Below are 111,667 nucleotides of genomic sequence, written 5' to 3' on the forward strand. Positions count from 1 at the left end.
TCAGACCATCTACTATTCGAGCTCGTCGGAATCCGTTCTCAAGGTCCTCAAGACCCTGTCGGATATCTACAGCGAAGATGGCGGTGCGGCGCCGGCGCGTCGTCGGACGGCCTGACGCGACAAACAGCCGATCGGCGGTGATCAAGCCCATCGGCATGCTGGATCGGAGCGGGCCGCGGGAAACAGCATAGTTCGACAAAGGAGTGCTGCTTCTTTGTCCCCGGCAAGGCCTGATGATGATGTCCCAGAAAACGTCCATGGCTTCCGCACCCATGGACAGTTTCCTGTCCAAGTCCGACAAGTCCGTCCGCTGGGCGGTGGTCGGCACGGGGTCGATTGCGGCGAGCTTTGCGGCGGATATCCGCCGCGCCGCGTCTGCCTCGCTTGACGCCGTCTGCTCGCGCGATGCGTCAACCGCAGCGGGTTTCGCGCAGCGCTTCGGTCCAATGCGGACCTATGTCGATCTGGCGACGATGGCGGAAGATTCGGAGATCGACGCAGTCTATGTCGCCTCCCCGAACAGTGCCCATGCCGCCCAGGTCGATGCACTGCTCTCCCTTGGCAAGCCGGTGCTGTGCGAAAAGACGCTGACGACCTCGCTCGCCGACACCGAGGGCCTGATCGCACATGCCCAAACGCAGGGGCTCCTCCTGATGGAGGGGCTGTGGCTCCTCTACCTGCCGGCGATCACGCGGCTGCGCCAAGCGCTCGCAGACCGGGAGATCGGCGAGATCCGCGCCGTGCGCGGCGAACTCGCCTATCACAAGCCCTTCAATGCCGGCGATCGCTTCTACGCGCCTGACCTCGGCGGCGGCGCTCTGCTTGACCTCGGGATCTACCCAATCGCTCTCACCCTGTCACTCTTCGGGCAACCGCTCTCGATCGACGGGAGCTGGAGCGCGGCGCCGACAGGGGTGGATGCCTCCGCTGCGATCGCCCTCCGCTATGCCGGATTCCAAGCCGCACTCTCCTGCAGCTTCGAAAGGACCGGCCGCAATCTCTTCGTCATCGAAGGGGAGACCGGCACGCTGATCCTCGATGGTCCATTCCTCACTGCTCGGCGGCTGATCAGGGCGCGTGGTGCGGCGGCAAGGCTGATCGCCGGCGGGGAGACCGTGGCCGCGCCCCCGCTTCTCCGCCGGCTGGCCACGCTTGTCCCCGGCGTCCGCTCCGAGACCATGAGCTATGAGGGCAGCGGGCTGCAATTCGAGATCGAGGCGGCAGGCCGAGCGATCCGCGGCGGCTTGACGGAGGAGCCGACGGCCCCGCTCGCGCTGAGCCGCTCGGCCGCCACGATTATCGAAACGATCCGCAGCAAGGCGCCGCGCAGCTAACCGCAGTACTCCTGCCGCTAAGGCTGGCTGGGCGTCATGTCGCGCAGGCCGGCATTCAGGGCCAACACGACCTCCGTCAGATGCAGCGCCGTGCGGCCGGCGATGCGCGGCGTCTCTCCCTGGTGCATCGCCTCCGCCAGGACGGCAATGCCGCGGGAGAAATCGATCTGCGACGGATAGGCGGGCAACGTGTTTTTTCCAGCCGGTGCGGGTTTCGGATAGGGAATGACGCGACCTGCCGTCCAGTGGAACGGCAGTTTCCGGCCGAGCTCGCCTTCGAGCCGCGCCAGCAGGCGATAGGCAAGGCTGCGGCCCGCTGCCCCACCCTCGATATGCACCGCCGAGCGATTGTCCCACAGGTCGCGCACGATCAGCGTCCCCGTCTCACCGAGGATCGTCAGCGATCGGTCGCGCGGGGCCGCCAGGCCGCAGCTCAGCCGCGCGACGACGCCTGAGGCGTGCGTGAGGCAGCCGACGGAAAAGTCGGGCCCGAGCCTGAGATCTTCCGTGCCCGGCCCCTTGTCCGGGAAGGCCAGCGTTGAGAAGGCCGAGACATGGGCGATCGGGCCAAACAGGCCATAGAGCCAGCTCGTCGCATAGCCCGCATGCTCCAGCGTGCAGCCGAGCTCGAATTCGTGCACGCCCGGCCAGCGGGCGCCGGAGCGGCTGCGCCAGCTCTGCCAGGGCGCGCGGAAAACCGGTCCATCTTCCATCTCGGCATAGACCAGCCTCGGCCGGCCGATGGCGCCCTGGTCGATCAGCGTCTTGGTATGGTGGAAGGCATCGCTCAAGGCATTGGCAGGCGCCCCGGCCAGGATGAGCCGGCGTTCCACAGCGAGCGCCACGGCGGCTGCCGCCTCCTCCGCTTTCAACGCCAGCGGCTTTTCGCAATAGACATGCTTGCCGGCTTCGAGCGCCTGCATATTGATCGCGTGGTGGCTTTCGGGATTGGTGAGATTGACGATGATCGCGACGGCGGGATCGGTAAGCGCTGCCTCGAGGCTTAGATAGGTCGTCGCCGACCAGTAGCGGCAGAACTCCGTCAACCGCGCCGCATCACGATCATAGGCGCCGATCAAGCGGAGGTTCGGATGGCGGGCGAGCGTCGTCATGTAATAATCGGCCACGAAGCCGGTGCCGATCAGGGCGATCCCGGTCGCGTCCGGCCCCGTTGCTGGCCGCGTCGCAGGGGCCGGCCCGCTCATGGCCTGTCTGCCAGGAAGGAGGCGACCGCCACGAGCGGCGCATTCCAGTTGATCGCCATCTCGTTGCTGCCCCAGGCCTTGATCTCGTCCAGATAGCAGCGCTGCGGCGCGCAGCCCTTCAGCTGCCGCTTGGCGACTTCGTCGACGAGCGTGGAGTTCGGGCCTCCGGCCAGGGTTCCCGGCGGCGGATTGGGCAGGGAGGCGTCCAGCTGATGGGCATACCAGCGGCTATGCTGGTTGGATGCAGCGCGGCGGCCATAGCCGGTGATGTAGGAGAAGCCGAGCGCGTTGCGGCCGAGCAGATAGTCCATGCTCTCGCGAATACCCTTGAGCAGGCTCGGCTCCTGCGACAGGTCAAACGCCGCCGCCATGACGAGCATGTTCTGCAGCAGCATCTGATTCGAGCCCCAATTATAGGCGTCGTCCTCCGGGTGATAGGCATGACCGAAGGGCTCGCCCTGCTGCAGGGCGAGATAGGCGGCGCCCGCCTCCAGGATGGCAGACCGGAGGTACTGCCGGTCATCGGCGGGAAGCTTGCTGCCATAGAGCGCAAGGTCGATCCGGGCGAGCCCGGCGACCGAACGCCAGTCGAAAGCGGCGGGGAGAACGAAGCTCGATCCCTCCCAATGCTCGGAGGCCTTGGCATCGGCCAGGAAATCCGCATCGCCGGTGGTGATGAACAGCTCGGACGCAGCCCAGAAGCCCTCGTCGGAAATATCGTCATCCTGATAGTCCCCGCCGCCCTGCTGGCCGTCGGAGGTCGGGGCGAAGAGGTCGGGATGAGCCTTGGCCGCGCTATAGGCGGTGCGCGCTGCCATGAGCAGCTTTTCCGCATAGGCCTTGTCCGTCGCGGCGAAAAGGCGTGCGCCTTGGGCGGCAACCGCGGCAAGATCCAGCGTCGCCGCCGTCGAGGGCCGGTGCAGCGCGCGCGGCTTCGGATCCTCGGCCGGCAGCATCGGCACCTCGGTCCAGCTCGTATCGTGGACCTTGTGGTGCACCATGCCTGCCAGCGGCTTGCCGGCAGGCACCTGCAGGCGCAGCAGGAAATCGAGTTCGTAGCGCGCCTCGTCGAGCAGATCCGGCTTGCCATTGCCGGCCTCCGGCAGACGCGCCAGGCCATCCTTCATCGCAGCCTTGGCACCGGTCGCAAGGGCGCGCTCATAGGCGCCGAGCAGTTGCGCGGCGGCGATCGCGCCGGTCACCGCATATTTGCCCTGGTCGCCAGCATCATACCAGCCGCCGGACACATCCAGCCGATAGTCGCAAGTCCAGCCGCCATAAAGCGTCGTGGCCAAGCTGCCGCTGAGGCAGCCGACGGCGGTATCGCCCTGGTTCGGCCGGACACCGACATGGCCGGCCGCACGGGCATAGTCCTCACCGGCGATGTCAGCCTTGATCTCGATGCCGCTGCGCTGCGGATAGAACCAGGAGAGTGCATCGACGCGCAGCGCCTGATAGAGATCGGCGCGGATCGGAAAGGGCTCGCTGCGGAGACCGCCGACCTCAAGGTGGAAATTGGCGCCGCGCGCCGGCACGTCGGTGAAGTCGATGACCTGGGTCATTGCGCCGGCGGTCTTGTCGAAGCCGGTCGGCTGGGTGATGCCGCTGGCAACGCGCAGACCGGAGCCATCGATCAGCAGGAAGCGCAGAGGCGCCTCCGTGGTCGTGAGCAGCGTCGCGCGCTTCGGGCCAGTCGGCAGATAGCCCGCTTGATTGACCGCGATCAGCTGCACCTTGCCGATCCCGGTCTCCGGCTCGCGCGCGGTCTTGCCGGCGGTGGCGGATTGGGGCGCGGCGGGCTTCAGCGACACGTCATGCAGGCAGAGGTGATAGGCGGTCTCGGCGCCGCCGAGCTGCAGCACCAGCTGGCTCGGCTGGTTGTCGCGGGGCGTGAAATCGATGCTCGTCGGCTCGGCGCCAGGCTTCAGCATCAGCCGCGCCTGCTCCGTCCAGGGTTCGACCGCCCGCTGCACGAGAACGGGGAAGGGCCGGACGTCGCCATCGGCCCGCATCGTGAGCCGGTAGGACTGGTTCGTCTCCAGATGTAGATCGTCCACCCCGACCAGCCGCTCCCAAGGCTTGCCGCCGGCGGGAACGTCGAGGCAGAGGCGGCCGGGGCTGCGCGACAGCGTCACCCCGCCGGACGCCCAGAACTGATCACGTCCGTTTTCAAAACGTCCATCGAGGATCTGCTCGTCGGCGAAAGCCGGCAAGGCGATCAGGGCGACAAGGCCGAGCAGGACGACCGGGGAGGAGGAGCGGCGCAGCGGCGCAAGGAAAGCGGCGGCCAGAGCCGATGGGAAGGTCTTCGTCATGATGGGATTCGTCCTGCCCCGCTTGATGCAGCGTTCGGCGGGCAGTGTCGTGACAAAAGGTGAATGTTTCTTAAAGGTCTGCAACCCATGCCCTGACCCTTTCTTTACACTTGAGACCGCTCCTGCCACCAACCGAGATCGGCCGTGCCGCTCGCGGCACAGGCCCCGTCGCCGGAAGGCTTGACGCGGTTCCACCCCCTGATAATTTGACCATCGGGTCAAACATCGGCCATTCGCCGCGCGTCGACGGCCCTTCCACCCCAGTCAAGGGCCGCTCCGGCAGGCCCACGGAGCCTTGCATGTCCAACCGCCTCAATGCCACGCCGAATGATCTGCGCGCCTTCTGGATGCCGTTCACCGCCAACCGGCAGTACAAGAAGGAGCCGCGCCTGTTCGTTTCGGCCAAGGACATGCACTACCAGACCCATGACGGGCGTACCGTGCTCGACGGCACGGCGGGACTCTGGTGCGTCAATGCCGGCCATTGCCGTCCGCTGATCACCGAGGCGATCCGCGAACAGGCCGGCATCCTCGACTACGCGCCGGCCTTCCAGCTCGGCCACCCCAAAGCCTTCGAGCTTGCCAACCGCCTGGTCGACATCGCGCCGCCCGGCTTCGACCACGTGCTCTACACCAATTCCGGCTCGGAATCGGTGGATACGGCGCTGAAAGTCGCGCTTGCCTATCACCGGGTGAAGGGCGACGGGTCGCGCACGCGCCTCATCGGCCGCGAGCGTGGCTATCATGGCGTCAATTTCGGCGGAATCTCGGTCGGTGGCATCGTCACCAACCGCAAGATGTTCGGCACGCTCCTGACGGGCGTCGACCACATGCCCCACACCCACCAGCCGGACAAGAACGCTTTCACCAAGGGTCAGCCGGAGCATGGCGGCGACATCGCCAGCGAACTGGAGCGCATCGTCACCCTGCATGACGCCTCGACGATCGCTGCCGTCATCGTCGAGCCGGTTGCAGGCTCCACGGGCGTGCTCGTTCCGCCGAAGGGCTATTTGCAGAAGCTGCGCGAGATCTGCACCAAGCACGGCATTCTGTTGATCTTCGACGAAGTCATCACCGGCTATGGCCGTCTCGGCACGCCCTTCGCCGCCCAATATTTCGACGTCATGCCCGACATGATCGTGACCGCCAAGGGGCTGACCAACGGCGTCATCCCGATGGGCGCCGTCCTCGTCACCGCCGCGATCCATGATGCCTTCATGCAGGGTCCGGAACACATGATCGAGTTTTTCCACGGCTATACCTATTCCGGAAATCCGATCTCTTCCGCCGCAGCACTGGCTACCCTCGACACCTACCGCGACGAGGGGCTTCTGACCCGTGCGGCGACGCTCGCGCCCTATTGGGAGAAGGCGCTGCACTCGCTGGCCGATTGCCCGCACGTGGTCGATATCCGCAATATCGGTCTCATCGGCGCGATCGAGCTGGCGCCGATTGCCGGAGAGCCGACCAAGCGGGCCTTCTCGGCCTTCCTGAAGGCCTATGAGAGCGGCTTCCTGATCCGCACCACCGGCGACATCATCGCGCTTTCGCCGCCGCTGATCATCACCGAGGCACAGATCGACGAGCTCGTCGAAGGCATCCGCGCCGTGCTGAAGGCCAATATCTAAAGGCACAGGGGCGCCGCCCGGCGTGGCGCCCCGATCCCCGCGTTAGGCCATCGTCCCGTGAGCCTCCCCGACCACCACCCCTTCCCCTTCGACCCCACCTACGGGCTGAACGAGGCAGCCCTGCGCACCGTGGCGGGGCCTGAGGAGGCGGACGGGTTCGACGCCTTCTGGCAGGCGCGTTACGCCCGCGCCCGCGCCGTGGCGGCTGATCCCGTCGTTTCGAAGCCTGTGCCAAGCGCGGGCCCCTGGATCGTTTCCGACATCCGGTTCACCTCGACGGACGATCAGACGATCGGCGGCTGGCTGCTGCTCCCGCGCGACGGCAAGGTCAAGCGTGGTCTCATCGTCGGCCATGGCTATGGCGGCCGCGATGCGCCGGATCTCGATCTGCCTGTCCGCGAGACGGCGGTGCTCTTCACCTGTTTCCGCGGCCTTTCCCGAAGCCGGACCAAGCCTATCCCCGACGAGGCCTCCGGCCATGTCCTGTATGGGATCGACGATAGGGACCATTATGTGATCGGAGGCTGTGTCGAGGATCTGTGGGTCTCGGTGAGCGCGCTGACGGCGCTCTTTCCCGGAATCGGGTCCCGCATCGGCTATAGCGGCATCAGTTTTGGCGGCGGGATCGGCGCACTCGCCCTGCCTTATGATGACCGGATCGACCGCGGCTTCCTGGAGGTTCCGACCTTCGGCAACCGGCCGCTCTGGCTGAGCCTGCCGACCATCGGCAGCGCCAACGCCGTTCAGGCCTATGCCGCAACCCATCCCGAGGTCGCCGAGACCCTTCGCATTTTCGATGCAGCGATTGCTGCACGTCGCCTCGACAAGCCGATGCTGGTGGCTGCCGCCCGGTTCGACCCGGCCGTGGCGCCCCCGTGCCAGTTCTCGGTCGCGAATGCGCTGCCCAAGCGCCGCCATCATGAAATCTTCATCCTCGACGCCGGGCATTTCGAGTACCCTGGCGAAGCGGCGCAGAAGCGGGTTCTGCGGGAGAAGGTTGGGCGGCTTTTCGACACATGAAGCGTGAGTATCATCGCTGGTATAGTCACAGGCTCCATCGCGATATGGAACTGCTCGTCTTCGGCGAGCACGGCGCCAAGGTGCTGATGCTGCCGACCCGAGACGGTCGGTTCTTCGAATATGAGGAGCGCGGCATCGTCGCGAGCCTCCAACACAAGGTCGAGGCCGGGCATCTGCAGCTCTATTGCCTGGATGGCATCGCGCAGGAAAGCTTCTACGATCGCGGCAAGCATCCGGCCGATCGAATCCGCCGCCATGCGGCCTATGAAGAGTATATCCTGAACGAGGTCCTGCCGCTGATGGCGGCGAAGAACCCTTTCGGCGCGACGATCATCCAGGGCTGCAGCCTGGGTGCCTTCCAGGCGGCGAGCCTCTTCTTCCGTCACCCGCATCTCTTCGACAAGCTCGTCGCCTTTTCCGGCCGCTATGATCTGAACATGCGCGTGGAGGATTTCGACGATCTCTTCGATGGCCATTATGACGACGAGATTTATTACCGCACGCCCTCGCACTTCCTGCCGGGCATGGCATCCGAAGACTCACTGAACACGCTGCGGCGCCGCGACATCGTGATGACCATCGGCCGCGACGATCCCTTTCTCGGCAACAATCTGGCGCTCTCCCACCTGCTTGCCGCCAAGGGAATTCCTCACCGGCTGCATCTCTGGGACGGCCGTGCGCACCGCGCCTCCGCCTGGCGGAAGATGGCGGCACTCTACGTGTAGATCGCTCAGGCCGCCTTGTCGGCCAGCATGGCAACCAGAACGTCGGATTGTGAGACGATGCCGACCAGTTTTTCGCCGGCGTCGATCGCCGGCAGGTAATGCAGGCCCTCTTCCGCGAAGAGCACGATCGCCTCGCTGATCGGCATGTCCGGGGAGACGGTGCGCACCGGCCGGGTCATGATGTCCTTGACGATGCCGTTCGGCGCGCTGGCGCCGGCAAGCGCGAGCCTGAGCCTCTGACGAACGCCGATGCCCGGCCGTCCACCCCGCCAGTCCGCCCGGTCGAGCAGATCGGTCTGGGTGACGATGCCGAGGATGCGCGCCTGGTCGTCGGTCACCGGGAGAGCCTTGATATGGTGCCTAGACATCAGCGCATGCGCCTCGCGGAGCGGCGCGTCGGGGGCCACCGCCACGACATCGCGCGACATGATCTCACCGCAGCGGGTCATGCCGGAGCGGCGGCGCAGCGAGCGCAGTTCGGTGCGCCGCAGGATCAGCTCCAGATCCTCGCGATTGATGTCGATCACCGCATCCATGTCTCTGAGCACGCTGTCGAGATCCTCGCTCGCAAAGCCGATGCGATCGAGCTGCGGCGGATCCTCGGTCTTGTGCGGATGGCGGGGTGCCGCAAGGCTATGCGGATAGCTGCGCCTGGCGAGGCGATTATAGGCGAGCGCGGCAATCAGCAGCAGCAGCGAATTGCCGAGGACTGGCCAAAGCACGAAACCATAGCCGAGCTGATGGATGGCCGGTCCGCCGAGAACGGCCGTCAGCGCCACCGCGCCGCTTGGCGGATGCAGGCAGCGCAGCGCCAGCATGGCGGCGATCGCCAGGCCGATCGCCAGCGCGGCGGCAAGCAAGGGATCCGGCACCAGCGCGGCCGCACTAACGCCGATCAGACCGGCCACCAGATTGCCGACAAGCAGGTTCCAGGGCTGGGCAAGCGGGCTGGAAGGGACGGCAAAGAGCAGAACGGCCGAAGCCCCCATGGGCGGGATGAGAAGCGGCAGAGGCGGACCGGCAAGGAGCAGCGCAAACGCCGCCGCAAAGCCGATGCCGACCAGCGCGCCAAGACCGGACCGGATGGCCTCCCGGCCGCTGACGGCACCGGATGCCGGGCTGAAGCCGCGCAGGAGCGGCACAAGGTCGCCAAGGTCGAAGGATCTGATCATCGGGATTCCGCGGTATGTGCCTATGCTGACTTACCAAGAGCGCGCCCTCGTCGTCCAGTTGCCGATAGAGGCGCTTTCGCTGGCGCCGCAACCTGGTCTAGGATCGGTGAGCCCTCATGGAGATGCTGATGATCCCTTCCCTCCCCGACCTGATCGACCAAGGAACCGGCCGGGTGCCGGCCGACCTCGTGCTCAAGAACGGCCGCTTCTTCGATCTCGTCACGGGCGAGCTGGTCTCTTCCGACATCGCCCTCTGCGGCGACCGGATCGTCGGCACCTGCGGTCGCTACGACGGGCGCGAGGAGATCGACATTGCGGGCCTCACCGTCGTGCCGGGCTTCATCGACACGCATCTCCACATCGAATCCTCGCTCGTCACCCCGCATGAATTCGACCGCTGCGTGCTGCCCTATGGCGTGACGACGGCGATCTGCGATCCGCATGAGATCGCCAATGTGCTGGGCACCGAGGGAATCCGCTTCTTCCTCGACTCCGCCGAACAGACCATCATGGATGTGCGGGTCCAGCTCTCCTCCTGCGTGCCCGCCACCCATCTGGAAACCTCGGGCGCCGATCTGCCGATCGAGGCGTTGCTGCCGTTCCGCGACCACCCGAAGGTGATCGGCCTGGCGGAGTTCATGAACTTCCCCGGCGTCATCCACAAGGATCCGGTCTGCCTTGCCAAACTCGAGGCCTTCCAGGGCGGCCACATCGACGGGCACGCCCCTCTGCTCCGCGGTCTCGACCTCAACGGCTATCTCTCAGCCGGCATCCGCACGGATCACGAATGCACCAGCGCCGAGGAGGCGCTCGAGAAGATCCGCAAGGGCATGCACATCCTCGTGCGGGAAGGTTCGGTGTCGAAGGACCTGCATGCGCTCCTGCCAATCCTCACCGAGCGGCTTTCGCCCTTCCTGGCGCTCTGCACCGACGACCGCAATCCGCTCGACATTGCCGAGGAGGGTCATCTCGACTTCATGATCCGCGAGGCGATCAGGCTCGGCGTCGCGCCGCTTGCCGTCTATCGTGCCGCCTCGATTTCCGCCGCCCGCGCCTTTGGCCTTCGCGACCGCGGTCTCGTCGCGCCCGGTTGGCGGGCCGATCTGGTGGTCGTCGACAGTCTGGAAAGCGCCCGCGCGGCCCATGTCTTTTCCGCCGGTCGCCGGGTCACCGAGGCGCTGTTTGCCACCCGCAAGCCGGTCGCCCCCGTCGGCCTCGACAGCGTCAAGGCCGGGCGGATCGAGCCGGCCGCCTTTGCCGTGCCCTTCACGGATGGCGAGACATCGGTGATCGGCGTCCTGCCCGGCAAGATCATCACCGAACACCGCCGCTTCCAGCTACCGGCCAAGGGCAACGAAACCGGCGCCGATCTCGACCGCGACATCATCAAGGCGGCGGTGATCGAGCGCCACGGGCTGAATGGCAACCACGCCAATGGCTTCGTCCAGGGTTTTGGACTGAAGAAGGGCGCGATCGCCTCCACCGTCGGCCATGACAGCCACAATATCTGTGTGGTCGGCGTCGATGCCGACGACATGGCGCTCGCCGCCAACCGGCTGGGCGAGATCAAGGGCGGCTTCGTGGTGGTGGAAGACGGCCGCGTCACCGGCGAGATCGCACTGCCCGTCGCGGGTCTCATGAGCCTCGAGCCCTATGAAAGTGTCCGCGACACGCTGCAGACGCTCCGCCAGGCCGCCTTCGCCCTCGGCGCCACGCTGCAGGAACCCTTCCTGCAACTCGCTTTCCTCCCCCTCCCCGTCATCCCGCATCTGAAGATCTCGGACAGAGGGCTGGTGGATGTCGATCGGTTCATGCTGATCGGGTGAGATCAGGCCTTGTCGGGCCAGCCATCTGGGAGTTCGTCGCCCTCCTGCGGCGGGACATCCGGCGCAGACCGTAGAAAATAGTCGAGCCCGGCCGCGGTCGCGCCCTTGGCCTTCCTCCTCAAAAACTCTTCTGCGGTTTCGACAGCCCCAATCTTTTGGGCGACTGCGGACGCGATCCAACTGTCGAGCGACACGCCATCTTCCTCGGCTAAACGCTCGGCAGCCGCTTGAAGCGAGATCGGCAACTGAAGAGGATAGGGGCGGATGCTCATGATCTGAAAAGCTCCAGAATGTCGGATGGACGCAACACCATTATACCAAAACGCTCTTCGACTACGAATAGGTCCCGAATGTTGTGCGTGACGAGCGCATCGGCATGGCCATTGACTGCTGCATCGAGAACCAGTTCGTCCGCAGGATCTGATAACTGCGGGCGCCAACGGAAATGTACATTCACAGGCTCAGCAAGCGCCGCGAAATTTGCAAGGGCCTCGTCGGTCGCCACCGCGCGTAATCCGTTGGCTTGATCATGTTCATAACGCTTCAACACCGCCTCGTATTCAAGAAAGAGAGCGATCGTTATCAAAGGAATGATCCTGCGATCTTGGACGAACTGCATCAGCACGCTGGATGCACCGCGTGAACTTCGCCGGCTTGCGACGAGAACGTTCGTGTCGAGAACGACGCGCATCGCCAAAAACTCAGCTGGGGCGCGACGCTAGACCATATACCAACCCCTTCATGTCGAAACCCGCCCGCAAAACGCATCCAGCGCCTCCAGACGGATCTCGCCCTTCTCCAGCGTGGCGGTGTCGAAGCCCGGGAGGGGAAGCACGTCGGAGACGGTCAGGCCCTTGGGCACTGGCACGCTTTGCGGGCCGCGGCGGAGGTTGAAGAGGAAGAGCAGGCGTTCGCCGGCCTTTTCACGGGTAAAGATCAGGATGTCCTGGTTGGTGTCGAGGAAGGTCAGGCCGCCATCATAGAGACTGTCGTGGGCCTTCCGGAAGGCAAGCGTGGCGCGGTAGTGGGCGAGAACGGAGGCATCGTCGGCTTCCTGCACGTCGACGGCCAGCGCCTTGTGGACATCGGGCACCGGCAGCCAGGGCTGGCCGGTCGAAAAGCCCCCATTCGGCGCGCCGGCTGTCCAGGGCATCGGCGTCCGGCATCCGTCCCGGCCCTTGAAAGCCGGCCAGAAACGGATGCCATAGGGGTCGCGCAGTTCGTGCAGCTCGAGCTCCGCCTCGGGCAGCGCCAGTTCCTCGCCCTGGTACAGGCAGATGGAGCCACGCAGCGTCGCCAGCACGGCGATGGCGAGCTTCGCCACCCGTTCGCGCTCGCTCTCCTGCTCGATGAAACGGCTGACATGGCGCTTGACGTCATGGTTGGAGAAGGCCCAGCAGACCCAGCCGTCCCGCACATTGTCCTGAAACGCCGAAACGCAATGGCGGATGTGGCTGGCGGTGAAGTCCGGGCCGAGCAGGTCGAAAGTGTAGCACATATGCAATTTGTCGCCGTCGCTGACATAGGCGGCGAGCGTCTTCAGGGAGCGTCCACCGTCGCCGATCTCGCCGACCGAGCTTCGCCCCTCATAGCTGTCGAGCAGGGCGCGGAAGCGCTTGAGGAAGCCGATATTCTCCGGCTGGGTCTTGTCGTAGAGATGCTGCTGCATGCCGTAGGGATTGACGTCCGGCGCGTCGAGACCGGGCCCATCGTCGTCATGACCGAGCGGCGGGTTGTCGCGCAGCTCCTTGTCGTGGAAATAGTAATTGACCGTATCCAGCCGGAAGCCGTCGACGCCGCGGTCGAGCCAGAAGCGCACGGCGTCCAGCACGGCGTCCTGGACGGCCGGCGTGTGGAAGTTGAGATCCGGCTGCGAGCCCAGGAAATTGTGCAGGTAATATTGCTTGCGTACCCCGTCCCATTCCCAGGCCGGGCCGCCGAAGATCGACAGCCAATTGTTGGGCGCGGTGCCGTCCGGCTTCGCATCGGCCCAGACATACCAGTCGGCCTTGGGGTTGCTGCGGCTCGACCGGCTCTCCTCGAACCAGGGATGCTTGTCGGAGGTGTGCGAGATCACCTGATCGATGATGACCTTGATGCCGAGCGCATGCGCCCGCTCCATCATCGCATCGAAATCGGCGAGCGTCCCGAACATCGGGTCGACATCGCAGTAATTGGAGACGTCATAGCCCATATCGGCCATGGGGGAGGTGAAGAAGGGGGAGAGCCAGATAGCATCGACGCCGAGGCTGGCAATATAGGGCAGCCGCTCGGTGATGCCCTTGATGTCGCCGAGCCCATCGCCCGTCATATCCTGGAAGGAGCGCGGATAGACCTGATAGATCACCGCGCCGCGCCACCAGTCCTTGCCGCTTCTTGCCTCGGCTGCCATCGGGTACTCCTTCGCTCCAGGGATCGAGGGAGAGATGTAAAGCGCGGGTCCGCCGGAGTAAACCGCGCGGCTCCGGCTTTCGGGCTCAGCGCTTTTTCTTGCGGTCCTCGAAGGGATTTTCGGAGGCGCGCAGATGCAGGCGGATCGGCACGCCCGGCATGTCGAAATCCGTGCGCAGGCCGTTGGTGAGGTAGCGGATATAGCTTTCCGGCACGGCATCGGGCCTCGTGCAGGAAATCATGAAGCCCGGCGGCCGGGCTTTGACCTGCGTCATATATTTGAGCTTCAGCCGGCGGCCGGAAACGGCCGGTGGCGGATGCTGGATCTGCTGGCTTTCCAGCCAGCGATTGAGCCGTGCGGTGGAGATGCGCCGGTTCCAGACCTTGTCGGTGTCGATGATCGACTGCATCAGCTTGTCGAGCCCATAGCCGGTCTGCCCCGAGATCGGCACGGCGCGGATGCCGCGCGCCTGCGGCAGGAGTCGCTCGGTCTTTTCGCGCAAATCCGCGAGCAGCGCCTGCGGATCGTCGATCAGGTCCCATTTGTTGAAGGCAAGCACGGCGGCGCGGCCCTCGCGGATCACCAGGTCGACGAGCTGCAGGTCCTGCTTCTCGAAGGGAATGGTGGCGTCGAAGACGATGACGACGGATTCGGCGAAGCGGATCGAGCGCAGGCTGTCGGCGACCGAGAGCTTTTCGAGCTTTTCCTGGACGCGTGCCTTGCGGCGCATGCCGGCCGTATCGAACATCTTGATGGTGCGGCCGCGCCATTCCCATTCGACGGAAATGGAATCGCGCGTGATGCCGGCTTCCGGCCCCGTCAGCAGGCGGTCCTCGCCGAGGAAGCGGTTGATCAGCGTCGACTTGCCGGCATTCGGCCGGCCGATGATGGTGACGCGCAGCGGCTTGCTGTCGTCATAGGCCGGCTCGACCTCGTCCGCCTCCTCACCCGGCGTGTCGCGCACGTCGACATCGGTTTCCGCCTCGTCCACCTCCGGCGGATAGGCGCGGTCCTCGCCGATCGCCGCGACGATCGCATCGCGCAGGTCGAGCATGCCCTGGCCGTGCTCGGCGGAGATCGGGCAAGGGTCACCGAGGCCGAGCGTGAAGGCATCGTAGAAGCCGGCATCCGAGCCGCGCGCTTCCGACTTGTTGGCAACAAGCACCACCGGCTTGCCGCGCCGGCGCAGCATTTCGGCCAAAGTCTCGTCGGCCGGTGTCAGCCCCGCCTTGGCATCGACGACGAAGAGCGAGAGATCGGCCTCGTCGATCGCCAATTCGGTCTGCGCCCACATGCGACCCTGCAGGGTCTCCGGGCCCGACTGTTCGAGGCCCGCCGTGTCGATGATCGTGAAACGCAGGTCGATCAGCCGCGCCTCGCCCGGTCGACGGTCGCGCGTGACCCCCGGCGTGTCGTCGACCAGCGCCAGCTTGCGGCCGACCAGCCGGTTGAACAGAGTGGACTTGCCGACATTGGGGCGGCCGACAATGGCGACGGTGAAACTCATGGAACGTCCGATCAGGCGGCCTTGCCGCTGGAGGCGATGACGTCGAGCATCATCTGGGCACGATTGGCGAGATTGCGCGGCGCTTGCGCATCATCGATGATCTGCTGGAACCAGTCGCGCGCCTTGGCCATGTCGCCGGCCTTCATGGCGGCGAGCCCCAGCACTTCGCGCGCCGAATGGCGCATGCCGTTGCCGGCCACGGCGAGGCTTTCGACCGCGCTCTGCACATCCGCATAGGAGCTGCTGTCAACCAGTAGATAGGCGCTGCGCAGCCGTGCGGCATCGCGCACCGGCTGTTCGACGCTCGTATCCTCGGCGATCGCCTTGAAGGCGGCGGCGGCGGCCGCGACATCGCCCTTCTGCGCCTGCAGCGTGGCGGCGCGCATGCGGGCGAGCAGCGGGTAAGCGCCGTGGCCATCGGCCTCCAGCTTCTCAAGCGCCGCCAGGGCCTCGTCCGGCTTGTTGTCCTTGGCAAGCGTCAACGCGGCGAGGAAGGCATCGCCGGAGGCCGAAGCCGAGCTTTCTTCCCAATAGTCGTAAGCGACCTTCCCGATCGTCCCGACGACGATGAGGATGGCGAGCGCAATGAGGATGCCGCCATAGCGGGTCCAGATCGCCTGTACCTGCTCGGAGCGCAGCTCCTCATTGACCTCACGAATAAAACTGTCGTTCTGATGCGCCATTTCCGTTCCGGCAGACCGGCCTTCCCTTGCGTCACGTCGCCGTTTCCAGCGGTAAGCGGCGCTTCTAGCCTATTTTGCCGCTCTTGTAAGGGGGCAGGCCCATTTCGCCGGGAGAAGGCGCCGCAGCCTGTTGCGTTTCGCGACCGCGTTAGCCCATCGCGATCGGCTGCACGCCGACCAGCCACTCATGCAGCCGCCAGATGAAGGCGAGATAGGCGACGAGGCCGATCGCAACCGCCAGCACATCATAGCGCGCCGACTTGAACACCGGCAGCACCTTCTCGCCCGCCCGCTCTCGGCGCTTGAGCGAGATGCGCACCAGCACGCCCCATGCGAGAAAGGCGCCGAACAGGATGACGGAATTGGTCTCGCCATTGGCCAGAAGATGGGCGGAGGCCCAGATCTTCACGGCAAGCACCTGCGGATGCTTGGTCTTCATGGCAATGTGCCCGGCCGGCAGAAACCCGGCGGCGAGGATGATGAAGGCGAAGATCATCAGCAGCAGGGCCAGATGGCGCAGGAAGACGGGCGGCGTATAGAGCACACCTGTGGTCAGCCGCGATTCGCCATAGCCATAGATGATCAGACAGAGACCGAGCAGGCTGACGAGGCTGTAGAGACCCTTCCAGGCGCCTTCGCCGATCCGTGACACCATGCGGGCGCGGAAATCCGGCACGAAAGCCTGGGTCAGATGAATACCGAGGAAAAGGACGATACCGAGAATGAGAAGCGCCATGTGGGTCTCCATGAGGCGGCAGGGCAAGCAAGCGCCGACCCTAGCGGGAGTGCCAGGAAGAATCCATGTCCTTCACGAACCGTGCCCCTGAATGACCTCCGTCATCTGGCACCTTTCCTTCAACAGATTGCCGCAATGATGCGTCACGTCGCCCCTCCCACTTTGCCCTCGCCCTCTCAAGGCCCTTCCATCATGCCCATGCCCGCTCGCCTGCCATCGCTCGTTGCGCTTACGCTTTCCCTTGCCGTCCAGCCGGCCTTGGCAGAGGGACCGCTTGCCCCTGCAGAAGAGGTCGCGCCCGAGACGCTCGGCAGCGGGCCCGCTATCGTCTCGCCGCAACCGCCCTCCGCTCCCGCTGCACCGCTCGCCTCAGCCCCCCTTCGCGGACCGCAGGCCGCCGACGGCGCGACGACGCAGGTCGCCCCGTCCGCCGCCGTCAATGGTTCTGCCGAGCGGCCGCAACTCGTCATCATTTCCTTCGATGGGGCCCATGACAACCGGCTGTGGGAAAAGAGCTTGGAGATGGGCGCGCGCACCGGCGCGCATTTCACCTATTTCCTCTCCTGCACCTTCCTGATGACCAAGGCGGAGGATGGCCTCCGCTACAAGGCAGCCGGTCACAAGGCCGGCGCCTCCAATGTCGGCTTCGCCCAGTCGAAGGAGGAGATCGCTGCACGGGTCCGCCATATCTGGCGGGCGCATGAGGCCGGCCACGAGATCGCCAGCCATGGCTGCGGCCATTTCGACGGCAAGCTCTGGAGCAAGGCCGATTGGGCGGCCGAGTTCACGGCCTTCCACAAGGCCTTCGACGGCGCCTGGACGGCGGCGAGGATCGAAGCGGAGAAGCCGGAGGGCTGGGAGAGGCTCGGCCGGGCGGTCAAGGGGTTTCGCGCGCCCTACCTTTCCACCAGCGCGGGCCTTGTCCCCGCCGAGCAGGCGGCGGGCTATGCCTATGATGCAAGCCTCACGACCAAGGGGCCGGGCTGGCCGACACTGGAGGGCGGCTTGCAGCGCTTCGGCCTGCCGCTGATCCCGGAAGGTCCCTCGGCGCGCCGCGTGATCGGCATGGACTACAATATCTTCGTCCGCCACTCGATGGGCGTCGAGAACCGCAAGGACAGCGCCACCTTCGAAGACCGCGCGCTCAAGGCCTATCGCGACGCCTTCGACGCCGAATATGCCGGCCGCCGCATTCCGCTGCAGCTCGGCTTCCACTTCGTCGAGATGAATGGCGGCGCCTATTGGCGGGCGCTCGACCGGTTCCTGACGGAAACCTGCCACCGCCCGGCGGTGGCCTGCGTCAGTTATCAGGAGGCATTGCCGCTGATCGAGGCCCGCCGCAAGGCGGACCCCTCAGCCTTTTAGGGGTGCTGGCGAACCCTACCGGCCGTTGACGCCGATTGCCTCTTCGGGATGGCCCTGCAGGTAGCGCTGGTCGATGTCCGGCAGCGGCTCGCCCTCGATCGCGGCCTCGAAGGCACGCAAGCGCTTGTAGATGGAGAGCAGCTCGACGATCGTCGTCCAGGAATTGACGAGATACTGGAAGGATTCGCGCACCTGCCCGAACACGTTCTGGATCTGGCTCATCACGCCGAGCGTGAGCTTGCCGGCGACGATCGAGGGCACGAGCACGAAGGTGCCGAAGAGATTGTCGGCCTGCAGGTAGAAGATGCGGGCGACGTTGAAATACATGTAGTGGAAGTAGAGGCGGAAATAGTTTTTCCGCACATTGGCGAAAAGCTGCCGCACCGTGATCGGATCGGCCCGATCGGGGTCGTCCTCACCATAAACCAGTTCCTTACGATAAGCCGCCTCGACACGCTGGTTGCGAAACTCGAGCCCCGGCAGCTTGATGCCGACCAGCGCCAGGAACACGGTACCGAACAGCGACCAGCAGATGGCGGCCCAGACGAGCGCATGCGGGATCTCGCCCACGATCGGCAGTTCGGTCACGACCGAGGAGAATTTGAACAGCACCGGCATGAAGGCGATCAGCGTCATGATGGAACTGACGAGGTTGACGCCGAGCCCTTCCATCGTCCGCGAAAAGCGCATCGTGTCGTCCTGCACACGCTGCGAGGCGCCTTCGATGTGGCGGAGCTTGTCCCAGTGGCTCATGTAGAAATCGTTCATCGCCGTGCGCCAGCGGAAGACGTAATGGCTGACGAAGAACAGGTTCAGGACGCCGACCGTGACCGCCACGAAGGCGATTCCGGCAAAGCCCAACATGCCGAGGTAAAGCTGCTCGGCGGTGACCGGCGCAGTGCGGGCAAGCGCCTGCTGGATCAAGTCGTAGAACGGCCCGTACCAGGCATTAATCGCGACGCTGACCTGGACCGAGAAATAGGTGTTGAAGATGATCAGCGCCGTGCCAAGGATCGACCAGTTCTGCCAGGGATGCGGCCGATAGGTGAACCAGAAGGCTGCGAACAGAGCCACCATCAACGCATAGTAGATGTAGAACCACAGGAAGGGCGGCGACCAGAAGACAGAGACGCCGATGATCGGCTCCTGCCCCTCGGGAAGCGATGGCAAGCCGATCAGATTGCCGAACTCACTTGCTCCCCCATACCAGGCGATGATCGCAACCAGGGTCCAGATGACGACGGAAGGGAAGAAGTAGCGCGGATAGGGGAAGAAGGAGACGAACACGGCGCGGGCTTTCGCAAGGTGACGGCCGGTCTGGCCAGGAGACGAATTCAACGGCGCGAACCTAGGCGAAAATCTCCAGGCCAACAATCGCGGAACAAGAAGATTACGCTTAATTAATCACGCGGTTCGCCCTCTTGCATCATCCTTCCTGGCAGCATCGCGCTGAGGCTGCAGGCGCGGGTGATCTCGGCGCGCATCGCGGTGACAATCAGCGCGGAGGCGAGGAGGACGGCGGCGGCGATGAGGGTCGGCAGGGTGTAGGTGCCGCTGCTCTCCGCCAGACGACCCGCGACGAGCGGGCCCAGGATCTGGCCAATGCCGAAGGCGACCGTCATCAGGGCGATGATCCGCCGCGGGCTTTGCGGCGCAAGGGCGCGGCCGATCTGCAGCCCGAAGGCCGTGATCATCAGGAATGTCCCGCCGAGCATCAGGCCGCCGACAAGCGGCGCTGTCGCCGGCGGCAGCGTGACGCTGAGCACCAGCCCGACCGCCTCCAGCAGAAGACCGGCGAGATAGGCCCCGACGAGACCGATGCGCGGCACGGCAAGACGCCAGAGCGCGACCGACACGGCGGCGCTGAGACCGGTCGCCAGCCAGGACAGAAATTCGAGATCGGGATTGGACGCAACCTGCCGCGCCATAGCGACCAGGAAGGTGGCGGTGATGACATAGCCGAAGCCAAACAGCCCGTAGCTGACAGTCAGCGCGACGAGCGGCGGGGTCCAGGCAATCCGCGGCTCGACAGCCGGCGACGAGGCAGACCGATCGGATGCGGCCGCGGGCATCGGCAGGGCGAAGGCCACGAAAAGCGTGCCGAGAGCCGCAATCCCGGCACCGGCGAGCCAAGCCTCGCGCCAGGCCGCCAGACCGATGGTCGGCGCACCCTCCGGCAAGAGCCAGACCATGAGGGAGGAGAGCGCGATGCCGAGCCCGACTCCGCCGAAGTGGGCGGAGGCAACATGACCGGCTGCCGCGCCTTCGCTCGCAGGGGCCGCCTGCGACAGGACGATCTGCGACACCATGACCATCACCAGCGCGCTCGAGAGCCCAGCCAGGAAGCGGATCGCCGCAAAGATCAGCCTGTCGGAAACAAGGCCCATCGCCAGGAGGAGAAGCGTGGTGGCGCCGAGCATCGAGAGCGCGATCGCCCGTTCACGACCGGCCGCAGCCCCCTGCCCGGCCAGCCATGCGCCGATGAGATAGCCGAGGAAGTTTGCCGACGCGATCATGCCGGCATCGGCGGGGGTTAGCCCTAAGTCGCGCATCATGCCGGGCAGGATCGGCGTGTAGGAAAATCGGCCGAAGCCCATGGCGATGGCCATGGCGACCGCGCCGGCCGCCGCCGTCCGGACGAGGTGGGAAACACGCGCCGGACTCATCATGGTCTGTCTTTCATGTCGGCAGAAGAGTGAAGGAAGGCCGCGTGCGCGCCCTCACCCCGCCAATGTCACCACCAGCGGGCCGTTTCGGGTCACCACCACCGTATGCTCATATTGCACGGTCGGCGCGCGCGGCTCGCTGTAGAGCGTCCAGGGGTCGTCGCCCTCGCTGCTCTCCGCCCATTCGGCGCCGAGCGAGAGGAAGGGTTCGATGGTGAAGACCATGCCTTCTTCCATGCGCCGCTTTTCCTGTTTGTCGGGCCAGGTGGCGATCTCGGTCGGCTCCTCATGCAGCGACCGGCCGACGCCGTGGCTGGAGAGGTTGGTGACCAGCGTATAGCGGTTCTTCTTCGCAAAGGCGCCGATCGCATTGCCGATCGCGGCGAGCGAACGGCCGGTGCGCACCTCGTTCAGCCCGACCCAGAGCGCGCGCTTGCCGTCGCGACAGAGCCGCTCGACCTCGCGGCGGACCGGCGGCACGGCGAAGGAGGCGCCGGTATCGGCGAAGAGCCCGGCCTTCTCGGCGGAGACGTCGATATTGACGAGATCGCCCGGCTGCAGGATACGCGGTCCCGGAATGCCGTGGGCGATCTCCTCATTGACGCTGATGCAGGTGGCGCCGGGAAATTTGTAGGAGAGCTCCGGCGCCGACTGGGCGCCCGCCTCCTCCAGCACCTTGCGGCCGATCGCGTCGAGCTCGGCCGTCGTCATGCCCGGCTCGATCGCCGCACCCATGACCGAGACGGCCTTGGCGCAGATGCGGCCGATCTCCTTCAGGCGGTCGAGATCGTCGGCGGAATCGAGGGTCATGGCAGGGCTTTCGCAGGCTCGGCGTCTGGCAAGGCGCGCGGCGGTCGGGACGCGCGGGGATCTTCCCTATCTAAGCCCTGTCGGGCGCGGGATAAAGTGGGGCGCGCGGCTTACAAAGCCGCGGCCGGTTCGGCGGCGGTTTCGCTGAGACGCGCCCGCACCAGCGGCGCGACCTTGGTGCCGTAGAGCTCGATGCCGCGCATGATCTGCGCATGCGGCATCAGCCCGATCGCCATCTGCAACAGGAAGCGGTCGTTGCGAAAGAGCCCGGCATGGCGGACGATCTTCTCGGCCACCGTGTCCGGATCGCCGAGGAACAGATTGCCGCGCGGCGAGATCGCCTGGTCGAAATGGGCGCGGCTGGTTGGGCCCCAGCCGCGCTCGCGGCCGATCCGGTTCATCAACTCCGCCTGCGGCCCATAGAACTGGTCGGCCGCCGCCTGATTGCTGTCGGCGATGAAGCCATGGACATTGACGCTGGTCTTCAGCTTCGACGCGTCCTGGCCGGCGCGGCGCGCCGCCTCGCGATAGAGCTCGAAGAGCGGCGCGAAGCGGGCCGGTTCGCCGCCAATGATGGCGAGCGCCATGGGCAAGCCCAGCGCACCGGCGCGGGCCACCGATTGCGGCGTGCCGCCAACGGCAATCCACAGCGGCAGCGGATCCTGCAGCGGGCGCGGATAGACGCCGCGCCCGTTGATCGCCGGCCGCATGGTGCCTGACCAGCTCACCACCGCCTGCTCGCGCAGATGGATGAGGAGATCGAGCTTTTCTGAGAAGAGATCGTCGTAATCGTCGAGCGACTGGCCGAAGAGCGGGAAGGACTCAATAAAGGACCCACGCCCGGCCATCATCTCGGCCCGGCCGCCGGACAAGAGGTCGAGGGTTGAAAACTGCTGGAAGACGCGCACCGGATCTTCCGAGGACAGTACGGTGACCGCGCTTGTCAGCCGGATGCGCGAGGTGCGCGCCGCGGCCGCCGCCAGCACCACAGCCGGGGCGGAGACCGCATAGTCCGGCCGGTGATGTTCGCCGAGCCCGAAGACGTCGAGCCCGACCTGATCGGCAAGCTCGATCTCCTCGATCAGCTCCCTGAGCCGCCGCTCCCCCTCCCGCCCCTTGTCCGGCGCATTCGGATCGACATCGCCAAATGTGTAAAGTCCGAGTTCCATCGTCTTCGTCCCGCTCTTTGCCGCCGATGACTTAAGCGTAGAACGACGAAAAGACTATGGCCATGCCGTGCACACAGCGTTCAGGAAGCGTGCCCAAACTCCCATGGATTGAGGCATGCGACGCCGGTCGATTCAAAATCCTTGATGTTCCGGGTGGCCACGATCAGCCCATGTTCAGCAGCGGTCGCGGCAATCAGCGCGTCGCGCTCCGGACGGCGATCGGGCACATGAAAAGCGGCGCATCGCAGCGCAATGGGCACGTCAACCTGAAGGATACGGTCACGAAGCGCGGAGAGAACATATCCGTGGACCCATTCACGCAGCGTTGCAGCCTGGCGTTTGTCGATGCGCTCAAGCCTCAGAAGCCCGATCTGCATCTCCAGCACTGTGATGACCGAGAGGTAGAATGCGCGTTGATCCAGCCGATCGGCCCATAACATGACCGAAGGGTTACAGGTCCCGATCCGGACCTTCCTCAGTTCGGAGATCACGTTTGTGTCCAGTAGATACATCAGGGTCGCGAGCCAGCGAGACCCCAGTCCCCCTTCATCTCGGGAAACTCGAAATCCGGATCCACCGTTTCGGTGCCAGGCATCTTCAAGGCGTCGAGGAGCGAACGGGCTGCTTCAGCCTGCTCAGCCTTCGCGGTCGGCTCCACAAGGTCTCGATAGGCATCCATCGACATCAGGACATAGGCTGATGTGCCGTTTTCCGTAATGATCACGGGGCCGCTCGCTGTCGCACGAACGGCGGCAGACACGTCATTCTGCAGATCGTTTCGGCTATATGTCTTGATCACGGATCAACACCTCGTCTCGCCCGCGGCAGGCCAGTCAATGCTCCATGAATGAACCCTAATGCAGAAGGGCGTCCTGCTCAAGCGTACCCTCGCCCCTACCCCACCGTCAGCGTCCGCTTGACCGCCTCCTTCCAGCCGCGGATTTTCTCGCGGCGGGTCTTTTCGTCCATGGTCGGCTCGAAGCGGCGGTCGCGGGCCCAGGTGCGGGCGAAGGTGTCGCGGTCGGGCCAGACGCCGGCGCGGCTGCCGGCGAGCCAAGCGGCGCCGAGTGCCGTGGTTTCGAGAATGACCGGCCGGTCGACCGGCGCGTCGAGAAGATCGGCGAGCCGCTGCATGGTCCAGTCGGAGGCGACCATGCCGCCATCGACGCGCAGGACTGTCTCCGTCCCGTCATTCTTCCAGTCGCGATGCATGGCGTCGGTGAGGTCGCGGGTCTGGTAGCAGACCGCCTCAAGCGCCGCCTTGGCGAGTTCGGCTGGACCGGTGTTGCGCGTCAGGCCGAAGATGGCGCCGCGGGCATCCGGGTCCCAATGCGGCGCGCCCAGCCCGGTGAAGGCCGGCACGAGATAGACGTCCTGGGTGGGATCGGCCTGGTCGGCCAATGTCCCCGTGTCCGGCGCCGACTTGATCATCTTCATCCCATCGCGCAGCCATTGCACGGCGGCGCCCGCCACGAAGATCGAGCCTTCCAGCGCATAGGTCGTCTCGCCGTCCAGCCGATAGGCGATCGTTGTCAACAGCCGGTTCTTGGAGCGCACGATGTCGCGCCCGGTGTTGAGAACGGCGAAGCAGCCGGTGCCGTAGGTGGATTTCACCATGCCGGGCTCGAAGCAGGCCTGGCCGATGGTGGCGGCGTGCTGGTCGCCGGCAACGCCGAGGATCGGGATCTCGGCGCCGAACAGCGATGCCTGGGTGACGCCGAAATCGGCCGAGCAATCCTTGACCTCCGGCAGCATGGCGGGCGGCACGCGCAGGATCTCCAGCAGCTCCTCGTCCCACGCGTTGCGGGCGATGTCGTACATCAGCGTCCGCGAGGCATTGGTGGCATCGGTGAAGAAGGAGCGCCCGCCGGTCAGCCGCCAGATGAGAAAGGTGTCGATCGTGCCGAACAGCAGGTCGCCGCGCGCGGCGCGGGCCCGGGCGCCCTTCACATTGGCGAGCATCCAGGAAAGCTTCGTGCCGGAGAAATAGGGGTCGAGCAGAAGGCCGGTCTTGCGGGTGAAGGTCTTTTCCAGCCCCTGCTTCTTCAGCTTGTCGCAATAGGCGGCCGTGCGCCGGTCCTGCCAGACGATGGCCGGGTGGATCGGCTTGCCGCCCTCCTTCTCCCAGACCACCACCGTCTCGCGCTGGTTGGTAATGCCGATGCCGGCGATCTCGCGCGCCTCGATCCCGGCCTTGCCGATCGCCTGGCGCACCGTCTCGACCACCGTCTCCCAGATCTCCTCCGGATCATGCTCGACCCAACCGGAGCGGGGAAAATGCTGGGTGAATTCCTTCTGTCCGGAGCCCACGACCTTCTGGTCGCCGTCGAAGACGATCGCCCGCGTCGATGTGGTGCCCTGATCGATCGCCAAGACATAGCCGCTCATGAAGTTCCTCCCGATCCTCCGCCGTCTCTCCCACGGCGCATTTCGAAAAAGCACAACACAAGGGCAAAACGAATGTCAAACGAAAATGAAACGCAAGTCGGGCGGCATTGCGGGCAAGCGCACACGAACCAATGCCAAAACAGCAATTGTCACCTTTCGGCCTTGGGCATAGTCTGACTCGATACTGGCTTGAAGGCGAACACGTGACGGATTCTTCCCCTACCCCTGGTGCCATCCGCTTCCTGCTCAACGACCGCGAGGTCCGGCTGGACAAACTGGCCCCGACGACGACGCTGCTCGACTTCCTGCGGATCGAGCGCCGCCTGACCGGCACCAAGGAGGGCTGCGCCGAGGGCGATTGTGGGGCCTGCACGGTGCTGATCGGCCGGCTGCTCGGCGATCGGCTGGTCTATGAGGGGGTGAACGCCTGCATCCGTTTCCTCGGTTCGCTCCACGCCACCCATGTGGTCACCGTCGAGCATCTGGCGGCGCGCGACGGAACGCTGCACCCGGTGCAGCAGGCGATGGTCGATTATCACGGCTCGCAATGCGGCTTTTGCACGCCAGGCTTCGTCATGTCGCTCTATGGCCTGTGGCTATCCAAGGACAATCCGGGCCGGCCGGATATCGAAAAGGCGCTCCAAGGTAATCTTTGTCGCTGCACCGGCTATGAGCCGATCGTGCGCGCGGCGGAAGCCGTGGCCAGGGCGCGGCCCGACGCGGTCTTCGACCCGATCCTCTCCACCCGCGAAACGGTGCGCATGGCGCTGACGGCGATGCGGACGGAGGAGACGATCGCGATCGGCCCGGCGGAGGCGCGGCTGATCGTGCCCGGCACGGCCGAGGCGCTGGCCGAGACGCTGGAAACTCATCCGGAAGCGACCATCGTCGCCGGCTCCACCGATGTCGGCCTGTGGGTGACGAAGCAGATGCGGCCGATCAACCCGGTGGTCTTCATCACCGGCCTTGCAGAGCTGCAGGGCATCGAGGAGACGGACGCGGGCATCACGCTCGGCGCCGGCGTCAGCTATTCCACTGCCTTTGCCACGCTTGCCCGCCGCTTCCCCGCGCTCGGCGGCCTGCTCGATCGGCTCGGCGGCGATCAGGTGCGCAATATGGGAACGATCGGCGGCAATATCGCCAACGGCTCGCCGATCGGCGACACGCCGCCGCCCTTGATCGCGCTCGATGCGGTGCTGACGCTGCGCAGCCGCGAGGGCCGGCGCAGCGTGCCGCTCGAACAGTTCTTCCTCGCCTATGGCAAGCAGGACCGGCGGCCGGGCGAGTTCGTCGAGAGCCTTTTCGTGCCCGCGCTGCCGGAGGGCGAGCATTTCGCCGTCTACAAGATCTCCAAGCGGCGGGACGAGGATATTTCCGCGCTGTGCGGCGCCTTCCGGCTTGCCCTGTCGGAGACCGGTACCGTCACCGCCGCCCGCATCGCCTTCGGCGGCATGGCCGGCACGCCGAAACGGGCGCTGGCGGTGGAAGCGGCGCTGATCGGTAAGCCTTGGAGCGAGGAAACGGTCACCGCCGCCCGCCCCGCCTTCGATGCGGACTACCAGCCGCTGACCGACTGGCGGGCGAGCGCTGCCTACCGGTCGCTCACCGCGAAGAACCTGCTGTTGCGCTTCTTCCTCGAAACCACCGGCGCGGCCAGCCAGCTCGTCCGCTTCGAGGCCGCCGAGTGAACGGCCGCAGCGAGACCCGGGCGCGAGACCGGAAGGAGATCTGACGCGATGGACACATCCACCTTCGAGGAGCGGCGGCTGATCGCCAAGACCATTGCCGGCCCCATGCATTCGGGCCTGCGCCATGACAGCGCCCACAAGCATGTGGCCGGCAGCGCCGATTACATCGACGATATCCCCGAGCCGGCCGGCACGTTGCATGCCGCGCTCGGCCTGACCGACCGCGCCCATGCCGAAATCCTGTCCATGGACCTCTCCGCGGTGGAAGCCTATCCGGGAGTCGTGCTGGTGCTGACCGCCGGGGACATTCCGCACAACGACATCAGCCCCAGCCATCTCGACGACGAGCCGGTTCTGGCCGAGACCAAGGTGGAGTTCCACGGTCAGGCCGCCTTTGCGGTGATCGCCGAGACACGCGATGCGGCACGGCGGGCGGCCCGGCTTGCCCGGATCGACTACCGCGACCTACCGCATGTGACGGATGTCGCCGAGGCGAAGGCTGCGGGCCAGCCGCTGGTCACCAAGCCGCTGACGCTCTCGCGCGGCGATGCGGCGGCCGCGCTCGAAACCGCGCCGCAGCGGCTCAAGGGCCAGATGCGGATCGGCGGGCAGGAGCATTTTTATCTCGAGAGCCACATCGCCTTCGCCATTCCGGGCGAGGATGACGAGATCACCGTCTGGTCCTCGACCCAGCATCCGAGCGAGGTGCAGCACATGGTCGCCCATGGTCTGGGCGTGCCCTCCAATGCGGTCACCGTGCAGGTGCGGCGGATGGGCGGCGGCTTCGGCGGCAAGGAAACACAAGGCAACCAGTTTGCGGTGCTGGCGGCCGTGGCGGCCAAGCGGCTGAAGCGTCCGGTCAAGCTCCGCCCCGACCGCGACGAGGACATGGCCGGCACCGGCAAGCGCCATGATTTCCTGCTCGACTACGAGGTCGGCTTCGACGAGACCGGCCGCATCGAGGCGGTCTCCGCAAATTATGCCGCCCGCTGCGGCTACTCCTCGGATCTCTCCGGCCCGGTGACCGACCGCGCCCTCTTCCATGCCGACAGTTCCTACTACTATCCGCATGTGCGGCTGACCTCCGAGCCGCTCAAGACCAACACGGTCTCCAATACCGCCTATCGCGGCTTCGGCGGGCCGCAGGGCATGGTCGGCGGCGAGCGGATCATCGAGGAGATCGCCTATGCGCTCAGCAAGGATCCGCTGGAGATCCGCAAGCGCAATTTCTATGGCGACGAGACCGACGGCCGCAATGTCACGCCATACCACCAGACGGTGACCGACAACATCATCGCCCGGCTGGTCGGCGAGCTGGAAGCAAGCGCCGACTACCAGGCGCGGCGCGCGGCGATCCTCGACTTCAACCGCACGAGCCGCGTGATCCGCAAGGGCATCGCGCTGACCCCGGTCAAGTTCGGCATCTCCTTCACCATGACCGCCTTCAATCAGGCGGGCGCGCTGGTCCATGTCTACCAGGATGGCTCGATCCACCTGAACCATGGCGGCACTGAAATGGGCCAGGGGCTCTACACCAAGGTCGCCCAGGTGCTGGCCGATAGTTTCCAGGTCGATATCGACCGGGTGAAGATCACCGCGACGACGACCGCCAAGGTGCCGAATACTTCGGCTACCGCCGCCTCCTCCGGCTCGGACCTGAACGGCATGGCGGCTTACGACGCCGCGCGACAGATCAAGGACCGGCTGATCGCCTTTGCCGCAGAGCGCTGGCAGACGACGCCGGAGGCGGTGCGCTTCGTGCCGAACCACGTGCAGATCGGCGAGGAGCTGGTGCCCTTTCCCGATTTCATCAAGCTCGCCTATTTCGCCCGCATCCAGCTCTCGGCCGCCGGCTTCTACAAGACGCCGAAGATCCATTGGGACCGCAACACCGGCCGCGGCATGCCCTTCTATTACTTCGCCTATGGCGCCTCCTGCTCGGAGGTCTCGATCGACACCTTGACCGGCGAATATATGGTCGATCGCGTCGACGTGCTGCATGATGTCGGCAAGTCGCTCAACCCGGCGATCGATATCGGCCAGGTCGAGGGCGCCTTCGTGCAGGGCATGGGGTGGCTGACGACGGAAGAGCTCTGGTGGGATGCCAAGGGGCGCTTACGCACCCATGCGCCCTCCACCTACAAGATCCCGCTCGCCTCCGACCGGCCGAAGATCTTCAACGTCAAGCTCGCCGACTGGAACGAGAATGCGGAAATGACCATCGGCCGCTCCAAGGCGGTGGGCGAGCCGCCCTTCATGCTGCCGATCTCGGTTCTGGAGGCGATCTCCATGGCGGTGGCCAGCGTGGCCGACTACCGCGAATGCCCGCGGCTCGACACGCCGGCGACGCCGGAGCGGGTGCTGATGGCGGTGGAGCGCCTGCGCGGCGCGCGCGGCTGACGACATCATGGCTGCGATGAAATTTGCCGTCGGCGACCTGCGCGCCTTTCTGGACCGGGAATATCCGATCATCCTGATCGAGATCGTCGAGGCGAAGGGCTCGAGCCCGCGCGAGGCGGGCGCCTTCATGCTGGTTTCGCCGACGGACAGCCACGCGACGATCGGCGGCGGGCAGATGGAGTATCTGGCGATCGACCATGCAAGGGCGATCCTCGCCGGCATGAGCCAGGAGATGCAGCTCGACATTCCGCTCGGACCGGAGATTGGCCAATGCTGCGGCGGCCGTGTAACGCTTGCCTTCAGCCGGCTCGACGAGGCAGGTCTCGCTGCCTTCGACGCGCGGATCGAGGCACGGCTTGCCGCCATGCCCGAAGTCTGGCTGTTCGGCGCCGGCCATGTCGGCCGGGCGCTCGGGGAAGTGCTGGCGCTCTTGCCGGTCAAGGGCACGGTGGTGGAGACGCGGGCGAGCGAGCTGGCGCTGATGTCGGTCGGCATGCGCCACCGCCTCGCCGCCCTTCCGGAAGCCCTCGTGGCAGAGGCGGCGCCCGGTGCGGCGATCGTCATCCTCACCCACGACCATGCACTCGACTTCCTGATCGCCCGCGAGGCGCTGGCGCGCGACGATCTCGCCTATGTCGGCATGATCGGCTCCAGGACCAAGCGCGCCACCTTCGCCAGCCATGCGCGGGAGAACGGCCTTTCGGAGGAGAGGATAAACCGGCTGGTCCTGCCGATCGGCGGAAAGACGGTGCCGGACAAACGACCCGCCGTCATCGCCGCCATGACGGCGGCCGAGCTTCTGGTGGCGCTCAGCACCTATCGCAGCCAGGGGTCCTCATAACCGCGCCGGTCGGGACCGTCGAGAAAGCCGAGGTCACGCTGCATATGTTCGGTCAGCGACTCGGGGTCGAGCCGCGACCGCCGGGCCAGAAGCCGGCCGGCAAGCCAGGAGAAAAGGCGCCGGGCGAACGCCGGCCACCGGCGTGCCAAAACGAATGAATGGGCGGAAAGATCGGTCACGGACGCACCTCATGGATCAGGGAACTGCTTGCAGTCTCCGCCCGATCATGCTGCAGATCCAATCGAACATCCGTCTCTGACCATCAGGAACACTGATCCATGAAACTGTCGCGCCGCATCCCCCTCAACGCGCTGCATGTCTTCGAGGCGGTGGCGCGGCTCGGCAGCTTCACCCGCGCCGGCGAGGAGCTGGGCCTCACCCAGACGGCCGTCAGCTACCAGATCAAGCTGCTCGAAGAGGGGATCGGCGAGCCACTCTTCCTGCGCCGCCCACGCCAGATCGCGATGACCGAAACCGGCCTGCGCATGCTGCCGAAGGTCACCCAAGGCTTTACGCTGCTCGCCGAGGCGCTGGCGGAGGCGCAGGAGGGAAGCCGCGACACGCTGCACATCAACGCCACACCCACCTTCGCGCTGCAATGGCTGTCCCGCCATCTCGGCGCCTTCCAGCTGCGCCATGCCGCCCTTGCCGTGCGCCTGTCGACGACGCAGGAGATCATTGACTTTTCCCGCGAACCCGCGGACCTCGCGCTGCGAGCCGGGCGCGGACAGTGGCCGGGACTGAGGGAACACAGGCTGATGCCGATCGACTTTTCGCCCATGCTCAGTCCGACGCTGATCGAGGCGGCGGGCGGCATCGAGCATCCACTCGACCTGCTGAAGACGCGGCTGATCGATCCCGGCGATCCCTGGTGGCCGATCTGGTTTAAAGCCATGGGCGTGCCGCCGCCGGATCTCAGCGGCATGACGCAGAGCCGGATGGGCGCGCAGGTCTATGAAGCCGGGCTCGCCATGGCAGGCCAGGGAACCGCGATGCTGACGCCGGCCTTCTATGGCGACGACCTGAGCAGCGGACGGCTTGTCCAACCCTTTGCCACCACGGCGAGCGAAGGCCAGTCCTACTTCCTCGTCTATCCCGAGACCCGCGCCAACCTGCCGAAGATCCGTCATTTCCGAGACTGGATTGTCGGCGAGTTTGCGTCTGTTTCGGCGGCGTCGTCAGGATGAAGGAGGCGGAAGACGAGCGAGCCGGAGCCCGCGTGCCGACTCTTCCTGTCGATATCATTCTTTCGGAAAACAGACCCCTTCCCTCCCCTTGCGAAATTCCGCACTGTAGGAACGGGGGGTGAGAAGAAGGGGAAGCGCATGTATGAATTCGCCATCGCCTGGGAATGGCTGGCCTTTGCCGTTCGCTGGCTGCATGTCATCACCGCCATTGCCTGGATCGGCTCGTCCTTCTACTTCATCGCGCTCGATCTCGGGCTGGTGAAGCGGCCGCATCTTCCGATCGGCGCCTATGGCGAGGAGTGGCAGGTTCACGGCGGCGGCTTCTACCATATCCAGAAATATCTGGTCGCCCCGGCCTCCATGCCCGAACACCTCACCTGGTTCAAATGGGAGAGCTATGCCACCTGGCTTTCCGGCTTCACCCTTCTCTGTCTGGTTTACTACGGCGGCGCGGATCTCTTCCTGATCGACCGACACGTGCTCGACGTTTCGGCGCCCACCGCCATCGCCCTGTCGCTCGCCTCGCTCGCCATCGGCTGGATCTTCTACGATCTGCTCTGCAAGTCGCCGCTCGGCAAAAACACCTGGGTGCTGATGGGCATCCTCTATGTGGCGCTCGTCGCCATGGCCTGGGGCTATCTGCAGATCTTCACCGGCCGCGCCGCCTTCCTGCATCTCGGCGCCTTCACCGCGACGATCATGTCGGCCAACGTCTTCTTCATCATCATGCCGAACCAGCGCATCGTGGTGGCGGACCTGATCGCCGGCCGCACCCCGGATCCGAAATATGGCGCGATCGCCAAGCAGCGCTCGCTGCACAACAATTATCTGACGCTGCCCGTCATCTTCTTCATGCTGTCCAACCACTATCCGCTGGCCTTCGCCACGGCGCATAGCTGGATCATTGCCGCGCTCGTCTTCCTGATGGGGGTGACGATCCGCCACTGGTTCAACACCACCCATGCCCGCAAGGGCCGGCCCACCTGGACCTGGCTGGTGACCGTGCTGATCTTCATCGTGATCATGTGGCTGTCGACGAACCCCAAACTGCCGGGCGCGCCGGAGGAGGTCTCGGCTCTCCCGCCGGTGCTCGCCCGCTTTGCCGCGGACACCCATTTCCCGGCCGTGCGCGACACGGTCTCGACCCGCTGCTCCATGTGCCATGCTGCCGAACCTGTCTATGAAGGGCTCGCACGGCCGCCCAAGGGCGTGATGCTGGAAACGGAGGCCGAGATCGCCCGCCATGCCCGCGAGATCTATATCCAGGCCGGCCGCAGCCACGCCATGCCGCCTGGCAACGTGACCGAGATGACACCGGAGGAGCGAGGGTTGATCACCGCCTGGTTCGAGAGTGCCGCCCGGAAAGGCAGCGTGGAATGACCGCCCGCCTGATCCGCGGCCGCACGCTGACCTTCGAGCGCATGCCACAGGCCCTCGATGACCATTCCGCCTATCGCTATGAGAGCGACGGGGCCCTGCTCTTCATCGACGGCCTTATCCAGGAGGCAGGGTCCTACGAGACCGTTCGCGCCGCCGCGCCTGAAGATGTTGAGGAGATCGACCATCGCCCGCATCTGATCCTGCCGGGCTTTATCGACACGCACCTGCATTTCCCACAGATGCAGGTCATCGGCTCCTATGCCGCCAACCTGCTCGAATGGCTGAACACCTACACCTTCCCCGAAGAATGCCGCTTCGTGGAAAGCGCGCATGCAGCGCGGATCGCCACGCACTTTTTTGACGAGATGGTCCGCCACGGTACGACGACAGCGGTCGCCTATTGCTCGGTCCACAAGGCCTCCGCCGATGCCTTCTTCGCCGAAGCGCTCCGGCGCGACATGCGCATGATCGCTGGCAAGGTAATGATGGACCGCAACGCGCCGCAGGGCCTGCTCGACACGCCGGAGCTCGGCTATGACGAGACGCGGGCGGTGATCGAGGAATGGCACGGAAAGGGGCGCAACCATGTCGCCATCACGCCGCGCTTTGCCATCACCTCGACGCCGGAGCAGATGGCGGCGGCCTCAGCGCTTGCCCGCGAGTTTCCCAACCTGCATATCCAGACGCATCTCTCCGAGAACCACGACGAGATCGCCTTCACCGGCTCGCTCTATCCCGATGCGGTCGACTATCTCGATGTCTATGCCCGCTACGATCTGCTCGGCCGCAAGACTCTGTTCGGCCATTGCATCCATCTTTCCGAGCGGGAGCGGCAGGTGATGAGCGAGAGCGGCTCGGTCGCCGTCCATTGCCCGACCTCCAACCTCTTCCTCGGCTCCGGTCTCTTTCCCTTGAAGGCCATTGCGCGCGGCGAGCATCCGGTGCGGGTCTCGGTGGCCTCGGATATCGGCGGCGGCTCGAGCTATTCCATGCTGCGGACCATGGACGAGGCCTACAAGATCCAGCAATTGCTGGGCGAGCGGCTGAACCCCTTCGAGAGCGCCTATCATCTCACCCGCGGCAATGCCGAGGCAGTTTCGCTGGTCGACCGGATCGGCACGCTGGAGGTTGGAACGGATGCGGATGTGATCGTACTCGACATGGCGGCGACGCCGGCCATGGCGCTCAAGGCCGAGGTGGTCACCTCCCTGGCGGACGAGCTCTTCCTGCTGCAGACCATGGGCGACGACCGCGCGATCGTCGAGACCTATGTTGCGGGCCGTCCGGCAAAGAGCGCGCTTCCGGGGAGCTGACCTGTCCAACCCATTCCAGCGCTAATGATGCCGAACATCCTTGGTCAGGGTGCTGTCCAGGCTGAGGATGAACTTCCAGAGCAGCGGAATGTCGAAATGCTCCGGCCGCGCCAGCATCCAGTTCAGCGCCATGGAGGAGGTCCAGGGCGTCTTGTAGGGTCGCACCGAGGTCAGGGCCTCGTAGACGTCGCAAATGGCCGCCATGCGGACATGGATGCCGAGCTCGGCAGCGGCGATCCGGTCGGGATAGCCCTTGCCGTCCATGCGCTCGTGATGGTGGCGGGTGATGTCGAAAACCAGGTCCGGCAGGCTGTTCTGTTGCTTGAGGATATCGTAGCCCAGCACCGGATGGCTCATGATGATCCGCCGCTCCTCCTCGGTGAGCGCCGTCGGCTTCTGCAGCACGGTGATCGGAATCGCCAGCTTGCCGACGTCATGGACCAGACCGGCAACCCCCATCAATTCGATCGTCGCCGCATCGAAGGCAAGCGACCTGGAAAAATGCACCATCAGCGCCGAGACGGCGACGGAATGCAGGAAGGTGGATTTGTCCCGGCTTTTGAGGCGCGTCAGGTCGAGCATGATCGCCGGACCGGACTCGACACTCTTCGTCACCTCTCCGACCAGAGGCGAAACACCCTCCATGGTCAGCGGATCGCCTGACAGAACGGTGCCGAGCACGGCTTCCAGCTCGCGCGTCGCCTGCGTCAGGATGCGCGCGGTTTCCTTGCGCTGCTGCAGCGTTGCCGCCGCTTCCGCCGAATCAGGACGGCGGAGACCGTCGATATCGACGCCCATGCTGGTGTTGATGATCGCCCCGACAATGCCGCTGGTACGAATCTGCTGCGCCAAGGCTTCGGAGTCCAGCAGGAATCGTCGCCGATTGATCGGGGTCGTCTGCCACTCCCCCTCCAGCGTTTCGATAAACATGCCCACTCGCACTTGCGTGCGATCAATGCGCTTGATCACTGAGACGTGCTCCCACCGGCAGGCTCACGAGGACGAAGCCGGCCGTGCCCTCTCTCAGATGTATCCGCGATTTCTTAAAATAGCGATAAACGAACCGTTCAACGCTGCTGGGCTGCTTAGTTTGAATATTCGTATATCATGTAATTATTAAATATTCCTTTAGCTGCCGCGATAGGTGGAGTAGCTGTAGGGCGAAAGCAGCAGGGGAACATGATAATGCGCCGCCGCGTCGGCGATGTTGAATCGCAGCGGGATGAGATCCAGGAAGGGCGGCTCGGTCAGCATTGCACCGCTGCCACGCAGATAATCGCCGGCATGGAAGACAAGCTCGTAGCTACCGGCCGCCATGGTTGCACCGGAAAGGATCGGCCCATCGATCCGGCCGTCGGCATTGGTCGCGACCGACAGCAGGTGCTCGCGGCTGTCGCCATCGAGGCGGAAAAGATCGATCGCCAAGCCTTCGGCCGGCCGCCCGAGCGCGGCATCGAGAACATGGGTTGTCAGTCGTCCTGTCGCGGCCATGGGCGCTCCTTCTGGTCAGACAATCGGAAGGTCGATGTGAAACGGCCGATCATAGGCCCGTTCCTCGAGATTGAGACCGGGCCCGTCGCGGTCCACCACGAGAAAATCCTGCACGGAACCCACGGCGATCAGCGGATGATGCCAGGTATTCGGCCGATAATTGACGCCCTGGCTGCCCGTTGCCGCGAAGACCCGCGGGCGCCCCGGCCGGCCGTCTTCATCGTCCGCTACGGCAACCAGCCAAGCGGCGCCGTTGAGCGGCGTGAAGCTCTGAGATCCCAGTGGATGGCGCTCCATCATGTCGATCGCATAGGGGAAAGCGCGGGGTTGGCCCCGGAAGAGGTTGAGGATGACGCGCGCCCCCTCGCCCAACGCTTGCGCAACGCCCAGCGCATGGAAGCGCTCGGTAGTGCCACCATTGATAAGGCGCATGGTGGCGGGATCCGCCTCGAGCACCGTGCCGAAAGGGGCGAATGCCTCCGCCGTCAAGGTTTCGAGGACCAGGGGGATGGGTACCGCGGTCGCGCCTGCGCTCATGCCTTGGTTCCGTAGAGGCGCAGCCGGCTGGTGCCGCCATCGGGATACATGCAATAGCGCACATGGGTAACCGGACCGATCGCCTTCACGCTGTCGCCCGTAAACGCGTGGACATGGTCCATCTGCAGCTTGGCCTCTTCGAGGATCGGCTGCCATCCCTCCGATGCCTCGATATCGGCTTGAGTGAACGGCCCCTGATGGTCCGGCAGATAGGCGCCGAACAGCGCGCAGCGGTCCGGGAAGTTGCCCTTGAAATGGGCGGTGTCGACTTCAATCCGGCGGATCTCGCCGGGATGGCCGAGCTTGATGATCGTCCAGTCATGCCCGGGACCACGCCGGCGCGCCGTTTCCCAGCCATCGCCCATATTGACGCCACGGCCAGGCGCGAGAATCTGGTCGGGATGGCCGTAATGCGCGTCCGACCAGGCGAGCGAATGGGCGCCGCCGAAGATATAGGCAAGATCGATCTCCTGGTCGGGCCCGACCTTCGACCAGTCGAAATAGGCCGAGCCATAGACGCGCAGTCGGGCGATGCCGCCGTCGGGATAGATGTGCAGGCGAAGATGGGTGAAGACCTTGCCGCGATCGGCTTCCGCCGGCTGCAGGTAATGATGGGCGCTGGGACCGAGCGGGCTTTTCGGCAGGATCTCCGTCCACACCGTATCCTCGACCGGATCGCCATCCTCGATGAAGGCCGCCTCGATCGAGCAATGTGGCGGGTAGTTGCCGGTGAAATAGCTGGTGTCGACATCGAAGCCGGCAATGCGGCCGGGCATGGCGAGACGGATCACGGCATGGTCGTGGCCGGGCACGCGCTTGCGCCGGCTCTCCCAGCCATCCATCCACTTGCCGTGGTCGTCATATTTATCGGCGATGAAGATGGCGGGATCGTCGCTCAGCATCCGGGAGACGGGCGCGAAGAATTCATCCGTCGTCGACACTCCGATGGCTCCGAGCCGGCCCGAGGCCAGATTGACCGCTCCCTTGGCGAAGTCTGGAAGGTCGAGCGGCGTGGTAACGGTCATTCTGTCTCTCCGGGAAGCATGGATGTCAGGCGCAGCCAGGCGATCTTCTCGACCTCGGCCGCGGCAGTTTCGAATTCCTCGTCCACCCCATTGTCGATCCGGCGCTCGAAGGCGGCGAGGATGTCCGCCTTGCCGAGCCCCTTGACGGCGATGATGAAGGGAAAACCGAACTTGTCGGTATAGATGGCATTGAGCGTGGTGAAGCGCTGGTGCTCCTCCGCCGTCAGCCGATCGAGGCCAGCCGAGGCCTGCTCGGCCTTTGATTCAGCCGTGAGCTCGCCGGCGATCGCCAGACGCCCGGCGAGATCCGGATGGGCGCGCAGCACCTGCATGCGCTCGCCATCATCGGCGGTGCGAAAGATCTCCACCATGGCGGCATGGACGCGCGGCGCGGTCAGTGTCTCGCCCTCCAGCCCATCGAAGGCTCGCTCCGCCACCCAGGGTGAATGTTCGAATACGCCGCCGAAGCGGCTCACGAAGTCGTCTCGGCTGGTCATAGGGCTGATCCCGGATGGTGGTGATCATGCCAATGGCGAGCGATCTCGATGCGGCGGGCGATCCAGACCTTGTCCTTGGAGAGGACATAATCGACGAAGCGCGCCAGGGCGGCGGCCCGGCCGGGCCGGCCGACCAGGCGGCAATGCAGGCCGACATTCATCATCTTCGGGCTGCCCTCGGCGCCCTCCTCATAGAGAACGTCGAACGTGTCCTTGAGATAGGTGAAGAACTGGTCGCCTGAATTGAAGCCCTGCGGCGTGGCAAAGCGCATGTCATTGGCGTCGAGCGTATAGGGGATGATCAGATGCGGCGTGTCGGGCGCGAGCCCCGGCACCCAGAAGGGCAGGTCATCGGCGTAGCTGTCGGAGGAATAGACGAAGCCGCCCTCTTCGAGGACCAGCTTCAGCGTGTTAAGCGAGGGCTTGCCCTGATACATGCCGAGCGGATGGGAACCGGTGAGCTCGGTATGCAGGCGCACGGCCTCGCGAATATGTTGGCGCTCCTCCTCCTCCGGCACGTCCTTGTATTCCAGCCAGCGATAGCCGTGGCTGGCGATCTCCCAACCGGCCTCCTTCATGGCGGCGACAGCCTCGGGGTTGCGGGCCATGGCGAGCGTTACGCCATAGACGGTGACCGGAACCTGCCGGCTGGTGAAGAGCCGCCACAGCCGCCAGAAACCGGAACGCGATCCGTATTCATAGATCGACTCCATGTTGAGATTGCGCTGACCAGGCCAGGGCTGCGCGCCGACGATTTCGGACAGCAGCGATTCGGAGGCCTTGTCGCCATCGAGGATCGAGCTCTCGCCGCCTTCCTCGTAATTGACGACAAATTGCACAGCGATGCGGGCCCCGCCCGGCCAACGCGCATCGGGCACCGAGCGCCCGTAGCCGACGAGATCGCGCGGGGTCGTGAGATCCAACATTGAAAGCCTTTCCCTTCCGGTTCCGCCGGACGGTAACATTCGAGAAGCGAATGTCGAGACGCTTCTCCGGCTTTTCGACAGGGGACGGTGTCCGGGCGCGCGGTCAGGCGGAGGCGGGAATGCGGTGCAAAGCGGCGGCCACATCCGCCTCCACCGAACCCGACGGAGGCAGAACCCCGCCATCCGTGCGCTTCATGGGGCGATGGGCGGCGAGCTTGCCGAGCGGATGCTGGGAATGGACACGCAGCGGCGCGCCGCGCTCCGGCTCGACGAACAGCGCCAGGCTGCGAATATCGAGCGGCTTGCCGAGATGGGGGCCGATCTGCAGGCGCAAGCCTTCCTCGATCCGCTGCCGGATCGCGACAGGCACCGGGCCGCTCAGCGCCATGTGGAAGCGGAACTCGTCCATCACATGAGGGTCGCCCCAGCGGTGCAGGTTGGAGAACTGCGGCGCGGTCAGCTTATCCAGATCGAGCCGCTCAAGCTCTTCCTCGCGCAGCGGAGCGCGAAACGCGTCGAAGGCCTGGACAACGCTTGCGGCCAGATGCGCCATCTCGGCGCAGGGTCGAGCGGCGGCGAGACCGAAGAAGTCGCCGAGCCAGGCGATCTCGACATCAGCCATTTCAAAGGGGGACAGGTCGGAGGTGAACCGCATCAGCTGGTTGAGCAGCTGCCCCTCGCTCATCCCATCCGCGAGCGCGAACGGCGCCTTGATGGCGGCGTGAAAACCATAGCGGCGCGGCACGGCGGTGTGGAAGGCCAGATCCTGATGGCTGAGACCGGCAACGGCCGGTTGCTCGCAGAGCACATCGGAATAGACGTTGCGTCCCAGCCATTCGGCGGCCGCGATCGACAGCGGATCGTGAATCGGCGGTGTGAAACAAATGGCATAGCGCATGGTCGGGCTCCGGCTCGGCAAACCCTGCGCTACGTGATTTGCGTGACAGCATCACGAATTCGGATGGTGACAACCGTACCAACGCCTCCGCCGGAACCAGCCTTGCCACCACGCGTTTTCAAGGTGCGACAAGAATGAGGAGACGGACAATGACCTTTCAGGAGAGCACTCTCAAGGACGCCTCGATCCGGGAAACCCATGACCTGATCGCCAGCGACAAGGTAGAAGGCACGCGCGTCTATGGCGTCGACGGGCATCACATCGGCACGATCGAGCGCGTCATCCTCGAGAAGCGCAGCGGCCGCGTCGCCTATGCCGTCCTCGCCTTTGGCGGCTTTCTGGGCATCGGGGAAGATCACTATCCTCTGCCCTGGGCGAAGCTCAACTACGACGAGGAGCTCGGCGGCTACCGCACGGATCTGACGCGCGAGCAGGTCGACAAGGCGCCCAAATATCGCAGCGACGAGGAATATCAGTGGAATCGCGAGAATGGTCGTTTGGTCTATGACTATTACGGCGTCCCGCCCTACTGGATGTAAGACAGCCTCACCGTCAACGGTCAACGCCTCCTCCGGTCCCCGGCGGGGGCGTTGTCATTGGGTCAGACCTGCAGCGCGGCGGTCGCTTCAATCATCCTGGAGATGCGAGGAGCAGAGAAAGGACGGAGGGAGGCTGGGTCCGCCGGCGCCCGTGATCCCGCCGATGACGGCGGCTGCGAGGCGGTGAGCAATGCCGAAACTGATCTTGAAGCCGCCGGTCATCAGCTGCAGTCGCGGGAAATCCGGATGCGGGCCGACCATCGGATCCCGCCCCACCGCCTTCGGCCGTAACCCGGCCCAGCGTTCCACCACGGCCGCCCCTTGCAGCACGGGCAGGAGCGCCGCCGCCCGGTCGATCAGTGACTCGAGCCCGGCATCGGTCGAGAAGGGCGCGTCGAACTCTTCCTCGCTGGTGCTGCCGATTGCGGCACGCCCATTCTCATGCACCACCACATAGAGACCGCTCGAAAAGATGACCGGGAGCGCCGGATCCAGCCGGGTGTCGAGCAGCGCCGCCTGCCCCTTGACCGGCTTGCCGCTCGGGCGGGCGCGCGGCGCGAGAGTGTCGAGCAGCGAAAAACTCTCGCTGCCGGCGGCGAGCACGCAGTGCGCGAAAGCCAGGCGCCGACCATCGGAAAGGGACGCGTGACCACCTGCGGGATCGAGGCGATCGAGACCGATGCCTTCGACGATCTGGGCTCCAGGCTGGCGCCTTAGCGCTGCCTGAAGCACTGCCAGCAGCGCACGAGGCGAGACCCGGCCGGACAGCGTATCGAGGACAACGCCTTCGGCGACAGCCTGCTCGGCAAAGAGGGCCGGAGGCGGGGCGTCCATGACTTGCCAGGCAAAGTCGCGCTCGCCGGCCTGCCAGTTGCGTTCGGCATCGGCAGCCTGGGAGAGCGCGACACGGCGCAGGTCCGGCCGCGCAAGCGGCACCAGCCGGCCGGAGCGGCGATAGAGTGCGGAGAGGCCGGTGACATTCTCGATCGCGGCGATCTCGGCCTCCAGCGAGACCAGAGCATCGAACTGGAACTGCTTCTTGGCATTCCAGCGATCCGGCGTATGCGGCATCAGGGCGCCGAGCAGGCCGCCGCTGGCGCCAGCGCCGATGCGGGCCCGGTCGATCAGGAGGGTTGAGAGCCCGGCCTCGACCCCCTTCAGCGCCGTCCAGAGGCCCATGATGCCGCCGCCGACGACCAGGAGATCGACCGTCTCGGCCGGCGCGCGCTCGCCGTTCTGCCCCATGGCTCCTGCTCCGATTGACCTTGACCCGCAGCCTGGCTATCGCAGGCGGATGAGCACCACCGACCCCGCGACCGACATCTCCGCTCCAGGCGCGCAGGCGCTCGACTGGCATGCGGGCGATATGCCCTACTCGCTGGCCTTTGACGATCATTTTTATTGCCGCACCGACGGGCGGCTCGAATGCGGCCATGTGTTCCTCGCCGGCAACGGGCTGCCGGACCGCTGGCGGGACGGCGGCGATTTCTCGATCGGCGAACTCGGCTTCGGCACCGGGCTCAATCTCTGCGAGACCTGGCGGCAGTGGAGGACGACGGAGAAACCCGCCCCCGCACGGCTCTCCTTCACCTCCTTCGAGCTCTACCCGATGCAGCGCGACGATATCGCCCGGGCGCTCTCCGCCTGGCCGGAGATCGCTAAGGAGCGGGCGGCGCTGCTCGCGCGCTGGCCGGATGCGCCAACTGGCCATGTGGTACTCGATCTCGCCGACGATCTGCAGCTGACCGTCATCTGCGGCGCGGCGCTCGAGACGCTGTCGGCGCAGGAGCGCGCGATGGACGCCTGGTTTCTCGATGGCTTTGCCCCTTCGAGGAACCCGGACATGTGGTCGGAGGCGCTGATGGCCGAAGTCTATCGGCATACGCACCCCGGCGGCACTTTCGCGACCTACGCCGCCGCCGGCTTCGTGCGCCGCAATCTGCAGGCTGCCGGCTTCTCCGTCACCCGAAGCCCCGGTTTTGCCGGCAAGCGGGAAATGCTCTCGGGCCAGCGCTCTGCCTGAGGCACGGCGTGGACGAGGCGAAATCCACCTCGGTCAACATGTCCGAAATTTAATGAATCTCTTATGCAACAAGAGCTTGGGGAGGCGTATTATCTGGGTGTCACAGCTCGCGGGCCGAGAAACGGTCGCGCTGGACGAAGATGAGGACAGAACCATGTTCACCATTCGTAAGATGGCCACGATCGGCCTGATCGCTTTGACAGTCACCGGATCCACGCTCGCTCTCTCCACGGACGCGGAAGCGCATAACAATTTCGGCGCAGGCCTCGCGACCGGCCTGGCCGGCGGTGCCCTGCTCGGGGGCGCTTTCGCTTCCGCCCCGCCGACCCGGACCGTCGTCTATGGCCCCCCGGTCTATGCCGAGCCCGTCTACGGCGCGCCCGTCTACGCGACGCCTGCCTACGGTGCTCCGGTCTACGCCCCCTATGTGCATTGCCACACGGCCTGGCATCAGAACCATTACGGCCAGTTCTACCAGGTCCGCGCCTGCGCCGACTAGGCGCCCCAGCGGACCCCATCCTGCACGGGCCGGCCCTCGCGCCGGCCCGTTTCGTGTTGCACGCGGACCTACGAGCCTTCGCGAGGCGCCGGCCCTTGACTTTCGCACCGCGAAAGGCGACATGAGCGCAGAGCGTACCCTTCCGGCCGCCGCGTGAGCGGCCCAAGGCGGAGCACAAGGCCCCGCAGTGAAGGACAAGCGCTCCGCATAAAGCCGCAGACCGACCCAGACTGTCGAACCGGCTCGCCAGCGCAGACGACCTCGATCAACCCACCAAGTTCCCACTTCACGCGGGGTTCTTGTCGCCAAGCAACCGGACGTGCATTCCGCACATCCGGCCCTCGCGTTTGGCGCGCCCGAAAGGCACAGTTTTGACCACTTTCAACGACCTCGGCCTCTCCTCCCAGATGGTTTCGACCCTCACCGCCGAAGGATTCACCGTTCCCACGCCGATCCAGGCTGAAGCGATCCCGCTCGTCATGGAAGGCCACGACCTGATCGGCCTCGCGCAGACCGGCACCGGCAAGACGGCCGCCTTCGGCCTGCCGATGATCGAGCGCATGCTCGCCGACGGCAAGCGCGCCGATCCGCGCAATATCCGCGCCCTCATCCTGGCGCCGACCCGCGAACTGGTGAACCAGATCGCCGCCAATCTGAAGACCTTCGTCAAGAAGAGCCCGCTGCGCGTCACCGTCGTCGTCGGCGGCGCCTCGATCAACAAGCAGACCCAGCAGCTGGAGCGCGGCACCGAGATCCTCGTCGCCACCCCCGGCCGCCTGCTCGATCTCATCGCCCGCAAGGCGGTGTCGCTGACCACGGCGCGCTACCTGGTGCTCGACGAGGCCGACCAGATGCTCGACCTCGGTTTCATCCACGACCTGCGCAAGATTTCGAAGCTCGTGCCGAAGAACCGGCAGACGCTGCTCTTCTCGGCCACCATGCCGAAGGCGATTGCCGAGCTCGCCGGAGAGTATCTCAACGATCCGAAGCGCGTCGAAGTGACGCCGGCCGGCAAGGCTGCCGACAAGATCGAGCAATATGTTCACTTCGTCGGCGGCAAGGATGGCAAGACGCAGCTTCTGAAGCAGTCGCTGACCGCCAATCCGGATGGCCGCGCCATCGTCTTCTCGCGCACCAAGCATGGCGCGGAGAAGCTGATGAAGCATCTCGACCAGGTCGGCTATTCCGCCGCCTCCATCCACGGCAACAAGAGCCAGGGCCAGCGCGAGCGGGCGCTCAAGGCCTTCCGCGATGGGGAGGTGAAGGTGCTGGTGGCGACCGACGTCGCGGCCCGCGGCATCGACATTCCCGGCATCACCCATGTCTATAATTACGACCTGCCGGAAGTGCCGGACGCCTATATCCACCGCATCGGCCGCACCGCGCGCGCCGGCCGCGACGGCGTCGCGATCGCCTTCTGCGCCCCGGACGAAGGTCGTCTGTTGCGCGATATCGAGAAGCTGATGGGCATGTCGATCACGGTTGCCAGCGGCGAGCCCCCGGCCACCCTGTCGCGTCCTGCACCGGCCGGCCGCAATGCCCGCGGCGGCAATCGCGGCGGCGAGCGGAGCCAGCCCGGCAATGCGCAGCGCAGCCCGCGCCCGGCCCGCGTGCCGCAGGCCGCCAAGGCGGCGCCGAGCCCCTTTGCCGGCGACGATCTCCTGGTGGAAGCCGGCGACGGCCAGCAGAAGAAGCAGCACCGCAAGGGTCAGGGTCCTGCCGCCCAGGCCGCGCATCAGGCCGCTCTGGCCAAGCGCAACCGCAACAACAATCGCAACCGCAATGGCGCTGCCAATCGCGGCCGCGGCGGTCCGCAGGGTGGCGCACCGCAGGGCCAGCGCCGCGAAGGCGCTGCCCGGCGCGAAGAGGCCTGAGCCTCGCCTGATCTGAATTGGCGGCCGGTGGCCGCCTCGACACTCTCCGATCCGCGCGCAGCCTTCCCGCTGCGCGCGGATTTTTTTTACTGCCCTCAGCCCTTCTTGCGATTGGTGAGATAGACACCCAAGACGGCGATGGCGGTGCCGAGGATCATCAGAATGGTCAGCGGCTCGCTGAACAATGCCCAGGCCTGGAAGGCGGCGAGGGGCGGCACGAGATAGATGAGCGAGGCCGCCCGCGAGACCTGTCCGCGACGGATGAGATAAAGCAGCAGCGCGATCGCCCCCATCGACAGGCCGAGCACGGCCCAGGCAAGCGCAGCAAACAGCTCGAACCGCCACTCCACCCGCAGGTCCTCGAGCATCAGTGCCAGGGGTACGGTGACGATCAGCGCACCGACATATTGCAGCGTTGCCGTGGTGCGGATGTCGCTCTGCTGCAGGTGCCGCTTCTGGTAGATCGTGCCATAGGTGACAGAGGCCATGCCGGCGATATTGATCAGCACCGGCAGGAGATGGATCGGCGTCGCACCGGGATCGATCGCCAGCATCTTCGGAAAGACGGCGATGGCGATGCCGGCGAAGCCGAGAGCCAGCCCGAGTTTCTGCGCCCGGCTCAGTTGCTCGCCGATCAGGAACGGTGCGACAACGGCCGTCATCAGCGGCTGCAGCCCGGCAATGATGGCGGAAAGCGCGGCCGGCACCCCCTGCCCGATCGCCCAGAAGAGAGCGGCGAGATAGAAGCCGTGCAGGAACATGCCGGAGACGATGGCGCGCAGGACGAGCGCGCGCGACGACGGCCATCGTGCGCCGCTGGCAAGGCAGAAGAGCACGAACAGGACGGTGGCCGCTGCATAGCGCAGCACGAGGAAGGTCAGCGGATCGGCATAGAGGTCGGCATATTTCGCCATGACCCAACCTGTCGACCAGAGCAGCACGAAGAGGGCGGGAATGGCCTGTTCGAACCCGCCCGACGAGAGCGAACCCTTGGGGTCGGATTGGGTGCGATCTGTCATCATGTCTCCGGCGGAATTCTTCTATGGTCGGCTCGCTAGCTGCCGGCTCGCGCCGCGTCAAAGCAAAACTCCTGCAGCTGAGCATCAGCCGCGCTCATTCTGCGCGGATCAGCATTCAGATGATGCAAATGCGAGTTTTGAAGGCAGTTCTTCTGCGTTGGCGCCGCGCGTCGCCTTGCCGACGCCCGGCAAAGCGCCATTTGGCCCTTAGAGGGGCGCAGTTTTGCAGCGCGGAAATTCTTTGCGAGAGGAACGCGCATGCTTCTTGCATTGCTGATGTGCTTGGTCTCAAATGCCTAAAAAAAGGGGACGATACCGTTGGCATTCGATGAAATGATGAATGCGGACAACACGCCGCGCCAGCCCTACGAAACCTACAATGAGTGGTATGCAAGCCAGGACAAGGCCCGCCTGATCGCCAAGTCGAAAGAGGCCGAGAACATCTTCCGCAAGACCGGCATCACCTTCGCCGTCTACGGCCATGCCGACAGTTCCGAAAAGCTGATCCCCTTCGATCTTATCCCCCGCATCATCTCCGCGCGCGAATGGCGGCGGCTGGCGCAGGGCATCGAGCAGCGCGTGCTGGCGCTCAATGCCTTTCTCGACGACATTTACCACAAGCAGGAAATCATCCGCGCCGGCCGCATTCCGCGCGCGCTGATTGAGAAAAACGATACCTTCCTGCCGCAGATGGTCGGCTTCCGCCCGCCGGGCGGCGTCTACACCCATATCGTCGGCACCGACATCGTGCGCACCGGCGAGGACCAGTTCTACGTTCTGGAAGACAATGCCCGCACGCCCTCCGGCGTCTCCTATATGCTGGAGAACCGCGAGACGATGATGCAGATGTTTCCGGAGCTCTTCTACCAGAACCGGGTGAAGCCGGTGGAGAACTATCCCTACCTGCTGCGCCACTCGCTGGCTGCCGTCGCGCCGCCCGGCTGCGAAGGCAAACCGCGGGTCGCCGTGCTCACCCCCGGCATCTTCAACTCCGCCTATTACGAACATTCCTTCCTCGCCGACACGATGGGCGTGGAACTCGTCGAAGGGTCGGATCTTCGGGTGATCGACGGCAAGGTCAGGATGCGCACCACGCGCGGCTATGAGGCGATCGACGTGCTCTACCGCCGCGTCGATGACGACTTCCTCGATCCCCTCACCTTCCGGCCAGACTCCGCGCTCGGCATTCCCGGCATCATGGATGTCTACCGCTCCGGCAACATCACCATTGCCAACGCGCCCGGCACCGGGATCTGCGACGACAAGGCGATCTATTCCTACATGCCGGAGATCGTCGAATTCTATACCGGCCGCAAGGCCATGCTCGAGAACGTACCGACCTGGCGCTGTTCCGAGCCGCAGAGCCTGCAATATGTGCTCGACAATATCGCCGATCTCGTCGTCAAGGAGGTCCACGGCTCGGGCGGCTACGGCATGCTGGTCGGCCCCACCGCCTCGCGCAAGGAGCGCGCGCTCTTTTGCGAGAAGCTGAAGGCTCGGCCGAACAATTACATCGCCCAGCCGACGCTCTCGCTCTCCACCGTGCCGATCATGGTCAACAAGGGCATCGCCCCCCGCCACGTCGATCTGCGGCCCTATGTGCTCGTCTCCGACAAGGTGCAGATTATCCCGGGCGGGCTGACCCGCGTGGCGCTCAAGGCTGGCTCCCTGGTGGTCAATTCCAGCCAGGGCGGCGGCACCAAGGACACCTGGGTTCTGGAGGACTGATCGGACATGCTCGGACGTACTGCCAACGGACTCTACTGGATGTTCCGCTATATCGAGCGTGCCGAAAACAGCGCCCGCCTGGTCGATGCCGGGCTGCGCATGTCGCTGACCCGCTCACACCTGAACGAAGACAATTGGGAAGGCGTGCTGCAGAGCTCTGGTGTCTTCGACACCTATGAGAGCCTCTACGAGTCGCCCAACAACACCGATGCGGTCGATTTCCTCCTTCGGGAGAAGTCCAATCCGTCGAGCGTTCTCTCCTGCATCGAATCGGCGCGCAGCAATGCGCGCATGGTGCGCACGGCGCTGACGCGGGAGACCTGGGAAGCGACCAACGAGTGCTATCTCGACCTGAAGGCCATGCTGGCCCGCCGGGTCAAGGCTGCGGAACTGCCGGAGGTGATCGACGCGATCAAGCGCAAGACAGGACTGATCCGCGGCGCCTTCCACGGCACGATGCTGCGCAACGACATTTTCAACTTCTCGCGCATCGGCACCTTCATCGAACGCGCCGACAACACGGCCCGCATTCTCGACGTGAAATATTACGTGCTGCTGCCGGCCGTCAGCCAGGTCGGCACCTCGATCGACAATGTGCAGTGGGAATCGATCCTGCGCTCGGTCTCGGCCCATCGCTCCTATGGCTGGGTCTACGAGGCGGAATACAAGGCGGCCAATATCGCCGACTTCCTGATCCTCAACGGTCGCATGCCGCGCTCGCTCGCTTACTCCTATGACAAGATCGTCAGCAATCTCGGCTATCTCGCCCGCGAATATGGCGAGCGTCATGCCGCGCATGACACGGCGGAAGGCACGCTGAACTCGCTGCGCACCCATTCCATCAAGGCCGTGATGGACCAGGGCCTGCACGAATATATCGAGACCTTCATCAGCCAGAACAATATTCTCGGCCAGGAAATCTCCGACGGCTACCGGTTCTATTCCTAAAATGAGCCGGAGCCCGACGCATCAGAAGCGAGACACGGCATGCGCCTGAAGATCAGCCACACGACGGATTATCGCTATGACGAGCCGGTCAGCTATTCGCTTCAGCGCCTGCGCCTGACGCCGCTTACCCAGCCGGGACAATCGGTCATCGCCTGGGAAACCTCGGTGGAAGGGGCGAAGGTGGAGGTGGGCTACGAAGACCATTTCGGCAACCGCATCACACTCGTCAGCGTCAATGGCGAGCAGGATCATATCCGCATCGTCGCCCAGGGCGAGGTGGAAACGGCCGACCGCGCCGGCGTCTTCGGCCCGCATCAATCCTATATGCCGCTCTGGCTCTTCCTGCGCGAAACGCCACTGACCAAGCGCAGCAAGGTGATCCGCGATCTGGCCAAGTCGCAGACCGGCGACGGCGACCTTGCCCGCATGCATGCCCTGATGGGCGCCATTCATGAAGCAGTGGACTATCGGCCCGGCGAAACCGGCGCGGAGACCACGGCCGAAGAGGCCTTGCTGAGCGGCAGTGGCGTCTGCCAAGACCACGCCCATATCATGATCGCCGCCGCCCGCGCGCTCGACCTGCCGGCCCGCTATATTTCCGGCTATCTGATGCTGACCGACACGGTCGAGCAGACAGCCAGTCATGCCTGGGCCGAGGTACATCTGACCGGTCTTGGCTGGGTGGGCTTCGACGCCGCCAACAATCTCTGCCCCGACGACCGCTATGTGCGGATCGCGACCGGCCTCGACTATCGTGACGCCGCCCCCGTCTCCGGCCTCGTCCATGGCGCCGCCCACGAGACGCTGACCGTTGACTTGACGGTGCAACAGACGCATAGCCAGAGCCAGCAGGGTCAGGAGCAGACGCAGTCCTGAGGATCGAGGCGCCGCGTTGGTCTTGCGTCTCTCGAGAGCGCCACCTGGACGATGAAAGGATCCGGTCGATCCCTCCTACGGCAGGTCGCGTGATCCGGAATTCGCGCGCCCGGCTTTCGATATCTATTCCCTCGTTTCGCGCCTCAAGAACGTTTTTCCTACAGAATGTTCTAACGGAACGTTGATTTTCCTTCAGACTTTGCTTGCAGTGGCGTACATCTCGACCCATGATCCGGTTCGCAGGGTCATATATGCGCCCAACACCCGCCGAGACATTCCAATACCCCAGCCGTCGAGGATTTCAGCGAGCAGTCAGGCGTGCACGACCCGTCCACGTGTTTGGGCGGGCATCTCGATCAGGCTTGCGCCGGCATGCAACGAGGAGATCTGTTTGCCGATGACGCTGGCGAACGCAAAGAACATGTCGAAGTAGAGGGACGCGTCATGATCAGTATTTCCGTCTCCTATCTGGCGCTCAGTATTGGCGCGGTTATCGCGGGCCTCGTGCAGGGCATGTCCGGGTTCGGTTTTGGTCTGGTCGCGATGTCAGTTTGGGTCTGGTTCGTAGAGCCGAGAGTAGCGGCATGTCTGGTCGTGTTCGGCGCCCTCGTCGGACAAGTCGCTGCGCTGTATCTTCACAAACCACTCATCAACGTAAAGCTGCTCTGGCCGCATCTCGTGGGCGCGCTGGTGGGGATACCGATCGGCGCAACCCTGTTGCCTCTCGTCGACCCTATCTGGTTTCGAACTGGCTTCGGTGTGTTTCTCGTTGCCTGGAGCGCGCTGATGTTCGGCGACCGATTTATTCCCAAAATGCCGAAGAACGATCTGTTGGCGCCAGACATCGCTGTTGGCTTCATCGGAGGCACAATGGGCGGAATCGGCGGATTTTCGGGGGTTATCCCCACGCTCTGGTGGGCTTTAAGAGGGCTGAACAAGCGGGAGCACCGAAGCCTGATGCAGGTGTTCAATCTTTGCACCCTGACCGTTACCATGGCTTACTACGTCTACATCGGTCTTACGGCTGGCGTAGGCGGTATCTATTTTATCATCGTGGCCGCAGCCGTTCTGTTGCCGGTGATCATTGGCGTGCGCGTCTTCATGATTATGCCGGATGCAGCGTTCAGGCGGACGGTCATCCTGCTCCTCGGGTTTTCCGGTGTCGCGATGGTTGTCTCAGGCCTGCGCGATTGACCCGCGCTTGCAACGGTTAAGGACAGCCGCGCAGCGCGGGCGACATCAGTCCCTTGACGACATCGCGCACGAGGATTTGCCGCAAACGTCGACCCGGTAAGCCCATCTCTTCGGTTTCAAGGTCGTCCTACCGCGCAAAGCGCTTGGCGCCGGCGACGCAGAGGATGACGGCGAGGGTGACGCCGATCATGCCGGGGCTCACCGGCTCGTGCAGCAGGCCGGCCGCCAAGGCGAGGCCGAGGAAGGGCTGCAGGAGCTGAAGCTGGCCGACGGCGGCGATGCCGCCCTGCGACAGGCCGCGATACCAGAAGAAGAAGCCGATCAGCATGCTGAAAAGCGAGACATAGCCAAGCCCAAGCAGCGCCGGCAGGCCGATGCCGTCGAAGGAGGCGGGCTGCACGAGGAGGCTCAGCACCAGCATGACCGGTAGCGCCAGCACCAGCGCCCAGCAGATGACCTGCCAGCCGCCAAGGCTGCGCGACAGCCACCCGCCCTCGGCATAGCCGAGCCCGCAGACAAGGATAGCCCCCAGCATCAACAGATCGCCGACCGGAGAAACGCGCAGGCCCTGGCTTACCGCAAACCCCGCAACGCAGCTGCTGCCCGCCAGGCAGAAGAGCCAGAAGACCGGCTTCGGCCGCTCCCCGCCGCGCAGCACGCCGAAGAGCGCGGTGGCAAGCGGCAGGAGGCCGATGAAGACGATCGAATGGGCGGAGGTCACGCTCTGCAGGGCAAGCGCGGTGAGCAGCGGGAAGCCGACGACGACGCCGAGCGCCACGACGATCAACGACAGAACCTCCTGTCGCGTCGGCCATCTCTGCTTGAGGGCAAGAAGCAGTGCGAGCGCGATCAGCCCGGCGATCGCCGCGCGGGCAACTGTAAGGAACACCGGATCAAACTGCAGCACGGCAACGCGCGTCGCAGGCAGCGAGCCGCTGAAAATCGCCACACCGATCAATCCGTTCAGCCATCCGGCCCCTGCCCGATCCATTTTTCTCTCCCCGCTCGAAAGCCTCTTCTCCTGCAGGTCCCTAGGCGAGGCCATGCACAGTCTGTTACGGTTCGGCCAAACTGTATGGCCAACAGCAGCATTACGGGTTGAGGATGCAGAACGGCGTGACGCGGGTTCGCCTGGTGATGGAGACGATCTCCCAGCGCATTGCCGGGCGGGCTCTGACGCCGGGTGCGAAGCTCCCTTCCGTCCGAGCACTCGCCGCCACGCTCAAGGTTTCGGTCTCGACCGTGGTCGAGGCCTATGAGCGGCTGGTGGCGGAGGGCGCCATCGTGTCGCGCCCCGGATCGGGCTTCTATGTCGCCCAGCAGGCGGCGCCCTTTGCGCTCGCCGAGGCCGGACCGAAGGTCGATCGCGCCGTCGATCCTTTTTGGGTCTCGCGCCAGTCTCTGGAGACAGACGACGAGACGTTGAAGCCCGGATGCGGATGGCTGCCGCCGGACTGGTTTCCGGAAGCAAGCCTTCGCCGCGCACTGCGCGGGCTCTCGCGCGGCGACAGCGCCGTGCTCTCCCACTACGCCTCCCCGCTCGGCCTGCTGCCGCTCCGCCAGCTCCTGGCACGGCGTCTTGGCGAACGCGGCATCGAGGCGGCGCCGGGGCAGATCATGCTGACCGAATCCGGCACGCAGTCGATCGACCTCCTCTGCCGCTTCTTCCTGGAGCCAGGCGATACGGTGCTGATCGACGATCCCTGCTATTTCAACTTCCAGGCCCTGCTGCGCGCCCATCGGGCAAAGCTCGTCAGTGTGCCCTATACGCCGGCCGGGCCGGATATCGCAGCCTTTTCGCGGATCGTCGCCGAGGCGCGGCCGCGGCTCTACATCACCAATTCCGGCATCCACAATCCGACCGGCGCGGTGCTCTCGCCGGTCACCGCGCACAGGGTCCTCAAGATCGCCGAGGAGGCCGATCTCACCATCATCGAGGACGACATCTTCGGTGATCTCGAGACGGTGCCCGCCCCGCGGCTTGCCGCCTTCGACGGGTTGCAGCGCGTCGTTGAGATCGGAAGTTTCTCAAAAACGCTCTCGGCCTCCGTGCGCTGCGGCTTCGTCGTGGCGCGGCCGGACTGGATCGAGAGCCTGGCGGATCTGAAGATCGCCACCTCCTTCGGCGGCGGGCGGCTGACAGCCGAGCTGGTCTTCCAGGTCTTGAGCGACGGCAGCTACCGCAAGCATCTGGAGAGCCTTCGCGCGCGGCTGGCCGAGGCACGCAGCCGCGTCGCCGCCGCGCTCACGGCCATCGGCATCAAGCCGCTGCTCATGCCGCAGGACGGCCTTTTCCTCTGGTGCGCGCTTCCCGATGGCATCGATGCGGCCGAGATCGCCCGGGCGGCCATGGAGCGGCAGGTGGTGCTGGCGCCGGGCAACGTCTTCAGTCTCTCGCAATCGGCGCCAGCGCTCATGCGCTTCAATGTCTCGCAGATGGACGATCCGCGCGCCCTGGCGGTGCTGAAGGAGTGCCTCAGCCAGGCCCGAGCCTGAGGCCACCGCCGCGCGTCAGAGCACGCCGATGGTCACCTCTTCCCGCTCCGCCACGGCCAGCCGGTTGCTGAGCGGCAGGCCGAAACCTTCGGCGGCGATCTCGAAAATGTCGCCTGGTTCGGTCCTGATGCCATCGCCGAAGGAGAGCGTCGCCGTTCCGAACATATGGACATGCACATCGCCCGGCGCGCGGAACAGTCCATATTTGAAATGATGGTGCTCGAGATTGGCGAAGCTGTGGGACATGTTGGCTTCGCCGGAGACGAAGGGCTTTTCCCAGACCACGGCGCCATCCCGCAAGATGCGCGAGGTGCCACGCACATCTTCCGGCGGCGTGCCGATGCGCAGCTCCGGGCCGAAGCTTGCCGGGCGCAGCTTGGAATGGGCGAGATAGAGATAGTTGATCCGCTCGGTCACGTGATCGGAGAACTCGTTGGCGACGGCGAAGCCGAGGCGGAAGGGCTGGCCGTTGTCGGCGATCACATAGACGCCGGCGAGCTCCGGCTCCTCGCCGCCATCGAGCGCGAAAGAAGGGGAAACGAGATCCGCACCCGGCAGGGCAAGCTGCAGGCCATTCCCCTTGTAGAACCATTCCGGCTGCACGCCGGTATCGCCCAGCGCCGGCTTGCCGCCTTCGATCCCCATGCGGAACATCTTCATGGAATCGGTCTCGGCCTTTTCGGCCTGCTGCGCCGCGGCGGCATGCATGGCATCGCGGGTGGCGGCGGAGCCGAGATGGGTGAGCCCGGTTCCGGTCAGGTGCAGATGCGCCGGATCGGGGTGCGTGATCGGCGGCAGGAAGCGCTGCGTGGCATAGACCGTCTGCAAATCGACCGGCCCGGCCAAGCCGCGGCTGTGAATGACATCGAGAAGGCCGCGGCCGGAATTGGCGGCTTCGAGCGCCAGGTGGTAGAGACTATCAGCGCCGCGCACGGCATGGGCGCCCTCCCCCTCTTCGCGCACGGCAACGGTGATCGACCCATCCTCATTCAGGATCTGCGAGATCAGCATGAACCTGTTCCTTCCCTGCTCTGCCTGCAAACGAAAAGACCCGCGCGGAAGGGTGCCCGCGCGGGTCTGATTGCGAAACCGGACCGGATCAGCCCTTGTTCTTGTTGTAGACGTCGAAGAAGACGGCGGCCAGCAGGACCAAGCCCTTGACGAGCTGCTGGTAGTCGATGCCGAGGCCCATGATCGACATGCCGTTGTTCATGACGCCCATGATGAAGGCGCCGATGACCGCACCGGTGATCTTGCCGACACCGCCGGAGGCCGAAGCGCCGCCGATGAAGCAGGCCGCGATCACGTCCAGCTCGAAGCCGACGCCGGCCTTCGGGGTCGCCGAGTTGAGGCGGGCGGCGATAATCATGCCGGCGAGAGCCGCCAGCACGCCCATGTTGACGAAGGTGAGGAAGGTGAGCCGCTCGGTGTTGATGCCCGAGAGCTTGGCCGCCTTCTCGTTACCGCCGAGCGCATAGATGCGACGGCCGATCGTCGAGCGGTTGGTGAGGAAGGTATAGAGCGCGATCAGCAGCGCCATGACCACCAGAACGTTCGGGAAGCCGCGATAGGTGGCGAGCTGGTAGCCGAGGAAGATCGAGACCGCGCCGATGATCACCATCTGGATGGCGAAGAAGATGAGGGGTTCGTTCTCCGTGCCGTGGCGATCATTGTCGCGCCGCGCCTTGACGCCGGAATAGACGGCATAGGCCACGAGGGCGAGAACCGCGACGAAGGCGAAGAAGTTGACGAACAGCTCCGGTGCCGGGTTGATGAAAGACAGGATATCGGGGACGAAACCGGTCGACAGGACCTGGAATTCCTTCGGGAACGGACCGATCGGCCGGTTCTGCAGGATGAGATAGGTGAGACCGCGGAAGACGAGCATGCCCGCCAGCGTCACGATGAAGGACGGGATCTTCTGGTAGGCGACCCAATATCCCTGCGCCGCGCCGACCAAGCCGCCGAGAATGAGGCAGAGCGGCACGACAATGACGTAAGGAATGTTCCATTTAACCAGCATGATGGCCGAAAGGCCGCCGGTAAAGGCGACGATCGACCCGACCGAAAGGTCGATATGGCCGGCCACGATGATCAGCAGCATGCCCAGCGCCATGATGACGATGAACGAGTTCTGCAGGATCAGGTTGGTGATGTTGACAGGGCGGAACAGGACGCCGTTGGTGATGACCTGGAAGAAGACCATGATGACCACGAGCGCGACCAGAAGGCCGTATTCGCGGATATTGGCTTTCAGATATTCACCGATCGACGGCTTGGAGGTGGGTGCGCTGGTTTCAACGACCATTAGTGCTTCTCCCCGGAGCGCATGATGGCTCGCATGATGGACTCCTGGCTGGCTTCCGCCTTCGGCAGTTCGGCGACGATGCGTCCTTCGTTCATGACGTAGATGCGGTCGCAGGTTCCGAGGAGCTCCGGCATCTCCGACGAGATCATGAGGATGCCTTTGCCCTCTGCGGCAAGCTGGTTGATGATGGTGTAGATTTCATATTTCGCGCCGACATCGATGCCGCGCGTCGGCTCGTCGAGGATCAAGACCTCGGGATCGGTAAACAGCCACTTGGACAAGACGACCTTCTGCTGGTTGCCGCCCGAAAGGTTGACGGCCTCCTGGTAGATCGAATGCGAACGGATGCGCAAGAGCTTACGATAGTCCTGAGCGACCTTTCGCTCCTTGTGCCCATCGATAACGCCGCCATTGGCGACCTTGGGCAGGTTGGAGAGCGTGGTGTTGTGCATGATGTTGTTGTTGAGCACGAGGCCCAGATGCTTGCGGTCCTCGGTGACATAGGCGAGCCCGGCATCGATCGCCTTCTCGATGGTCGAGACATCGACCGGCTTGCCGTGCATCATCACATCGCCGGTGATCTTGTGACCCCAGGAGCGACCGAACAGGCTCATCGCCGTCTCTGTGCGGCCGGCGCCCATGAGTCCGGCGATGCCGACGACCTCGCCGGCGCGGACGGTGAAGTTCACGTCATGCAGGAACTGGCGGTCGCGGTGATGCTGGTGGAAGACGTTCCAGTTCTTCACCTCGAGCAGCATCTCGCCGATCTTCGGCTCGCGCGGAGGATAGCGGTCCTCCATGTCGCGCCCGACCATGCCCTTGATGATGCGGTCTTCGCTGATGTCCTCGCTGTGGCAGTCGAGGGTCTCGACCGTGCCGCCATCGCGCAGGATGGTGATCTTGTCGGCGACCGTCTTGATCTCGTTCAGCTTGTGCGAAATGATGATCGAGGTCAGCCCCTGCTTGCGGAATTCCATCAGCAGGTTGAGGAGCGCGGCCGAATCCGTCTCGTTGAGCGAGGCGGTTGGCTCGTCGAGGATGAGCAGCCGTACCTTCTTCGACAGCGCCTTGGCGATTTCCACCAGCTGCTGCTTGCCGACGCCGATGTCGGTGATGAGGGTCGCGGGGTTTTCCTTCAAGCCGACCTTGGCCAGGAGCTCGCGGGTGCGGGCGAAGGTGGTCTTCCAGTCGATCACGCCCTTGGTGGCGACTTCGTTGCCAAGGAAGATGTTCTCGCCGATCGACAGGAGCGGCACGAGGGCGAGCTCCTGGTGGATGATGATGATGCCGAGATGTTCGCTGTCGGAAATGGCGCTGAACTTGCGGACTTCGCCGTCGAAATAGATGTCGCCTTCATAGCTGCCGGCCGGATAGACCCCGGAAAGCACCTTCATCAGCGTCGATTTGCCGGCACCGTTTTCGCCGACGAGCGCATGAATCTCGCCCTCGGTGACCTTCAGATTGACGTTGTCGAGCGCGCGAACGCCCGGAAACGTCTTGGTGATGCCGCGCATTTCGAGAATGTATTTGTCCATTATCTCGCGTTCCAATGGCCGAACCGTCACGAATGAGGCGGGCCCGACCGGGTGGGGAGCGTCCTCATGATGCCGAAAGGGTCCGCGCGGATGCGCGGACCCTCGCTGATGGCGGACGATCAGTTGTTGATCTGGTCTTCGGTGTAGTAGCCGGCGCCGACCAGGATGTCCTTGGCGTTCGACTTATCAACGGCAACCGGCTTCAGCAGGTAGGACGGGATGACCTTGACGCCGTTGTCGTAGGTCTTCGTGTCGTTCACTTCCGGTTCCTTGCCCGAGAGGATGGCGTCGGTCATGCTGACGGCAACCTTGGCAAGTTCGCGGGTGTCCTTGAAGACGGTGGAGTACTGCTCGTCGGAAAGGATCGACTTGACGGAAGGCAGCTCGGCGTCCTGGCCGGTGACGACCGGGATCGCCATGTCGCCGGAGCCGTAGCCGACGCCCTTCAGGGCCGACAGGATGCCGATCGACAGGCCGTCATAGGGCGAGAGAACGCCGTTGACCTTGGCATCGGTGTAGGTCGAGGAAAGCAGGTTTTCCATGCGGGCCTGAGCGACCGCACCGTCCCAACGCAGCGTGCCGACCTGGTCCATGCCCTGCTGGCCGGACTTGATGACGATGTCGCCGCTGTCGATCAGCGGCTGCAGAACCGACATGGCGCCGTCATAGAAGAAGAAGGCGTTGTTGTCGTCCGGCGAACCGCCGAAGAGTTCGACGTTCCACGGCTTGGTATCGGCGAACTTCGCCTTCAGGCCGTTGACAAGCGAGGTCGCCTGGAGAACGCCGACCTGGAAGTTGTCGAAGGTGGCGTAGTAGTCGACATTGCCGGAGTCGCGGATCAGGCGGTCGTAAGCGATGACCTTCACGCCGGCGTCATGCGCCTTGGCGAGGATGTCCGACAGCGTGGTGCCGTCGATGGCGCCGATGACCAGAACCTTGGCGCCCTTGGTCACCATGTTCTCGATCTGGGCCAGCTGGTTCGGAATGTCATCGTCGGCGAACTGCAGGTCCGGCGTGTAGCCGGCTTCCTTGAAGAGCTTCTCCATCGTTTCACCGTCGGAAATCCAGCGGGTCGACGTCTTCGTCGGCATGGAAATACCAACGGTGCCCTTGTCCTGCGCGAAGACAGGCGCCACAAACGACGCCACGCTGATCGCGGCGGCGGCGAGGAGCGAAGTTACCAATTTCATATGATCTCTCCCTGAGTGTTGAACCCGCCCGCTTACGAAAACGGTGGGGCATGTGCAGCGCGCAACGACCATGGGACAGAGTGTCCCGCGGCAGAGGCAAAAGGTTGAAGAAGGCCCTCCTAGCCCTAACGCTCCCGAGGCGTCGGCTCACATGCGCGCAAACTGGAATCAATCCACATAACTGTCAAATGCAATATTTCGCTATCGGCATACTTTTTTTGGTATATGAAGCCCCAAGAGTGTGATTTTTGGTTAACGTCTTTGAATTGAGGGGGTTAGCGTGGACCAACCAAGGGAACAGGTGATCTCCGGCTTCGATGCTTCGGCGCGCAGCATTTTCAAATCGGGGCTGAAGATGAATCATCTGCACCTGATTCTGGCGATCGAGGAACATGGGCAGATCAGCGCCGCGGCCGATGCGCTGGGCATTTCGCAACCGGCCGCTTCTCGTCTGTTGGGTGAGGTGGAGGCGATCGTCAAGGCGCCGCTTTGCGCGCGGATCGCCCGTGGCGTCGAGCTGACGCAGTTCGGCCGGGCTCTGGCGCGCCGCGCCCGGAGCATCTTTCTCGAGCTGCGCGAGACCGCGCGCGAGATCACCGAGCTCAAATATGGGAGCGGCGGCTCGGTCTCGCTCGGGTCGGTCACCGGCCCCGCCATTCATCTGGCGGTTCCCGCCGTCCGCCAGGTCACCGCCGCCTATCCGGGGATCGAGATCAACATCCAGATCGAGAACAGCAATGTGCTGATGCGCGAACTGTTGGCGGCAAGGCACGATTTCGTCATCGGCCGCGTTCCCGACGATCTCGATCCGCGGCTGTTCAGCATGGTCGAGATCGGCGAGGAGGCGGTCGATCTGATCGTCCGACGCAACCATCCACTGCTCGAGGAAGGGCGCATCACGCCGGAGATGCTGCTGCGCTATGACTGGGTTTTCCAGCCGCCAAGCACGCTTCTGCGCCGGGCGGTGGAGGAGAGCTTCGTGGCGGCCGGCGTGCCCTTGCCGAAGACGGTGATCAACACCTCCTCGACCATCCTGACCCTGTCGATCGTCAAGGAGACCAATGCGATCGCCGCGGTCGCCCGCGATGTGGCCGCCCTCGTCTCCGACAATGGCACGCCGCTTGGCGAGATCCGCCGCCTGCCGATCCGCCACCGCATCCGCATCCGCCCCTATAGCCTGATCACCGCCGCCGGCCGCGCCCTGCCCCCGAGCGCCACGCTGCTCTACGACCTGATCCGCAAGCAGGCACATGCCTAAGGTGTGAGACGCGAACCCGGGCCACACAAGCCCCGCATCATGCTCGAATGCTCTTCTCGGCGCGGTAAAGGGAGTTCCATGTTCGCGCGATCGGTCTTTCAATCGGTGCTGGAACGGCTGCAGGCGGAGGACGCCGCGGCCGACCCCGCTGATACGCCCTCGGCCCGCATCGCCGGCCTCGGCGCCGGCTTTGCTGCGGAGACCCAAGCCATGGCTTCGGGAGTCGCTGTCGAACAGGCCTATGCCGACATGGCGGGCCCGCCGACGCCTCCTCCTCCACCAGAACCAGCGGCAACCAAATTGGAGCCGGACGTTCCGGCTGAGGAAGAGTCACCACCGGAGCCGCCCTCCTTCCTCTCGCGGCTGACACTGGAGGAGGTTCTGGCCGATCTCGGCATCAGGCCGGGCGACAATCCGACGCGACTGGCCGAGCAACGGCGGGCCTTCGCGGCGCTCAACCATCCCGACCGTCATGATCCGTCGCACCGTGCGGCGGCGACCCGGCGGATGATGCTCGCGAATATGCTGGTGGATGAAGCCCTCCGGCGGTGGCGCCGGGCCGAGGCTAGGGCCGCTCCTCGCGCCCCGTCTCGCCCTCGGCCGCAGGGCCAGCATTGACCGCCGGGCCGTCGGTCGGCGCCGGGACCGCCGGATCCTTCGGCTTGTAGAAGACCAGCAGCGTCGCCGAGGTATAGGCGGTGATGGCAAGCAGGATGAAGCCCCAGGTTTCCGAGCCCATCGTGAACTCCACCGCCGTCCAGCTGGCACAGACCGCCACGACGAGAAGGCGGATCCAGAGCGGACGATAAAAGGCGTGGTCGGGGTCGATGAGCTTGAACATGCCCCTCCATAGTCCGGAAATCCTGTGCCCCACAAGAGCGGCGGCTTGACGCCTGCGTGATACGTGGAATAAATGTTCCAAAATAGTCAGATTTGCGCATTCATTCCATCGCGAGGATGGCATGGGGGCGCATGGAGGCCCGCGCGGCAGGATGGCCGCGGGCAAGCTGGCTCCCGCGCGGCCGGTCGGCGCGCTGTCCATCACGCTTTTGCGGGCTGAGCGCATCAGACCGCCTCCCGGGCGAAGCCCGCTGACGAAAGAACAGCACATGACGGTAAGATTTGGTCTTCTCGGCGCCGGCCGCATCGGCAAGGTTCACGCCAAGGCCGTAAGCGGCAATCCGAATGCGATCCTCGTGGCCGTGGCGGATGCCTTCCCGCAGGCCGCGGAAGCGATTGCCGCCAGCTATGGCTGCGCGGTGCGCACGATCAAGGAGATCGAGGCGGCGAGCGACATCGATGCCGTGGTGATCTGCACGCCGACCGACACCCATGCCGACCTGATCGAGCGCTTCGCCCGGGCCGGCAAGGCGATCTTCTGCGAAAAGCCGATCGATCTCGATGTCGATCGCGTCAAGGCCTGCATGAAGACGGTCAGCGACACCAAGGGCAAACTGATGGTCGGCTTCAACCGCCGCTTCGACCCGCATTTCATGGCCGTCCGCAAGGCGATCGACGAGGGCCGGATCGGCGAGGTCGAGATGGTGACGATCATCTCGCGCGATCCGGGCGCGCCGCCGGTCGATTATATCAAGCGCTCCGGCGGCATCTTCCGCGACATGACGATCCATGATTTCGACATGGCCCGCTTCCTGCTCGGCGAAGAGCCGGTGGCCGTCACCGCCACTGCCGCCGTGCTGGTTGATCCCGAGATCGGCAAGGCCGGCGACTTCGACAGCGTCTCGGTGATCCTGCAGACGGCGAGCGGCAAGCAGGCGATCATCTCCAACTCCCGCCGCGCCACCTATGGCTATGATCAGCGCATCGAGGTGCATGGCTCGAAGGGCGTCGTCTCAGCCGAGAACCAGCGCGCTGTCTCGATCGAGATCGCCAATGGCGAGGGCTATACCCGCCCGCCGCTGCATGATTTCTTCATGACGCGCTACACCGAGGCCTATGCCAACGAGATTGCCGCCTTCATCGCCGGCATCGAGGCCAACGCACCGCTTTCGCCGAGCGGGGCCGATGGTTTCGCAGCGCTCGCCCTCGCCGATGCCGCCGTTCGTTCGGTGGCTGAAAAGCGCCAGATCGCCGTCGAAGCCTGAGCCCCCTTCCCGTCTTCAACGCCGCGTTTCCTTCCGGAGACGCGGCGTTTTCATGTCCGGTCAGGCGCTGCGGCTGTCGCGCAGGCCAAGCCGAGTTTCGGCGATCACATGGTCCATCTCGGTCAGCGCCCGGTCGAGATGGCCGTCGAAGACCAGTTGCGGCTCGTCGGCAATGAAGGAAACCGACGGACGGCCGAGAAGCCGCACCTCATGCGAGCGGCCAAGTGCCTCCTCGATCCCGTCATTCAGGAGATCAAGGAAGCGGATTCCCGGCCCGGTCAGGAAGATCGGCAGGGGTCCGTAGAGGCTCAGCAGACGCGACAGGCCGTTGCCGAGCGCCAGGCCAGCCATGCGGAAGGCATAGCGGGCCATGCGATTGCCCTGCCGGGCGGAGAGCGCGATCTTGTCCATCTCGCCGAGCGGCACGAATTTGGCAGGAATCGTATCGGGCGGCACCTGGAAGGCCGTGCGCAAGATGCCGTAAAAGCCGGCCGAGGCCTCGACGCAGCCGAAGGCGCCGCAGCGGCAGAGGCCGCCGTCGGCCCTGTCGAGCATGTGGCCGAAATTCGGCGCGCTCGCCTCGATCTCTCCCGCCCGGTCCCGCCGGGCAATGCCCAGACCGATCGAGTGGCCGAGCGAGACGACGGCCAGGCGCGACTGATCGGGATCGGCATCATCCTGGCGCGTCGCCAGCGCCTGGGCGACGAGCAGCGTCTCGTTGCTGAGCGTCACCCGCGCCTTCCAACGCGGCGCGATCAGGGCGGCGAAGTCGATCGCCGTGCCGCCGAGCAGCGGCGACCAGAGCAGCACGCTGCCCGAGGCATCGACTGTGCCCTTGCTGCTGATCGAAATCGCCATGACATCATCGGGCGCAATCCGCGAGCGCTCTGCGAGCCGGCTCAGCGCGTCGAGGAAGGATTGGGCGAAGCGCGCGGCGTTCGGCGCCTGGTGGCTGCGCGGCTCGTCGAAGCGGTCGATCAGCCGACCGGCATAGTCGACCAGCGAATAATGCACGAGATCGGAGGAGATCTGCGCGGTGATGAGGAAGCCGTAATCGCGCCGCTGTGAGAACAAGGCGCGCGGACGTCCCCGCCCCCCGGCCGACGGCTGATCGCTGCGGCCGATGACGCCGATGCGTTCGAGATCGGTGGTGATGGCCGAGACGGTGGCAGAGGCGAGCCCGGTGCGCTCGGAGAGATCCGTATGCGCCTGCGGCCCGTGCCGACGCAGCGCCGAAAGGACAAGAACGCTGTTTTGCTGGCGCACCTGTTCGGTGCTCGACTTTATGAGCATGAGCTGATCACTATCACCGCCGGGCCACCGGTCAAAGCGCGCAAGCCTGCGAAAATCACCGCTTTCGCCCCGTGTTGACAGCCCTGAAAATCTCTGACATCTATTTTCTCGACTGTCGAGAAAAAAGCTCTCGGCGGTAGCTTGCTGCCGGATGGGGATCGCGAGGGAGGTTCCACGCGCACGGCCGGCGGCCCTTTGGGAGGATTACATGAAGACCGTTTTGAAGCTGATGGCGGGTGCCGCCATCATCGTATCCATGCATTCCGCTGTTTCGGCCAAGGACCTCGTCGTCGGCGTATCCTGGTCGAACTTCCAGGAAGAGCGCTGGAAGACCGACGAGGCTGCCATCAAGGCTGCGCTCGAAGCCTCCGGCGACAAGTATATCTCTGCCGACGCCCAGTCCTCGCCGGCCAAGCAGCTGACCGACGTCGAGTCGCTGATCTCGCAGGGCGCCAATGCGCTGATCGTTCTCGCCCAGGATTCCGACGCGATCGGCCCGGCTATCGAGAAGGCTGCCGCCGAAGGCATTCCGGTCGTCGGCTATGACCGCCTGATCGAAAACCCGGCCGCCTTCTACATCACCTTCGACAACAAGGAAGTCGGCCGCCTGCAGGCGCGCGAAGTGTTCAAGGTGAAGCCGGAAGGCAACTACGTCTTCATCAAGGGCTCGTCCGCCGATCCGAACGCCGACTTCCTCTTCTCCGGCCAGCAGGAAGTGCTGAAGGAGGCGATCGACTCCGGCAAGATCAAGAATGTCGGCGAAGCCTATACGGACGGCTGGAAGCCGGAAGTCGCGCAGAAGAACATGGAACAGTTCCTGACCGCCGCCGACAACAAGGTCGATGCCGTGGTTGCGTCCAATGACGGCACCGCCGGTGGCGCGATCGCCGCCCTCGACGCCCAGGGCCTCGCCGGCTCGGTGCCGGTCTCCGGCCAGGACGCCGACAAGGCCGCGCTGAACCGCGTCGCACTTGGCACCCAGACCGTCTCCGTCTGGAAGGACAGCCGCGTTCTCGGCAAGCGTGCCGCCGAAATCGCCGTCGAACTGGCCGGTGGCAAGACCATGGACCAGATCGCCGACGTCCAGACCTTCAACGGCGGCCCGAAGGGTGCGGCCATGAAGTCTGTCTTCCTCGCCCCCTTGGCCATCACCAAGGACAATCTGAACGCCGTCATCGATGCCGGCTGGATCAGCAAGGAAGAAGCCTGCCAGGGCGTGAAGGCCGGTTCGGTCGCCGCCTGCAACTAAGGGACCGCAGGGTCTGACAAGGCAAGCGCCGGGCGACATGCCCTGCGCCTGCCGATTTCCATGAAAGGCGCCGGCCGGGGTGGGCCCGCCGGGGTGACGAGCCTTAATGAAGTTTGCAGCGGCGCGTCGGATGACGCGAGGCCGGTTGCACGAGGGGGAGAGCGGCAGCACGATGGCCGATACGATGAAGAGCGTCGCCTTTGACGGCGCACGGACCGCGACGGAGAGCCCTGTGAAGCGCTTCTTCCGCGCCACCGAGATCGACACCCGCCTGCTCGGCATGATCGGCGCGCTGCTGATCATCTGGGTCGGCTTCGAGATCCTGACGGGCGGCCTGTTCCTGACGCCGCGCAACCTCTGGAACCTGACGGTGCAGACCTCTTCCGTCGCCGTTATGGCGACCGGCATGGTGCTGATCATCGTCACCCGCAATATCGACCTCTCGGTCGGCTCGCTGCTCGGCTTCTGCGGCATGATCATGGGCGTCATGCAGGCGCAGATCCTGCCCGCCTATCTCGGTGCCGGCAGCCCGATGATCTGGATCGTGACGCTTGTCGTCGGCATCGCCGTCGGCGCCTCGATCGGCGCCCTGCACGGCCTCATCATCGCCTTCCTCAACGTCCCCTCCTTCATCGTCACGCTCGGCGGCCTGCTCGTCTGGCGTGGTGCGACCTGGTTCGTGACCAGCGGCCAGACCGTTGCGCCCATGGATGCCACCTTCCGCCTGATGGGCGGCGGCACCGAAGGCTCGATCGGGGCAACCGCCAGCTGGATCGTCGGGCTGATCGCCTGCCTCGCCATCGTCGCCGCACTGCTCAACGCCCGCAAGCAGCGCAAGCGCTTCGGCTTCCCGCGCCGTCCGGTCTGGGCCGAATATGTGCTCGGCGTGCTCTCGTGCGTGCTGGTGCTCGGCGCCGTTCTGGTCGCCAATTCCTATTACTGGCCGGTCAACATCGCGCGGCGCTATGCCGAAGCCAATGCAATCGCCTGGCCCGAAGGCGGCCTGCAGATTTCGCACGGCATCGCCATTCCGGTGCTGATCGCGGTCGTCGTCGGCATCGTCATGACCTTCATCTCCACCCGCCTGCGCTTCGGCCGCTATGTCTTCGCGATCGGCGGCAATCCGGAGGCGGCCGAACTCGCGGGCATCAAGACCCGCTGGGTGACCGTGCGCATCTTCATGCTGATGGGCGCGCTCTGCGCCATCGCCGCCGCCATCTCTACCGCCCGCCTGAATGCCGCGACCAATGCGCAGGGCGAGCTCGACGAACTTTATACCATCGCGGCTGCCGTCATCGGCGGCACCTCGCTTGCCGGCGGCACCGGCACCATAGCGGGCGCCATGCTCGGCGCCTTCGTCATGCAATCGCTGCAATCCGGCATGGTGCTTCTCGGCATCGACAGCCCGTTCCAGCGCATCGTCGTCGGTCTGGTCCTCGTCGTCGCCGTCTGGCTCGACACGGTCTATCGCGCCCGCGCCAAGTAAGAAGGAGGCCGATCCCATGCCGAACACTCCAGTGACGAACACCAGCGGGACCAACAGCCCCATGACGGCCGGCAGCATGACCAGCACCACCGCCACGCCCCTCGTCGAGATGCGCAACATCTCGATCTCCTTCGGCGGCATCCACGCCGTGGACAATGCCTCCGTCGACCTCTACCCCGGCGAGGTCGTGGCCCTTCTCGGCCATAACGGCGCCGGCAAGTCGACGCTGATCAAGATCCTCTCGGGCGCCTACAAGCGCGATGCCGGCGAAATCCTGATCAATGGCGAGAATGCCGACATCGCCAACCCGCGCGACGCCAAGAAATATGGCATCGAGACGATCTACCAGACGCTCGCGGTCGCCGATAATGTCGATGCCGCCGCCAACCTCTATCTCGGCCGTGAACTGCGCACCCCCTGGGGCACGCTGGACGACGTGGCGATGGAGGCCAAGACCCGCGAGGTGATGGGACGTCTCAACCCGAATTTCCGCCGCTTCAAGGAGCCGGTGAAGGCGCTCTCCGGCGGCCAGCGCCAGTCGGTCGCGATCGCCCGCGCCATCCTCTTCAATGCCCGCATCCTGATCATGGACGAGCCGACCGCCGCGCTCGGGCCCCAGGAAACGGCGCAGGTGGGCGAGCTCATCAAGCAGCTGAAGCGCGAAGGCATCGGCATCTTCCTGATCAGCCACGACATCCACGACGTCTTCGACCTCGCGGACCGTGTCTCGGTCATGAAGAACGGCCGCGTCGTCGGCCATGCCCGCACCGAGGACGTCACCAAGGACGAAGTCCTCGGCATGATCATCCTCGGCAAGGTTCCCCCGAAGGCCATTCCCGGGCCGGGCGCGATGCAGGTGGCGTAAGCAGGGTCTCACACGCGCCATAGATAGAGAGAAAGGGAGCCGCGTGGCTCCCTTTCGTCATTCCGGACCGATCGCAGTCAAGATATTCGCTGAAGAGCGACGTGCCGCCGCCCTATTGCCCCACGGTCGTCGCCACCGTGCCGCCGGCGGTTCGGCCGAGCTGTTGGAGCTGGTCGTCGAGCGTCTCCCGGGTCGCGGGGTCGAAGATGGCGATGGGGGTGCTGACGGCGACGCTGGCGGCGCTGCCGACCGTTTGCGCCGTTCCGAGCGCCACGGCGCCAACCCGCTGGCCGAGGCCGATCTCGGAATCGGTAACCGTCTGGCCGGCGATCAGCCGGTTGCCGAGCAGTTTCACCACTTCCGGGCTCTCGGCGAACTTGCCGTGGTTGAGGCGATCGCCGGTCTGCAGCGCGGTCAGATCGAGCACGGTGATGCCCGCCTTTTCCAGTTCGCTCTTGTAGGGCTCCTCGTTCGGATTGATCTGGCCGAGGCGCTCGACATTGCCGGCGATGCGCCGCGAGATCAGCAGGGCCCGGTCGTCCTGCGAGACGAAGAGGGTGAATTTGGGTTTCTTCTTCCCCATCGCTTCGAACTGGGTGCGGAAGACATCGACGTCGAGATCCGGCGAAGCGAGAATGACATTGGTGATCTTCGGCGCCACCCGGCCGTCGCGGATCGCCATCTGGCGCAGCGCCTCGACGGTCAGCCAGGAGCCCATGGAATGGGCCATGACCGTGACATCGGAGACGCGCGGATCCTTCGCCGCCCGGCGCAACAGCTCCTCCAGCGCATCGCGGGAATAGTTGGTGCTTTCCTTGTCGTAATTATAGTCGAAAATGCTGCCGCGCGAAGGCCAGGTGAAGATCATCGGCGCGACGTCGGCGCGGCTGTCATGGACGATCTGCGCGAAGCGATAGACGGCATCCTCGTAGCGATTGTTGAAGCCGTGCACGAAGATCAGGAGGCGGCGGCTCTTCGGCAGGGACTCGTCCAGCCAGCTCTCGACCTCGCGCCGCTCGAGCAGCGGCGAGACCGAGACGGTCGAGAATTCGCGCTCGGGATTGGGCGGCAGCTTCTTCGGCCACTGCACCTGGCCGACCTTGCGGTTTTTATCCGGCGGAATGGAAACGACGATCTCGGCGGCCGTCATCTTGGTCGCCCGCTCTCCGCCAAAGAGAATGCCGGGATCCTTGGATGGCGCGCGGGTGGTGGCCACCAGCATATCGACCTTGGTGGCGCCGGGCGCGCTGCCAGTCGGGACGAGAACGCCCTGCGGCCGGCCGGCACAGGAAGCGAGAAGCAGGGCCATGGCGAGCGCCGTCGCCAAGGTGGGCTTGCGCCGGGGCAAGGAGGGTGCGGGAAAACCCCGCTTCTCGGTCGTCATGACGCAATCCTGTCCTGCTGCGGGCGCGCGAAGGCGCCGCGCCTGTGGGCGAAGATGTGCCAGATTTGCCCTGCTGGCGAAACGCGTTTCTCCGCCGAGGCCGGATTGGCCACTTCAGCGTGCCCCGATTGCAACGGTGGACATTGGGTCGACACCGGCTTGCGCTGCGACGCAGCATGACTAGTATCCGTTACCGGACGATGACGTAAGCCCGTTTAGGCTGCGTAAGCAGGCATGGAAGTGACAGCGATGGAAGCAGTGTTCGACGGCCATAACGACGTGCTGCTTCGTCTCTGGCATACGGTGAAAACCGGCGGCGATCCGATCGCCGAATTCATTAACGGCACGGCAGCCGGCCATATCGACGTGCCGCGGGCACGCCGCGGCGGCCTCGCCGGCGGTCTCTGCGCCATCTATATTCCCTCGGGCGACCTCGTCCTGCGCGAGCCGGACGAGAAGGGTCATTATATCACGCCGATGGCCGCGCCGCTCGAGCGCCAGCCTTCGCTCGACATCGCGCTCGAATTTACCGCGATCGCCCTGAAGCTGGAGCGGGCCGGCGCCTGGCGTCTCTGCCGCTCGACGGCGGAGATCCGCCGTGCGATGGAGGACCAGGTCTTTGCCGCCGTTCTGCATATGGAAGGCTGCGAAGCGATCGACGGCAATCTCGATGCACTCGAAACCTTCCACGCCGCCGGCTTGCGCTCGCTCGGGCCGGTCTGGAGCCGTCACAATCTCTTCGGCCATGGCGTGCCCTTCGCCTATCCGATGGACCCCGACACCGGCCCCGGTTTGACCCGTGCCGGCGTGGCGCTGGTCAAGGCCTGCGACAGCCTCGGCATTCTGATCGATCTCGCCCATATCACCGAGCAGGGCTTCTGGGACGTGGCGAAGGCGAGCACGAAACCGCTGGTCGCCAGCCACTCCAACGCCCATGCGCTGACCCCCGTGGCCCGCAACCTGACCGACAAGCAGCTGGACGCGATCCGCGAACGGCGCGGCCTCGTCGGCCTCAATTACGCGACCACCATGCTGCGCGCCGACGGGCTGGAGAATGCCGACACGCCGCTCTCCGACATGGTTCGCCATCTCGATCACCTTGTCGAGCGCGTCGGCATCGACTGCGTGGCGCTCGGCTCCGACTTCGACGGCGCCACGATCCCGCAAGCTATCGGTGATGCATCCGGCAATCAGAACCTCGTTGCCGCCCTCCGGGACGCCGGATATGGTGAGTCGGAACTAACCAAAATATGCCGGGAAAACTGGCTTAGAATCCTTGCCGAAGCCTGGCACGAAGCCGGCTGATGCAAGCGTGACAAAAAGGGCCACAAGGCCTCTCAACAGGGAACAGACGACATGATGCGTTTCACCAAGACCCCATTCCGCCGCCTTGCCGCCGGCGTCGCCATGGCGATGATGCTGTCGGCCGGTGCGCCCGCCGCCTATGCCGCGCCGCCGGCCGATACGCTGGTCCAGGCCTGGGCGATCGACGACATCATCTCGCTCGATCCGGGCGAAGCCTTCGAGATCTCCACCGCCGAGATCACCGCCAACACCTATAACCTGCTGGTCCGCCTCGATCTCGCCGATACGTCCAAGGTCAAGGGCGACCTGGCCGAGAGCTGGACGGTGTCCGACGACGGGCTCACCTATACCTTCAAGCTTAAGTCCGGCATGACCTTCGCCTCCGGCAACCCGATCACCGCCGAAGACGTCGCCTGGTCGATCGAGCGCGTCATCAAGATGGACAAGAGCCCGGCCTTCATCCTGACCCAGTTCGGCTTGAACGGCGACAACGTCACCGAGAAGGCCAAGGCCGTCGATCCGACCACCTTCACCTTGACGGTCGACAAGGCCTATGCGCCGAGCTTCGTGCTCAACTGCCTGACCGCCACCGTTGGCTCCATCGTCGACAAGAAGCTGGTGCTTGAACATGTCGCCGCCGTCACGCCGAGTGCGGAGTACAAGTGGGACAACGACTTCGGCAATGGCTGGCTGAAGACCAACTTTGCCGGCTCCGGCCCCTTCAAGCTGCGCGAATGGCGCGCCAATGAAGTGGTCGTGCTGGAACGCAACGACAATTATTTCGGCGAGAAGCCGAAGCTCGCCCGCGTCATCTATCGCCATCTGAAGGAAAGCTCCGGCCAGCGCCTGGCGCTCGAGAACGGCGACATCGACATCGCCCGCAATCTCGATCCGGGCGATCTCGACGCCGTCGCCAAGAACGACCAGATTACGCAGGATGCGGCCCCCAAGGGCACGGTCTTCTATTTCAGCCTGAACCAGAAGAACCCGAACCTCGCCAAGCCCGAGGTGGTCGAGGCGTTCAAATATCTGGTCGATTATAGCGGCATCGGCGCGACGCTGATCAAGGGCATCGGCGAGGTGCACCAGACCTTCCTGCCAAAGGGCGTGCTCGGCGAACTTGACGAGAACCCCTATAAGTTCGACGTCGCCAAGGCAAAGGAGCTGCTGGCCAAGGCTGGCCTGCCGGATGGCTTCTCGGTCACCATGGATGTGCGCAACAACGAACCGACCACCGGCATTGCCCAGTCGATCCAGCAGACTGCGGCCCAGGCCGGCATCAAGATCGAGATCATTCCGGGTGATGGCAAGCAGACGCTGACCAAGTTCCGCGCCCGCACTCATGACATCTATATCGGCATCTGGGGCCAGGACTACTTCGACCCGAACTCGAATGCCGAGACCTTCACCATCAATTACGACAATTCCGACGAGGGCAAGAACAAGACGCTCGCCTGGCGCAATGCCTGGGACGTGCCGGACCTGACCGAACAGACCAAGGCCGCTCTTCTCGAAAAGGACCCGACCAAGCGCGCCGACATCTACAAGGGCCTGCAGAAGGCGGTGCTGGAGCGTGGTCCCTTCGTGCTCGTCTATCAGGTGACGGAAGTGGCCGGCCTCAACAAGGCAGTCAAGGGCTTCAAGCTCGGCCCGAGCTTCGACAATACCTTCCTCGAAGGGGTTTCGAAGGACTGATCGGGGCGAGCGCGTGACCCTTCCCGAAACCTCGCAGATGGTGGCCGGGCGCTCGCGCAGCGCCCGCGCCCGCGGCGGAGCGGCCATGTTCGGCCGCTTCCTCATCGTCGTTGCCACCACCTATTTCGGCCTGCTCGCCGTCACCTTCTTCATTGGCCGGGTGATCCCCATTGACCCGGTTCTCGCCGTCACCGGCGACCGGGCGTCCGCCAGCGTGGTCGAGCGCGTGCGGATCGAGATGGGCCTCAATCTGCCGCTCTACCAGCAATTCTACCGCTATCTCCTCGATGCGCTGCAGGGCAATTTCGGCAATTCGGTGCTGACCACCAATCCGGTGATGACCGATATCCGCCGCGTGCTGCCGGCCACCTTCGAGCTCGCCACGGTCGGCACGCTGATCGGCAGCCTGCTCGGCGTGCCGCTGGGCGTTCTCGCAGCCGTCAAGCGTGGCAGCCTGATCGACCAGGCGGTGCGCGTCGTCGGTCTTGTCGGCTATTCCATGCCGATCTTCTGGCTGGGGCTGCTCGCCCTCCTCCTCTTCTATGCCAAGCTGCAATGGGTGGCTTTTCCCGGCCGCATCGATGTCGTCTACGAATATTCCTTCACGCCGACGACCGGGCTTTTCCTGCTCGATTCCGCCTGGCAGGGGCAGTGGGACGTCTTCCGCGACGTCTTCCGCCATCTCATCCTGCCGGCAAGCCTGCTCGGCTATGTCTCGCTTGCCTATATCAGCCGCATGACCCGCTCCTTCATGCTCAACGAGCTGGCTCAGGAATATGTGGTGGCCGCGCGGGCCAAGGGCCTGTCGGAGACACGCATCATCTGGGGCCATGCGTTGCGCAATGCCGCCGTGCCGCTCGTCACCGTGATCGCGCTCTCCTATGCAAGCCTGCTCGAAGGGTCGGTGCTGACGGAGACCGTGTTCTCCTGGCCCGGCATCGGCCTCTACATTACCAATTCGCTGCAGAATGCCGACATGAACGCCGTGCTTGGCGGCACCATCGTCATCGGCTCGATCTTCATCGCCATCAACATCCTGTCCGACCTGCTCTACCGGACGCTCGATCCGAGGACCCGCGCGCGATGACCGACCTCTCCCCTGCCCGCCCCTTGAGCCGCCGCGAGTGGCTGCTGAGCGACCGGCCGGATTCCCGCCTGCAGGCAAGGCTCGGCCGCGCCTACATGGGCTGGCGTCGCTTTTCCGCCAATCCGCTGGCGGTAATCGGCCTCGCCATCCTGATTCTGCTCGTGCTGGTGGCGATCTTTGCCGACGTCGTGGCGCCTCATTCCCCGATCACCGGCGACCTCACCGCGACGCGGCTCCTGCCGCCGGGCTCGCCCGGCTATCTGCTCGGCACGGATGACCAGGGCCGCGATATCCTCTCCCGCCTCCTTCATGGTTCGCGGCTGACGCTGCTCGTCATCATCCTGGTGGCGGTCATCGCCGCGCCGATCGGGCTCCTGGTCGGCGCCGTCGCCGGCTATGCGGGCGGATGGGTGGATGCGGTGCTGATGCGCATCACCGACATCTTCCTCGCCTTTCCGAAGCTCGTCCTGGCGCTCGCCTTCGTCGCCGCCATGGGGCCCGGCATCGAGAACGCCATTCTCGCCATCGCCATCACATCCTGGCCGCCCTATGCCCGCATCGCCCGGGCCGAGACGCTGGCGGTGCGCCATGCCGACTATATCTCGGCCGTGCGGCTGATGGGCGCTTCGCCCTTCCGCATCGTGCTGCGCCATGTCATGCCCATGTGCCTCTCCTCGCTGATCGTGCGTGTGACGCTGGATATGGCGGGTATTATCCTGACCGCCGCGGGTCTCGGCTTTCTCGGCCTCGGCGCGCAGCCGCCCCTGCCGGAATGGGGCGCGATGATTGCCTCCGGCCGCCGCTTCATTCTCGACCAGTGGTGGGTTGCCACCATGCCGGGCGTCGCGATCCTGCTCGTCAGCCTCGCCTTCAACCTGCTCGGCGACGGCCTGCGCGATGCGCTCGACCCGCGGGAGGCCGGCCGATGACGCCGCTTCTGACCGTCGAGGACCTGCGCGTCTCCTTCCCCACCCGCACGGGGTTGATCGAGGCCGTGCGCGGCGTCAGCTTCACGCTCGGGCGCGAGCGGCTGGGTATTGTCGGCGAAAGCGGCTCAGGCAAATCGCAGACCGGCCGCGCCATCATGGGCCTCACCCCGCCACAGGCAACGATCTCGGCAAAGACGCTGACCTTCGACGGCTTGGACCTCCTGACGGCCGGAGCCCGTGAGCGCCGGGCGCTGCGCGGCAACCGCATCGCCATGATTCTGCAGGACCCGAAATATTCGCTGAACCCGGTAATGACGATCGGCCGCCAGATCGTCGAGACGCTGCGCACGCATCGTCGCGTCTCCGGGGCCGAAGCGCGCAGCCGCGCGCTTGCCATGCTGGAGGCGGTGCAGATCCGGGAGCCGACCCGTGTCTACGACCTCTACCCGCACGAAGTCTCCGGCGGCATGGGCCAGCGGGTGATGATCGCCATGATGCTGATCGCAGAGCCGGAGCTTTTGATCGCCGACGAGCCGACTTCGGCGCTCGACGTCACCGTCCAGCTCGACGTGCTGGCCATTCTCGACCGGCTTGTGGCCGAGCGCGGCATGGGGCTGATCTTCATCAGCCATGATCTCCGGCTGGTCTCCTCCTTCTGCGACCGGGTGATCGTCATGTATGCCGGCCGAATCGTCGAGGAGATCGCCGCACGCGACCTGAAACAGGCGAAACACCCTTATACGCAGGGGCTGCTCGCCTGCATGCCGGAGATCGGCGCCGACCGCCATCCCCTGCCCGTCCTCGACCGCAAGCCGGAATGGGCCCGATGAGCACAGCTGCACTGGCCGCTGCGGCCGAACCCGCCATTTCCGCCGAGGGCATCCGCGTCGTCTATGACGGCTTCCGGGCGCTGGACGATGTCACGATCGCGGTTGGCCGCGGCGAATCCTATGGCCTCGTCGGCGAAAGCGGGTCCGGCAAGTCGACGCTGTTGCGCGCCATTGCCGGCCTGGCGCCGGTTGCAGACGGCAGGATCGTCGTCAACGGCCGGACGCTGGAAGGCGAGAGGCGCGACAAGAGCTTCTACCGCGCCGTTCAAATGGTCTTTCAGGATCCCTACGGCTCGCTGCATCCGCGCCAGACGATCGACCGGCTGCTGCAGGAGCCGCTGGCGATCCACGGCATCGGCGACGCCGAGACGCGCATCCGCCGGGCGCTGGACGAGGTCGGGCTCGGCTCCGCCTTCCGCTTCCGCTACTCGCACCAGCTCTCCGGCGGCCAGCGGCAGCGCGTGGCGATCGCCCGCGCGCTGATCGTCGAGCCGTCGATCCTGCTTCTCGACGAGCCGACCTCGGCGCTCGACGCCTCGGTGCAGGCCGAAGTGCTGAACCTGCTCGAGGCGCTGCGCCGCGACCGCGGGCTGACCTTCATCATGGTCAGCCACGACCTCGGCGTCGTCACCCACATGTGCGACCGGCTGGCCGTCATGCGCCAGGGCCGCGTCGTCGAATATCTGACGACGCCCGATCTCGTCGAGGGGCGGCTGAAAGAGGACTACACGCGCAGGCTGATGGTGGCGAGCAAGGGCTTCGTGCGCGAAACCCTGTAAGCAGAAGCCGACGGCCCGAGGATGGACGGCCTGGGTCCGAGCCAGGCCTGCGTCAGTGCACCTTATCCTGTGCAACCGGAGAAAGCGCGCTGCTCGAAGGCTGATGGACAGGCGAAGCGGCCTATTTCATCCCGGCCGCACCGATCCCGCCGGCACCGCACGCGTCGCCCCCGCCGCCCGTTTTGCGCAAGGCCGAGGCGACCAAAGAACGCGCGCGGCGCGGAGAGGCGCGGCACCACCAGCCCCGATGCTGAACAAGGAGTTCGTCCGCATGACCAACACCCCGCGCCTTGCCCTCTCCGCCCTTCTCGCCGGCGCGCTCGCCGCGACCGTCGCTCTCGCAACGCCGGCACTGGCGGCCGGTGCGGCCACCGCCATCAAGGTGGTCGAAGGCGGCGAAGGCGGCGGCCCGATGACGCTGACGCTCGAGCCCGCCACCGTGAAAGCCGGCCCGGCCGTCTTCAACGTCCACAATGATGCGGTGAGCGAGGAGCACGAGATGATCGTCGTACGCCTCAAATCCGCCGACCAGCCGATCCCGCTCGACACGGCCAAGCACCGCGTCAACGAGAAGGAGCTCAAAAGCCTCGGTGAGGTCGAAGACCTGAAGCCCGGCAAGGACGGCACGCTGAAGGCGAACCTGAAGGCCGGCACCTATCTGGTGTTCTGCAACATCAAGGGCCATTACGAAGCCGGCATGCAGAACAAGCTGACGGTGACGAAGTAAGCCGACACGGCCGCGTCGCCCCAGGGCGGCGCGGCCTTTCTCCATCCACCGCGTAAGTGTTTACAAACACTCCCCGCGCCGCCCGCCCGAGGCGCTACTTCTTCTTCGCCTGATCGTGATGCCACTTGATGGCGAAGAACATGCCCGTGCCGAGCACGATGAGCTTGAACGGGAGGAAAATGATCGGGAAGAGATCCCACATAGCGGGCGCTTTCAGGCTGTGACTGTCGTGATGACGCGCAGCGCTACCCCACCCCATCCAGACGTGCCATCCGCCATAGTGACGCAGCAGCGCAGTGTCGGCAGCGCGCGGACGGTTCGATCCGCTTCAATTTCGATGAAATGGCGCACCCGACAGGATTCGAACCTGTGACCTTTGGAATCGGAATCCAACACTCTATCCAGCTGAGCTACGGGTGCAGCGCCGGCTTGTTGCCGGGAGGATGGGGGTTCATAGCTCAGCTTCCGCTTCGCTTCAATGGGGAAGAGCGGTGCGGGGTGAGAAAGCGGGAGAATTGATGGCGGGTTTCCGTGGAGGCGGGTGAGCGTCGCCTCAACGTCGTCTGCCTTCGTCGCGATCCGACGACAGCGCCGCAGCGTAGGAGATCGGACAAGGGCGCGGGTGAATGAAGGACCGGAGGGGTCCGGCCGCTCGCCCAAGGCGGGAGGTTCGGATGGACGGGTTCGGCGGATCTTACAAGGCTTTGGTGCTCGGGGCGAGCGGGGGCATTGGCGCGGCCTTCGTGGAGGCGCTGCGAGCTGATGCGAACTGCGAGGCCGTTCTCGGCCTGTCGCGTCGCGATGACGGGCTGGAGATCACCGACGAAACATCCGTTACGGCCGCGGCCCAACGCGTCGCCGCCGAGCTCGGTCAGGTCGAGCTGGTCATTGCGGCAACCGGGGCGCTGACCATCGAAGGGCACGGGCCGGAAAAGACCATCAAGGCGATCGACCCGGCCGCCATGGCGCGGCAATTCACGGTCAATGCCATCGGTCCTGCCCTCCTCCTCAAACATATCGTGCCGCTGATGCCGACGGATCGGCGGGCGGTCTTTGCGGCGCTCTCGGCCAAGGTCGGCTCGATCGGCGACAACAAGCTCGGCGGCTGGATCTCCTATCGCTCCTCCAAGGCGGCGCTGAACCAGATCTTGCGCACGGCCTCCGTTGAGATCAGCCGGACGCATCGCCAGGCCGTGGTCGTCGCGCTGCATCCGGGCTCGGTGGTCACGCCTTTGACGCAGGGCTTCGGCAAGTCGACCGAGAAGAAGACGCCGGCCCAGTCGGTCGCGGACATGCTGGCGGTTATCGATCGACTGACGCCGGCTGAAAGCGGCAGCTTCCGCGCCTATGATGACAGCGTTTTGCCATGGTGACGAGGGCAGGCAAGGCGCATGACACCCCGGCCGACAAACGCGGGCCGGATCGCGAGACGCCGGGCGAAACGCGGGCCGGGCGGCTGATCCTGATCCTCGGCGACCAGCTCTCGCCCGAGATCAGCAGCCTGCGGGACGTCGGCAAGGGCGACACGGTTCTCCTCTGCGAGGTGATGGAGGAGGCGACCTATGTCCGTCATCACCCGAAGAAGATCGCTTTCCTCTTCTCCGCCATGCGCCACTTTGCCGAAGAGCTCCGCGCGACCGGCGTGACGGTCGATTATGTTCGCCTCGACGATCCCGAAAATGCCGGCTCGTTCACCGGCGAGGTCCAGCGCGCGGTGCGACGGTTCTCGCCGGATCGCATCATCGTCACCGAGCCCGGCGAATGGCGGGTGCTCGAGGCGATGCAGGGCTGGCAGCGGGCGCTGAACCTGCCCGTCGAGATCCGCGACGACGATCGCTTTCTCTGCTCGCGTGCCGAGTTCAGGACTTGGGCGGAAAGCCGCAAGCAGCTGCGCATGGAGTTCTTCTATCGCGACATGCGCCGCAAGACCGGGCTGCTCATGGAGGGCGAGGAGCCGGCCGGCGGGCGCTGGAATTTCGATGCGGAAAACCGCAAGCCGGCCAAGCCCGATTTGTTGACGCCGAAGCGCAAGGGCTTTGCGCCGGATGCGATCACCAAGGACGTCCTGGCGCTGGTTCAAGCCCGCTTCTCCCTCCATTTCGGAACGCTGGACGGCTTCGATTTCGCGGTGACGCGCAAGGACGCTGAAAGCCTGGTCGATCGCTTCATCGAGGATCACCTGCCGCTCTTCGGCGATCAGCAGGATGCGATGCTGACGTCGGATCGGGCGCTCAGCCACTCGCTCCTCTCCTTCTACATCAATGCCGGGCTTCTCGATCCACTGGCGATCTGCCGGCGGGTGGAGGCGGCCTATCGCAAGGGCCATGCGCCGCTCAACGCGGTGGAGGGCTTCATCCGCCAGATCATCGGCTGGCGCGAATATGTGCGTGGCGTCTATTGGCTGAAGATGCCGGACTATCGCGAGGGCAATGCGCTCGGCGCCGAGCGGCCCCTGCCTGATTTCTACTGGACCGGCGAGACGCGCATGGCCTGCATGCGCCAGGTGATCTTGGAAACGCGTGACCATGCCTATGCCCATCACATCCAGCGGCTGATGGTCACCGGCAATTTCGCCCTGCTCGCCGGCATCAAGCCGCAGGAGATCCACCAATGGTATCTGGAGGTCTATGCCGATGCCTATGAATGGGTGGAGTTGCCGAATGTGATCGGCATGAGCCAGTTCGCCGATGGTGGTTTCCTCGGCTCGAAACCCTATGCGGCGGGAGGCAACTACATCAACCGCATGTCGGATTATTGCGGCGGCTGTTCCTATGACGTGAAGAAGAAGACCGGCCCTGACGCCTGCCCCTTCAACGCGCTCTACTGGGATTTCCTCGCCCGCCACGAGGCGCTGCTCAAGGACAACCGCCGGCTCGGGCCCGTCTATTCGACCTGGAACAAGATGAGCGACGGCCAGAGAAAAAGCTATAGAGACAGCGCCAAGGCCTTTCTGGCGGAGGTGGACGCCCTGCCGAAGACCTATTGAGGCCGGCTGCCCCGCGCCGTTCCCGATGCGGGGCCTCGATCGTCAGACGGCCATTTCGCGCCGTTCGCGCTCGGTCTCGATCGCGAGGTCCAACACCTTCTGCAGGTCGGCCGCGTGGCTGAAGCCGGGCTCGGCGGTCTTGCCGATCTTGATGGCGTCGATGAAGCGCTGGTAATTGGTGAAGACCGTGCCCGGGTCCACCTGGCGCCAGACGCCCTTCTCCACATCCTCGCCAACGCAGACGCTCAGGATCGACTGGTCCGGCATGTGGATCACTTCGATCGCCCCCTTGTCGCCATGCATGCGCAGGCGCAGCTCGTTCAGGTGGCCGACGGCCCAACGGCTGGCATGGATGACGCCCATCGCGCCATTGGTAAACTCGGCCGACATGGTGAAACTGTCATTGGCGTCGAGATCATATTCGCCGATGCGGTTGCCCGGGACCTTCTCGAAGGTCTTCAGCCGCGCGAAGACATGGCCGATCTCGGTCGCCGCGCCATAGCCGGCAAAGTCGAGAATATGAATGCCGACGTCACCGAGCACGCCGTTCGAGCCATGCTTGGTGGACAGCCGCCAGAGCCATTGCGATTCGGTCGCCCAGTCGCCCCAGGCCTTGGAAACCAGCCAGCTCTGCAGGTAGGAGGCCTCGATATGGCGCACCGTGCCGATCTCGCCACCGATCACCATCTGTCGGGCCTTCTGCACGGCGGCGACATTGCGATAGGTCAGGTTCACCATGGTGACGAGGCCGGACTGTTCGGCAGCCGTCGCCATCTCGTTTGCCTTGGCGAAGCTTTCGGCCAGCGGCTTTTCGCAGAGCACGTGCTTGCCGGCGGCAAGCAGCGCCATGGTCGTCGGATAATGGATGCGGTCGGGCGTGACATTGGCCACGGCATCGAACTCGCCCCAGGCAATCGCCTCCTCGAGCGAGGTGAAGGTTTCGGCGATGTCATGGCGGAGCGCGAAGGCGCGCACCCGCGCCAGATCGACATCCACCGCCGCCACCAGCTTGGCGTCGGAGATGGTCGCGAAGTTCATGGCATGGGTATTGGCCATGCCGCCGGTGCCAAGAATGAGGATCCGGATGGGCTGCATCACTTGTAGCCTTCTTCGCCGGCCTGATGCAGCTTCGGGCCGCGCTCGACGATCGGCTCCAGCGCGCTCTCCACCGGCACGTTCGGCGCATCGTGGATCGCCGCATAGGTGCCCTGCGGATTGTAGGCCCAGCGTACCGCATTCTGAAGCACGCGGTGAACATTGGCGTCGTGATAGGTCGGGTAGGTCTCGTGGCCGGGGCGGAAATAGAAGATGTTGCCGGCGCCGCGCCGCCAGGTCAGGCCGGAGCGGAACACCTCGCCGCCGGCAAACCAGGAGATGAACACGGTCTCGAGCGGCTCCGGCACGGAGAACTGCTCGCCATACATTTCCTCGTTCTCGAGCACGAAATTCTCGCTCAGGCCCTCGGCAATCGGGTGACGCGGATTGATGACCCAGACGCGCTCGCGCTCGCCGGCCTCGCGCCATTTGAGCGCGCAGGGCGTGCCCATCAGCCGCTTGAAGGGCTTGGCGAAATGGCCGGAGTGGAGGACGATCAGGCCCATCCCCTCCCAGACGCGCTTGGCGACGCGCTCGACGATCTCGTCATCGACGGCGCCGTGGTCCTTGTGGCCCCACCAAAGCAGCACGTCGGTCTTGGCCAGCCGCTCGACGGAGAGGCCGTGCTCCGGCTCCTGCAGCGTCGCGGTCGTCGCTTCGATGCGCGGATCGGCATTCAAGGCCGCTGCGATCGTCGTGTGCATGCCATTCGGATAGATCTCCCGAACGACCGCGTTGGTCTGCTCGTGAATGTTCTCGCCCCAGACGACCGCCTGAATGGACATGATGTGCTCCGTCGACATGAAAGGAATGAGGAAGGTAAGCCCGAAAGGGCGGCATTTTCATGAAAGGCTGTTTGCAAAGCACCGGCTTAAAGCGCTTGCAGCCGCCGTCGATAGAATGAAGCCTTGAGGCTGGCAAGAGGGCTCCAAGGGCTGCCGCAGGCGCCGCGATGGCGCGTCTCAGGCGTCATGCAGAAAAAGCATCGTTTTGTGCGGGTCTCTGAAATTATCGTCCATGTCTTTCGCAATCGACTCTAGAAACATCATCCGACCCGTCGAAGCATCTGGCAAGACTCAATAAAATCTATACTCTCATGTGCAGCATCCCCGCAGGCCCTTTCGTCATTCCGCATCCACCCTCTTCGAGAAGGACAGGACAGCATGGCCGGCAAGCGTCTCATCGTGCTTCTCGACGGTACCTGGAACGACCGCGACGAGGGCGTCCACGACACCAATATCGTCCGCCTCCAGCAATGGATCGCCCGCTCGATCGAGAAGGCCCAGAGCAGGCCGCAGGCCATGCCGGAGGGCATCGAGGCGAAGATGGTGCATGGCTTCGTCAGCGACGGGCGGGAAAACATCGTCTTCTACGAAAGCGGCGTCGGCACCGATGCCTTCGACAGGCTGCGCGGCGGCCTTCTCGGCCGCGGCCTGCCGGAGAAAGTGCGCCGTGCCTACAAGTTCCTCGCCGCGAACTATGCCGAAGGCGACAGCATCTTCATCTTCGGCTTTTCCCGCGGCGCCTTCACCGCGCGGTCACTGGTCGGTTATCTCGGTGCGGCGGGCCTGCTGAAGGCGGAATATTGCACGGAGGATCTGGAGCCTCGCGCCTGGGCCTATTACCGCACCGCCCCGCAGGACAGGCTGCCCGGGACCCTGGCCGCGCTCAGCCCCTTCACCCATGATCGGTCGCGCTTCGCCGTCGACTGCATCGGCGTGTTCGACACGGTGGGCGCGCTCGGCGTGCCGCTGGAAGTCTTCAACCGGCTGAACCGCCAGACCTATGCCTTCCACAATGTCGAGATGTCGTCGATTACCCGGGTCAATCTGCATGCCATGGCGATCGACGAGCACCGCCAGCCGTTCCGCAACACGCCGTGGCGCAAGCCCAAGTTCAAGACCTATCAGACGACGACCGAGCAGGTCTGGTTCAGCGGCGCCCATGCCGATATTGGCGGCGGCTACATTCCCGAGGAGGAGCGGTCGACGCGGTTTCCCCACGCGCTCGACGACATCGCGCTCGACTGGATGGTCAAGCGCCTCGCCGCCCTTTGCCCGAACTTTCCCTGCGACCCGGACCTGATGCCGCCCCTCGACGCGCGCTGGGCGCTGGCTCGCCACCACGAGCCGCGCACCGGCAAATATCGCCTCCTTTATCCGGAGGCCTTCCGCTCGATCTCGAACTATCCGGTCGAGGGCCTCAAGGGCCGCCAGGTGGCGGTGTCGCGCGACCGGCAGGAATGGCCCATCGGCGAGATGGTGCATATTTCGGCGCTCATCCGGCTGGGGGAGATGGTGGAGGTGGAGGAGCGCGCCGCGCTCTACCAGCCGCTCAACCTGATCGCGGTCCTGCCGATCATCGCCGCCACCTATGGGGCGGCGAAACCGGATGCGGCTTTCCACGAGATCCTGGTGGTCGGCTGGGACGGCGCGCCGCTCTCAACGCACGAGCCGGAGCAATGCTCGGTCGTCCTCGACCTTATCGCCACGGCGACAGCGCGCCTCCAGCGCTGACGATCTGACCTCGTTCAATGAAAAGTCGACTTCGAGAAGAGGTTGAGCACCAGCACGCCCGCGATGATCAGGGCGAGACCGAGCATGGCCGGGCGGTCGAGCGACTGGCCGAAGACGAAGACGCCGACGGCGGAGATCAGCACGATACCGAGTCCGCTCCAGATCGCATAGGCGATGCCGACCGGAATGACCTTCAGCGTGTAGGAAAGGCAATAGAAGGCCACCGCATAGCAGAAGACCATCAGCAGGGTCGGGCCGAGGCGCGAGAAATGCTGGGCGGCCTGCATGGCCGAGGTCCCGAGAACCTCGAAGAGAATGGCAACCACCAGAAGACCGTAGAGAGCGGGCAGAGACATTGAAGCGATCCTCGCGGGAGGGTGGAAAAGCGGATCAGGACCGGGTGAGCGCCTGCAACCGGACGAGAAGGGCGTGGCGATCCTTGAGGGTGAAATGCGGGCCTCCGGAAACGTCGGCCAGCCAGAGGCCATCGGCCGCCAGCCGCACCAGCCGGCAGTTGGCCGAGGAATCCGTTTCGGCATGAGCGGCCTGCCGCGCCTCGACCCAGGCCTGCCAGCGCGCCCTCAAGGACGGATCGGCGACCAGCGCCGCACAGACCGACGACCAGCCGCTCGGCACCTCCGGCCCCTGCGCATCCAGCATGGCGATGGCGGCTAGATAGGCGCGACTGAAGCGCCCCTGCGGCTCCGAATCCTCTGCCATCGCGGCGTCGATTACGGCATCGAGCCGGGTCAGCAGATCGTCCAGCAGGCTTTCGACCAGGGCCGCTTTGGCCGGGAAATGATGCAGCAGCCCGCCCTTGCTGACCCCGGCACGCCTGGCGACCGCCTCCAGCGTCAGCGGCGCAATGCCCTGCTCCTGCACGAGATCGGCCGCCGCCGCCAGCACATGCCGGCGCACGCCGTCCGGATCCTTGGTTCGTCTGACACGCTCGCTCATAGGCACTCACATAAAACCGTCCAGACGGTTTGTAAAGTGGGGGCGCAGTGTCGCAGGCGAGGCGGCTGTCTGCTTTGCCGTGGCGGCCGGCGGACAATGGCGCTATGGCTGAACCATGAGGACAACAGACGGGCAGACGGGCCATGGAAGTGCTCCAGACGACAACCCTCTATGATGCGATCGGCGGCGAGGCGACGGTCCGCCGTCTGGTGCAGCGGTTCTATGTCATCATGGACACCGCGCCCGAGGCAGCCGCCTGCCGCGCCGTGCATCCCCCGGATCTCGCCGGCAGCGAGGCCAAGCTTTATGACTATTTCACCGGCTGGCTCGGTGGCCCGCCGCTTTATACCAGCAAGCATGGTCACCCCATGCTGCGCCGACGCCACTTTGCCGCGCGCATCGGCCAAGAGGAAATCGAGGGCTGGATCTTCTGCTTCGACCGGGCGCTGGAGGAAGCCGTGCCCCATCCCCGCCTGCGCGAGCTCATCCGCGAGCCGATCCTGAAGCTCGCCCATCATATGCACAATGCCGAAGGCTGAACGCATGCCCCTTACCCGCCTGCCCGCCCTCTTCATCCTCGTAAGCGGGCTCTTCGGCCTTGCCGGCGTGGCGCTGGCCGCGGCCGCGGCGCACGGAACGGACGCTCGGCTGCTCGGTGGCGCTTCCGCCATGTGCCTTGCCCATGCCCCGGCGCTGATCGGCCTGGCGCTCGCCTGTGACAGGCTGCGATTGGCATGGCTTGCCGGGACCGCTCTGGCGTTGGGAACCTCCGTCTTTGCCGGCGATCTCGTCCTCCGCCATTTTTCCGGCCACGGCTTGTTCCCGATGTCGGCACCGACCGGCGGCGTGCTGATGATGGCCGGCTGGCTGATTACGGCCTTAGGCGGCGTTCTGGCGCTGCTTGACGCGCGGGACTGAGCGGATCAGCCGATACTGCGATCCGGCGGGACCAGAAGCGCGGCAACATCCTCCCTCTTCCGCCGGATGGGAAACGACAGAAGCTCGGCCGCGCAAGGCCGGCTCAGCCGTCCCCGGCGCGGGCTGAACGGCAGAACTGTGCCGCCAAGCACGGGCGGCAGGGCAGCGCGCGCAAGGAGCTCGGCCTCTTCACCGGCACCGACCAAGCCGAGCAGCGATGGCGTCTGACGGAAGGACATCGGGAGAGGATCGTCTCTTGTCGGCGGTTCAGTTCGAGCGGGAGCGGCTGGTCTTGATGTCCTGCAGCGCCCGCTCCAGGCTCGACTTGCTGCCATTGCGCAGCGGCACAAAGGCCTTGCCGAACTTCTTGCAGCCGGTCTTCACCCGCAGGCAGGCATCATGGCTGATGCAGTCGATCGGGCAGAAGACGCAATCGACCGAGGGAAGCACATTGTCAATGCGTGAGACCGCCTCACGCAGCCCCCCATCATGATGCAGAAGTTCCGCGCCAAAGGTGCTGGCGATCTGCCGGAGATGGGCGACCTGGCAGTCGCGCCCGCCGACATAGAGAAAGCTGCGCCCCTGCAAACCGTCGCCGGACGAGATCGACGCCTGGGCCTCCACGGCCACGCCCTGGGCCGGCCCGCCTCTGCTCTTCTGCTTGGATCGATTCTGGCGCTTGTCGCCCATGCTGACGGTCTCCGGCTTCATCGCGGTGCGGGCTCTCGCCCTGGGATCTCAGCGAAGCCTAATCGACTTCTCGGAGGGGAACAAGAAAAACATGACTCAAATTCTCATATTAAAACTCAGCACTCCGGCTTGGCCGGCATGTCCGGCGCTCAGCGAAACCGGATGGGCATGGTGAAGGTCCAGGTCGGCCGGGAGTAGCCGGCCGGAAACTTGGGGAAAGACAGGCCCTGGATGCCGCTGACGATGGCAGCGTCGAGATCGGGCGAGCCTGTGCTGCGCGTCAGGCGGACGGCCGTCGCGCCGCCGCTGCGGGTCACGGCGAAGGCGACCAGCGTGCTGCCATTGAGGCCGGTCCGGTTCTTGCGGGCCAGACGGTTTGCCAGCCGGTTCACCCGATCCTGGACCTTGCCCTTGTAGTTGGATTCGGCGGCACTGCCGAGGGGTGCCTGAGTTCTGCCCTCCCCGACGCTGCTCGCAGCGGAGCGGCCGTTGTCCGCGCCGTCCGCACTCCCGCGGATGCTCGCCGTTTCACTTTGCCCCGCCGCCCCGCGCTTGCGGCGCTGTGGCGCAGGCGTGTCCTTGGGTTCCGGCTTCGGCTCGGCCACCCTCTTCGGCTTCGGCTGCTCCTCGACCACCTTTGGCGGCTCGGGACGCGGAAGCGGCACGACCTCGGCCGGCGGCAGAGCGGCGACGATCTCCGGCTCGTCCGCCACGACCGGCGGGCTCTCCTCAGCGGGCAGGATCACGTCCGCCTCGCTGGGCGCCACGTCGGTCATCGATGATTCTGGCAGAGGGTCCACGTTCTCCGGCTGGATGTCGGCGGTCGGCATCTCGGGCGTGACAATCGGATCCTCGGGCGTGACGGCAGCCGTTTCCGCCTCGATCGGCTGCAGCGCGTTCGTCTCCTCCTCGATCGGGGTCACGGCCTCCTCGCCGTCGGGTGTCCCCGCCTCGATCGTGTCCTCGAAGGAATTGCCGAGAAGAGCCACCTCGAACGGTGCAGCGCCGGCGATCATCGACGCCTCCTCCCGCGGCAGCAGCAGCACCGCAGCCCCGGCATGCGCCGCCAGCGAGAAGAGGATCGCCATCGTCCATTTCACGGTTCTGCGCATGCTGGCCTTCCATCCGTTCCGTCCGCGTCGTCGCGCGACGCCATTCAGCCCTTGAGCGCGATGGCGGCCTTGGAGCCCGTCTGCAGGCCGCGCATGCAGGCGGCCTTCTCGATCCCCTCGCCGCTGCAGACCGGCGCGTCATTGATCAACAGGCTGCCCAGCGCTTCGCATTGAGTACCCGGCAGATCGAACTGGCGGACCTTGGTCTTGCCGGCTGGCAGGTCGCGAAAATCAAGCGTCGCCATCCGCTCCACCCGCCCCTTCGGGTCGAACAGCACGAATTCGAACGAGACCTTGGTGAGCGAGGCGGAAAGCGCGTTGCCAGCGACGAAGGTCAGCTTGCAGCCGCGCTCGGAGGCGGCAAGCGCATTGAGTTCGACAGTCAGCCCCTGCGCGACCTCCGCGGCGGGGGCGACCGTCTCGGCCCATGCGGCAGAACTGCCGAAACACGCGGCGAGGACGAGGGCGAGCGGCAGGCGGGCGGGGGTCATCGGGTCGATCTCCGTCATGGGACAGGCGCCATTCGGCGCGGGCAGTTCTTGCGCTCATATTAAAAGATGAGTAGGAAAGTCAAGATAGAGACCCATCTTCTCAGCCGCCTCGCGCAGCGGCGCCTTCGAAACAGGCTCGACAGAGGACCGACATGACCCGCCCGAATCCTGTGCAGATCCGCGCCCTCCTTGCCGACTCTGCTTTCATGCACGGGCCGAACGCCAACGGCCCATGTTCGACCCCACCCCCTTGGACGCGAAGTCTCATCCGCATGAAGGGGCAAGGCCTTGTCGACGTCGGCCCGCGCGCCGCCGAGGCCGTCGACAGGTCCACCACGGCGATCCACGCCGCGTCGAGCACGTGACATGACCCTCAGTATCATGCCTGGCGGGAGCCGGCCGGCGCGCCGACCCACGATGATCGCCGCCATCCGGGATGGCGACCGGTCGGGTCTCGCCCGGCTGCTCATCGCCCTCCTCCTTGTCGTCACGGCCACAAGCTTTCTTGTGTCGGTGATGACCGGCGTCGCCGATGCCTCAGTCGGCAATCTCCTGCGCTTTCTGACGGGAACAGAGACGGCCGAGCAGTCCCTCAGCCTGCGCGATCGAATCATCCTCCTCGACATCCGCCTGCCGCGCGCCGTGATGGGCCTGCTGGTCGGCGCGGCGCTGGCCGTCTCGGGTGCCGTCATGCAGGGCCTGTTCCGCAATCCGCTGGCCGATCCCGGCCTGGTCGGCATTTCCTCGGGCGCCAGCCTCGGCGCGGTGCTCATCATCGTGCTTGGAGGCGCCCTGTTCGGCCCGCTCTTCACCACGCTTGGGCCCTATACCCTGCCGCTCGCCGCCTTCCTCGGCGCACTGGGCTCGACACTGCTTCTCTACCGGCTGGCGACGCACAATCGCGAGACCTCGATCGCCACCATGCTGCTGGCCGGCATTGCGCTGGCGGCGCTCGCCAATGCGGTGACCGGCGTGCTGATCTTTATCGCCGACGACAAGCAACTGCGCGATCTGACCTTCTGGGGTCTCGGATCGCTCGCCGGCGCAAACTGGACGAAACTCGCCGTCGCCAGCCCGGTGATCCTCGCCGGCCTGCTCGCCGCCCCCTTCCTCGCCCGTGGCCTGAACGCACTGACGCTCGGAGAGGCGACGGCCTTCCACATGGGAGTGCCCGTTCAGCGGCTGAAGTCGCTGGCCATCCTCTCGGTCGCCGGTGCGGTCGGGGCGTCGGTGGCGATCAGCGGCGGCATCGGCTTCGTCGGGATCGTCGTGCCGCATCTGCTGCGGCTGGTGATCGGCCCGGACAATCGCTTCCTGCTGCCGGCTTCGGCCCTGCTTGGTGGAACGTTGCTAATCGTTGCCGACATGGTGGTCCGCACCATCGTGCCGCCGGCTGAACTGCCGATCGGCATCATCACCGCCTTTGCCGGCGCCCCCTTCTTTCTCTGGATCTTGATGCGCGGCCGCGGCCGGCTGGGCCTCTGAGCGACGGCCTGGCAGCTCGGTCCAACCGCCAGGATCCTCTCATCTCCCACTCTGCGCCCGACGAAAGCCCGCCATGATCGAAGCCACTGGCCTCTCCCTCCGCCTCGGCGCCACGCCGATCCTGCATGACGTCTCCTTCACCGCCGCCGCCGGGCAACTGACCGCCATTCTCGGGCCAAACGGCTGCGGCAAGACCACAACGCTGAGAGCAATCGCCGGCGAACTTCCCTTCGAAGGCCAAGTGACGATCGGCGGCGAGGATTTGATGCGGCTTGCCCCCATGGAACTGGCGCAGCGTCGGGCGGTGCTGCCGCAGGCAAGCGTTATCGCCTTTCCCTTTACCGTGCGCGAGATCGTCGGCATGGGGGTGATCGCCAGCGGCGCAGCGCCCGGCGCGGCGGAAGATCGCGTCTTCGAGGCGCTTTCGGCTGTCGACCTCGATGGCTTCGGCGGACGGCTCTATCAGGAGCTTTCGGGGGGCGAGCAGCAGCGTGTTCAGCTCGCCCGGGCGCTGACGCAGATCTGGTCGCCCTTGCGCGACGGCAAGCCCTGTTTCCTGCTGCTCGACGAGCCCGTCTCCAGCCTCGATATTCGCCATCAGCTGACCATCATGCGGCTGGCGCAGGATTATTGCCGACGCGGCGGCGGCGTGGTCGCCGTCATGCATGATCTCAATCTCACCGCCATGTTCGCCAACCGGCTGGTGGTGATGAAGCGCGGCCGCGTCGAGGCACTCGGTACGCCGACCGAGGTGCTGACCGACGCGACGCTCGAGCACGTCTTCGGCTGTCCGATGCGTGTCGGCGCCCTACCCGGGCCCGACATGCCCTTTGTCCTTCCCCAGACCGTTGGCCAGGGTGTGCCGCGAAGGCCCGGTTCGGAACAAATCGCTTGATGACGCGTTTGCGATGCACAGGTGAGAGGACGGCCGGAAGGTTGCATCCTCCCCCCCCTCATCGACCACACAATGGCGAAACAAGGAGTTTGTTCATGTCCCTGGGTCTCTTCAACGGCTCGTCCCGTTCGCATCGCTCCCATGGCCTCTTCGGCGGCTCCGTGGAGAGTCAGCTGAGCGATATTCGCGATGAGATCGCCGAGCTCGCTGCGCTGCTCGCCAAGCGCGGCAACAAGGCCTCCGGCCTTGTCCGTCACCGCGCACATGACCTGCGTGGCCAGGCGGAGTCGAGCCTTGGCGACCTGATGGGTACGGCCGAACATGTCGTCGCGGATCTGCGCCACCGCTACGGCGACACCGGCCGCGAGGTAAGCCGCACCGTTCGCCGTCACCCGGTCGCGACCCTTGGCGCGGTTGCCGCCGTCGGCCTGATTGCCGCCGCCCTGCTGCGCCGCTGAACAGGCGCGACTGCGGGGCCACCCGCCCGTTTGCTCCGATCGCGGTGCGGCCCCAGGGCCTGCCGCGATCTTTTCATGATTGAACCTTCCTAAAATCGATGGGGTATAGAACGCATGGGTGCTCTGGCTGGCTTGCTGTCCGGGATTGCGGCGACGAATTTTACGGTCATGTTCGCGCGGCTGAAGCGCAATGCCGTGCTCTGGGCCGTGATCGGCCTCTTTCTGCTCACCACCTATGTGCTGCTGATCACCGCGGCGGCCTTCGCGCTCTCTACTCTCTACGGCCCGGTCTATGCGACGCTGATTCTCGCCGGCGTCTCCTTCGTGCTCGTGCTCATCGTGCTGGTGATCATGGCGCTGATCAGCGGCCGCGAAAAGCGGATGGCGCTGGAGCGCCGTCGGCAATCGCAGCTGCAGAGCAATGTCGCGATGGCCGGCGCGATGGCGCTCTTCCAGAAGCGCCCGCTGGCGGCCGCTGCCGCCGCCGTCGCTATTGGCGGCCTGCTTGGTCTGACGCGCGGACGCAGCCACGACTGACGGGAAACACCACCTCGAGTGTCGATCGGGCCCGGTTTACGCCGGGCCTTTTGTTGCCGGTCAGGTCAGCGGCATGCGGACGATGGCCGTCACCCCGGTCGGCAAATATTCGACCCTCACCTGGCTCCCCATCACCTTGTCCAGGCTGCGCTCGATCAAAATCGAGCCGAAACCGCGACGCGACGGTTCCTTGACCGGTGGCCCGCCGACCTCCACCCAGGTCAAGTGCAGGACCCGCGCCTCATCCTCGATTATCTTGCGCGCCGTGATGACCACGCGGCCGCGGGCATTGGAGAGCGAGCCGTATTTATAGGCGTTGGTGGCGAGCTCGTGCAGCACCAGGCCCAAGCCCACTGCCTGATCGGGCCCAAGCGAAATTTCGTCCTTGTGGATCTCCACCTGCTTCTCGTAGTCGCGCACATGCGGCGCCAGTTGCTTCTGGAGCAGCGCCGACAGCCGGATTTCGCCCCATTCATGGTCGGAAAGCAGGCCATGGGCTTCCGAGATCGCCTGGAGACGGCCAGCGAACGCGGTCATGAATTCCTGCGGGTCGCTGGTCTGGCGGAGTGTCTGGCGGGCGAGCGACTGCAGCATGGCCAGCGTGTTCTTCACGCGGTGGTTGAGCTCGCGCAGCAGAAGCTTTGTGCGCTGCGCCGTCATCTGCTCGGCGGTCACGTCGATATTGACGCCGAGAAAAGTTTCCGGCCGGCCGGTGGGCCCGCGTTCATGAACGCGACCGCGGCCCTGAACCCAGCGCCCGCTCCCCTGAACGCGGAAGGTGCTGCTATATTCGGCATCCTCGGCTATGGCCGCGCGCAGAGAGTCGAGCATGGCGCTGCGATCATCAGGATGCACCGCCTCGAAGACTTCCCGCGAGGTGAGCGATCGGGTCGACACGCCGAACATGCGAGCCATGGCGGCATTGAAGCTGATCACTCCGCTGCCGACATCCCAAAGCCAGCTGCCGACATTGGCGGCCTCGAGCGCCATGGCATGGCGGTGCTCGTCGCGCGAGAGCGCCCGCTCGGTCTCGGCGCGCCGGCGCGCTTCCTCCTTGAAGGCAAGCAGCCGTGCAGCGAGTGCGGCGAGGCGGCGAAGCTGGGCGGCGGCGCTGTCGTCCACATCCATTCGGGGCGCGCTGTCCATGATGGCGACCGTGCCGACCGCATGATTGTCGATGATGATCGGCGCGCCGGCATAGAAGCGTAAGTGCGGCGGATTGACGACGCAGGGTTCGCCTGCAAAGCGCGGATCGCGGCTGGCGTCGCGCACGATCAGCGGCACGCCGGCTGGATCGGCAATGACATAGGCGCCGAAGGTGCGCTGGATCTCCAGCTTGTCGAGATCGGTGCCGACGCGGGCGACGAACCACTGATGCGTGGCATCGATCAGCGTGACGACGGCGATCGGCGCATTGAGGGCGCTCGCCGCAAGCTCGGCGATGTCCTGGAAGTCGGGGTCGAAATGCGGCGTGCCGGAAACCAGCGTCTTCAAAACGGCCACACGATCCGCATCCTTGATGACGGCCGGCAGGTCCGGCAGCAAGTCCGATCGTTGTTCGCTCATCCCACTCACGGCCTGGCAGGAGACGGTCAAGCGCTGCGGTTGCAGACGTCCGTCCTTTGATTCATTGTCCGGGCAGAGTGCGCATGATCCTCGCCTTTAAGCAACCCGCAAGTCACAACGGGTGAACCGCAGCGTGCGGCTGCGGTCCTTCGCGATCGACAGATAAAGGCTGGCTTACGAAACGAAAGCCCGGGACGTCAGCGGTGCCGACGTGGAATCCGGACCATATTCGTTCTCGCCCGTCACCTGAAGAATATCCGACAGACGCTGCCGTGCGCGGTTGACGCGGCTCTTGATCGTGCCGAGCGCGCAGCCGCAGATTTCCGCCGCCTCTTCGTAAGAGAAGCCTGACGCACCAACGAGGATGATCGCCTCGCGCTGGTCGGGCGGCAGCATGTTCAGCGCCCGCTTGAAGTCCTGCAGGTCCAACGAGCCATATTGCGAAGGATGCTGGGCGAGCGATTCGGTAAAGAAGCCATCGCTGTCCTGCACCTCGCGTCCACGCTTGCGCATCTGGCTGTAGAGCTCGTTGCGCAGGATGGTGAAGAGCCAAGCCTTCATATTGGTGCCCATCTCGAAGTGGTCCTGCTTGGCCCAGGCCTTCATGATGGTGTCCTGCACCAGATCGTCGGCGCGGTCGTGGCGGCCGATCAGCGACATGGCAAAGGCGCGCAGGCTGGGGAGTGCAGCCAGCATTTCGCGCTTGAAGCTCGGTTCTTCCGAAGACATCGTCTTGTCGCTCATTCGGCTACATCCGGCAGGGATTTGCGCTCGACGGCATCGAGCTTTTCAAGAAGATCAAGAAAGCGATCCGGAATTGCCTCGTCCTGGACAGAGAGATAGAGTGCGCGCAGCTTTGTTGCGATCTGCGCATGAGGATTTTCGGCCCGCAGCGGCTCTCCCGCGCTGGGACCAATCCCTTTTTTCGTCGTCATTGGATACGATGCCCTCGTAAACTCATCAGATTGGAAATGCGCGAGCGAAAATTTTGTTCCCCTTATGGAACCTTTTTTTCGCAACTTGCGTTTCCCCGGCGTCATGCCCGGCCTTGTGCTGGAAAGAGGGAGTTGTTTGATGTCTTTATCCACCCGGATTGCCCCGTTCCTGCCTTACCTGCGTCGCTATTCTCGCGCGCTTACGGGCTCGCAGACTTCGGGTGATGCCTATGTTGCGGCCGTGCTCGAAGCGCTGATCTCCGATGTCTCGATCTTCCCCGAGGCGAGCAGCGACCGCGTAGCCCTGTTCCAGCTCTATACCAAGCTCTTCGGCAACTCGTCCGTCCTGATCCCCGAGCCGGTCTCGCCCTTCGCCTGGGAGAAGCGCGCTTCGGTCAACCTCGCTTCGGTCTCCCCGCTCGCACGTCAGGCCTTCCTGCTCGTCTCGGTCGAGGGCTTCCGCGCCGATGAGGCGGCGGAGGTGCTGAGCACCGGCCATCAGCAGGTCAACAAGCTGCTCGAACAGGCGTCCGAAGAGATATCCCGCCAGGTCGCCACGGACATCATGATCATCGAGGACGAGCCGTTGATCGCGATCGATATCGAACAGATGGTCGAAAGCCTCGGCCACCGCGTGACCGGTATCGCCCGCACGCGGGATGAGGCTGTCGCGCTCTTCAAGTCCAGCCAGCCGAGCATGGTTCTGGCTGACATTCAGCTTGCCGATGGTTCTTCCGGCATCGATGCGGTCAACGAAATCCTGCGCACCGCGCCGATCCCGGTCATCTTCATCACCGCCTTCCCAGAGCGGCTTTTGACCGGCGAGCGGCCGGAACCGACCTTCCTGGTCACCAAGCCATTCAACCCGGACATGGTCAAGGCACTGATCAGCCAGGCGCTGTTCTTCAACGAGTCGACCAAGGCTGCTGCCTGAGTTTCGACGTCCGATCGGCTGCGATAGCCCGCCAATGGCGGGCCACGTTTTTCATCCTGTCCTGTGGATGATGGCCTTGAACGTCGAAGACGATGGAACGGACATCATTCCCTTTCGTTAACTGCGGAAGCTTCCCTTGCCGTCGCCGAAAACGAAAAGGCCTGCCGCGTGACCCCTGTTCGATCTTCCCTCCTGTCGAGCAGCCGGTCCGCCGACGAGACGATCAGTCTCCTGGACCTCGTCCTGCGCAAGACCGGAACTGGCTATCTCGTCCAGTCACCGGAACTCGACACCTTGAAGTCCGGCAACCTGCCGGGCGTGCTTTCGCCACTGGTCGAGCGCGACGGCGATGAGCGCGTCTTCGGCCAGTCCGCGCCAGCGCTCCGCACCCTGAAGCAACAGGTGCTCTCGTCAGGCGAACCGGAGACGACCGAGCTCGACCTCCCCTCCCCAACCGGCCTGCTCACCTTCAAGATCGACCTCGAACGTATCCCCTCGGCGAGCGGCGATGCGCTGCTGACCGTCATCACCGATGTATCCGAAACCCGCCACCGCGAGCGGGTGCTGAAGACGCTGCTGCGCGAGCTCAGCCATCGCTCCAAGAACCTGCTCGCCATCATCCAGGGCATCGCCACCCAGACCGCGCGTCAGGCCTTCTCGCTCGATAGCTTCCTCGTCAAGTTCCGGGGGCGGATCCAGTCGCTCGCCTCGTCGCAGGATCTCGTGACGGAATCGAGCTGGCGCGGCGCCTTCCTGTTCGAGCTGGTGGAAAAGCAGGTCGCGCCCTATTGGCACGGAACGACCCTGCCGATCGCCATGACGGGGATCAACGCCCACCTCTCCCCCAATGCAGCCCTGCATATCGGCCTCGCCATGCATGAGCTCATCGTCAACTCCGCCTCGCATGGCGTTCTCGCGATCGGCATGGAGGGGTTGAAGCTCGACTGCGTCGAGATCGAGCATGAAGAGCGGAGAGTGCTGGAACTTACTTGGGCGGAAACGCTTCCCGCCCATCGCGAGGGAGCGGAGGGCGAGGAACCGGGCTTTGCCCGTACCGTGCTGGAGCGCGTCGTGCCGATCGCCATTGGCGGGACTGCGCACTATGTCTTGACCGCCGAGCGGGTCGACTACCGACTGACCATCCCCGCCCATGAATATGAGATCATCACCCTCGCCGAAGAGTGACGCGTCGCGATGCTGGAGCGGCATATTCTCGCTGGGAAAGGCGTGTCATTCTGCTGAAACGAAAAACGGCCAGTGCCCGGGGGATGGGCACTGGCCGTGTTCATCAACTCACCGAGGGGGCATGTGAGTTGGAAAGCCGGAATTTTTAATTGGTTCGCATTGGGGGCGATGTGAACCACGCTCCGGACAGCGATAAAACGGACGGCCCAAACAAAGGTTCCGGCGCCGCGGAAAAATTTGAGAACTTTTTTCGCGCTTCGGATCGCGGTGCCGATCAGTCCTGTTCGAGCTCGGCGCGATGTGTGTAGAGGCTCAGGAATTTGCGATAGTCGCGGTCATAGCGGGGGCGCAAACTAGCGTCCGGCAGACGTTCCAGCGCGCCGCTATCCATCGCCCGCCCGGCGGCGCCAAGGTCGGCATGGACGCCACCTGCGACTGCAGCCACCATGGCCGTGCCGAGCAGCACCGCGTCGAGCGCCTTCGGCACCTTGACCCGGCAGCCGGTCGCATCGGCATAGAGCTCCATCAGCAGAGGATTGCGCAGGTGGCCGCCGGTGACATGCAGCGTGTCGACGGTGTAGCCGGCCTGCTGCATGAGATCGAGATTGTGGCGCACGCCGAGCGCGATGGCGACGCAGGCACGCCAATAGAGCCGGCAGAGCGCATCGAAGGAACTGTCGAGCGACAGACCGCTGATGACGCCGAGCGCATGCGGATCGGCGAAGGGCGAGCGATTGCCGTGGAAGTCGGGAAGGATATGCAGCCTTGCGCCGAAGGTTTCACCGTGAAGCGCACGCAGTTCCTGCACGCGCAGCACGATCCGCTGATGCAGTTCCGCATCCGGCTCGCCGCCCGCCGAATGGCTGCGAACGATATGGTCGAGCAGGGCACCGGTCGCCGACTGGCCACCCTCGACCAGCCATTGGCCGGGAAAGGCCGCTTCATAATAGGGTCCCCAGAGGCCGAAGCCGGGCTTCATGGTCTGGTCGAAGGCGACGATGCAGCTCGACGTGCCGGCGATCAGCGCCAGCTGGCTGGAGAGCCGTTCCGGCGCGCCGGCATAGGCAGCAAGGACGCCAACGGCGCCGGCATAGGCATCGATCATGCCGGTCGCCACCCGGCAGGCTTCCGTCAGGCCGAGATCGGCCGCCGCCTGGGCGGTCAACGGTCCGACCGCAGCGCCGACGGGAAGCGTCTCGTCGGGTACCGACGCCTTGTCGCGCAGGTCGGCAAGGCCGATGAGACTGAGGAAATCGTTCTGCCAGCCGCCGGCATGGGAGAGATAGTTCCACTTGGCGGTCAGCGTGCAGCGCGAGCGCGCCGGGCTGCCGGTCGCCCGCCAGGACATGAAATCGGCGAGGTCGAAGATGGCCCCGGCCCGTGCCCATTGCTCCGGCAGCCGCTGCTTCAGCCACATCAGCTTCGGCATTTCCATTTCGGGCGACATGACCCGGCCGGCATGAGTCAAGACGGGATGCTTCGTGGCCGTGCAGAAATCCGCCTCTGCAAGAGCCCGGTGGTCGAGCCAGACGATCGTATCCCAGCGAGGATCGCCCTTGCGATTGACGGAGAGCGGCAGGCCCTCCCTGTCGCGCACCACCAGCGAGCAGGTGGCATCGAAACCGATGGCGACGATCGTCTCCGCTGCAACACCGGCCTTGGCCCGCGCGGTCTTCACCGCGATGCAGACGGCCGACCAGATATTTTCGGAGTCATGTTCCGCGTGGTTTTCTTCCGGCCGGTTCATGAGAATCGGATAATCCGCACGCGCCAGCAGCGCCCCTTCGGGATCGAAAATGCCAGCCCGCGCGCTCCCCGTCCCGATATCGACAGCAACGACAAGGTCACGCATGCAAGGCCTGCGGGGCTACGAGACGATGGGGCAGACGCTCGCCGCACGGTCTCTCCCCCCTCGTGGGCGAGATGGGCGGCAGCCCAGAGGGAGTCTTGGCGACGGTCGCGACATGACCGATTGCCCCTTGTAGGGGAAAGCGTGATTGGGAAAGCGGGCGTTGATATCGGCGAAGAATGGTCCTCGATCGGACATGGCTCACATGCCCCGCCCCACCCTCTGGCACCGCTTTTAGCAGACAAGCGACCACGGGCGAGTTTCCGGTCGCCACGCTGCCCGGCCGTCCTTCCTCGCCTCTCTTCAGTGCCTCAGCCCTCGTTCCCGGTCGACAAGATGGACGAGTTCCCGCATGTCGTCAAACAGGGCATCGGGCTCTAAGGCCCGCAATGCCGCGAGGTGGCGCTCGGTACGGGCGTGCGAGGCGCCGGCAAAGGCAAAGACGCGCATGCCGGCGGCCTTGGCCGCCTGGATGCCGGCGGGGCTGTCCTCGATGACGATGCAGGCGCAGGGCGGCGTTCCCATCTGCTGCGCGGCATGCAGGAAGAGATCCGGTGCCGGCTTGCCGTTTTGGACCATCGCGGCGCTGAAGAGATGCGGTTCGAGCTTGCCGATCAGGCCGGTAATCGTCAGCGACAGGCGGATCCGCTCCATCTGGCTCGAGGAGGCCACGCATCGGGGAATTGCGAGATGGTCCAGCGCGGTCGAAATGCCCGGAACCGGCTGCAACTCGGTCTCGAAGCGCTGGTAGAGATCATGACGCATGGCTTCCAGAAACTGGTCGTCGACCTGCAGACCATAATCCTCGTGCAGAATGTCGGACATGGTCTTGAGGCTCTTGCCGAGAAATCGTTCGATCGCCTCCTCGGCATCCATGGTGACGCCTGCCGTACGTAGCACCCGAACCAGCACATCGATCGAAAGCGGCTCGCTGTCCACCAGGACGCCGTCGCAATCGAAGATCACCAGTTCGGGGGCTGCCGTCATTCGCCTACTCCGTGAGCTTGCCGTCGAGATAGAGCTGCAGCGTCCGCCGCGTTCCCTGTTCCGATAGCGTGTTCAGCGCGTGCGCGAAACGGCTTCTGAAGATCTCCGACTGGCCAACCTCGCCAAAAATATCCGAGAGCGCCAGGAAGGCCATCGGATCGTCCTTGGCCTTGACGGCGGCCGCATGCAGCCGGTCGGCGCTGGCATCGTTGAAGGTGATCGGCTTGCCGCTGTCGGTGACGCCGAGGAAGTAGCGGCACCAAAGCGCCGAGACGAGCGACAGGCCGGTGACGTCGAGCCCCTGGCGCAGCCGATCGAGCGTCGACGGCAGGATGAACTTCGGCTGGCGGTTGGAGCCGTCCTGGGCAAGGCGCGGAATGGTGTCGCCGATCTTCGGGTTGAAGAGCCGGTTTTCCACCTGCTTGTAATAGGCCTTGAGATCCGTATCCGGCACCGGCGGCACGATCGGGATGATCTCGTCGGTCTCCAGCTTCTCGAGGAATGCCTGAATGATCGGCTCCTGCATCGCCTCATGCACGAAATGAAGATCGAGCAGGGCAGCCGGATAGGCGATCGCCGCATGGCCACCATTGAGGATGCGGATCTTCATATGTTCGTAGGGCGCGACATCCGGCACGAACTGGACGCCAACCTCTTCCAGCGCCGGACGGCCGGCGGGGAAGTTGTCCTCCAGCACCCATTGCTTGAACTCTTCGCAGAAGACCGGCCAGGCATCCTCGATGCCGTAGTCGTCGGCAGCGATGCCGATTTCGCGCGGGCCGGTGGCCGGCGTGATGCGGTCCACCATCGCATTCGGGAAGGCGACATGGGCATCGATCCAGTCGGCGAGCGCCGGATCGGACAGCCGGGCGAGACCCGAGACCGCCGCATGCGTCACTTCCCCATTGCCGGGGATGTTGTCGCAGGACATGACGGTGAAAGGCTCGAGACCGGCCGCGCGCCGCGCCTTCAGGCCGGCGATGATCAGGCCGAAGACGGTCTTCGGCTGGTCGGGGTTCTGCCCGTCGGCGACGATGGCCGGATGGGCGGCGTTGAAATGGCCGCTCGCATCGATGAAATAGCCGCCCTCGGTGATCGTCAGCGAGACGATGCGGATGGCGGGATCGGCAAGCCGGGCAATGGTGGCGGCCGGATCGTTCGGCGTCAGGAAGTCGATCATCGGCCCGGTCACGCGGGCGGCCGAGCGGTTGTTGTCCTGTTCGACGACCGTGGTCAGCAGGTCCTGGGCGGCGAGCTTCTGGCGCATGGCCTCGTCGGACGGCAGGACGCCGGCGCCGACGATCGCCCAGTCATGGTCGCGGCCGGTGTTGAAGAGGTCGTCGAGATAGATCGCCTGATGGGCGCGGTGGAAATTGCCGACACCGAAATGAACGATGCCGGCCGAGAGGTCGGCGCGCTCGTAGTTCGGGATCGTGGCGGTCGCCTGGATGGCATCCAGCGTGGCGAGCGAGAGCTTGGTGGTCATGGTCGAACCCTTTTTGACGAGAGAGAACTGGCGTGACGGGCGCGCTCAGCTCATCCAGTTGCCGCCATCGACGTTGTAGGTCTGCGAAACGATGTAGTCGCTCTCGGCGGAGGCGAGGAAGATCGCCATGCCGACGAGATCCTGCGCCGTGGCCATGCGGCCAAACGGCACCTCGGCGCCGACGAGCTTCTTCTTCTCGCCGAGCGGACGGTTCTCGAACTTGGCGAACAGCGCATCGACGCCGTCCCAGTGCTCGCCATCGACGACGCCGGGCGCGATCGCATTGACGTTGATGCCATGCGCGATCAGGTTGAGACCGGCGGACTGGGTCAGGCTGATGACGGCCGCCTTGGTGGCGCAATAGACGGCGACGAGCGCCTCGCCGCGTCGCCCGGCCTGGCTTGCCATGTTGATGATCTTGCCGCCGCGGCCCTGGGCGATCATCTGCTTGGCAGCGGCCTGCAGCGTAAAGAGCGTGCCGGAGACATTGATCGCAAACAGCCGGTCATAGCTCTCGCGGGTTATCTCGACGATCGGCGCGAGGTCGAAGAGCGCGGCATTGTTGACGAGGATGTCGAGCCCGCCGGCCTTTGCGACGACGGTTGCGATCGCGGCGTCGATCGAGGCCTGGCTGGTGACGTCCATCTCGACCGCATAGGCCTGCGGCCCGAGTTCGTCGGCGGTGGTCGTGGCGCGCTCGAGGTTGATGTCGGCGATCGCGACGCGGGCGCCTTCGCGGATATAGGCCTCGGCGAATGCGCGGCCGATCCCGCGAGCCGATCCTGTGATCAGCGCGCTCTTGCCTTCAAGACGTGTCATCGGATTGCCTGGCCCTTTTCATCGAACTTATGAATGCGTCCCTCTTCCGGGGTGAGGAAGACGGTGTCGCCGTGGTTGACCGGCAGATCGCCGCCGACACGGGCGGTCATCTGGCCGATGCCGTCGACATGGATATGCAGGAAGGTGTCGGCGCCTAGATGTTCGGCAACGCTGACCGTGCCGGTCCAGGTGCCGGCATCGCGCGAGAGCTTGAGATGCTCGGGACGGATGCCGATCGTGTGAGCATGGTAGGCAGCGGCCTTCGCGCCCGTCACGAAGTTCATGCGCGGCGAGCCGATGAAGCCGGCGACGAAGAGATTGTCGGGACGGTGATAGAGATCGAGCGGCGAGCCGACCTGCTCGATATTGCCGGCATTGAGCACGACGATCTTGTCGGCCATGGTCATGGCTTCGACCTGGTCGTGGGTGACGTAGACCATCGTCGTCTTCAGCTGCTGGTGCAGCTCGCTGATCTCGAGCCGCATCGTGCCGCGCAGCGCGGCATCGAGGTTGGAGAGCGGCTCGTCGAACAGGAAGGCGGAGGGCTCGCGCACGATGGCGCGGCCGATCGCCACGCGCTGGCGCTGGCCACCCGACAGCTGGCCCGGCCGGCGGTCGAGATAGTTGGTAAGGTTGAGGACGCGTGCGGCCTCGGTGACCTTCTTGTCGATGACGCTCTGGTCGAGCTTGGCCATCTTCAGCGGGAAGGCGATGTTGTTGCGCACGGTCATATGCGGATAGAGCGCATAGGACTGAAACACCATGGCAAGCCCGCGGCGGGCTGGCGGTGCGCTGGTCACGTCGCGCCCGTCGATCTCAATCGTTCCGGCGCTCGCATCCTCGAGCCCGGCGATGATGCGCAGAAGCGTGGACTTGCCGCAGCCCGACGGGCCGACGAAGACGACGAACTCGCCGTCCTCGATGACGAGATCGATGCCTGGGATGACCGTGGTCGATCCGAAGGTCTTGTTGACGTGCTTGAGCGTGATGTTGCCCATCTGTGCCTCCCGCTTGTTCTTTTGTGTTCGTTTACTTGACGGCGCCGAAGGTGAGCCCGCGCACCAGCTGCTTCTGGCTGAACCAGCCCATGATCAGGATCGGCGCGATGGCGAGCGTCGAGGCGGCCGAAAGCTTGGCCCAGAACAGACCCTGCGGACTGGAGAAGGACGAGATGAAGGCGGTGAGCGGCGCGGCATTGGTGGTCGTCAGCCGGATCGTCCAGAAGGCCTCGTTCCAGGCGAGGATGATGTTGAGCAGCATGGTGGAGGCAATGCCCGGCACCGCCATCGGGGTCAGGACATAAACGATCTCCCCCCAGAGCGAGGCCCCGTCCATCCGCGCGGCTTCCAGAATCTCGCCCGGAATTTCGCGGAAATAGGTGTAGAGCATCCAGACCACGATCGGCAGGTTGATCATGGTCAGCATCAGGATCAGGCCGAGACGACTGTCGAGCAGGCCGAGATTGCGGAAGATCAGATACATGGGGAAGAGGACGGCGACCGCCGGCATCATCTTGGTGGACAGCATCCACATCAGGATGTCCTTGGTCCGCTTGGTCGGCGAGAAGGCCATGGACCAGGCGGCTGGGATGGCGATCGCCAGCGCCAGGATGGTGGAGCCGACAGAGAGCAGCACCGAATTCATGAACGGCTTGAAGTAGTTGTACTGCGTCTGCACCGCCGCGTAGCTTTCCGTCGTTCCCGAAGGAATGATATTGAAGCCAGCGATCGCCTCCGTCTCCGACTTGAAGGAGGTGATGATCGTGTAGAGGATCGGGAAGAAGATGACGAGCGCAACGATCCAGGCGGCAAGCGTGGCGAAGGCCTTGTGTCTATTTGTGACGGCACGAGCCATGACGAAGTCTCCTCTTTAGCGATCCAGATTCTTGCCGACGTAGCGCATCACGAAGAAGGCGACGATATTGGCAAGAATGACCGCGATGACGCCGCCTGCCGAAGCCTGGCCGATCTTATATTCGAGCAGGGCCTTCTGGTAGACGAGGAAGGGAAGGTTGGTGGATGCAAAGCCCGGGCCGCCATTGGTGGTGACCAGGATTTCCGCATAGACCGAAAGCAGGAAGATCGTCTGGATCAGGACGACGACGGTGATGGCGCGGGCCAGATGCGGCAGCGTCAGATAGACGAAGCGGTTCAGGAAACCGGCGCCATCCATTTCCGCCGCTTCCTTTTGCTCGCCATCAAGAGACTGCAGCGAGGTAAGGAGGATCAGCGTGGCGAAGGGCAGCCACTGCCAGGCGACGATGATGATCACCGAGAAGAGCGGGTACTGCGCGAACCAGTCGATCGGCTGCGCGCCGAAGAAGCGGGCGATATCGGCGAAGACGCCGTAGCCCGGATGCATGATCATGTTCTTCCACACCAGCGCGGCGACCGGCGGCATGACGAAGAAGGGCGAGATGACCAGGATGCGCACGATCCCCTGGCCCCACATGGGCTGGTCGAGCAGCAGCGCCAGCAGGATCCCGCCGATGACCGTGATCGCCAGCACGCTGACGACGAGCACCAGCGTGTTGATGATCGATTGCAGGAAGGCCGGGTTCGAATAGAAGAGGACGTAGTTGGAGAAGCCGATGAAGCCGTCGCGGATCGGGTTCAGCGGGTTGTACTGCTGGAAGGAGAACCACAGGGTGATCACCAGCGGCACGATCATCCAGATGAAAAGGAGAACGACAGACGGCGCCATCATCAGGCGCGCGAGGCTGCGTGTGTTTTGCGTGGCCATCTCGTGAACCCTCCCGGTTTTACGAAGCTCTTCTGGCAGCTCGTGCGCACGCACGAACCTTGATGCCGGCTTCTTGACGTTTTTGAATGGTCATCGATGCGACGAGAACAGGCAAGACGCCCGGCCGCGTGTCCCCCGCGGACTTTTTGAAATCCGCCGCCCGCGGGATGAGCGGGCGGCGGCTGGGAGGATCGGCTTACTGAATGTAGCCGCCTTCGGTCATGGTCGCGGTGGCCGCGTCCTGAGCCTGCTTCAGCGCATCATCGACGCTCATCTGGCCGGCAAGTGCGGCGGAGAAGAGCTGGCCGACCGTGGTGCCAAGGCCCTGGAACTCAGGAATGGCCACGAACTGCACGCCGACATAGGGGACCGGCTTGACCGACGGTGCCTTCGGATCGGCAGCGTTGATCGAGTCGAGCGTCATCTTGGCGAAGGGTGCAGCCTTCTGGTACTCGGCATTCTCGTAGAGCGAGGTGCGCGTGCCCGGAGGAACGTTGGCCCAGCCTTCCTTGTCGGCAACGAGCTTCAGATAGTCCTTGCCTGTCGCCCAGGCGATGAACTTCTCAGCCGATGCCGACTTCTGCGAACCGGCGGGAATGGCGAGGTTCCAGGCCCAGAGCCAGTTGCCGCGCTTGCCAAGGCCGGTATCCGGAGCGAGTGCGAAGCCGACCTTGTCGGCAACGGTCGAATCCTTCGGGTTGGTTACGAAGGAGGCTGCGACCGTGGCATCGATCCACATGCCGCACTTGCCCTGCTGGAAGAGCGCCAGGTTTTCGTTGAAGCCGTTGGAGGAGGCGCCCTGCGGGCCGGCATCCTTCATCAGCGACACATACATGTCGAGCGTCTTCTTCCATTCCGGCTGGTCGAACTGCGGCTTCCAGTTCTCGTCGAACCAGCGAGCGCCAAAGGCGTTCGAGGTCGCCGTCAGGAAGGCCATGTTCTCGCCCCAGCCGGCCTTGCCGCGCAGGCAGATGCCGTTGATGCCGGCCGCGCGGTCGGTCATCTTGCGGGCCGCATCATTGATGAAGTCCCAGGTCGGGGCGTCGGGCATCGTGAGCCCGGCCTTTTCGACCAGATCCTTGCGGTACATGACCATGGAGCTCTCGCCGTAGAAGGGTGCGGCATAGAGCTTGCCGTCTTCACCGGTCAGGCCGGAGCGGATGGCGGGCAGGAGATCGTTGACGTCGTAGGAGTCGCCGAGATTGTCGAGCGGCAGCAGCCAGCCCTGCTTGGCCCAGATCGGCACTTCATAGGTGCCGATGGTCATGATGTCGTACTGGCCGCCCTTGGTGGCGATGTCGGTCGTCACGCGTTCGCGCAGTACGTTTTCTTCAAGAGTAACCCACTGGATGTCGATGTCCGGATTGGCCTTCTTGAACGCGTCCGTGTAGCCCTGCATGCGAACCATGTCGCCATTGTTGACGGTCGCGATGGTGAGGGTTTCGGCCTGTGCGAAGCCAGCGAGAACCATTGCCGAGCACGCGCCCAGCAGCAATGTTTTGAAAGTCATACTCTTCCTCCCGAGAAGAAACATGAGCATTTGCCTTGCTCGCGGGCAATTACTCACCGAAGCATGTAAGTTGTCAACTGCCAATCGTTGCTGCAACGCCGTAAGGCGGAGCAAACCCTTGATCAGCAAGCGAAATTTTTGAGGAATCAGGAGGCCAGAAGGTGCTCGGCGGTCAGTTCGTCGGTGATGACGCCGTTCAGCAGGCCGCCGGTCAGCGCCGCTTTCAGAGCGCGGCGCTTGCGCTGGCCTTGAGCGATTCCGATCACGGTTGCCTTGTCGCGCGAAGGCAAGGGCACGCTCGCCACCCGGCTGTTGATGTCGCCGGCAAGCAGCGTTCCGTCCTGATCGAACATCCAGCCGCAGATCTCGCCGGCGGCCCCCTTCTCCAGCAGGCGGGACATCTCGTCACGCGCGAGGAAGCCGTCGATGCAGAGCGGCGCGTCGAGGCCGAGTTCGCCGATACCGACAAAGGCGACATCCGCCTTGGTGCCGAGCGAAAGGGCCGATTGGACGAGCAACTGGTTGTGCAGCACGTCACGCTCCTCAGCCGAGGAGACGAGCACCGGCAGGGGCATCGGGAAATGGCGGGCATTGACCGCGTCCGCCATGGAGAAGATGACGTTATAGACGGCAGCCGAGCCATCGACGCCGATGCTGCCGGTCAGCGAGACGATGCGGTGCTGCGGACAGTTGATCGCCGGCAGCTGGTCGATGGCCGCCTTCAGCGTTCGCCCGGTGCCGATCGCCATGATGATCGGATCGGCTGATTTCAGCCAGCGTTCAATCTCCGCCGCCCCCGCCTCGGCGATGCCGACCGTGGTCGAGGAGGAGGACGGATCGCTTGGCACCACCTCGGCCTGACGCAGGCCGAACTTGTCCTTGAGCGCCCGGCCAAGCTCCAGGCAGGCCGCGATCGGATGGTCGAGACGAACCTTGATCAGGCGCTCCGACATGGCGAGCGAAACCAGGCGCTGGGCGGACTGGCGCGAGATGCCCATGGTTTGCGCAATCTCGTCCTGCGTGCGGCCGGCCACATAATAGAGCCAGCCGGCGCGTGCCGCATCGTCCAACCTGTTTGCCGCATCCGCTCTGCGCGCCATGCCGAAGCTCTCCCGTGGCCTTCTCTGCTGCCACCGAAGGGGCCAGGATGTCAATTCAGGCTGCGGACTTGCCCCGCCTGCCCTGCGCGCAAAGCCTACGCGCCCGGGTTTTCCAGCAGAAGTTTTACCGTTTGATAAAAAAATTTTCCGTGTTAGCCTTCGCTCATCCTGAGGCTACATTGGGAGCAATAAAATGGGAACGACTGATGCATCCGCACCAAAGGCGGGCATTGTAGGCGGGCGCCTCTCGCCTGCCGATTATCAGGCGAATTTCGCCGATCTCCATCCGCGCCTCGACGAGCACGAAGCGCTGGTTGCAGCCGACCGCTGCTACTTCTGCTATGACGCGCCCTGCATGACGGCCTGTCCGACCTCGATCGACATTCCGCTGTTCATCCGCCAGATCGCGACCGGCAACCCGCTCGGCTCCGCCAAGACGATCTTCGACCAGAACATCCTCGGTGGCATGTGCGCCCGCGTCTGTCCGACGGAGACGCTCTGCGAGGAGGTCTGCGTGCGCATGACCGCCGAGGGCAAGCCGGTGGAGATCGGCCGGCTGCAGCGCTATGCGACCGATATCGCCATGAGCGAGAACGCCCAGTTCTACGAGCGGGCCCCCGCCACCGGCAAGACGATCGCCGTGGTCGGCGCCGGACCGGCAGGCCTTGCCTGCGCCCATCGTCTCGCCATGCAGGGCCATCAGGTGGTCATCTTCGACGCCCGCGAAAAGGCCGGCGGCCTCAACGAATATGGCATCGCCACCTACAAGGCGGTCGACGATTTCGCGCAGAAGGAAGTGGCCTATCTGCTGGCGATCGGCGGCATCGAGATCCGCAACCGCCAGACGCTTGGCCGCGACATCACGCTGGCCGATCTCACCGCCCGTTTCGACGCGGTCTTTCTCGGCATGGGCCTGCAGGGCGTGAACGCGCTGATGGCGGAAGGCGAAGCGGCCGAAGGTGTCGAGGATGCGGTGGACTTCATCGCCCGGCTCCGCCAGTCCTCCACCAAGACCGATGTGCCGGTCGGTCGCCGCGTCGTCGTCATCGGCGGCGGCATGACGGCGGTCGATGCGGCCGTCCAGGCCAAGCTGCTGGGCGCCGAGGAGGTTACCATCTGCTACCGCCGCGGCAAGGCGCAGATGAACGCATCCGGCTTCGAGCAGGACCTCGCCGCCTCCCGGGGCGTCATGATCCGCCACTGGCTGCAGCCGAAGCGCATCCTGACCAAGGATGACGGCACCGTGGCCGGGATCGAGCTCGACTATACCCATGTGGTCGACGGCCGCCTCGTCTCGACCGGCGAGACCGGCATCATCAGCGCCGACCATGTCCTGAAGGCGATCGGCCAGACCTTCGAGGCGGAGTCGCTCGGGCTCATCGCCCTTCAATCCGGCCGCATCGTCGTCGACGAGGAAGGCCGCACCTCGCTGCCCAAGGTCTGGGCCGGCGGAGACTGCGTGCTCGGTGGCGAAGACCTGACGGTCCAGGCCGTGGCACATGGCCGCGACGCCGCCGAATCGATCAACCGCATGCTGCAGGAAGCGCAGCAGCCGGCCGCGGCCGTCGCGTGAGGGGATAAGGACATGGCTGATCTTCGCAACAATTTCGTTGGCATCAAGTCGCCCAACCCCTTCTGGCTCGCCTCCGCGCCGCCGACCGACAAGGCCTATAATGTCGAGCGGGCCCTTAAGGCCGGCTGGGGTGGCGTCGTCTGGAAAACGCTCGGCGAGGAGGGCCCGCCGGTCGTCAACGTCAACGGCCCGCGCTACGGCGCGATCTGGGGCGCCGACCGCCGCCTGCTCGGCCTGAACAATATCGAGCTCATCACCGACCGAGACCTCTACACCAACCTGCGCGAGATGAAGCAGGTGAAGATGAACTGGCCGGATCGGGCGCTGATCGCCTCGATCATGGTGCCCTGCGAGGAAGAGAGCTGGAAGGCGATCCTGCCGCTGGTCGAGGAGACGGGCGCCGACGGCATCGAGCTCAATTTCGGCTGTCCGCACGGCATGAGCGAGCGCGGCATGGGCTCGGCCGTCGGCCAGGTGCCGGAATATATCGAAATGGTCGTGCGCTGGTGCAAGCAATATACCCGCATGCCGGTCATCACCAAGCTGACGCCGAATATCACCGACATCCGCTATCCGGCGCGTGCCGCCAAGCGCGGCGGAACCGATGCCGTCTCGCTGATCAACACCATCTCCTCGATCACCTCGGTCAATCTCGACACCTTCTCGCCGGAGCCCTCGATCGACGGCAAGGGCAGCCATGGCGGCTATTGCGGCCCGGCGGTCAAGCCGATCGCGCTCAACATGGTGGCCGAGATCGCCCGCGATGCGGAAACCTACGGCCTGCCGATCTCCGGCATCGGCGGAATCACGACCTGGCGGGATGCGGCGGAGTTCCTGGCGCTCGGGGCGGGCAATGTGCAGGTCTGCACCGCCGCCATGACCTATGGCTTCAAGATCGTCCAGGAGATGATCACCGGCCTCTCCGCCTGGATGGATTCGAAGGGCCACCGCTCGCTCGACGACATCACCGGACGCGCGGTGAAGAACGTTACCGACTGGCAGTATCTCAACCTCAACTATGTCGCCAAGGCGAAGATCGACCAGGATCTCTGCATCCAATGCGGCCGCTGCCACATCGCCTGCGAGGACACCTCCCACCAGGCGATCACCGCCTATGTCGATGGCAAGCGCCATTTCGAGGTGATGGAGGACGAGTGCGTCGGTTGCAATCTCTGCGTCAATGTCTGTCCCGTGCAGGACTGCATCACCATGGTGCCGCTCGAACCCGGAACGCTGGACGAGCGCACCGGCAAGGTCGTCGAACCGACCTATGCCAACTGGACGATGCACCCGAACAACCCGATGAAGCGGGAAGCCGCGGAGTGAGCAAAATGGGAGCCCGTCGCCGCGGGCTCCCCCACTCAAAGGGTCACGACGATCTTGCCGAAGGGACCTTCGGCCAGACGTGTGAAGGCCTCGGGCACTTGGTCGAAGCTGTAGCTGTGCTCGATCACCGGCTTGATCCCCTTCTCATCGATCGCGGCCACAAAGTCCTCGAGCGCACGGCGATGGCCGACCATGATGCCCTGAAGCACCGGCGCCTTGAGCAGAAGCGGGCCGACCGAGGTTGAGATCGTGAAGCCGTCGAGAACGCCGATCACCGAAATGCGGCCGCCGACCGCCACCGCCTCCAGCGCGCGGCCGAGATGGTCCCCGCCGACCAGTTCCAGAATATGGTCGATGCCGCGATCGCCGGTGATCCGATAGACCTCCTCGACCCAGCCTTCGCGCGCCAGCGCATGGTCTGCCCCGAGCGCCAGAGCCCGTTCCCGCTTTTCCGCCTGTCCGGACGTCACGAAAATTTCGGCGCCATAGGCCTTGGCAATGGCGAGGCCGAACAGCGCCACACCGCCGGTGCCTTCGACCAGCATGGTCTCGCCTTGCGCGATCCGGCTCTTCTCGCGAAGGGCGAACCAGGCGGTCAGCCCGGCACAGGGCAAGGTGCTCGCCTCCTGCGGTGACAGGCTTTTCGGCGCCTGGACGAACCAGTCCTGCGGGAAGGTCACCGCCTCGGCAAGAACGCCGGGATGGAAGCCGCCGAGCGTCTTGTAGTTCGGATTGCGCCCGCTGCCTGGGCTCTCCCCGTCGATCCAGCCCGGCACGAAGGTCGAGATGACCTTGTCGCCCGGGCGGAAGCGGGTGACATCCGGACCGACGGCCTCCACCTCGCCCGCCATGTCGGAACAGGGCACGAAAGGAAAGGCGAGGTCCATGCCCATGCCGTTGTCGAGAACCAGAAGGTCCCGATAGTTCAGGGACACGGCCTTCGTCCGCACGCGAACCTCAGCCCCGGTTGGCGCGGCGATCTCCACCCTGTCCTGAACCAACCCCTTTGCCCCCTGCCCCAAACCGGCAAGGCTCCACCGTATGGCAGTCATTGCGGTCATCGTCATCTCCTTTGCTTGATGTCTGGTCAGAGGTTATCGTAGAACCCTAGGCAGCAGTCGCGACTAATGGTCGACAGACTGTAGATCTGAAAGCGCCAATGCGGGAGAACTGATGGACAGGCTGACGGATATTCCGGTGTTCCTGCAGGCTGCGGAAGCGGGCAGCTTTTCGGCCGCGGCGGAGCGGCTCAATCTTTCGCGCTCAGCGGTGGCGAAGGCGGTTGCGCGGCTGGAGGCCGATTGGGCGTTCGGCTCTTCAACCGCACCACGCGCAGGCAGAACCTGACGGAGGAAGGCCTGCTCTTCCACGAGCGCTGCCTGCGGGCGGTCGAAGAGATCAGGCTCGGCGAGACCATGCTGGAAAGCGGCAAGCGCGAGGTGCGTGGGCGACTGCGGATCTCCATGCCGGTGATCTTCGGTCGCCGCATGGTGGCACCCGTGCTGTCCCGCCTGGTGCGAGATCATCCCGGGCTGGAGCTGGAACTGGCCTTCAGCGACCACGTGGTCGACCTGGTGGAGGAAGGCTTCGACCTCGTCGTACGCAATGGCAACCTTCCCGACACGTCCGATCTGGTCGCACGCCGGATCGCGCGGCAGCGCATGACGATCTGCGCGGCGCCCGCCTATCTCGAGGGCTGCCCGCCGCTTGAGACGCTGGCGGATGTCGCAGCGCATGACGGCGTCGTCTATGCCCGGCGCGGCCTTTTGAAAGGCTGGGTCTTCCCGACCGACACCGATCCGAACCGGGTGATGCGTCCCCGGGCCCGGTTGAGGCTGGATGATCTCGAAGCGATTGCAGACGCGGCCTGTGCCGGTCTCGGCTTTGCCTGGCTGCCCTGCTGGCTGGTGCGCGACCATATCGCCGCCGGCCGCCTTCGCCCGCTCTTGACGATGGTGCCGAGCCTGACCTTCCACGTCTGCGCCGTCTGGCCACGCGCACCGGTGATGACGCCGAAGCTCCGCCTTGTGGTGGATACGCTCGCAAGGGAGCTATCCTCTACCTTGAGCTGAAATCCACGCTCAAGAGTGCTCGGGTCTCGGTGACGCAGCGTCCTCGAAAACGTGCATTGCCGCAACGGCTGAAACAGCGGATAAGACGCGGGTGAGGCAATGGCGACAGGGGAGCGCGCCGGCGAGTGCTTGTCGACCCGACCTTGATCCGCAAGCGGCTGCATCTGTGGAGCGGCCTCTTCCTCGGCCTCTTCGTTCTGACCCACCTCCTCAACCACATGCTCGGCCTCGTCTCGGTCGAGGCGATGGAGTGGGGCCGCAACCTCTTCAACCGGCTCTGGCGGACCCTGCCCGGCACCATCGCGCTTTATGGCGCGCTCGTCCTGCATTTCGTCCTGGCGCTCGAATCGCTTTATCGCCGGCAGACGCTGCGCATGCCGATCAAGGAAGCCGCCAAGATCGGCCTTGGCCTGGCGCTGCCCTTCCTGCTGATCGGCCATGTCACGGCGACACGCATCGACTGGATGCTCTCCGGCTATTCGGCGAGCTATCACGATATTCTGCCGCAACTCTGGGGCCGATGGTCGAACCTGGTCAGCCAGACGCTGGCGCTGATCGTCGCCTGGCTGCATGGCTGCCTCGGCATCTGGTTCTGGATCCGCGGCCGCGACTGGTACCCGCGCGCCGTCTTCCCGCTCTTCGCGCTCGCCCTTCTCGTTCCGCTGCTGGCCTGGCTCGGCTTCGCCATTGCCGCGCGCAGCCTGCCCGCCGCCACTCCGTCGCTCGCCTGGTTCATGAAAGGGCGATCGAACCCTGCTTTGCTCAGCGAAATCCGTCAGGGGCTGACCCTGTTCCTCACCTTAGCCATCGGCGCGGTGCTCGCGGCGCGGGCCTGGCCGATCAATGGCCGGATCCGGATCCGCTATCCCGACGGGCGGACCGTCGCGGTCGCCCGCGGCTTCTCGCTGCTCGAGGCCAGCCGTTCCGCCGGCGTGCCGCATGTGGCGGTCTGCGGCGGGCGTGGCCGCTGCTCCACCTGCCGCGTGCGCATCACGGAAGGGCTCGACGGCCAGCCGCCGCCGGAGGCCGGCGAACGGGCGACGCTCGCTCGTATCCGAGCCCCGGCCGATGTGCGGCTCGCCTGCCAGATGCGGCCCAATCATGATCTCGCCATCGCGCCGGTGCTCGCCGGCGAGGCAGTCGGCATTCGCCAGCAGACGACCGAGGAAGAGGCGGCGGGGCGCGAACGGCCGATCGCCGTCCTGTTCTGCGACCTGCGTGATTTCACCCGCATGTCGCAAAGGCAGCTGCCCTTCGACACCGTCTTCCTGCTCAACCGCTATTTCGAGATGATCGGCGAAGCCGTGGAAAGCGCCGGCGGCATGATCGACAAATTTATCGGCGACGGCGTCCTCGCCATCTTCGGGCTGGGGACGACCATCGAACAGGGATGCCTGGAAGCGCTGGTGGCCACCACCCGCATCGCCCGGCGCGTGGAGATCCTGAACGAGACCTTCATGAGCGAGCTGGACCAGCCCCTGCGCATCGCCATGGGCATGCATGCCGGCTCCGCCATCATCGGCCAGATCGGCTATGGCCGCGCCTCCTCGCTGACCGCCGTCGGCGACACGATCAATGCGGCGAGCCGGCTCGAAGGCTTTGCCAAGGAATATGACGCGCAGCTGGCGGTCTCCGCCGAGACCGTGCGGCTGGCGGGTCTCGCGATCCAGGACTGGCCGAGCTACGACATCACCATCCGCGGTCGGACCGGGACGCTCGAAACGCTGATCATCGAGAAGGCCGCCGAGCTCGAACCGCTGATCGTCGCCGCCCGCCGCCGCGCCGCCACCCGCGAGCCGGCGTAAGGGGCCGCAAGGCTCGGGCACAGCGCAACCGTACGCCGATCTAAGGCTCCGACGCCGTCTCGATTGCAAGGCCGCGCAAGAACATCTGCTCGAGGAACCGCGCCGCATCCTCGAAGCGGCCGTCGCCCGCTCGTCCAGGGCCGAGCACGGCCTGAACCTGCACGTCGAAATCGGCATAATGCTGGGTGGTCGCCCAGATCGCGAAGATCAAGTGATAGGGATCGCAGCGAGCGATCTTGCCGGCGCGCGCCCAGGCGCGGATAACCTCCGCCTTCTCGTCCACCAGGGTCTTCAGCGGTCCCTTCAGCTCGTCTTCGATGCGCGGTGCGCCCTGCAGCACCTCATTGGCGAACAGCCGGCTTTCGCGCGGGAAATCGCGGGCCATTTCCAGCTTGCGGCGGATATAGCTGCGGATCTCGGTCTCCGGATTGCCCTCGGCGTCGAAATCGCGCAGCGGATCCAGCCAGCTATCAAGCACGCGCTCGATCAGCGCGCGATGCATGGCCTCCTTAGTGCGGAAGTAATAAAGCAGGTTCGGCTTCGACATGCCGGCCACCTCGGCGATCTGATCGATCGTGCTGCCGCGGAACCCATGCGCCGAGAACACGTCCAGGGCGGCTTCGAGGATCCGCTCCTCCTTTTCCTCCTGGATGCGCGTGCGCCGCTGCGTTCTCGCTGCGCGAGGTAATGCCATGGACCCCCGTCCCCCCGACCAACTGCCGCCCCGTTGTCTTTCGGCTTTTTTTCAAATTCCGTCTTGAGTGCGGCAAGGGAAGTTGTAATGTTTACCAACCGGTCAAATTATCAGTCACTTCAATGCCAAAGGCAACGACTGATCACGAGGGCACAAGAAAAAACGAGCCCCGATCCGACCGGTGGGAACAGGGTGCCGACGCGGCCGTAGGGCTGCGATCCGGCACGGATATGATCGGAGGACGCCAGGCGCGGCTCGACCCTGCGCGCGTTCTCGACTGAGAGGGACAATGCATGGCCGCACCCGGCGAGAACCTGCGCATCAATGCAGACCGGCTCTGGGATTCGCTGATGGACATGGCGAAGATCGGCCCCGGCATTGCCGGCGGCAACAATCGTCAGACGCTGACCGATGCCGATGCCGAGGGTCGGCGCCTCTTCAAGAGCTGGTGCGATGATGCGGGCCTGTCGATGGGCGTTGACGCCATGGGCACGATGTTCGCCACCCGCCCCGGCACCGACCCAGACGCCCTGCCCGTCTATGTCGGCTCCCATCTCGACACCCAGCCGACCGGCGGCAAATATGACGGGGTGCTCGGC

General features: G+C 64.9%; 106 protein-coding genes, 1 tRNA gene and 1 pseudogene (2 of these 108 cut by a window edge). 51 read left to right on the plus strand and 57 right to left on the minus strand.

Features of this window, described 5'->3' with window-relative positions; genetic code table 11:
• Both ACLE20_RS05695 and ACLE20_RS05700 read left to right on the plus strand, forming a co-directional pair.
• Window positions 1-115, plus strand: partial view of an ArsR/SmtB family transcription factor gene (locus ACLE20_RS05695; RefSeq protein WP_410939297.1) — the final stretch only. It extends 221 nt beyond the left edge of the window; the window shows 115 of its 336 coding nt (coding positions 222-336); its start codon lies beyond the left edge, outside the window; its stop codon occupies window positions 113-115.
• Between the two features lie 142 nt (window positions 116-257).
• Window positions 258-1,334 carry a Gfo/Idh/MocA family protein gene (locus ACLE20_RS05700; protein WP_410939298.1) on the plus strand — a complete coding sequence of 359 codons (1,077 nt, stop codon included), beginning with the start codon at window positions 258-260 and terminating at the stop codon, window positions 1,332-1,334.
• 17 nt (window positions 1,335-1,351) lie between these two features.
• Here ACLE20_RS05700 and ACLE20_RS05705 read toward each other — a convergent pair whose 3' ends face one another.
• Window positions 1,352-2,539 carry a Gfo/Idh/MocA family protein gene (locus ACLE20_RS05705; protein WP_410939299.1) on the minus strand — a complete coding sequence of 396 codons (1,188 nt, stop codon included), beginning with the start codon at window positions 2,537-2,539 and terminating at the stop codon, window positions 1,352-1,354.
• Window positions 2,536-4,854: a glycoside hydrolase family 9 protein gene (locus ACLE20_RS05710; protein ID WP_410939300.1), complete on the minus strand. Its 2,319-nt coding sequence runs from the start codon at window positions 4,852-4,854 to the stop codon at window positions 2,536-2,538. The genes ACLE20_RS05705 and ACLE20_RS05710 overlap by 4 nt, the downstream gene beginning before the upstream one ends.
• A gap of 299 nt (window positions 4,855-5,153) precedes the next feature.
• Here ACLE20_RS05710 and ACLE20_RS05715 point away from each other — a divergent pair, with 299 nt between their 5' ends.
• The 3 genes from ACLE20_RS05715 to ACLE20_RS05725 are packed head-to-tail and all read left to right on the plus strand — an operon-like array spanning window position 5,154 to window position 8,227.
• Complete coding sequence (locus ACLE20_RS05715; RefSeq protein ID WP_410939301.1) at window positions 5,154-6,482, plus strand: aspartate aminotransferase family protein; 1,329 nt, start codon at window positions 5,154-5,156, stop codon at window positions 6,480-6,482.
• A gap of 57 nt (window positions 6,483-6,539) precedes the next feature.
• Window positions 6,540-7,502 (plus strand): acetylxylan esterase, encoded by a 963-nt coding sequence (locus ACLE20_RS05720; protein ID WP_410939302.1) that lies wholly within the window; start codon window positions 6,540-6,542, stop codon window positions 7,500-7,502.
• Window positions 7,499-8,227, plus strand: coding sequence for an esterase family protein (locus tag ACLE20_RS05725; protein ID WP_410939303.1), 729 nt, complete (start codon window positions 7,499-7,501; stop codon window positions 8,225-8,227). The genes ACLE20_RS05720 and ACLE20_RS05725 overlap by 4 nt, the downstream gene beginning before the upstream one ends.
• A 5-nt stretch (window positions 8,228-8,232) precedes the next feature.
• On the opposite strand, the gene ACLE20_RS05730 is transcribed toward ACLE20_RS05725, so the two are convergent.
• Window positions 8,233-9,399: an HPP family protein gene (locus tag ACLE20_RS05730; RefSeq protein ID WP_410939304.1), complete on the minus strand. Its 1,167-nt coding sequence runs from the start codon at window positions 9,397-9,399 to the stop codon at window positions 8,233-8,235.
• Between the two features lie 128 nt (window positions 9,400-9,527).
• Here ACLE20_RS05730 and ade point away from each other — a divergent pair, with 128 nt between their 5' ends.
• Entirely contained in the window at window positions 9,528-11,225 is a 1,698-nt protein-coding gene (ade, locus tag ACLE20_RS05735; protein ID WP_410939305.1) for an adenine deaminase, read from the plus strand.
• Between the two features lie 2 nt (window positions 11,226-11,227).
• Here the strand turns inward: ade and ACLE20_RS05740 are convergent, their stop codons facing one another.
• From ACLE20_RS05740 to ACLE20_RS05765, 6 genes are all read right to left on the minus strand, one after another.
• Window positions 11,228-11,497 (minus strand): pilus assembly protein HicB, encoded by a 270-nt coding sequence (locus ACLE20_RS05740; protein WP_410939306.1) that lies wholly within the window; start codon window positions 11,495-11,497, stop codon window positions 11,228-11,230.
• Window positions 11,494-11,916 (minus strand): putative toxin-antitoxin system toxin component, PIN family, encoded by a 423-nt coding sequence (locus tag ACLE20_RS05745; RefSeq protein ID WP_410939307.1) that lies wholly within the window; start codon window positions 11,914-11,916, stop codon window positions 11,494-11,496. Before ACLE20_RS05745 ends, ACLE20_RS05740 begins: the two co-directional genes overlap by 4 nt.
• Before the next feature lie 48 nt (window positions 11,917-11,964).
• On the minus strand, window positions 11,965-13,617 hold the full coding sequence (locus ACLE20_RS05750; RefSeq protein ID WP_410939308.1) for an alpha-glucosidase: 1,653 nt from the start codon (window positions 13,615-13,617) through the stop codon (window positions 11,965-11,967).
• A gap of 85 nt (window positions 13,618-13,702) precedes the next feature.
• Window positions 13,703-15,124 (minus strand): ribosome biogenesis GTPase Der, encoded by a 1,422-nt coding sequence (gene der, locus ACLE20_RS05755; RefSeq protein ID WP_410939309.1) that lies wholly within the window; start codon window positions 15,122-15,124, stop codon window positions 13,703-13,705.
• A gap of 11 nt (window positions 15,125-15,135) precedes the next feature.
• Complete coding sequence (locus ACLE20_RS05760; protein ID WP_410939310.1) at window positions 15,136-15,807, minus strand: tetratricopeptide repeat protein; 672 nt, start codon at window positions 15,805-15,807, stop codon at window positions 15,136-15,138.
• Window positions 15,808-15,955: 148 nt separating this feature from the next.
• Complete coding sequence (locus ACLE20_RS05765; protein ID WP_410939311.1) at window positions 15,956-16,543, minus strand: NnrU family protein; 588 nt, start codon at window positions 16,541-16,543, stop codon at window positions 15,956-15,958.
• A gap of 192 nt (window positions 16,544-16,735) precedes the next feature.
• On the opposite strand from ACLE20_RS05765, the gene ACLE20_RS05770 reads away from it, so the two are divergent.
• The gene (locus ACLE20_RS05770) at window positions 16,736-17,908 is read left to right on the plus strand and encodes a polysaccharide deacetylase (protein WP_410939312.1); all 1,173 of its coding nucleotides are present in this window, start codon (window positions 16,736-16,738) and stop codon (window positions 17,906-17,908) included.
• Between the two features lie 15 nt (window positions 17,909-17,923).
• Here the strand turns inward: ACLE20_RS05770 and sbmA are convergent, their stop codons facing one another.
• The 7 genes from sbmA to glpK all read right to left on the minus strand — a co-directional run bounded on the left by sbmA (window position 17,924) and on the right by glpK (window position 24,941).
• On the minus strand, window positions 17,924-19,195 hold the full coding sequence (gene sbmA / locus ACLE20_RS05775; RefSeq protein WP_410939509.1) for a peptide antibiotic transporter SbmA: 1,272 nt from the start codon (window positions 19,193-19,195) through the stop codon (window positions 17,924-17,926).
• Window positions 19,196-19,308: 113 nt separating this feature from the next.
• On the minus strand, window positions 19,309-20,577 hold the full coding sequence (locus ACLE20_RS05780; protein ID WP_410939313.1) for a YbfB/YjiJ family MFS transporter: 1,269 nt from the start codon (window positions 20,575-20,577) through the stop codon (window positions 19,309-19,311).
• 51 nt (window positions 20,578-20,628) lie between these two features.
• The gene (map, locus tag ACLE20_RS05785; RefSeq protein ID WP_410939314.1) at window positions 20,629-21,384 is read right to left on the minus strand and encodes a type I methionyl aminopeptidase; all 756 of its coding nucleotides are present in this window, start codon (window positions 21,382-21,384) and stop codon (window positions 20,629-20,631) included.
• Between the two features lie 110 nt (window positions 21,385-21,494).
• Complete coding sequence (locus ACLE20_RS05790; protein WP_410939315.1) at window positions 21,495-22,553, minus strand: LLM class flavin-dependent oxidoreductase; 1,059 nt, start codon at window positions 22,551-22,553, stop codon at window positions 21,495-21,497.
• Window positions 22,554-22,633: 80 nt separating this feature from the next.
• Complete coding sequence (locus ACLE20_RS05795; protein WP_410939316.1) at window positions 22,634-23,065, minus strand: type II toxin-antitoxin system VapC family toxin; 432 nt, start codon at window positions 23,063-23,065, stop codon at window positions 22,634-22,636.
• Window positions 23,065-23,352: a type II toxin-antitoxin system Phd/YefM family antitoxin gene (locus ACLE20_RS05800; protein ID WP_410939317.1), complete on the minus strand. Its 288-nt coding sequence runs from the start codon at window positions 23,350-23,352 to the stop codon at window positions 23,065-23,067. The genes ACLE20_RS05795 and ACLE20_RS05800 overlap by 1 nt, the downstream gene beginning before the upstream one ends.
• A 95-nt stretch (window positions 23,353-23,447) precedes the next feature.
• Entirely contained in the window at window positions 23,448-24,941 is a 1,494-nt protein-coding gene (gene glpK, locus ACLE20_RS05805) for a glycerol kinase GlpK (protein ID WP_410939318.1), read from the minus strand.
• A 131-nt stretch (window positions 24,942-25,072) separates the two neighbouring features.
• Here glpK and xdhA point away from each other — a divergent pair, with 131 nt between their 5' ends.
• From xdhA to xdhC, 3 genes are read left to right on the plus strand one after another with little or no spacing between them, the layout of a single operon-like run.
• Window positions 25,073-26,629, plus strand: coding sequence for a xanthine dehydrogenase small subunit (xdhA, locus tag ACLE20_RS05810; RefSeq protein ID WP_410939319.1), 1,557 nt, complete (start codon window positions 25,073-25,075; stop codon window positions 26,627-26,629).
• A 48-nt stretch (window positions 26,630-26,677) separates the two neighbouring features.
• Window positions 26,678-29,029, plus strand: a complete 2,352-nt coding sequence (xdhB, locus tag ACLE20_RS05815) for a xanthine dehydrogenase molybdopterin binding subunit (protein WP_410939320.1) — start codon at window positions 26,678-26,680, stop codon at window positions 29,027-29,029.
• Window positions 29,030-29,036: 7 nt separating this feature from the next.
• Window positions 29,037-29,870, plus strand: coding sequence for a xanthine dehydrogenase accessory protein XdhC (gene xdhC / locus ACLE20_RS05820; protein ID WP_410939321.1), 834 nt, complete (start codon window positions 29,037-29,039; stop codon window positions 29,868-29,870).
• Here xdhC and ACLE20_RS05825 read toward each other — a convergent pair.
• A complete protein-coding gene (locus ACLE20_RS05825; RefSeq protein ID WP_410939322.1) occupies window positions 29,846-30,049 on the minus strand; it encodes a hypothetical protein in 204 nt (67 codons plus the stop codon). The genes xdhC and ACLE20_RS05825 overlap by 25 nt on opposite strands.
• Window positions 30,050-30,148: 99 nt before the next feature.
• Here ACLE20_RS05825 and ACLE20_RS05830 point away from each other — a divergent pair, with 99 nt between their 5' ends.
• From ACLE20_RS05830 to guaD, 3 genes are all read left to right on the plus strand, one after another.
• The gene (locus tag ACLE20_RS05830) at window positions 30,149-31,057 is read left to right on the plus strand and encodes a LysR substrate-binding domain-containing protein (protein WP_410939323.1); all 909 of its coding nucleotides are present in this window, start codon (window positions 30,149-30,151) and stop codon (window positions 31,055-31,057) included.
• A 138-nt stretch (window positions 31,058-31,195) separates the two neighbouring features.
• On the plus strand, window positions 31,196-32,437 hold the full coding sequence (gene puuD, locus ACLE20_RS05835) for a urate hydroxylase PuuD (protein ID WP_410939324.1): 1,242 nt from the start codon (window positions 31,196-31,198) through the stop codon (window positions 32,435-32,437).
• On the plus strand, window positions 32,434-33,750 hold the full coding sequence (guaD, locus tag ACLE20_RS05840; RefSeq protein ID WP_410939325.1) for a guanine deaminase: 1,317 nt from the start codon (window positions 32,434-32,436) through the stop codon (window positions 33,748-33,750). Before puuD ends, guaD begins: the two co-directional genes overlap by 4 nt.
• A gap of 21 nt (window positions 33,751-33,771) precedes the next feature.
• Here the strand turns inward: guaD and ACLE20_RS05845 are convergent, their stop codons facing one another.
• The 7 genes from ACLE20_RS05845 to ACLE20_RS05875 form a co-directional block, all read right to left on the minus strand.
• The gene (locus ACLE20_RS05845; RefSeq protein ID WP_410939326.1) at window positions 33,772-34,719 is read right to left on the minus strand and encodes an HD-GYP domain-containing protein; all 948 of its coding nucleotides are present in this window, start codon (window positions 34,717-34,719) and stop codon (window positions 33,772-33,774) included.
• A gap of 159 nt (window positions 34,720-34,878) precedes the next feature.
• Complete coding sequence (gene uraH / locus ACLE20_RS05850) at window positions 34,879-35,241, minus strand: hydroxyisourate hydrolase (RefSeq protein ID WP_410939327.1); 363 nt, start codon at window positions 35,239-35,241, stop codon at window positions 34,879-34,881.
• Window positions 35,242-35,256: 15 nt separating this feature from the next.
• The gene (locus ACLE20_RS05855) at window positions 35,257-35,778 is read right to left on the minus strand and encodes an ureidoglycolate lyase (RefSeq protein ID WP_410939328.1); all 522 of its coding nucleotides are present in this window, start codon (window positions 35,776-35,778) and stop codon (window positions 35,257-35,259) included.
• A complete protein-coding gene (alc, locus tag ACLE20_RS05860) occupies window positions 35,775-36,803 on the minus strand; it encodes an allantoicase (RefSeq protein ID WP_410939329.1) in 1,029 nt (342 codons plus the stop codon). Before alc ends, ACLE20_RS05855 begins: the two co-directional genes overlap by 4 nt.
• Window positions 36,800-37,300 (minus strand): 2-oxo-4-hydroxy-4-carboxy-5-ureidoimidazoline decarboxylase, encoded by a 501-nt coding sequence (uraD, locus tag ACLE20_RS05865; RefSeq protein WP_410939330.1) that lies wholly within the window; start codon window positions 37,298-37,300, stop codon window positions 36,800-36,802. Before uraD ends, alc begins: the two co-directional genes overlap by 4 nt.
• Window positions 37,297-38,226, minus strand: a complete 930-nt coding sequence (gene puuE, locus ACLE20_RS05870; protein ID WP_410939331.1) for an allantoinase PuuE — start codon at window positions 38,224-38,226, stop codon at window positions 37,297-37,299. The genes uraD and puuE overlap by 4 nt, the downstream gene beginning before the upstream one ends.
• Before the next feature lie 103 nt (window positions 38,227-38,329).
• Complete coding sequence (locus ACLE20_RS05875; RefSeq protein ID WP_410939332.1) at window positions 38,330-39,124, minus strand: DUF1045 domain-containing protein; 795 nt, start codon at window positions 39,122-39,124, stop codon at window positions 38,330-38,332.
• Between the two features lie 149 nt (window positions 39,125-39,273).
• Between ACLE20_RS05875 and ACLE20_RS05880 the strand changes: the two genes are divergently transcribed.
• Entirely contained in the window at window positions 39,274-39,663 is a 390-nt protein-coding gene (locus ACLE20_RS05880; RefSeq protein WP_410939333.1) for a PRC-barrel domain-containing protein, read from the plus strand.
• Window positions 39,664-39,750: 87 nt separating this feature from the next.
• On the opposite strand, the gene ACLE20_RS05885 is transcribed toward ACLE20_RS05880, so the two are convergent.
• The gene (locus ACLE20_RS05885) at window positions 39,751-40,908 is read right to left on the minus strand and encodes an NAD(P)/FAD-dependent oxidoreductase (protein WP_410939334.1); all 1,158 of its coding nucleotides are present in this window, start codon (window positions 40,906-40,908) and stop codon (window positions 39,751-39,753) included.
• A gap of 49 nt (window positions 40,909-40,957) precedes the next feature.
• Here ACLE20_RS05885 and mnmD point away from each other — a divergent pair, with 49 nt between their 5' ends.
• The 3 genes from mnmD (at window position 40,958) to ACLE20_RS05900 (ending at window position 44,059) form a co-directional block, all read left to right on the plus strand.
• On the plus strand, window positions 40,958-41,686 hold the full coding sequence (gene mnmD / locus ACLE20_RS05890) for a tRNA (5-methylaminomethyl-2-thiouridine)(34)-methyltransferase MnmD (protein ID WP_410939335.1): 729 nt from the start codon (window positions 40,958-40,960) through the stop codon (window positions 41,684-41,686).
• 154 nt (window positions 41,687-41,840) lie between these two features.
• A complete protein-coding gene (locus ACLE20_RS05895; RefSeq protein ID WP_410939336.1) occupies window positions 41,841-42,185 on the plus strand; it encodes a hypothetical protein in 345 nt (114 codons plus the stop codon).
• A 371-nt stretch (window positions 42,186-42,556) separates the two neighbouring features.
• Complete coding sequence (locus tag ACLE20_RS05900) at window positions 42,557-44,059, plus strand: DEAD/DEAH box helicase (RefSeq protein ID WP_410939337.1); 1,503 nt, start codon at window positions 42,557-42,559, stop codon at window positions 44,057-44,059.
• 95 nt (window positions 44,060-44,154) lie between these two features.
• On the opposite strand, the gene ACLE20_RS05905 is transcribed toward ACLE20_RS05900, so the two are convergent.
• Complete coding sequence (locus ACLE20_RS05905) at window positions 44,155-45,078, minus strand: DMT family transporter (RefSeq protein WP_410939338.1); 924 nt, start codon at window positions 45,076-45,078, stop codon at window positions 44,155-44,157.
• A gap of 333 nt (window positions 45,079-45,411) precedes the next feature.
• Here ACLE20_RS05905 and ACLE20_RS05910 point away from each other — a divergent pair, with 333 nt between their 5' ends.
• The 4 genes from ACLE20_RS05910 (at window position 45,412) to ACLE20_RS05925 (ending at window position 49,824) form a co-directional block, all read left to right on the plus strand.
• Complete coding sequence (locus tag ACLE20_RS05910; protein ID WP_410939510.1) at window positions 45,412-46,806, plus strand: circularly permuted type 2 ATP-grasp protein; 1,395 nt, start codon at window positions 45,412-45,414, stop codon at window positions 46,804-46,806.
• 6 nt (window positions 46,807-46,812) lie between these two features.
• A complete protein-coding gene (locus tag ACLE20_RS05915; protein WP_410939339.1) occupies window positions 46,813-47,754 on the plus strand; it encodes an alpha-E domain-containing protein in 942 nt (313 codons plus the stop codon).
• A 39-nt stretch (window positions 47,755-47,793) separates the two neighbouring features.
• A complete protein-coding gene (locus ACLE20_RS05920; protein ID WP_410939340.1) occupies window positions 47,794-48,630 on the plus strand; it encodes a transglutaminase family protein in 837 nt (278 codons plus the stop codon).
• A gap of 318 nt (window positions 48,631-48,948) precedes the next feature.
• Entirely contained in the window at window positions 48,949-49,824 is an 876-nt protein-coding gene (locus ACLE20_RS05925; RefSeq protein ID WP_410939341.1) for a sulfite exporter TauE/SafE family protein, read from the plus strand.
• Between the two features lie 127 nt (window positions 49,825-49,951).
• On the opposite strand, the gene ACLE20_RS05930 is transcribed toward ACLE20_RS05925, so the two are convergent.
• Window positions 49,952-50,815: a DMT family transporter gene (locus tag ACLE20_RS05930; RefSeq protein ID WP_410939342.1), complete on the minus strand. Its 864-nt coding sequence runs from the start codon at window positions 50,813-50,815 to the stop codon at window positions 49,952-49,954.
• Between the two features lie 113 nt (window positions 50,816-50,928).
• Between ACLE20_RS05930 and ACLE20_RS05935 the strand changes: the two genes are divergently transcribed.
• The gene (locus ACLE20_RS05935) at window positions 50,929-52,320 is read left to right on the plus strand and encodes a PLP-dependent aminotransferase family protein (protein ID WP_410939343.1); all 1,392 of its coding nucleotides are present in this window, start codon (window positions 50,929-50,931) and stop codon (window positions 52,318-52,320) included.
• Window positions 52,321-52,335: 15 nt separating this feature from the next.
• On the opposite strand, the gene araD1 is transcribed toward ACLE20_RS05935, so the two are convergent.
• The 4 genes from araD1 to chvE all read right to left on the minus strand — a co-directional run bounded on the left by araD1 (window position 52,336) and on the right by chvE (window position 57,353).
• On the minus strand, window positions 52,336-53,331 hold the full coding sequence (gene araD1, locus ACLE20_RS05940; protein ID WP_410939344.1) for an AraD1 family protein: 996 nt from the start codon (window positions 53,329-53,331) through the stop codon (window positions 52,336-52,338).
• Between the two features lie 88 nt (window positions 53,332-53,419).
• Window positions 53,420-54,628 carry a multiple monosaccharide ABC transporter permease gene (gene mmsB / locus ACLE20_RS05945; protein ID WP_410939345.1) on the minus strand — a complete coding sequence of 403 codons (1,209 nt, stop codon included), beginning with the start codon at window positions 54,626-54,628 and terminating at the stop codon, window positions 53,420-53,422.
• Window positions 54,628-56,163, minus strand: a complete 1,536-nt coding sequence (mmsA, locus tag ACLE20_RS05950; RefSeq protein ID WP_410939346.1) for a multiple monosaccharide ABC transporter ATP-binding protein — start codon at window positions 56,161-56,163, stop codon at window positions 54,628-54,630. The genes mmsB and mmsA overlap by 1 nt, the downstream gene beginning before the upstream one ends.
• A gap of 119 nt (window positions 56,164-56,282) precedes the next feature.
• Window positions 56,283-57,353 (minus strand): multiple monosaccharide ABC transporter substrate-binding protein, encoded by a 1,071-nt coding sequence (chvE, locus tag ACLE20_RS05955; protein ID WP_410939347.1) that lies wholly within the window; start codon window positions 57,351-57,353, stop codon window positions 56,283-56,285.
• Between the two features lie 280 nt (window positions 57,354-57,633).
• Here chvE and ACLE20_RS05960 point away from each other — a divergent pair, with 280 nt between their 5' ends.
• Complete coding sequence (locus tag ACLE20_RS05960; RefSeq protein ID WP_410939348.1) at window positions 57,634-58,611, plus strand: LysR family transcriptional regulator; 978 nt, start codon at window positions 57,634-57,636, stop codon at window positions 58,609-58,611.
• Between the two features lie 78 nt (window positions 58,612-58,689).
• A complete protein-coding gene (locus ACLE20_RS05965; protein ID WP_410939349.1) occupies window positions 58,690-59,229 on the plus strand; it encodes a hypothetical protein in 540 nt (179 codons plus the stop codon).
• Here ACLE20_RS05965 and ACLE20_RS05970 read toward each other — a convergent pair.
• Window positions 59,177-59,452 (minus strand): hypothetical protein, encoded by a 276-nt coding sequence (locus ACLE20_RS05970; RefSeq protein WP_410939350.1) that lies wholly within the window; start codon window positions 59,450-59,452, stop codon window positions 59,177-59,179. The two genes, ACLE20_RS05965 and ACLE20_RS05970, sit on opposite strands and share 53 nt — an antisense overlap.
• A 268-nt stretch (window positions 59,453-59,720) precedes the next feature.
• On the opposite strand from ACLE20_RS05970, the gene iolG reads away from it, so the two are divergent.
• Window positions 59,721-60,716 (plus strand): inositol 2-dehydrogenase, encoded by a 996-nt coding sequence (gene iolG / locus ACLE20_RS05975; RefSeq protein ID WP_410939351.1) that lies wholly within the window; start codon window positions 59,721-59,723, stop codon window positions 60,714-60,716.
• Window positions 60,717-60,776: 60 nt separating this feature from the next.
• Here the strand turns inward: iolG and ACLE20_RS05980 are convergent, their stop codons facing one another.
• Window positions 60,777-62,009, minus strand: a complete 1,233-nt coding sequence (locus ACLE20_RS05980; protein WP_410939352.1) for an ROK family protein — start codon at window positions 62,007-62,009, stop codon at window positions 60,777-60,779.
• A 208-nt stretch (window positions 62,010-62,217) separates the two neighbouring features.
• Here ACLE20_RS05980 and xylF point away from each other — a divergent pair, with 208 nt between their 5' ends.
• The 3 genes from xylF to ACLE20_RS05995 all read left to right on the plus strand — a co-directional run bounded on the left by xylF (window position 62,218) and on the right by ACLE20_RS05995 (window position 65,609).
• The gene (xylF, locus tag ACLE20_RS05985) at window positions 62,218-63,258 is read left to right on the plus strand and encodes a D-xylose ABC transporter substrate-binding protein (protein ID WP_410939353.1); all 1,041 of its coding nucleotides are present in this window, start codon (window positions 62,218-62,220) and stop codon (window positions 63,256-63,258) included.
• Between the two features lie 172 nt (window positions 63,259-63,430).
• On the plus strand, window positions 63,431-64,744 hold the full coding sequence (locus tag ACLE20_RS05990; RefSeq protein WP_410939511.1) for a sugar ABC transporter permease: 1,314 nt from the start codon (window positions 63,431-63,433) through the stop codon (window positions 64,742-64,744).
• A 76-nt stretch (window positions 64,745-64,820) separates the two neighbouring features.
• A complete protein-coding gene (locus ACLE20_RS05995; RefSeq protein ID WP_410939512.1) occupies window positions 64,821-65,609 on the plus strand; it encodes an ATP-binding cassette domain-containing protein in 789 nt (262 codons plus the stop codon).
• 112 nt (window positions 65,610-65,721) lie between these two features.
• On the opposite strand, the gene ACLE20_RS06000 is transcribed toward ACLE20_RS05995, so the two are convergent.
• The gene (locus ACLE20_RS06000; RefSeq protein WP_410939354.1) at window positions 65,722-66,993 is read right to left on the minus strand and encodes an alpha/beta hydrolase; all 1,272 of its coding nucleotides are present in this window, start codon (window positions 66,991-66,993) and stop codon (window positions 65,722-65,724) included.
• A gap of 249 nt (window positions 66,994-67,242) precedes the next feature.
• Here ACLE20_RS06000 and ACLE20_RS06005 point away from each other — a divergent pair, with 249 nt between their 5' ends.
• The 7 genes from ACLE20_RS06005 to ACLE20_RS06035 all read left to right on the plus strand — a co-directional run bounded on the left by ACLE20_RS06005 (window position 67,243) and on the right by ACLE20_RS06035 (window position 74,345).
• Window positions 67,243-68,298: a dipeptidase gene (locus ACLE20_RS06005; RefSeq protein WP_410939355.1), complete on the plus strand. Its 1,056-nt coding sequence runs from the start codon at window positions 67,243-67,245 to the stop codon at window positions 68,296-68,298.
• A gap of 51 nt (window positions 68,299-68,349) precedes the next feature.
• Complete coding sequence (locus ACLE20_RS06010) at window positions 68,350-69,993, plus strand: ABC transporter substrate-binding protein (protein ID WP_410939356.1); 1,644 nt, start codon at window positions 68,350-68,352, stop codon at window positions 69,991-69,993.
• Window positions 69,994-70,030: 37 nt separating this feature from the next.
• Complete coding sequence (locus ACLE20_RS06015; protein WP_410939513.1) at window positions 70,031-71,080, plus strand: ABC transporter permease; 1,050 nt, start codon at window positions 70,031-70,033, stop codon at window positions 71,078-71,080.
• The gene (locus ACLE20_RS06020; RefSeq protein ID WP_410939357.1) at window positions 71,077-72,009 is read left to right on the plus strand and encodes an ABC transporter permease; all 933 of its coding nucleotides are present in this window, start codon (window positions 71,077-71,079) and stop codon (window positions 72,007-72,009) included. Before ACLE20_RS06015 ends, ACLE20_RS06020 begins: the two co-directional genes overlap by 4 nt.
• On the plus strand, window positions 72,006-72,839 hold the full coding sequence (locus ACLE20_RS06025) for an ABC transporter ATP-binding protein (protein ID WP_410939358.1): 834 nt from the start codon (window positions 72,006-72,008) through the stop codon (window positions 72,837-72,839). The genes ACLE20_RS06020 and ACLE20_RS06025 overlap by 4 nt, the downstream gene beginning before the upstream one ends.
• A complete protein-coding gene (locus ACLE20_RS06030; RefSeq protein ID WP_410939359.1) occupies window positions 72,836-73,618 on the plus strand; it encodes an ABC transporter ATP-binding protein in 783 nt (260 codons plus the stop codon). The genes ACLE20_RS06025 and ACLE20_RS06030 overlap by 4 nt, the downstream gene beginning before the upstream one ends.
• A gap of 271 nt (window positions 73,619-73,889) precedes the next feature.
• On the plus strand, window positions 73,890-74,345 hold the full coding sequence (locus ACLE20_RS06035; RefSeq protein ID WP_410939360.1) for a plastocyanin/azurin family copper-binding protein: 456 nt from the start codon (window positions 73,890-73,892) through the stop codon (window positions 74,343-74,345).
• A 94-nt stretch (window positions 74,346-74,439) separates the two neighbouring features.
• On the opposite strand, the gene ACLE20_RS06040 is transcribed toward ACLE20_RS06035, so the two are convergent.
• Window positions 74,440-74,604 (minus strand): hypothetical protein, encoded by a 165-nt coding sequence (locus ACLE20_RS06040; protein WP_410939528.1) that lies wholly within the window; start codon window positions 74,602-74,604, stop codon window positions 74,440-74,442.
• Between the two features lie 84 nt (window positions 74,605-74,688).
• Window positions 74,689-74,765 (minus strand) — tRNA-Arg (locus tag ACLE20_RS06045).
• 254 nt (window positions 74,766-75,019) lie between these two features.
• Here ACLE20_RS06045 and ACLE20_RS06050 point away from each other — a divergent pair.
• Window positions 75,020-75,718 carry an SDR family NAD(P)-dependent oxidoreductase gene (locus ACLE20_RS06050; RefSeq protein ID WP_410939361.1) on the plus strand — a complete coding sequence of 233 codons (699 nt, stop codon included), beginning with the start codon at window positions 75,020-75,022 and terminating at the stop codon, window positions 75,716-75,718.
• On the plus strand, window positions 75,712-77,331 hold the full coding sequence (locus ACLE20_RS06055; RefSeq protein ID WP_410939362.1) for a cryptochrome/photolyase family protein: 1,620 nt from the start codon (window positions 75,712-75,714) through the stop codon (window positions 77,329-77,331). Before ACLE20_RS06050 ends, ACLE20_RS06055 begins: the two co-directional genes overlap by 7 nt.
• A gap of 42 nt (window positions 77,332-77,373) precedes the next feature.
• Here ACLE20_RS06055 and ACLE20_RS06060 read toward each other — a convergent pair whose 3' ends face one another.
• Both ACLE20_RS06060 and ACLE20_RS06065 read right to left on the minus strand, forming a co-directional pair.
• Window positions 77,374-78,417: a Gfo/Idh/MocA family protein gene (locus tag ACLE20_RS06060; RefSeq protein ID WP_410939514.1), complete on the minus strand. Its 1,044-nt coding sequence runs from the start codon at window positions 78,415-78,417 to the stop codon at window positions 77,374-77,376.
• 8 nt (window positions 78,418-78,425) lie between these two features.
• Window positions 78,426-79,211 (minus strand): ThuA domain-containing protein, encoded by a 786-nt coding sequence (locus tag ACLE20_RS06065; RefSeq protein WP_410939363.1) that lies wholly within the window; start codon window positions 79,209-79,211, stop codon window positions 78,426-78,428.
• A 378-nt stretch (window positions 79,212-79,589) separates the two neighbouring features.
• On the opposite strand from ACLE20_RS06065, the gene ACLE20_RS06070 reads away from it, so the two are divergent.
• The gene (locus ACLE20_RS06070) at window positions 79,590-80,942 is read left to right on the plus strand and encodes a T6SS phospholipase effector Tle1-like catalytic domain-containing protein (RefSeq protein ID WP_410939364.1); all 1,353 of its coding nucleotides are present in this window, start codon (window positions 79,590-79,592) and stop codon (window positions 80,940-80,942) included.
• Window positions 80,943-80,956: 14 nt separating this feature from the next.
• Here the strand turns inward: ACLE20_RS06070 and ACLE20_RS06075 are convergent, their stop codons facing one another.
• Together ACLE20_RS06075 and ACLE20_RS06080 are read right to left on the minus strand one after the other, a co-directional pair.
• A complete protein-coding gene (locus ACLE20_RS06075) occupies window positions 80,957-81,298 on the minus strand; it encodes a DMT family transporter (protein WP_410939365.1) in 342 nt (113 codons plus the stop codon).
• 34 nt (window positions 81,299-81,332) lie between these two features.
• Window positions 81,333-81,899, minus strand: a complete 567-nt coding sequence (locus ACLE20_RS06080) for a TetR/AcrR family transcriptional regulator (RefSeq protein ID WP_410939366.1) — start codon at window positions 81,897-81,899, stop codon at window positions 81,333-81,335.
• Between the two features lie 143 nt (window positions 81,900-82,042).
• Here ACLE20_RS06080 and ACLE20_RS06085 point away from each other — a divergent pair, with 143 nt between their 5' ends.
• Together ACLE20_RS06085 and ACLE20_RS06090 are read left to right on the plus strand one after the other, a co-directional pair.
• Complete coding sequence (locus ACLE20_RS06085) at window positions 82,043-82,438, plus strand: globin (protein ID WP_410939367.1); 396 nt, start codon at window positions 82,043-82,045, stop codon at window positions 82,436-82,438.
• Between the two features lie 4 nt (window positions 82,439-82,442).
• The gene (locus tag ACLE20_RS06090) at window positions 82,443-82,817 is read left to right on the plus strand and encodes a DUF423 domain-containing protein (protein WP_410939368.1); all 375 of its coding nucleotides are present in this window, start codon (window positions 82,443-82,445) and stop codon (window positions 82,815-82,817) included.
• 267 nt (window positions 82,818-83,084) lie between these two features.
• On the opposite strand, the gene ACLE20_RS06095 is transcribed toward ACLE20_RS06090, so the two are convergent.
• The 3 genes from ACLE20_RS06095 to ACLE20_RS06105 all read right to left on the minus strand — a co-directional run bounded on the left by ACLE20_RS06095 (window position 83,085) and on the right by ACLE20_RS06105 (window position 85,128).
• Window positions 83,085-83,528 carry a DUF2325 domain-containing protein gene (locus tag ACLE20_RS06095; protein ID WP_410939369.1) on the minus strand — a complete coding sequence of 148 codons (444 nt, stop codon included), beginning with the start codon at window positions 83,526-83,528 and terminating at the stop codon, window positions 83,085-83,087.
• Between the two features lie 128 nt (window positions 83,529-83,656).
• Window positions 83,657-84,619: a TonB family protein gene (locus ACLE20_RS06100; protein ID WP_410939370.1), complete on the minus strand. Its 963-nt coding sequence runs from the start codon at window positions 84,617-84,619 to the stop codon at window positions 83,657-83,659.
• Window positions 84,620-84,663: 44 nt separating this feature from the next.
• Window positions 84,664-85,128 (minus strand): hypothetical protein, encoded by a 465-nt coding sequence (locus ACLE20_RS06105; RefSeq protein ID WP_410939371.1) that lies wholly within the window; start codon window positions 85,126-85,128, stop codon window positions 84,664-84,666.
• Window positions 85,129-85,491: 363 nt separating this feature from the next.
• Here ACLE20_RS06105 and ACLE20_RS06110 point away from each other — a divergent pair, with 363 nt between their 5' ends.
• From ACLE20_RS06110 to ACLE20_RS06125, 4 genes are all read left to right on the plus strand, one after another.
• On the plus strand, window positions 85,492-86,595 hold the full coding sequence (locus ACLE20_RS06110) for a FecCD family ABC transporter permease (protein WP_410939515.1): 1,104 nt from the start codon (window positions 85,492-85,494) through the stop codon (window positions 86,593-86,595).
• Between the two features lie 73 nt (window positions 86,596-86,668).
• Window positions 86,669-87,490: a heme ABC transporter ATP-binding protein gene (locus ACLE20_RS06115; protein ID WP_410939372.1), complete on the plus strand. Its 822-nt coding sequence runs from the start codon at window positions 86,669-86,671 to the stop codon at window positions 87,488-87,490.
• 95 nt (window positions 87,491-87,585) lie between these two features.
• Window positions 87,586-87,948, plus strand: coding sequence for a YqjD family protein (locus ACLE20_RS06120; protein ID WP_410939373.1), 363 nt, complete (start codon window positions 87,586-87,588; stop codon window positions 87,946-87,948).
• A gap of 114 nt (window positions 87,949-88,062) precedes the next feature.
• A complete protein-coding gene (locus ACLE20_RS06125; RefSeq protein ID WP_410939374.1) occupies window positions 88,063-88,485 on the plus strand; it encodes a hypothetical protein in 423 nt (140 codons plus the stop codon).
• A 60-nt stretch (window positions 88,486-88,545) separates the two neighbouring features.
• Here ACLE20_RS06125 and ACLE20_RS06130 read toward each other — a convergent pair whose 3' ends face one another.
• The 3 genes from ACLE20_RS06130 to ACLE20_RS06140 form a co-directional block, all read right to left on the minus strand.
• Window positions 88,546-90,051 (minus strand): sensor histidine kinase, encoded by a 1,506-nt coding sequence (locus ACLE20_RS06130; RefSeq protein WP_410939375.1) that lies wholly within the window; start codon window positions 90,049-90,051, stop codon window positions 88,546-88,548.
• Between the two features lie 174 nt (window positions 90,052-90,225).
• Complete coding sequence (locus tag ACLE20_RS06135) at window positions 90,226-90,780, minus strand: RNA polymerase sigma factor (RefSeq protein WP_323107167.1); 555 nt, start codon at window positions 90,778-90,780, stop codon at window positions 90,226-90,228.
• Between the two features lie 11 nt (window positions 90,781-90,791).
• The gene (locus ACLE20_RS06140; protein WP_410939516.1) at window positions 90,792-90,986 is read right to left on the minus strand and encodes a NepR family anti-sigma factor; all 195 of its coding nucleotides are present in this window, start codon (window positions 90,984-90,986) and stop codon (window positions 90,792-90,794) included.
• 139 nt (window positions 90,987-91,125) lie between these two features.
• On the opposite strand from ACLE20_RS06140, the gene ACLE20_RS06145 reads away from it, so the two are divergent.
• Both ACLE20_RS06145 and ACLE20_RS06150 read left to right on the plus strand, forming a co-directional pair.
• A complete protein-coding gene (locus ACLE20_RS06145) occupies window positions 91,126-91,920 on the plus strand; it encodes a response regulator (RefSeq protein ID WP_410939376.1) in 795 nt (264 codons plus the stop codon).
• A gap of 168 nt (window positions 91,921-92,088) precedes the next feature.
• The gene (locus tag ACLE20_RS06150; RefSeq protein ID WP_410939377.1) at window positions 92,089-93,105 is read left to right on the plus strand and encodes a sensor histidine kinase; all 1,017 of its coding nucleotides are present in this window, start codon (window positions 92,089-92,091) and stop codon (window positions 93,103-93,105) included.
• A gap of 274 nt (window positions 93,106-93,379) precedes the next feature.
• Here ACLE20_RS06150 and ACLE20_RS06155 read toward each other — a convergent pair whose 3' ends face one another.
• From ACLE20_RS06155 to ACLE20_RS06195, 9 genes are all read right to left on the minus strand, one after another.
• The gene (locus ACLE20_RS06155; protein WP_410939378.1) at window positions 93,380-94,957 is read right to left on the minus strand and encodes an FGGY-family carbohydrate kinase; all 1,578 of its coding nucleotides are present in this window, start codon (window positions 94,955-94,957) and stop codon (window positions 93,380-93,382) included.
• A gap of 300 nt (window positions 94,958-95,257) precedes the next feature.
• Window positions 95,258-95,941, minus strand: coding sequence for an HAD family hydrolase (locus ACLE20_RS06160; RefSeq protein ID WP_410939379.1), 684 nt, complete (start codon window positions 95,939-95,941; stop codon window positions 95,258-95,260).
• Window positions 95,942-95,945: 4 nt separating this feature from the next.
• Window positions 95,946-97,427 carry a mannitol dehydrogenase family protein gene (locus tag ACLE20_RS06165; RefSeq protein ID WP_410939380.1) on the minus strand — a complete coding sequence of 494 codons (1,482 nt, stop codon included), beginning with the start codon at window positions 97,425-97,427 and terminating at the stop codon, window positions 95,946-95,948.
• A gap of 45 nt (window positions 97,428-97,472) precedes the next feature.
• Window positions 97,473-98,246, minus strand: a complete 774-nt coding sequence (locus ACLE20_RS06170; protein WP_410939381.1) for an L-iditol 2-dehydrogenase — start codon at window positions 98,244-98,246, stop codon at window positions 97,473-97,475.
• Window positions 98,243-99,244, minus strand: coding sequence for an ABC transporter ATP-binding protein (locus ACLE20_RS06175; protein ID WP_410939382.1), 1,002 nt, complete (start codon window positions 99,242-99,244; stop codon window positions 98,243-98,245). Before ACLE20_RS06175 ends, ACLE20_RS06170 begins: the two co-directional genes overlap by 4 nt.
• A 31-nt stretch (window positions 99,245-99,275) precedes the next feature.
• Entirely contained in the window at window positions 99,276-100,100 is an 825-nt protein-coding gene (locus ACLE20_RS06180; RefSeq protein ID WP_410939383.1) for a carbohydrate ABC transporter permease, read from the minus strand.
• 15 nt (window positions 100,101-100,115) lie between these two features.
• Window positions 100,116-100,988, minus strand: a complete 873-nt coding sequence (locus ACLE20_RS06185; protein ID WP_410939384.1) for a carbohydrate ABC transporter permease — start codon at window positions 100,986-100,988, stop codon at window positions 100,116-100,118.
• Window positions 100,989-101,184: 196 nt separating this feature from the next.
• Window positions 101,185-102,498, minus strand: coding sequence for an ABC transporter substrate-binding protein (locus ACLE20_RS06190; protein WP_410939385.1), 1,314 nt, complete (start codon window positions 102,496-102,498; stop codon window positions 101,185-101,187).
• Window positions 102,499-102,644: 146 nt separating this feature from the next.
• Window positions 102,645-103,598, minus strand: a complete 954-nt coding sequence (locus ACLE20_RS06195) for a sugar-binding transcriptional regulator (protein WP_410939386.1) — start codon at window positions 103,596-103,598, stop codon at window positions 102,645-102,647.
• 193 nt (window positions 103,599-103,791) lie between these two features.
• On the opposite strand from ACLE20_RS06195, the gene ACLE20_RS06200 reads away from it, so the two are divergent.
• Together ACLE20_RS06200 and preA are read left to right on the plus strand one after the other, a co-directional pair.
• Complete coding sequence (locus tag ACLE20_RS06200; protein WP_410939387.1) at window positions 103,792-105,171, plus strand: NAD(P)-dependent oxidoreductase; 1,380 nt, start codon at window positions 103,792-103,794, stop codon at window positions 105,169-105,171.
• Window positions 105,172-105,183: 12 nt separating this feature from the next.
• Window positions 105,184-106,497 (plus strand): NAD-dependent dihydropyrimidine dehydrogenase subunit PreA, encoded by a 1,314-nt coding sequence (gene preA, locus ACLE20_RS06205; protein WP_410939388.1) that lies wholly within the window; start codon window positions 105,184-105,186, stop codon window positions 106,495-106,497.
• A 35-nt stretch (window positions 106,498-106,532) separates the two neighbouring features.
• On the opposite strand, the gene ACLE20_RS06210 is transcribed toward preA, so the two are convergent.
• Window positions 106,533-107,549: a zinc-dependent alcohol dehydrogenase family protein gene (locus ACLE20_RS06210; RefSeq protein WP_410939517.1), complete on the minus strand. Its 1,017-nt coding sequence runs from the start codon at window positions 107,547-107,549 to the stop codon at window positions 106,533-106,535.
• Between the two features lie 121 nt (window positions 107,550-107,670).
• Between ACLE20_RS06210 and ACLE20_RS06215 the strand changes: the two are divergent.
• Window positions 107,671-108,569: pseudogene (locus tag ACLE20_RS06215) on the plus strand (LysR substrate-binding domain-containing protein).
• A gap of 125 nt (window positions 108,570-108,694) precedes the next feature.
• On the plus strand, window positions 108,695-110,374 hold the full coding sequence (locus ACLE20_RS06220; protein WP_410939389.1) for an adenylate/guanylate cyclase domain-containing protein: 1,680 nt from the start codon (window positions 108,695-108,697) through the stop codon (window positions 110,372-110,374).
• Window positions 110,375-110,414: 40 nt separating this feature from the next.
• Here ACLE20_RS06220 and ACLE20_RS06225 read toward each other — a convergent pair whose 3' ends face one another.
• Window positions 110,415-111,068, minus strand: coding sequence for a TetR family transcriptional regulator C-terminal domain-containing protein (locus tag ACLE20_RS06225; protein WP_410939390.1), 654 nt, complete (start codon window positions 111,066-111,068; stop codon window positions 110,415-110,417).
• Window positions 111,069-111,361: 293 nt separating this feature from the next.
• On the opposite strand from ACLE20_RS06225, the gene ACLE20_RS06230 reads away from it, so the two are divergent.
• Window positions 111,362-111,667: the 5' portion of a Zn-dependent hydrolase gene (locus ACLE20_RS06230; RefSeq protein ID WP_410939391.1), read on the plus strand. 945 nt of this gene lie beyond the right edge of the window; the window shows 306 of its 1,251 coding nt (coding positions 1-306); its start codon is at window positions 111,362-111,364; its stop codon lies beyond the right edge, outside the window.

The sequence above is a fragment of the Rhizobium sp. YIM 134829 genome, assembly GCF_046546455.1.

Coding starts and splice junctions, on each gene's coding strand:
- ACLE20_RS05700 (WP_410939298.1), top strand. CDS start 258: ATGGCTTCCGCACCCATGGACAGTTTCCTGTCCAAGTCCGACAAGTCC.
- ACLE20_RS05705 (WP_410939299.1), bottom strand. CDS start 2,539: ATGAGCGGGCCGGCCCCTGCGACGCGGCCAGCAACGGGGCCGGACGCG.
- ACLE20_RS05710 (WP_410939300.1), bottom strand. CDS start 4,854: ATGACGAAGACCTTCCCATCGGCTCTGGCCGCCGCTTTCCTTGCGCCG.
- ACLE20_RS05715 (WP_410939301.1), top strand. CDS start 5,154: ATGTCCAACCGCCTCAATGCCACGCCGAATGATCTGCGCGCCTTCTGG.
- ACLE20_RS05725 (WP_410939303.1), top strand. CDS start 7,499: ATGAAGCGTGAGTATCATCGCTGGTATAGTCACAGGCTCCATCGCGAT.
- ACLE20_RS05730 (WP_410939304.1), bottom strand. CDS start 9,399: ATGATCAGATCCTTCGACCTTGGCGACCTTGTGCCGCTCCTGCGCGGC.
- ade (WP_410939305.1), top strand. CDS start 9,528: ATGATCCCTTCCCTCCCCGACCTGATCGACCAAGGAACCGGCCGGGTG.
- ACLE20_RS05740 (WP_410939306.1), bottom strand. CDS start 11,497: ATGAGCATCCGCCCCTATCCTCTTCAGTTGCCGATCTCGCTTCAAGCG.
- ACLE20_RS05745 (WP_410939307.1), bottom strand. CDS start 11,916: ATGCGCGTCGTTCTCGACACGAACGTTCTCGTCGCAAGCCGGCGAAGT.
- ACLE20_RS05750 (WP_410939308.1), bottom strand. CDS start 13,617: ATGGCAGCCGAGGCAAGAAGCGGCAAGGACTGGTGGCGCGGCGCGGTG.
- der (WP_410939309.1), bottom strand. CDS start 15,124: ATGAGTTTCACCGTCGCCATTGTCGGCCGCCCCAATGTCGGCAAGTCC.
- ACLE20_RS05760 (WP_410939310.1), bottom strand. CDS start 15,807: ATGGCGCATCAGAACGACAGTTTTATTCGTGAGGTCAATGAGGAGCTG.
- ACLE20_RS05765 (WP_410939311.1), bottom strand. CDS start 16,543: ATGGCGCTTCTCATTCTCGGTATCGTCCTTTTCCTCGGTATTCATCTG.
- ACLE20_RS05770 (WP_410939312.1), top strand. CDS start 16,736: ATGCCCATGCCCGCTCGCCTGCCATCGCTCGTTGCGCTTACGCTTTCC.
- ACLE20_RS05780 (WP_410939313.1), bottom strand. CDS start 20,577: ATGATGAGTCCGGCGCGTGTTTCCCACCTCGTCCGGACGGCGGCGGCC.
- map (WP_410939314.1), bottom strand. CDS start 21,384: ATGACCCTCGATTCCGCCGACGATCTCGACCGCCTGAAGGAGATCGGC.
- ACLE20_RS05790 (WP_410939315.1), bottom strand. CDS start 22,553: ATGGAACTCGGACTTTACACATTTGGCGATGTCGATCCGAATGCGCCG.
- ACLE20_RS05795 (WP_410939316.1), bottom strand. CDS start 23,065: ATGTATCTACTGGACACAAACGTGATCTCCGAACTGAGGAAGGTCCGG.
- glpK (WP_410939318.1), bottom strand. CDS start 24,941: ATGAGCGGCTATGTCTTGGCGATCGATCAGGGCACCACATCGACGCGG.
- xdhA (WP_410939319.1), top strand. CDS start 25,073: ATGCCAAAACAGCAATTGTCACCTTTCGGCCTTGGGCATAGTCTGACT.
- xdhB (WP_410939320.1), top strand. CDS start 26,678: ATGGACACATCCACCTTCGAGGAGCGGCGGCTGATCGCCAAGACCATT.
- xdhC (WP_410939321.1), top strand. CDS start 29,037: ATGGCTGCGATGAAATTTGCCGTCGGCGACCTGCGCGCCTTTCTGGAC.
- ACLE20_RS05830 (WP_410939323.1), top strand. CDS start 30,149: ATGAAACTGTCGCGCCGCATCCCCCTCAACGCGCTGCATGTCTTCGAG.
- puuD (WP_410939324.1), top strand. CDS start 31,196: ATGTATGAATTCGCCATCGCCTGGGAATGGCTGGCCTTTGCCGTTCGC.
- guaD (WP_410939325.1), top strand. CDS start 32,434: ATGACCGCCCGCCTGATCCGCGGCCGCACGCTGACCTTCGAGCGCATG.
- uraH (WP_410939327.1), bottom strand. CDS start 35,241: ATGGCCGCGACAGGACGACTGACAACCCATGTTCTCGATGCCGCGCTC.
- ACLE20_RS05855 (WP_410939328.1), bottom strand. CDS start 35,778: ATGAGCGCAGGCGCGACCGCGGTACCCATCCCCCTGGTCCTCGAAACC.
- alc (WP_410939329.1), bottom strand. CDS start 36,803: ATGACCGTTACCACGCCGCTCGACCTTCCAGACTTCGCCAAGGGAGCG.
- uraD (WP_410939330.1), bottom strand. CDS start 37,300: ATGACCAGCCGAGACGACTTCGTGAGCCGCTTCGGCGGCGTATTCGAA.
- puuE (WP_410939331.1), bottom strand. CDS start 38,226: ATGTTGGATCTCACGACCCCGCGCGATCTCGTCGGCTACGGGCGCTCG.
- ACLE20_RS05875 (WP_410939332.1), bottom strand. CDS start 39,124: ATGCGCTATGCCATTTGTTTCACACCGCCGATTCACGATCCGCTGTCG.
- ACLE20_RS05880 (WP_410939333.1), top strand. CDS start 39,274: ATGACCTTTCAGGAGAGCACTCTCAAGGACGCCTCGATCCGGGAAACC.
- ACLE20_RS05885 (WP_410939334.1), bottom strand. CDS start 40,908: ATGGGGCAGAACGGCGAGCGCGCGCCGGCCGAGACGGTCGATCTCCTG.
- mnmD (WP_410939335.1), top strand. CDS start 40,958: ATGAGCACCACCGACCCCGCGACCGACATCTCCGCTCCAGGCGCGCAG.
- ACLE20_RS05895 (WP_410939336.1), top strand. CDS start 41,841: ATGTTCACCATTCGTAAGATGGCCACGATCGGCCTGATCGCTTTGACA.
- ACLE20_RS05905 (WP_410939338.1), bottom strand. CDS start 45,078: ATGACAGATCGCACCCAATCCGACCCCAAGGGTTCGCTCTCGTCGGGC.
- ACLE20_RS05910 (WP_410939510.1), top strand. CDS start 45,412: ATGATGAATGCGGACAACACGCCGCGCCAGCCCTACGAAACCTACAAT.
- ACLE20_RS05915 (WP_410939339.1), top strand. CDS start 46,813: ATGCTCGGACGTACTGCCAACGGACTCTACTGGATGTTCCGCTATATC.
- ACLE20_RS05920 (WP_410939340.1), top strand. CDS start 47,794: ATGCGCCTGAAGATCAGCCACACGACGGATTATCGCTATGACGAGCCG.
- ACLE20_RS05930 (WP_410939342.1), bottom strand. CDS start 50,815: ATGGATCGGGCAGGGGCCGGATGGCTGAACGGATTGATCGGTGTGGCG.
- ACLE20_RS05935 (WP_410939343.1), top strand. CDS start 50,929: ATGCAGAACGGCGTGACGCGGGTTCGCCTGGTGATGGAGACGATCTCC.
- araD1 (WP_410939344.1), bottom strand. CDS start 53,331: ATGCTGATCTCGCAGATCCTGAATGAGGATGGGTCGATCACCGTTGCC.
- mmsB (WP_410939345.1), bottom strand. CDS start 54,628: ATGGTCGTTGAAACCAGCGCACCCACCTCCAAGCCGTCGATCGGTGAA.
- mmsA (WP_410939346.1), bottom strand. CDS start 56,163: ATGGACAAATACATTCTCGAAATGCGCGGCATCACCAAGACGTTTCCG.
- chvE (WP_410939347.1), bottom strand. CDS start 57,353: ATGAAATTGGTAACTTCGCTCCTCGCCGCCGCCGCGATCAGCGTGGCG.
- ACLE20_RS05965 (WP_410939349.1), top strand. CDS start 58,690: ATGTTCGCGCGATCGGTCTTTCAATCGGTGCTGGAACGGCTGCAGGCG.
- ACLE20_RS05970 (WP_410939350.1), bottom strand. CDS start 59,452: ATGTTCAAGCTCATCGACCCCGACCACGCCTTTTATCGTCCGCTCTGG.
- iolG (WP_410939351.1), top strand. CDS start 59,721: ATGACGGTAAGATTTGGTCTTCTCGGCGCCGGCCGCATCGGCAAGGTT.
- ACLE20_RS05980 (WP_410939352.1), bottom strand. CDS start 62,009: ATGCTCATAAAGTCGAGCACCGAACAGGTGCGCCAGCAAAACAGCGTT.
- xylF (WP_410939353.1), top strand. CDS start 62,218: ATGAAGACCGTTTTGAAGCTGATGGCGGGTGCCGCCATCATCGTATCC.
- ACLE20_RS05990 (WP_410939511.1), top strand. CDS start 63,431: ATGGCCGATACGATGAAGAGCGTCGCCTTTGACGGCGCACGGACCGCG.
- ACLE20_RS05995 (WP_410939512.1), top strand. CDS start 64,821: ATGACCAGCACCACCGCCACGCCCCTCGTCGAGATGCGCAACATCTCG.
- ACLE20_RS06000 (WP_410939354.1), bottom strand. CDS start 66,993: ATGACGACCGAGAAGCGGGGTTTTCCCGCACCCTCCTTGCCCCGGCGC.
- ACLE20_RS06005 (WP_410939355.1), top strand. CDS start 67,243: ATGGAAGCAGTGTTCGACGGCCATAACGACGTGCTGCTTCGTCTCTGG.
- ACLE20_RS06010 (WP_410939356.1), top strand. CDS start 68,350: ATGATGCGTTTCACCAAGACCCCATTCCGCCGCCTTGCCGCCGGCGTC.
- ACLE20_RS06015 (WP_410939513.1), top strand. CDS start 70,031: ATGGTGGCCGGGCGCTCGCGCAGCGCCCGCGCCCGCGGCGGAGCGGCC.
- ACLE20_RS06020 (WP_410939357.1), top strand. CDS start 71,077: ATGACCGACCTCTCCCCTGCCCGCCCCTTGAGCCGCCGCGAGTGGCTG.
- ACLE20_RS06025 (WP_410939358.1), top strand. CDS start 72,006: ATGACGCCGCTTCTGACCGTCGAGGACCTGCGCGTCTCCTTCCCCACC.
- ACLE20_RS06030 (WP_410939359.1), top strand. CDS start 72,836: ATGAGCACAGCTGCACTGGCCGCTGCGGCCGAACCCGCCATTTCCGCC.
- ACLE20_RS06035 (WP_410939360.1), top strand. CDS start 73,890: ATGACCAACACCCCGCGCCTTGCCCTCTCCGCCCTTCTCGCCGGCGCG.
- ACLE20_RS06040 (WP_410939528.1), bottom strand. CDS start 74,604: ATGGGGTGGGGTAGCGCTGCGCGTCATCACGACAGTCACAGCCTGAAA.
- ACLE20_RS06050 (WP_410939361.1), top strand. CDS start 75,020: ATGGACGGGTTCGGCGGATCTTACAAGGCTTTGGTGCTCGGGGCGAGC.
- ACLE20_RS06055 (WP_410939362.1), top strand. CDS start 75,712: ATGGTGACGAGGGCAGGCAAGGCGCATGACACCCCGGCCGACAAACGC.
- ACLE20_RS06065 (WP_410939363.1), bottom strand. CDS start 79,211: ATGTCCATTCAGGCGGTCGTCTGGGGCGAGAACATTCACGAGCAGACC.
- ACLE20_RS06070 (WP_410939364.1), top strand. CDS start 79,590: ATGGCCGGCAAGCGTCTCATCGTGCTTCTCGACGGTACCTGGAACGAC.
- ACLE20_RS06075 (WP_410939365.1), bottom strand. CDS start 81,298: ATGTCTCTGCCCGCTCTCTACGGTCTTCTGGTGGTTGCCATTCTCTTC.
- ACLE20_RS06080 (WP_410939366.1), bottom strand. CDS start 81,899: ATGAGCGAGCGTGTCAGACGAACCAAGGATCCGGACGGCGTGCGCCGG.
- ACLE20_RS06085 (WP_410939367.1), top strand. CDS start 82,043: ATGGAAGTGCTCCAGACGACAACCCTCTATGATGCGATCGGCGGCGAG.
- ACLE20_RS06090 (WP_410939368.1), top strand. CDS start 82,443: ATGCCCCTTACCCGCCTGCCCGCCCTCTTCATCCTCGTAAGCGGGCTC.
- ACLE20_RS06095 (WP_410939369.1), bottom strand. CDS start 83,528: ATGAAGCCGGAGACCGTCAGCATGGGCGACAAGCGCCAGAATCGATCC.
- ACLE20_RS06100 (WP_410939370.1), bottom strand. CDS start 84,619: ATGCGCAGAACCGTGAAATGGACGATGGCGATCCTCTTCTCGCTGGCG.
- ACLE20_RS06105 (WP_410939371.1), bottom strand. CDS start 85,128: ATGACGGAGATCGACCCGATGACCCCCGCCCGCCTGCCGCTCGCCCTC.
- ACLE20_RS06110 (WP_410939515.1), top strand. CDS start 85,492: ATGCCTGGCGGGAGCCGGCCGGCGCGCCGACCCACGATGATCGCCGCC.
- ACLE20_RS06115 (WP_410939372.1), top strand. CDS start 86,669: ATGATCGAAGCCACTGGCCTCTCCCTCCGCCTCGGCGCCACGCCGATC.
- ACLE20_RS06120 (WP_410939373.1), top strand. CDS start 87,586: ATGTCCCTGGGTCTCTTCAACGGCTCGTCCCGTTCGCATCGCTCCCAT.
- ACLE20_RS06125 (WP_410939374.1), top strand. CDS start 88,063: ATGGGTGCTCTGGCTGGCTTGCTGTCCGGGATTGCGGCGACGAATTTT.
- ACLE20_RS06130 (WP_410939375.1), bottom strand. CDS start 90,051: ATGAGCGAACAACGATCGGACTTGCTGCCGGACCTGCCGGCCGTCATC.
- ACLE20_RS06135 (WP_323107167.1), bottom strand. CDS start 90,780: ATGTCTTCGGAAGAACCGAGCTTCAAGCGCGAAATGCTGGCTGCACTC.
- ACLE20_RS06140 (WP_410939516.1), bottom strand. CDS start 90,986: ATGACGACGAAAAAAGGGATTGGTCCCAGCGCGGGAGAGCCGCTGCGG.
- ACLE20_RS06145 (WP_410939376.1), top strand. CDS start 91,126: ATGTCTTTATCCACCCGGATTGCCCCGTTCCTGCCTTACCTGCGTCGC.
- ACLE20_RS06155 (WP_410939378.1), bottom strand. CDS start 94,957: ATGCGTGACCTTGTCGTTGCTGTCGATATCGGGACGGGGAGCGCGCGG.
- ACLE20_RS06160 (WP_410939379.1), bottom strand. CDS start 95,941: ATGACGGCAGCCCCCGAACTGGTGATCTTCGATTGCGACGGCGTCCTG.
- ACLE20_RS06165 (WP_410939380.1), bottom strand. CDS start 97,427: ATGACCACCAAGCTCTCGCTCGCCACGCTGGATGCCATCCAGGCGACC.
- ACLE20_RS06170 (WP_410939381.1), bottom strand. CDS start 98,246: ATGACACGTCTTGAAGGCAAGAGCGCGCTGATCACAGGATCGGCTCGC.
- ACLE20_RS06175 (WP_410939382.1), bottom strand. CDS start 99,244: ATGGGCAACATCACGCTCAAGCACGTCAACAAGACCTTCGGATCGACC.
- ACLE20_RS06180 (WP_410939383.1), bottom strand. CDS start 100,100: ATGGCTCGTGCCGTCACAAATAGACACAAGGCCTTCGCCACGCTTGCC.
- ACLE20_RS06185 (WP_410939384.1), bottom strand. CDS start 100,988: ATGGCCACGCAAAACACACGCAGCCTCGCGCGCCTGATGATGGCGCCG.
- ACLE20_RS06190 (WP_410939385.1), bottom strand. CDS start 102,498: ATGACTTTCAAAACATTGCTGCTGGGCGCGTGCTCGGCAATGGTTCTC.
- ACLE20_RS06195 (WP_410939386.1), bottom strand. CDS start 103,598: ATGGCGCGCAGAGCGGATGCGGCAAACAGGTTGGACGATGCGGCACGC.
- ACLE20_RS06200 (WP_410939387.1), top strand. CDS start 103,792: ATGGGAACGACTGATGCATCCGCACCAAAGGCGGGCATTGTAGGCGGG.
- preA (WP_410939388.1), top strand. CDS start 105,184: ATGGCTGATCTTCGCAACAATTTCGTTGGCATCAAGTCGCCCAACCCC.
- ACLE20_RS06210 (WP_410939517.1), bottom strand. CDS start 107,549: ATGACTGCCATACGGTGGAGCCTTGCCGGTTTGGGGCAGGGGGCAAAG.
- ACLE20_RS06225 (WP_410939390.1), bottom strand. CDS start 111,068: ATGGCATTACCTCGCGCAGCGAGAACGCAGCGGCGCACGCGCATCCAG.